The sequence below is a fragment of the Brevibacillus sp. FSL K6-6036 genome (genome assembly GCF_037964015.1).
In the GTDB taxonomy this organism is placed as follows: Bacteria; Bacillota; Bacilli; order Brevibacillales; family Brevibacillaceae; genus Brevibacillus; species Brevibacillus borstelensis.
This window is the reverse complement of sequence record NZ_CP150173.1, coordinates 2,798,729-2,914,071: the sequence shown is the minus strand read 5'-3', so window position 1 is coordinate 2,914,071 and position 115,343 is coordinate 2,798,729. Positions and strand designations below refer to the sequence as shown.

111 protein-coding genes and 1 pseudogene (2 of these 112 running past the window's edge) are annotated in these 115,343 nt (G+C 50.4%); 76 read left to right on the top strand and 36 right to left on the bottom strand.

Annotation, left to right across the window (positions count from 1 at the left end; genetic code table 11):
- From NST37_RS14615 to NST37_RS14535, 17 genes are all read left to right on the top strand, one after another.
- On the top strand, positions 1-1,236 hold the 3' portion of the coding sequence (locus NST37_RS14615) for a pitrilysin family protein (RefSeq protein WP_003385792.1). The gene continues 57 nt to the left of window position 1, outside the view; 1,236 of the gene's 1,293 nt are visible here — the last part of the coding sequence; the start codon falls outside the window, past its left edge; its stop codon occupies positions 1,234-1,236.
- Positions 1,237-1,245: 9 nt separating this feature from the next.
- The gene (locus NST37_RS14610) at positions 1,246-1,980 is read left to right on the top strand and encodes an SDR family oxidoreductase (protein WP_003385790.1); all 735 of its coding nucleotides are present in this window, start codon (positions 1,246-1,248) and stop codon (positions 1,978-1,980) included.
- Positions 1,981-2,070: 90 nt separating this feature from the next.
- Positions 2,071-2,340 (top strand): DUF3243 domain-containing protein, encoded by a 270-nt coding sequence (locus NST37_RS14605; RefSeq protein ID WP_003385789.1) that lies wholly within the window; start codon positions 2,071-2,073, stop codon positions 2,338-2,340.
- A 124-nt stretch (positions 2,341-2,464) separates the two neighbouring features.
- Positions 2,465-3,244, top strand: coding sequence for a YmfK family protein (locus NST37_RS14600; protein WP_003385788.1), 780 nt, complete (start codon positions 2,465-2,467; stop codon positions 3,242-3,244).
- Between the two features lie 18 nt (positions 3,245-3,262).
- Entirely contained in the window at positions 3,263-4,171 is a 909-nt protein-coding gene (locus NST37_RS14595; RefSeq protein WP_003385787.1) for a RodZ domain-containing protein, read from the top strand.
- 114 nt (positions 4,172-4,285) lie between these two features.
- Positions 4,286-5,632, top strand: coding sequence for a 30S ribosomal protein S12 methylthiotransferase RimO (rimO, locus tag NST37_RS14590; RefSeq protein WP_003385786.1), 1,347 nt, complete (start codon positions 4,286-4,288; stop codon positions 5,630-5,632).
- The gene (gene pgsA, locus NST37_RS14585) at positions 5,633-6,208 is read left to right on the top strand and encodes a CDP-diacylglycerol--glycerol-3-phosphate 3-phosphatidyltransferase (protein ID WP_003385785.1); all 576 of its coding nucleotides are present in this window, start codon (positions 5,633-5,635) and stop codon (positions 6,206-6,208) included.
- 53 nt (positions 6,209-6,261) lie between these two features.
- Positions 6,262-7,512, top strand: coding sequence for a competence/damage-inducible protein A (locus tag NST37_RS14580; RefSeq protein WP_327955579.1), 1,251 nt, complete (start codon positions 6,262-6,264; stop codon positions 7,510-7,512).
- Positions 7,509-9,095 carry a DEAD/DEAH box helicase gene (locus tag NST37_RS14575; RefSeq protein ID WP_327955578.1) on the top strand — a complete coding sequence of 529 codons (1,587 nt, stop codon included), beginning with the start codon at positions 7,509-7,511 and terminating at the stop codon, positions 9,093-9,095. Before NST37_RS14580 ends, NST37_RS14575 begins: the two co-directional genes overlap by 4 nt.
- 162 nt (positions 9,096-9,257) lie before the next feature.
- A complete protein-coding gene (gene recA / locus NST37_RS14570; RefSeq protein WP_003385782.1) occupies positions 9,258-10,316 on the top strand; it encodes a recombinase RecA in 1,059 nt (352 codons plus the stop codon).
- A 65-nt stretch (positions 10,317-10,381) separates the two neighbouring features.
- Positions 10,382-11,023: a RecX family transcriptional regulator gene (locus NST37_RS14565; protein ID WP_003385781.1), complete on the top strand. Its 642-nt coding sequence runs from the start codon at positions 10,382-10,384 to the stop codon at positions 11,021-11,023.
- Positions 11,024-11,299: 276 nt separating this feature from the next.
- The gene (rny, locus tag NST37_RS14560) at positions 11,300-12,856 is read left to right on the top strand and encodes a ribonuclease Y (RefSeq protein WP_031932891.1); all 1,557 of its coding nucleotides are present in this window, start codon (positions 11,300-11,302) and stop codon (positions 12,854-12,856) included.
- 251 nt (positions 12,857-13,107) lie between these two features.
- Positions 13,108-13,902 (top strand): TIGR00282 family metallophosphoesterase, encoded by a 795-nt coding sequence (locus tag NST37_RS14555; protein ID WP_024983816.1) that lies wholly within the window; start codon positions 13,108-13,110, stop codon positions 13,900-13,902.
- Positions 13,903-14,019: 117 nt separating this feature from the next.
- The gene (spoVS, locus tag NST37_RS14550; protein ID WP_003385776.1) at positions 14,020-14,280 is read left to right on the top strand and encodes a stage V sporulation protein SpoVS; all 261 of its coding nucleotides are present in this window, start codon (positions 14,020-14,022) and stop codon (positions 14,278-14,280) included.
- 146 nt (positions 14,281-14,426) lie between these two features.
- Complete coding sequence (locus tag NST37_RS14545) at positions 14,427-15,365, top strand: dipeptidase (protein ID WP_003385774.1); 939 nt, start codon at positions 14,427-14,429, stop codon at positions 15,363-15,365.
- A gap of 194 nt (positions 15,366-15,559) precedes the next feature.
- Positions 15,560-17,338, top strand: a complete 1,779-nt coding sequence (locus tag NST37_RS14540) for a 2-oxoacid:acceptor oxidoreductase subunit alpha (protein ID WP_003385773.1) — start codon at positions 15,560-15,562, stop codon at positions 17,336-17,338.
- The gene (locus tag NST37_RS14535) at positions 17,310-18,176 is read left to right on the top strand and encodes a 2-oxoacid:ferredoxin oxidoreductase subunit beta (protein ID WP_003385771.1); all 867 of its coding nucleotides are present in this window, start codon (positions 17,310-17,312) and stop codon (positions 18,174-18,176) included. The genes NST37_RS14540 and NST37_RS14535 overlap by 29 nt, the downstream gene beginning before the upstream one ends.
- 99 nt (positions 18,177-18,275) lie before the next feature.
- Here NST37_RS14535 and NST37_RS14530 read toward each other — a convergent pair whose 3' ends face one another.
- Complete coding sequence (locus NST37_RS14530) at positions 18,276-19,316, bottom strand: hypothetical protein (protein ID WP_003385769.1); 1,041 nt, start codon at positions 19,314-19,316, stop codon at positions 18,276-18,278.
- 52 nt (positions 19,317-19,368) lie between these two features.
- On the opposite strand from NST37_RS14530, the gene NST37_RS14525 reads away from it, so the two are divergent.
- From NST37_RS14525 to NST37_RS14515, 3 genes are all read left to right on the top strand, one after another.
- Positions 19,369-20,124 carry an MBL fold metallo-hydrolase gene (locus NST37_RS14525; protein ID WP_031932889.1) on the top strand — a complete coding sequence of 252 codons (756 nt, stop codon included), beginning with the start codon at positions 19,369-19,371 and terminating at the stop codon, positions 20,122-20,124.
- Positions 20,125-20,144: 20 nt separating this feature from the next.
- Positions 20,145-20,705, top strand: a complete 561-nt coding sequence (locus tag NST37_RS14520; RefSeq protein ID WP_024983812.1) for a class I SAM-dependent methyltransferase — start codon at positions 20,145-20,147, stop codon at positions 20,703-20,705.
- Positions 20,706-20,928: 223 nt separating this feature from the next.
- On the top strand, positions 20,929-22,008 hold the full coding sequence (locus NST37_RS14515; RefSeq protein ID WP_003385766.1) for a YheC/YheD family protein: 1,080 nt from the start codon (positions 20,929-20,931) through the stop codon (positions 22,006-22,008).
- Between the two features lie 64 nt (positions 22,009-22,072).
- Here the strand turns inward: NST37_RS14515 and cbpB are convergent, their stop codons facing one another.
- Complete coding sequence (gene cbpB / locus NST37_RS14510) at positions 22,073-22,549, bottom strand: cyclic-di-AMP-binding protein CbpB (RefSeq protein ID WP_003385765.1); 477 nt, start codon at positions 22,547-22,549, stop codon at positions 22,073-22,075.
- Positions 22,550-22,838: 289 nt separating this feature from the next.
- Between cbpB and NST37_RS14505 the strand changes: the two genes are divergently transcribed.
- On the top strand, positions 22,839-23,546 hold the full coding sequence (locus NST37_RS14505) for a hypothetical protein (RefSeq protein ID WP_339185532.1): 708 nt from the start codon (positions 22,839-22,841) through the stop codon (positions 23,544-23,546).
- A 16-nt stretch (positions 23,547-23,562) separates the two neighbouring features.
- On the opposite strand, the gene NST37_RS14500 is transcribed toward NST37_RS14505, so the two are convergent.
- The 3 genes from NST37_RS14500 to NST37_RS14490 all read right to left on the bottom strand — a co-directional run bounded on the left by NST37_RS14500 (position 23,563) and on the right by NST37_RS14490 (position 27,009).
- Positions 23,563-24,699, bottom strand: a complete 1,137-nt coding sequence (locus tag NST37_RS14500; RefSeq protein ID WP_243014297.1) for an acyltransferase — start codon at positions 24,697-24,699, stop codon at positions 23,563-23,565.
- 70 nt (positions 24,700-24,769) lie between these two features.
- Positions 24,770-25,618, bottom strand: a complete 849-nt coding sequence (locus NST37_RS14495; RefSeq protein WP_031932887.1) for a lipoate--protein ligase family protein — start codon at positions 25,616-25,618, stop codon at positions 24,770-24,772.
- A 161-nt stretch (positions 25,619-25,779) separates the two neighbouring features.
- A complete protein-coding gene (locus NST37_RS14490; protein WP_003385760.1) occupies positions 25,780-27,009 on the bottom strand; it encodes an S-layer homology domain-containing protein in 1,230 nt (409 codons plus the stop codon).
- A gap of 449 nt (positions 27,010-27,458) precedes the next feature.
- Between NST37_RS14490 and miaB the strand changes: the two genes are divergently transcribed.
- From miaB to mutL, 6 genes are all read left to right on the top strand, one after another.
- Positions 27,459-28,970 carry a tRNA (N6-isopentenyl adenosine(37)-C2)-methylthiotransferase MiaB gene (gene miaB / locus NST37_RS14485; protein ID WP_024983809.1) on the top strand — a complete coding sequence of 504 codons (1,512 nt, stop codon included), beginning with the start codon at positions 27,459-27,461 and terminating at the stop codon, positions 28,968-28,970.
- Positions 28,971-28,976: 6 nt separating this feature from the next.
- On the top strand, positions 28,977-29,420 hold the full coding sequence (locus NST37_RS14480; RefSeq protein ID WP_003385756.1) for a YlbF family regulator: 444 nt from the start codon (positions 28,977-28,979) through the stop codon (positions 29,418-29,420).
- A 132-nt stretch (positions 29,421-29,552) separates the two neighbouring features.
- Positions 29,553-30,113: an outer spore coat protein CotE gene (cotE, locus tag NST37_RS14475; protein WP_003385755.1), complete on the top strand. Its 561-nt coding sequence runs from the start codon at positions 29,553-29,555 to the stop codon at positions 30,111-30,113.
- 127 nt (positions 30,114-30,240) lie between these two features.
- Positions 30,241-31,554: a hypothetical protein gene (locus NST37_RS14470; RefSeq protein WP_031932885.1), complete on the top strand. Its 1,314-nt coding sequence runs from the start codon at positions 30,241-30,243 to the stop codon at positions 31,552-31,554.
- A 110-nt stretch (positions 31,555-31,664) separates the two neighbouring features.
- Positions 31,665-34,241, top strand: coding sequence for a DNA mismatch repair protein MutS (mutS, locus tag NST37_RS14465; RefSeq protein WP_003385753.1), 2,577 nt, complete (start codon positions 31,665-31,667; stop codon positions 34,239-34,241).
- Between the two features lie 21 nt (positions 34,242-34,262).
- The gene (gene mutL, locus NST37_RS14460) at positions 34,263-36,383 is read left to right on the top strand and encodes a DNA mismatch repair endonuclease MutL (protein ID WP_339185531.1); all 2,121 of its coding nucleotides are present in this window, start codon (positions 34,263-34,265) and stop codon (positions 36,381-36,383) included.
- A 95-nt stretch (positions 36,384-36,478) separates the two neighbouring features.
- Here mutL and NST37_RS14455 read toward each other — a convergent pair whose 3' ends face one another.
- Together NST37_RS14455 and NST37_RS14450 are read right to left on the bottom strand one after the other, a co-directional pair.
- On the bottom strand, positions 36,479-37,774 hold the full coding sequence (locus NST37_RS14455; RefSeq protein ID WP_003385751.1) for a hemolysin family protein: 1,296 nt from the start codon (positions 37,772-37,774) through the stop codon (positions 36,479-36,481).
- Positions 37,775-38,026: 252 nt separating this feature from the next.
- Entirely contained in the window at positions 38,027-38,701 is a 675-nt protein-coding gene (locus tag NST37_RS14450; protein ID WP_031932882.1) for an SIMPL domain-containing protein, read from the bottom strand.
- 269 nt (positions 38,702-38,970) lie between these two features.
- Between NST37_RS14450 and NST37_RS14445 the strand changes: the two genes are divergently transcribed.
- The 9 genes from NST37_RS14445 to glnA all read left to right on the top strand — a co-directional run bounded on the left by NST37_RS14445 (position 38,971) and on the right by glnA (position 47,630).
- A complete protein-coding gene (locus tag NST37_RS14445; RefSeq protein ID WP_339185530.1) occupies positions 38,971-39,756 on the top strand; it encodes a class I SAM-dependent methyltransferase in 786 nt (261 codons plus the stop codon).
- Positions 39,753-40,712: a tRNA (adenosine(37)-N6)-dimethylallyltransferase MiaA gene (gene miaA, locus NST37_RS14440; protein WP_024983805.1), complete on the top strand. Its 960-nt coding sequence runs from the start codon at positions 39,753-39,755 to the stop codon at positions 40,710-40,712. Before NST37_RS14445 ends, miaA begins: the two co-directional genes overlap by 4 nt.
- A 30-nt stretch (positions 40,713-40,742) precedes the next feature.
- A complete protein-coding gene (hfq, locus tag NST37_RS14435; protein WP_003385747.1) occupies positions 40,743-40,985 on the top strand; it encodes an RNA chaperone Hfq in 243 nt (80 codons plus the stop codon).
- 144 nt (positions 40,986-41,129) lie between these two features.
- Positions 41,130-41,918 (top strand): DUF4184 family protein, encoded by a 789-nt coding sequence (locus NST37_RS14430; protein WP_003385746.1) that lies wholly within the window; start codon positions 41,130-41,132, stop codon positions 41,916-41,918.
- A 225-nt stretch (positions 41,919-42,143) separates the two neighbouring features.
- Complete coding sequence (locus NST37_RS14425; RefSeq protein WP_051567368.1) at positions 42,144-43,064, top strand: AAA family ATPase; 921 nt, start codon at positions 42,144-42,146, stop codon at positions 43,062-43,064.
- Between the two features lie 49 nt (positions 43,065-43,113).
- A complete protein-coding gene (gene hflX, locus NST37_RS14420; RefSeq protein ID WP_339185529.1) occupies positions 43,114-44,406 on the top strand; it encodes a GTPase HflX in 1,293 nt (430 codons plus the stop codon).
- A gap of 7 nt (positions 44,407-44,413) precedes the next feature.
- On the top strand, positions 44,414-45,694 hold the full coding sequence (locus tag NST37_RS14415; RefSeq protein ID WP_003385741.1) for a methionine gamma-lyase family protein: 1,281 nt from the start codon (positions 44,414-44,416) through the stop codon (positions 45,692-45,694).
- Between the two features lie 159 nt (positions 45,695-45,853).
- Positions 45,854-46,264 carry a MerR family transcriptional regulator gene (locus tag NST37_RS14410; RefSeq protein WP_003385740.1) on the top strand — a complete coding sequence of 137 codons (411 nt, stop codon included), beginning with the start codon at positions 45,854-45,856 and terminating at the stop codon, positions 46,262-46,264.
- 31 nt (positions 46,265-46,295) lie between these two features.
- Positions 46,296-47,630, top strand: coding sequence for a type I glutamate--ammonia ligase (gene glnA / locus NST37_RS14405; RefSeq protein ID WP_003385739.1), 1,335 nt, complete (start codon positions 46,296-46,298; stop codon positions 47,628-47,630).
- An 816-nt stretch (positions 47,631-48,446) separates the two neighbouring features.
- Here the strand turns inward: glnA and NST37_RS14400 are convergent.
- Positions 48,447-49,040, bottom strand: a complete 594-nt coding sequence (locus NST37_RS14400) for a DUF4269 domain-containing protein (RefSeq protein ID WP_227277613.1) — start codon at positions 49,038-49,040, stop codon at positions 48,447-48,449.
- Positions 49,041-49,247: 207 nt separating this feature from the next.
- On the opposite strand from NST37_RS14400, the gene NST37_RS14395 reads away from it, so the two are divergent.
- Positions 49,248-49,733, top strand: a complete 486-nt coding sequence (locus NST37_RS14395; protein WP_003385737.1) for a DUF456 family protein — start codon at positions 49,248-49,250, stop codon at positions 49,731-49,733.
- Positions 49,734-49,918: 185 nt separating this feature from the next.
- On the opposite strand, the gene lexA is transcribed toward NST37_RS14395, so the two are convergent.
- Positions 49,919-50,542 carry a transcriptional repressor LexA gene (lexA, locus tag NST37_RS14390; protein ID WP_003385736.1) on the bottom strand — a complete coding sequence of 208 codons (624 nt, stop codon included), beginning with the start codon at positions 50,540-50,542 and terminating at the stop codon, positions 49,919-49,921.
- 157 nt (positions 50,543-50,699) lie between these two features.
- Here lexA and NST37_RS14385 point away from each other — a divergent pair, with 157 nt between their 5' ends.
- The 4 genes from NST37_RS14385 (at position 50,700) to NST37_RS14370 (ending at position 54,245) form a co-directional block, all read left to right on the top strand.
- Complete coding sequence (locus NST37_RS14385) at positions 50,700-51,056, top strand: LysM peptidoglycan-binding domain-containing protein (RefSeq protein ID WP_003385735.1); 357 nt, start codon at positions 50,700-50,702, stop codon at positions 51,054-51,056.
- Between the two features lie 80 nt (positions 51,057-51,136).
- Positions 51,137-51,334 carry a DUF896 domain-containing protein gene (locus NST37_RS14380; protein ID WP_003385734.1) on the top strand — a complete coding sequence of 66 codons (198 nt, stop codon included), beginning with the start codon at positions 51,137-51,139 and terminating at the stop codon, positions 51,332-51,334.
- A gap of 92 nt (positions 51,335-51,426) precedes the next feature.
- Positions 51,427-51,795, top strand: coding sequence for a fluoride efflux transporter CrcB (crcB, locus tag NST37_RS14375; protein ID WP_003385733.1), 369 nt, complete (start codon positions 51,427-51,429; stop codon positions 51,793-51,795).
- A gap of 203 nt (positions 51,796-51,998) precedes the next feature.
- The gene (locus tag NST37_RS14370) at positions 51,999-54,245 is read left to right on the top strand and encodes a UvrD-helicase domain-containing protein (protein WP_327970478.1); all 2,247 of its coding nucleotides are present in this window, start codon (positions 51,999-52,001) and stop codon (positions 54,243-54,245) included.
- A gap of 315 nt (positions 54,246-54,560) precedes the next feature.
- Here the strand turns inward: NST37_RS14370 and NST37_RS14365 are convergent.
- Both NST37_RS14365 and NST37_RS14360 read right to left on the bottom strand, forming a co-directional pair.
- A protein-coding gene (locus tag NST37_RS14365) for an IS1182 family transposase (RefSeq protein WP_122958896.1) occupies positions 54,561-55,891 on the bottom strand; the annotation gives its coding sequence in 2 pieces (ribosomal slippage) (positions 54,561-55,351 and positions 55,351-55,891; 1,332 coding nt in all).
- Between the two features lie 266 nt (positions 55,892-56,157).
- The gene (locus NST37_RS14360) at positions 56,158-56,460 is read right to left on the bottom strand and encodes an iron-sulfur cluster biosynthesis family protein (RefSeq protein WP_003385730.1); all 303 of its coding nucleotides are present in this window, start codon (positions 56,458-56,460) and stop codon (positions 56,158-56,160) included.
- A 110-nt stretch (positions 56,461-56,570) separates the two neighbouring features.
- On the opposite strand from NST37_RS14360, the gene ltaE reads away from it, so the two are divergent.
- Complete coding sequence (gene ltaE / locus NST37_RS14355) at positions 56,571-57,608, top strand: low-specificity L-threonine aldolase (protein ID WP_031932880.1); 1,038 nt, start codon at positions 56,571-56,573, stop codon at positions 57,606-57,608.
- Between the two features lie 143 nt (positions 57,609-57,751).
- Here the strand turns inward: ltaE and NST37_RS14350 are convergent, their stop codons facing one another.
- The 3 genes from NST37_RS14350 to NST37_RS14340 are packed head-to-tail and all read right to left on the bottom strand — an operon-like array spanning position 57,752 to position 61,639.
- Positions 57,752-58,978: a Ger(x)C family spore germination protein gene (locus tag NST37_RS14350; RefSeq protein WP_232425921.1), complete on the bottom strand. Its 1,227-nt coding sequence runs from the start codon at positions 58,976-58,978 to the stop codon at positions 57,752-57,754.
- 5 nt (positions 58,979-58,983) lie between these two features.
- Positions 58,984-60,108 (bottom strand): GerAB/ArcD/ProY family transporter, encoded by a 1,125-nt coding sequence (locus NST37_RS14345; RefSeq protein WP_052259697.1) that lies wholly within the window; start codon positions 60,106-60,108, stop codon positions 58,984-58,986.
- 16 nt (positions 60,109-60,124) lie between these two features.
- The gene (locus NST37_RS14340; protein ID WP_003385726.1) at positions 60,125-61,639 is read right to left on the bottom strand and encodes a spore germination protein; all 1,515 of its coding nucleotides are present in this window, start codon (positions 61,637-61,639) and stop codon (positions 60,125-60,127) included.
- 249 nt (positions 61,640-61,888) lie between these two features.
- Here NST37_RS14340 and NST37_RS14335 point away from each other — a divergent pair, with 249 nt between their 5' ends.
- Positions 61,889-62,080 (top strand): hypothetical protein, encoded by a 192-nt coding sequence (locus tag NST37_RS14335; protein ID WP_003385725.1) that lies wholly within the window; start codon positions 61,889-61,891, stop codon positions 62,078-62,080.
- Positions 62,081-62,098: 18 nt separating this feature from the next.
- Here NST37_RS14335 and NST37_RS14330 read toward each other — a convergent pair whose 3' ends face one another.
- The gene (locus tag NST37_RS14330) at positions 62,099-62,833 is read right to left on the bottom strand and encodes an alpha/beta hydrolase-fold protein (protein ID WP_003385724.1); all 735 of its coding nucleotides are present in this window, start codon (positions 62,831-62,833) and stop codon (positions 62,099-62,101) included.
- Between the two features lie 246 nt (positions 62,834-63,079).
- On the opposite strand from NST37_RS14330, the gene pdhA reads away from it, so the two are divergent.
- The 5 genes from pdhA to NST37_RS14305 all read left to right on the top strand — a co-directional run bounded on the left by pdhA (position 63,080) and on the right by NST37_RS14305 (position 68,331).
- The gene (gene pdhA / locus NST37_RS14325; protein WP_003385723.1) at positions 63,080-64,165 is read left to right on the top strand and encodes a pyruvate dehydrogenase (acetyl-transferring) E1 component subunit alpha; all 1,086 of its coding nucleotides are present in this window, start codon (positions 63,080-63,082) and stop codon (positions 64,163-64,165) included.
- 3 nt (positions 64,166-64,168) lie between these two features.
- Positions 64,169-65,149: an alpha-ketoacid dehydrogenase subunit beta gene (locus NST37_RS14320; protein ID WP_003385721.1), complete on the top strand. Its 981-nt coding sequence runs from the start codon at positions 64,169-64,171 to the stop codon at positions 65,147-65,149.
- Positions 65,150-65,255: 106 nt separating this feature from the next.
- Positions 65,256-66,632 carry a dihydrolipoamide acetyltransferase family protein gene (locus NST37_RS14315; RefSeq protein WP_003385720.1) on the top strand — a complete coding sequence of 459 codons (1,377 nt, stop codon included), beginning with the start codon at positions 65,256-65,258 and terminating at the stop codon, positions 66,630-66,632.
- 6 nt (positions 66,633-66,638) lie between these two features.
- Positions 66,639-68,048: a dihydrolipoyl dehydrogenase gene (lpdA, locus tag NST37_RS14310; RefSeq protein WP_003385718.1), complete on the top strand. Its 1,410-nt coding sequence runs from the start codon at positions 66,639-66,641 to the stop codon at positions 68,046-68,048.
- Between the two features lie 106 nt (positions 68,049-68,154).
- Positions 68,155-68,331, top strand: coding sequence for an aspartyl-phosphate phosphatase Spo0E family protein (locus NST37_RS14305; protein WP_003385717.1), 177 nt, complete (start codon positions 68,155-68,157; stop codon positions 68,329-68,331).
- On the opposite strand, the gene NST37_RS14300 is transcribed toward NST37_RS14305, so the two are convergent.
- A complete protein-coding gene (locus NST37_RS14300) occupies positions 68,328-69,068 on the bottom strand; it encodes a hypothetical protein (protein ID WP_031932877.1) in 741 nt (246 codons plus the stop codon). The genes NST37_RS14305 and NST37_RS14300 overlap by 4 nt on opposite strands.
- 96 nt (positions 69,069-69,164) lie before the next feature.
- The gene (locus tag NST37_RS14295) at positions 69,165-69,314 is read right to left on the bottom strand and encodes a small acid-soluble spore protein P (RefSeq protein WP_003385715.1); all 150 of its coding nucleotides are present in this window, start codon (positions 69,312-69,314) and stop codon (positions 69,165-69,167) included.
- 229 nt (positions 69,315-69,543) lie between these two features.
- On the opposite strand from NST37_RS14295, the gene NST37_RS14290 reads away from it, so the two are divergent.
- Positions 69,544-70,419 (top strand): hypothetical protein, encoded by an 876-nt coding sequence (locus NST37_RS14290; RefSeq protein WP_339185528.1) that lies wholly within the window; start codon positions 69,544-69,546, stop codon positions 70,417-70,419.
- A 26-nt stretch (positions 70,420-70,445) separates the two neighbouring features.
- Positions 70,446-72,017 carry an ABC-F family ATP-binding cassette domain-containing protein gene (locus NST37_RS14285; protein ID WP_003385713.1) on the top strand — a complete coding sequence of 524 codons (1,572 nt, stop codon included), beginning with the start codon at positions 70,446-70,448 and terminating at the stop codon, positions 72,015-72,017.
- A gap of 67 nt (positions 72,018-72,084) precedes the next feature.
- On the opposite strand, the pseudogene NST37_RS14280 reads toward NST37_RS14285, so the two are convergent.
- Together NST37_RS14280 and NST37_RS14275 are read right to left on the bottom strand one after the other, a co-directional pair.
- Positions 72,085-72,613 (bottom strand): annotated as a pseudogene (locus NST37_RS14280) (DUF6886 family protein).
- Complete coding sequence (locus tag NST37_RS14275; protein ID WP_031932876.1) at positions 72,594-73,661, bottom strand: phosphodiester glycosidase family protein; 1,068 nt, start codon at positions 73,659-73,661, stop codon at positions 72,594-72,596. The pseudogene NST37_RS14280 and the gene NST37_RS14275 overlap by 20 nt, the downstream one beginning before the upstream one ends.
- 120 nt (positions 73,662-73,781) lie before the next feature.
- On the opposite strand from NST37_RS14275, the gene NST37_RS14270 reads away from it, so the two are divergent.
- From NST37_RS14270 to NST37_RS14260, 3 genes are all read left to right on the top strand, one after another.
- The gene (locus NST37_RS14270) at positions 73,782-73,925 is read left to right on the top strand and encodes a hypothetical protein (protein WP_003385710.1); all 144 of its coding nucleotides are present in this window, start codon (positions 73,782-73,784) and stop codon (positions 73,923-73,925) included.
- Between the two features lie 203 nt (positions 73,926-74,128).
- Positions 74,129-75,325 carry a DEAD/DEAH box helicase gene (locus NST37_RS14265; protein WP_003385708.1) on the top strand — a complete coding sequence of 399 codons (1,197 nt, stop codon included), beginning with the start codon at positions 74,129-74,131 and terminating at the stop codon, positions 75,323-75,325.
- Between the two features lie 38 nt (positions 75,326-75,363).
- Positions 75,364-75,519, top strand: coding sequence for a hypothetical protein (locus NST37_RS14260; RefSeq protein ID WP_327927641.1), 156 nt, complete (start codon positions 75,364-75,366; stop codon positions 75,517-75,519).
- Between the two features lie 24 nt (positions 75,520-75,543).
- Here NST37_RS14260 and NST37_RS14255 read toward each other — a convergent pair whose 3' ends face one another.
- A complete protein-coding gene (locus tag NST37_RS14255; RefSeq protein WP_003385704.1) occupies positions 75,544-76,392 on the bottom strand; it encodes a protein kinase in 849 nt (282 codons plus the stop codon).
- 151 nt (positions 76,393-76,543) lie between these two features.
- Here NST37_RS14255 and NST37_RS14250 point away from each other — a divergent pair, with 151 nt between their 5' ends.
- Positions 76,544-77,743 (top strand): DUF3900 domain-containing protein, encoded by a 1,200-nt coding sequence (locus NST37_RS14250; protein ID WP_003385702.1) that lies wholly within the window; start codon positions 76,544-76,546, stop codon positions 77,741-77,743.
- Positions 77,744-77,824: 81 nt separating this feature from the next.
- Positions 77,825-78,667 carry a DUF1444 family protein gene (locus NST37_RS14245; RefSeq protein WP_338463441.1) on the top strand — a complete coding sequence of 281 codons (843 nt, stop codon included), beginning with the start codon at positions 77,825-77,827 and terminating at the stop codon, positions 78,665-78,667.
- A gap of 41 nt (positions 78,668-78,708) precedes the next feature.
- Here the strand turns inward: NST37_RS14245 and NST37_RS14240 are convergent, their stop codons facing one another.
- The 3 genes from NST37_RS14240 to NST37_RS14230 all read right to left on the bottom strand — a co-directional run bounded on the left by NST37_RS14240 (position 78,709) and on the right by NST37_RS14230 (position 80,950).
- A complete protein-coding gene (locus tag NST37_RS14240) occupies positions 78,709-79,650 on the bottom strand; it encodes a hypothetical protein (RefSeq protein WP_003385699.1) in 942 nt (313 codons plus the stop codon).
- 22 nt (positions 79,651-79,672) lie between these two features.
- Entirely contained in the window at positions 79,673-80,722 is a 1,050-nt protein-coding gene (locus NST37_RS14235; protein WP_003385696.1) for a DUF2515 family protein, read from the bottom strand.
- Positions 80,723-80,809: 87 nt separating this feature from the next.
- Positions 80,810-80,950, bottom strand: a complete 141-nt coding sequence (locus tag NST37_RS14230; RefSeq protein ID WP_170208365.1) for a hypothetical protein — start codon at positions 80,948-80,950, stop codon at positions 80,810-80,812.
- Positions 80,951-81,050: 100 nt separating this feature from the next.
- On the opposite strand from NST37_RS14230, the gene NST37_RS14225 reads away from it, so the two are divergent.
- Positions 81,051-81,371 carry an iron-sulfur cluster biosynthesis family protein gene (locus NST37_RS14225; RefSeq protein WP_003385694.1) on the top strand — a complete coding sequence of 107 codons (321 nt, stop codon included), beginning with the start codon at positions 81,051-81,053 and terminating at the stop codon, positions 81,369-81,371.
- Positions 81,372-81,373: 2 nt separating this feature from the next.
- Here the strand turns inward: NST37_RS14225 and NST37_RS14220 are convergent, their stop codons facing one another.
- Together NST37_RS14220 and NST37_RS14215 are read right to left on the bottom strand one after the other, a co-directional pair.
- Entirely contained in the window at positions 81,374-81,823 is a 450-nt protein-coding gene (locus NST37_RS14220; protein WP_024984090.1) for a DUF441 domain-containing protein, read from the bottom strand.
- A 122-nt stretch (positions 81,824-81,945) separates the two neighbouring features.
- On the bottom strand, positions 81,946-82,254 hold the full coding sequence (locus NST37_RS14215) for a YfhH family protein (RefSeq protein ID WP_024984089.1): 309 nt from the start codon (positions 82,252-82,254) through the stop codon (positions 81,946-81,948).
- A 162-nt stretch (positions 82,255-82,416) separates the two neighbouring features.
- Between NST37_RS14215 and NST37_RS14210 the strand changes: the two genes are divergently transcribed.
- Positions 82,417-83,181: a glucose 1-dehydrogenase gene (locus NST37_RS14210; protein ID WP_003385691.1), complete on the top strand. Its 765-nt coding sequence runs from the start codon at positions 82,417-82,419 to the stop codon at positions 83,179-83,181.
- Positions 83,182-83,500: 319 nt separating this feature from the next.
- Here the strand turns inward: NST37_RS14210 and NST37_RS14205 are convergent, their stop codons facing one another.
- From NST37_RS14205 to NST37_RS14185, 5 genes are all read right to left on the bottom strand, one after another.
- A complete protein-coding gene (locus tag NST37_RS14205; protein ID WP_031932872.1) occupies positions 83,501-84,142 on the bottom strand; it encodes a cell wall hydrolase in 642 nt (213 codons plus the stop codon).
- Between the two features lie 113 nt (positions 84,143-84,255).
- Positions 84,256-84,816 carry a hypothetical protein gene (locus NST37_RS14200; RefSeq protein ID WP_003385689.1) on the bottom strand — a complete coding sequence of 187 codons (561 nt, stop codon included), beginning with the start codon at positions 84,814-84,816 and terminating at the stop codon, positions 84,256-84,258.
- 6 nt (positions 84,817-84,822) lie between these two features.
- Entirely contained in the window at positions 84,823-85,602 is a 780-nt protein-coding gene (locus NST37_RS14195) for a hypothetical protein (RefSeq protein ID WP_003385688.1), read from the bottom strand.
- 88 nt (positions 85,603-85,690) lie between these two features.
- Positions 85,691-86,389, bottom strand: coding sequence for a peptidylprolyl isomerase (locus NST37_RS14190; RefSeq protein ID WP_003385687.1), 699 nt, complete (start codon positions 86,387-86,389; stop codon positions 85,691-85,693).
- Between the two features lie 152 nt (positions 86,390-86,541).
- Positions 86,542-86,901: a response regulator gene (locus NST37_RS14185; RefSeq protein ID WP_003385686.1), complete on the bottom strand. Its 360-nt coding sequence runs from the start codon at positions 86,899-86,901 to the stop codon at positions 86,542-86,544.
- A gap of 151 nt (positions 86,902-87,052) precedes the next feature.
- Here NST37_RS14185 and NST37_RS14180 point away from each other — a divergent pair, with 151 nt between their 5' ends.
- From NST37_RS14180 to NST37_RS14140, 9 genes are all read left to right on the top strand, one after another.
- Positions 87,053-88,201 (top strand): PLP-dependent aspartate aminotransferase family protein, encoded by a 1,149-nt coding sequence (locus tag NST37_RS14180; protein WP_003385685.1) that lies wholly within the window; start codon positions 87,053-87,055, stop codon positions 88,199-88,201.
- Between the two features lie 172 nt (positions 88,202-88,373).
- Entirely contained in the window at positions 88,374-88,937 is a 564-nt protein-coding gene (locus NST37_RS14175) for a sigma-70 family RNA polymerase sigma factor (RefSeq protein WP_003385684.1), read from the top strand.
- Positions 88,934-90,010, top strand: a complete 1,077-nt coding sequence (locus tag NST37_RS14170; protein ID WP_024984088.1) for a PD40 domain-containing protein — start codon at positions 88,934-88,936, stop codon at positions 90,008-90,010. The genes NST37_RS14175 and NST37_RS14170 overlap by 4 nt, the downstream gene beginning before the upstream one ends.
- Before the next feature lie 18 nt (positions 90,011-90,028).
- Positions 90,029-92,284 carry a hypothetical protein gene (locus tag NST37_RS14165; protein ID WP_003385682.1) on the top strand — a complete coding sequence of 752 codons (2,256 nt, stop codon included), beginning with the start codon at positions 90,029-90,031 and terminating at the stop codon, positions 92,282-92,284.
- Positions 92,277-93,206 carry an ABC transporter ATP-binding protein gene (locus NST37_RS14160; protein ID WP_338463445.1) on the top strand — a complete coding sequence of 310 codons (930 nt, stop codon included), beginning with the start codon at positions 92,277-92,279 and terminating at the stop codon, positions 93,204-93,206. The genes NST37_RS14165 and NST37_RS14160 overlap by 8 nt, the downstream gene beginning before the upstream one ends.
- The gene (locus tag NST37_RS14155; protein ID WP_035979656.1) at positions 93,203-94,051 is read left to right on the top strand and encodes an ABC transporter permease subunit; all 849 of its coding nucleotides are present in this window, start codon (positions 93,203-93,205) and stop codon (positions 94,049-94,051) included. Before NST37_RS14160 ends, NST37_RS14155 begins: the two co-directional genes overlap by 4 nt.
- Before the next feature lie 44 nt (positions 94,052-94,095).
- Positions 94,096-94,266: a hypothetical protein gene (locus NST37_RS14150; RefSeq protein ID WP_003385677.1), complete on the top strand. Its 171-nt coding sequence runs from the start codon at positions 94,096-94,098 to the stop codon at positions 94,264-94,266.
- Between the two features lie 119 nt (positions 94,267-94,385).
- Complete coding sequence (locus NST37_RS14145) at positions 94,386-95,816, top strand: ATP-binding protein (RefSeq protein ID WP_031932869.1); 1,431 nt, start codon at positions 94,386-94,388, stop codon at positions 95,814-95,816.
- 77 nt (positions 95,817-95,893) lie between these two features.
- Positions 95,894-96,196 carry a DUF1292 domain-containing protein gene (locus NST37_RS14140; RefSeq protein ID WP_003385675.1) on the top strand — a complete coding sequence of 101 codons (303 nt, stop codon included), beginning with the start codon at positions 95,894-95,896 and terminating at the stop codon, positions 96,194-96,196.
- A 53-nt stretch (positions 96,197-96,249) separates the two neighbouring features.
- Here the strand turns inward: NST37_RS14140 and NST37_RS14135 are convergent, their stop codons facing one another.
- Positions 96,250-96,627, bottom strand: coding sequence for a general stress protein (locus NST37_RS14135; RefSeq protein WP_003385674.1), 378 nt, complete (start codon positions 96,625-96,627; stop codon positions 96,250-96,252).
- Between the two features lie 221 nt (positions 96,628-96,848).
- Between NST37_RS14135 and NST37_RS14130 the strand changes: the two genes are divergently transcribed.
- The 7 genes from NST37_RS14130 to NST37_RS14100 all read left to right on the top strand — a co-directional run bounded on the left by NST37_RS14130 (position 96,849) and on the right by NST37_RS14100 (position 105,884).
- On the top strand, positions 96,849-97,700 hold the full coding sequence (locus NST37_RS14130; RefSeq protein WP_031932868.1) for a hypothetical protein: 852 nt from the start codon (positions 96,849-96,851) through the stop codon (positions 97,698-97,700).
- 34 nt (positions 97,701-97,734) lie between these two features.
- Entirely contained in the window at positions 97,735-98,862 is a 1,128-nt protein-coding gene (locus NST37_RS14125; protein ID WP_003385672.1) for an Rv1355c family protein, read from the top strand.
- Between the two features lie 367 nt (positions 98,863-99,229).
- Positions 99,230-101,188 carry a DNA gyrase subunit B gene (locus NST37_RS14120; RefSeq protein ID WP_339185527.1) on the top strand — a complete coding sequence of 653 codons (1,959 nt, stop codon included), beginning with the start codon at positions 99,230-99,232 and terminating at the stop codon, positions 101,186-101,188.
- Positions 101,189-101,190: 2 nt separating this feature from the next.
- Positions 101,191-103,731, top strand: a complete 2,541-nt coding sequence (gene parC, locus NST37_RS14115; RefSeq protein WP_031932866.1) for a DNA topoisomerase IV subunit A — start codon at positions 101,191-101,193, stop codon at positions 103,729-103,731.
- 5 nt (positions 103,732-103,736) lie between these two features.
- Positions 103,737-104,063 carry a hypothetical protein gene (locus tag NST37_RS14110; protein WP_024984160.1) on the top strand — a complete coding sequence of 109 codons (327 nt, stop codon included), beginning with the start codon at positions 103,737-103,739 and terminating at the stop codon, positions 104,061-104,063.
- A 149-nt stretch (positions 104,064-104,212) separates the two neighbouring features.
- Complete coding sequence (locus NST37_RS14105) at positions 104,213-104,959, top strand: GntR family transcriptional regulator (protein ID WP_251246882.1); 747 nt, start codon at positions 104,213-104,215, stop codon at positions 104,957-104,959.
- Positions 104,937-105,884 carry an EamA family transporter gene (locus NST37_RS14100; protein WP_024984162.1) on the top strand — a complete coding sequence of 316 codons (948 nt, stop codon included), beginning with the start codon at positions 104,937-104,939 and terminating at the stop codon, positions 105,882-105,884. The genes NST37_RS14105 and NST37_RS14100 overlap by 23 nt, the downstream gene beginning before the upstream one ends.
- A 137-nt stretch (positions 105,885-106,021) precedes the next feature.
- Here NST37_RS14100 and NST37_RS14095 read toward each other — a convergent pair whose 3' ends face one another.
- The 5 genes from NST37_RS14095 to NST37_RS14075 form a co-directional block, all read right to left on the bottom strand.
- Complete coding sequence (locus NST37_RS14095) at positions 106,022-106,465, bottom strand: hypothetical protein (RefSeq protein ID WP_227277621.1); 444 nt, start codon at positions 106,463-106,465, stop codon at positions 106,022-106,024.
- 258 nt (positions 106,466-106,723) lie between these two features.
- A complete protein-coding gene (locus tag NST37_RS14090) occupies positions 106,724-106,894 on the bottom strand; it encodes a hypothetical protein (RefSeq protein ID WP_161785217.1) in 171 nt (56 codons plus the stop codon).
- A gap of 280 nt (positions 106,895-107,174) precedes the next feature.
- Positions 107,175-107,396, bottom strand: a complete 222-nt coding sequence (locus NST37_RS14085; protein WP_232425920.1) for a hypothetical protein — start codon at positions 107,394-107,396, stop codon at positions 107,175-107,177.
- 1,121 nt (positions 107,397-108,517) lie between these two features.
- Entirely contained in the window at positions 108,518-109,732 is a 1,215-nt protein-coding gene (locus NST37_RS14080) for an IS256 family transposase (protein WP_127607660.1), read from the bottom strand.
- A gap of 552 nt (positions 109,733-110,284) precedes the next feature.
- Positions 110,285-110,545: a hypothetical protein gene (locus tag NST37_RS14075; protein ID WP_024984165.1), complete on the bottom strand. Its 261-nt coding sequence runs from the start codon at positions 110,543-110,545 to the stop codon at positions 110,285-110,287.
- A 197-nt stretch (positions 110,546-110,742) separates the two neighbouring features.
- On the opposite strand from NST37_RS14075, the gene NST37_RS14070 reads away from it, so the two are divergent.
- From NST37_RS14070 to NST37_RS14060, 3 genes are all read left to right on the top strand, one after another.
- The gene (locus NST37_RS14070; RefSeq protein ID WP_003385659.1) at positions 110,743-110,946 is read left to right on the top strand and encodes a hypothetical protein; all 204 of its coding nucleotides are present in this window, start codon (positions 110,743-110,745) and stop codon (positions 110,944-110,946) included.
- 196 nt (positions 110,947-111,142) lie between these two features.
- Positions 111,143-113,542 (top strand): AAA family ATPase, encoded by a 2,400-nt coding sequence (locus NST37_RS14065; RefSeq protein WP_339185526.1) that lies wholly within the window; start codon positions 111,143-111,145, stop codon positions 113,540-113,542.
- Between the two features lie 161 nt (positions 113,543-113,703).
- Positions 113,704-115,343, top strand: partial view of an ABC transporter substrate-binding protein gene (locus NST37_RS14060; RefSeq protein WP_003385657.1) — the 5' portion only. It continues 121 nt past the right edge of the window; only the first 1,640 of its 1,761 coding nucleotides appear in the window; it begins with the start codon at positions 113,704-113,706; the stop codon falls past the right edge of the window.

Here is a 115,343-nt window from a genome sequence, read left to right as displayed (position 1 = left end):
AACGGACTGGCTGTCTATCTGGTGCCCAAGCAGGGATTCAGCAAGACCTACGCTGTATTTACGACTCGTTACGGCTCGATTGACAGTCACTTTCGCTTGAAAAACGGCGAAGAAGTGCATGTTCCAGACGGGATTGCCCACTTTCTGGAGCACAAGATGTTTGAGAAGAAAGACATGGATGTCATGCATGAGTTCAGTAGAAATGGTGCCTCGTGCAACGCATTTACCAGCTTCAACCGGACCGCGTACCTGTTTTCTTGCACGGAAAACCTTGACCGCAATCTCAATCTGCTGCTTGATTACGTGCAAGAGCCGTATTTTACCGAGGCCAGCGTAGAAAAAGAAAAGGGCATCATCGGTCAGGAAATTACGATGTACGACGACAATCCGGATTGGAAAGTGTACATGAACCTGTTGAAAGCCATGTACCAGAAGTTCCCGATCAACATTGAAATTGCCGGGACTATCGAATCCATTTCCCATATCACCAAGGATACGTTGTATCAATGCTATGAAACGTTCTACCATCCTGCGAACATGGTGCTGCTGGTAGTCGGTTCCTTTGATCCGGAAACCGTGATGAAATGGGTGCGCGACAACCAGGCAGCGAAAGAATTTCCGCCAACGCCGGTCATCGAGCGCTTGTTTCCGCAGGAGCCGTCTGCGGTCGCCAAAGAGCGCATAGAATTTCAGTTGCCGGTAGGCTTGCCCAAATGCCTGATCGGCTATAAGGAAAAAGCAGACGGTCTGACGGGAGAGGCCTTGTTAAAGCGCGACCTGACCACTAAACTGGTATTGGACATCGCGTTCGGCACCAGTTCTTCGCTCTACCAAAAATGGTACAACGAGGGGCTGATTACGGAGAGCTTTGATTTCGACTACAGCGGAGAAAAGGAGTACGGCTACTCCATTATGGGAGGAGATACGCCTGATCCCGACAAGCTCGTGGCACAGATCAAAGAGGGAATTCGCCAATTGCAGCAGGCTGGAATCAACCAGGAAGACTTTGAACGGGCGAAACGGAAAAAAATCGGGCTGTTCCTCCGTTCGCTCAACTCGGTTGAATTTATTGCCAACCAGTTTACCAGCTACAAGTTCAACGGGAACGAGCTGTTCTCCGTGGTGCCGACGCTTGAGTCGATCACCCGCGAAGACGTAGAAGCGCGCATGAAGGAGCATTTTGTTCCCGAGCAAATGGCTGTCTCGATTGTTCGTTCCGCTTCGCCACAGGAGTAGTGAAGGTTTATGTACAGTACGCCGCCATGGGCATTGGTTACGGGAGCCTCCGGCGAGATCGGGCAGGCGATCAGCCTGGCTCTCGCCGAAAGAGGCATCCCGCTTTACCTGCATTATCATCAGTCGCCGCACAAGGTAGAGCCGATCCTTCAGGCTTGCCATGAAAAAGGGGTCCCGGCCTACGCCTTTCAGGCTGATTTGCGTCATACTGACCAGATCGCCGGGATGTTCGCAGCAATGATCACCCCACCGCTGCTCATCGTCAACAATGCATCGGTCGATCACGTAGGCCTTTTTGCTGACGTGTCGCCCATGCAGTTCGATGACTTGATCGCGACCAACGTACGGTCCGCATTTTTTGTGACCCAGGCTGCACTGCCCGCTATGCTTCGCGAGCGCTTTGGTCGGATTGTCAACATCTCCTCCATCTGGGGGATGACGGGAGCGTCCTGCGAGGTGCTTTACTCGCTTGGCAAGGGAGCGGTCAACTCCTTTACGAAGGCGCTGGCCAAGGAGCTCGCGCCAAACGGCATTACCGTAAACGCGGTTGCCCCCGGTGCCATACAGGGCGGCATGATGAACCGGTTTTCACCCGAGGAAGTGAGTATGCTTGCAAGCGAGATTCCGGCCGGACGTCTGGGCACGCCAGAGGAAGTTGCGGCCGTCGCAAGGTTTTTGCTTTCTGCGGAAGCCGGTTACGTGACCGGGCAGATCATCAGTCCGAACGGCGGTTGGTACGCGTAGAAAATCGTGCATATTTTTCCCTGCTTGTTGGAACTCTACCAATGTAACGGTCGCATAGGGGACCGCAATGCATAGGAGGAGGGAAAATACATGTCAGTTCTTGACAATTTTCGCGATTGGAAAGCGTTTCTCGGCGAGCGGGTTGAGCAGGCGAAGCAAGCGGGGATGGAGAGCGACACGCTGCAAAATGTAGCCTATCAAATCGGGGGCTACCTGGCTGAGCAGGTCGATCCGAAAAACGATCAGGAACGCCTGCTGAAGCAGCTCTGGGACGCCGGCGACGAAGAGCAGCAGAAGGCGCTCGCTTCTCTGATGGTCAAGCTGGTCCAAGATCCAAACAATGTAAATCGCGGCAATTAAATAGGGTCGTAATGAATCACAAATCCCCGTCTTTTGGGGATTTTTCTTTTCCGTCCATTGTCGATTATTCGGAACGTGTTATACTACTTAGGAAGAGAAATTTGGGTGTCGGAGAGGATCGGGCATGGAAGCGCAAAAAGAGTGGTACATGGAATACGAAATTTCAAAAAATCGCCCCGGTTTATTGGGAGATGTCGCATCCATTTTGGGGATGCTCGGGATCAACATCGTGACGATCAACGGTGTTGACGATATGCGAAGGGGAATGCTGCTCACGACGGATGATGACGAGAAAATGGAAGTTCTGCGCAATGTTATCCAAAAGATGGACAAGATAACGATAACGCGGTTGCGTCCACCCACGATGCTCGACCGGTTGGCGGTTCGGCACGGCCGTTATATCGAGCGTGACAGCGAAGATAAAAAGACATTTCGTTTCGTGCGGGATGAGCTGGGCTTGCTCGTCGATTTCATGGCAGAGATTTTGAAGCGGGAAGGACATCAGCTCATCGGAATCCGGGGAATGCCTCGCGTAGGCAAGACGGAATCGATGATTGCCGCCAGTGTTTCTGCCAACAAGCGATGGACCTTTCTTTCCTCAACCCTGCTCAGACAGACGGTCCGCAGCTCGCTTGCCATTGATGAGATGTCCGCTGATCATGTATATTTGATTGACGGGATTGTTTCCACCATGCGTGCGACAGAGAAGCATCATTCTCTCCTGCGGGAAGTCATGAGCTTTCCGGCAGCCAAAATTATCGAACATCCCGATGTCTTCGTGCGGGAGTCGGAGTACGAACTGTCAGAGTTCCATTACATTATCGAGCTGCGGCAGCACCCTGATGAGGAAATTACATACGAACTGATCAACAACCGCGGATTCGACAATTTTGACATGACATAAGATGAAGGAGGGTAAGCTGTGTCTGAGCTAGGTCAAGTACTAAAAGAGGCCCGCGAAGAAAAAGGAATTACGCTCGACGACATTCAGCGGATCACAAAAATTCAACGGCGTTACTTAGAAGCCATTGAAAGGGGCCATTTGCACGTACTGCCCGGCCACTTTTACGCGCGCGCGTTCATCAAGAGCTATGCGGAAGCTGTTGGGCTAGATCCAAACCATATCATGAGCCATTTCCAGTCGGACCTGCCAGCCCAACCTCCACAGGAACAATTGGAACGGCTCCGCCGGCGGCGAGTCGCTACAACAAGCAATCCGCTTCAAGCAGGCAAGTGGGTTACCAAGACGCTGCTGGTGCTCTTTGTAGGGCTGATCATCGGGGTTATTTACGTAGCTGCTGTCAATAGCGACGGGTTTTCGACGCAGCCGGTTCCCGGAGGCAATTTGAATCCAGGGGCAGAGGTTGTAGGACCGGGCCAGGCAGGAAATCCGACACCAGTGCCACAAGTGCCACAGGCGCAAACCCCCAATCCGCCTGCTGTAACGCCGGAAACAACGCCGGATAACGGTTCGACAGCACCGGTTGTTCCGGAGGAGGTGCCGCAGTCGGTACTGACGTTTGAATCCCAGCAAGGTTCTCTGTACAAGTACACCCTGACTGGCGGCGACAAAATCAAAGTAAAAATAAAAGCGGTTGGAGAAAACTGCTGGTATGGCGCGGCGGAGGCGAAGACGACGAAATTCCCGAAACAGGGTACGCTGACCAAGGATCAGGAAGTTGAGATCGAGCTGGGAAAAACAGCGTATATACGTCTTGGCAAACCGGGTGCAGTGCAAGTGACCGTCAACGGAACGGCATTGGATACATCAAAACTGAAGTTCATGCCATCCAACGTAAGCATCACTTTGGGGCAGCCAGTCACTGAGTAGGCAAGCATTTTGCTTGCCTTTTGTGCGTTCTTCAACTTTGACACTCCGTTGTAGCTTATATTATACTGTATAGGTGTAATCTGGGCTGGTGTGACCAATTGGAGGAAATGAAGGATGACAGAGAAGGTAGGCTCACGAGAAAAAGTTGCGATCGTAACATTGGGCTGTGAAAAAAATCTGGTCGATTCGGATATGATGGCCCATTTGATAGATGAGAAAGGCTACGAACTGGTCGACAATCCTGATGAAGCGACTGTCGTCATCGTCAATACCTGCGGTTTTATTGATGCTGCCAAGGAAGAATCGGTCAACAAGATTCTCGATATGGCCGAGCTGAAAGACTCCGGAAAGCTGAAATCGCTGGTAGTGGCAGGCTGTCTCACGCAACGATACAAAGAGGATATCCTGAACGAGATTCCCGAGGTGGACGGAATTGTCGGTACGGGCGACTTCATGTCGATCACCGGCATTATCGAGGAATCACTTGCAGGAAAACGTCCGGTCTATGTGGGCAATCCCATTTTTACGTACGAGGAAGTAGTCAAGCGGAAAGTAAAAGCAGGCACCTACTCCGCTTATGTGAAAATTGCCGAGGGCTGCGACAACGCCTGTACGTTTTGCAGCATTCCGATCATGCGCGGAGGATTTCGCAGCCGCACGATCGAATCCATTGTGGAAGAAGCAAGGCATCTGGCCGAACAGGGCATTGTCGAAATCAGTCTGATTGCGCAAGACTCAACCAATTACGGAACCGATATTTACGACGGAAAACACATGCTTCCCGAGCTGCTGAACCGCCTGGCAGAGGTGGAAGGGATAGAGTGGCTGAGGCTTCACTACGCTTATCCGGGCTTCTTTACGGACGAGCTGATTGACGTTTTCGCCTCCAACCCGAAAGTATGTAAATACGTGGATATGCCCCTGCAGCATTCCGAGGACCATGTCCTTAAAAAAATGCGCCGCCCAGGACGCCAGCGGGATACACGTGAACTGGTGGCCAAGATCCGGGCTCAGGTGCCGGATGTGGCTCTCCGTACATCTCTGATCGTCGGTTTTCCGGGTGAGACCGAAGAGGATTTCGAGCGGCTTTGCGAGTTCATAAAGGACGTGAAATTCGATCGGTTGGGTGTGTTTACTTACTCCAATGAGGACGATACACCAGCAGCACGGCTTCCTGACCATGTCGATGAAGAAACAAAGGAAAAGCGAGCAAACATTCTGATGGAGATCCAGCGGGAGATTGCCGCTGAGCGGAACGGACGTTTTGTCGGTCGCGAACTGGATGTTTTGATCGAACGTTACGAAGGGCGCAATGACATTTTCGTCGGTCGCACCCAGTACGATGCACCGGAAATTGACGGTGAAGTGTTTGTTTCCGGCTACAAAGGCGAGCTGGGCAAGATCGTGAAAGTAAAGATTACGCACTCCTACGAATATGACTTGGCCGGGGAGGTAGTCTAGGTGAATCTCGCCAACCGCATCACCCTTGCCAGGATTTTCCTGGTGCCCGTAGTCATGTTTTTTCTGCTGGTGCGTTACAATATCGGGAGTTTTACCATCGGCAGCCTGACGATGACCTACAACGAGCTGATTGCGGCATTGGTTTTTATCCTAGCGGCCAGTACGGATGGTCTAGACGGCTACATCGCCCGTAAAAGAAAAATCGTTACCAATTTGGGGAAGTTTCTCGACCCGCTGGCTGACAAATTGCTGATCTCTGCGGCCTTGATTTCTCTCGTGGAAATGCAAAGGCTGGAGGCATGGATTGCGATTATCATCATCAGCCGGGAGTTTGCTGTTACCGGTTTGCGTCTCGTCGCAGCGGCAGAGGGACAGGTAATTGCAGCCAGCGCCTTGGGCAAAATAAAAACGTGGATTCAGATCGTGGCGATCACGGCCGTGATTATCCGCAACTTCCCGTTTGCTATTTTTGGGATTCCATTTGATACAGTAGCGATCTGGGCCATGGTAGTGATCACTCTATACTCGGGCTATGACTACTTCGCCAAGAATCGCAACGTAATCCAATACTCGTAAGAAAACGGGTATTGGACTCTTTTTTCAATCCTCAAAGAGAATGGATGAGGGGCATGAAAGCGGAGATTATTGCTGTTGGAACAGAGCTTTTACTGGGGCAGATCGCCAATACCAATGCGCAGTTTTTGTCGCAAAAATTGGCGGAGATCGGCGTAGGAGTCTATTTCCATACGGTTGTGGGCGACAACACCGAGCGGCTGATGCAGGTCATCAAGCAAGCTTCTGTCCGCTCCGACCTGATTATTTTTACCGGCGGTCTGGGCCCGACTCAGGACGATTTGACCAAGGAAACGGTCGCGGCACATATTGACGCCGGACTTGTGACTGATCCTGTGGCGATGGAACGCATTGAATCGTTTTTTCACCAGCGCGGCATTGTCATGACAGAAAACAATCGCAAGCAGGCGCTCGTTTTTGACCGCGGGCAGGTGTTTCCGAACGACACGGGGATGGCGCCGGGGATGGCAGCAGAGCACAATGGCCGTACATTTGTACTTTTGCCGGGGCCGCCGAGCGAACTGTACCCGATGGCCGATCGGTACGTCATGCCTTATTTGATCGGCTTGCTGCCGGAGCAGCAGGTGGTTCACTCCCATGTCCTGCGTTTTTACGGGATTGGCGAATCCGCGTTGGAAGAACAGCTGCTCGATCTGATTGAAAGCCAGGAGAATCCGACGATTGCCCCTTATGCCAAAGAGTTTGAGGTTACACTGCGGATTACGGCACGGGCAAAAACGGTGGCCGAAGCAGAGAAGCTGATCGAGCCGGTCGAGCGGGAGATTTACAGACGTTTGGGCGAATTTATCTATGCCAAAGGGGAAACCTCTCTCCACGAGGTCCTTGTAGAAGAGTTGAAACAAAACGGGAAGACCATCGCATGCGCCGAGAGCTGCACAGGCGGCAAAGTCGCCTCGCTAGTTACCTCCGTTCCCGGCAGTTCAACAGTCATGCGCGGGGGAATCGTATGCTATACGAACGATGCCAAGCGCGAGCTGGTCGATGTTCCCCAAGCTGTACTCGACACTGACGGAGCGGTAAGTGAGCAAACAGCAAGGCTGCTTGCCGAAAACGTGCGTCAAAAACTGCGCGCGACCTGCGGCATTTCGGTAACCGGTGTTGCCGGTCCGGCCCCTTCAGAGGGCAAACCCGTGGGACTTGTTTACATTGGAGTGGCAATAGATGGACTGCCGACTGTTGTCAAAGAGCTCCGACTTGCCGGCAGAAGACACGCTATCGTGGGACGTGCTGCCAAATTTGCTTTATTCTACGCGCTTCAGCGACTAAAGAAAGGTGAACGTATATGACGATTTTTTCTGATTTTCCTTTACATAAATCAATTGTGCAAGCCATCTATGACATGGGCTTCGAGGAGCCGTCACCGATTCAGGCGGCGTGCATCCCGAAAGTGCTTGAGGGCGGAGACCTGATCGGTCAAGCCCAGACGGGTACGGGAAAAACAGCAGCATTCGGGATTCCGCTCGTGGAAAAAGTGACGCAAGGCAACAGAGTGCAGGCCATTGTATTGACGCCGACGCGCGAATTGGCCATTCAGGTAGCAGGCGAACTGATGCGAATTGCCAAGTACAAAAAAATCCGCACCCTGCCGATCTACGGAGGACAATCGATCGGCCACCAAATCCGTGCGCTTCGTCAAGGCGTGCAAGTGGTCGTGGGGACTCCGGGACGCGTGCTCGACCACCTGCGCCGAAAAACGCTCAGACTGGAAAATGTACATACACTCGTACTGGACGAAGCAGACGAAATGCTCGACATGGGCTTCGTGGATGACATCGAAACGATTATCAACCACCTCCCGGAAGAGAGACAAACCTTGCTCTTCTCCGCAACCATGCCTCCTGAGATCAAACGCCTCGCCAGCCGGTACATGAAGAAGCCGGAAACGATTGCAGTGAGCCGCGAGGAAGTGACCGCTCCCCTGATTGAACAGGTCTACTACAAGGTTTTTGACCGCAACAAGGTAGAGAGCCTTTGCCGCATTCTGGACAGCGAAGACGTCGAGCTTGGAATCATTTTCTGCCGGACGAAAAGAGGCGTAGACGAGCTGACAGAGGTGCTCCAGACACGCGGATATTTGGCGGACGGATTGCACGGGGACCTCTCTCAGGCGCAGCGGGACAAAGTAATGAATGCGTTCCGTGAAGGCTCGATCGAGTTCTTGATCGCAACTGATGTAGCTGCCCGCGGGATCGACGTCGGAAATGTCTCTCACGTCATCAACTACGACATTCCGCAGGACTCCGAGAGCTATGTCCACCGGATTGGACGCACGGGCCGCGCCGGACGCAAAGGTATCGCCATGACGCTGGTGACCCCTCGCGAAATGAGACAAATGATGTTTATCCAGAAACAGACGAAAGCGCAGATCATCTCCCGCAATGTTCCGTCCCTGGAGGAAGTGGCGGAGCGCAAGCAGGAGCAGCTAAGAGAGCAACTGATCTCGCTTCTGGAAAACGATACGATCGCCGAAATGTACGCGAAGGTCGCAGAATCGCTGACGGAACAGTATCCTCCTGAAAAGGTGGCAGCCGCAGCCCTGCATCTCGCCTTCCACAGTGAAATTGGCGAAACGGAAGAGGCTGAAGCCTACAACTTTGGTGAAACCGGCGCAGCAAAAGGCATGGTTCGTTTCTTCCTGAATGTAGGGCGCAACGCGAATGTTCGCCCGCAAGATTTGGTTCGTGAAATCTCCGAGTCTGTCGGCATCCCCGGCAAGGCTGTCGGCCGCATCGACATTTTCGAAAACTTCACGTTTGTCGAGGTGCCTGAGGAAGTGGCGCCGTTTGTATACGAGTCGCTGCGCCAGACGCGGATAAACGGCAAGCGGATCAACCTGGAGCCTGCAAAGCCGCGCGGCAAGCGCTCCTGATCCTTCTGCAAGGCTGGAAAAAACCACCGAGCCCCGCATTTCGGGCAGGTGGTTTTTCTATGCGAATATTTGTTCGCAAAAAATACTTGGCAAACCCTTCTGTCTCGATGTATGATGAAGACAAGAAGATAACAGTAACGATTTGGAAAGGGAGTGTCGTATTTGTCAGACCGCCGCGCCGCTTTAGAAAGTGCATTGCGTCAAATAGAAAAACAATTTGGTAAGGGTTCCATCATGAAGCTGGGGGATATGGCGAACGTTCAAGTTTCCACCGTATCCACTGGCGCTCTAGCCATTGATATTGCTCTCGGTGTGGGAGGATTCCCGCGTGGCCGAATTATTGAAATTTATGGACCGGAATCTTCCGGTAAAACGACTGTCGCCCTTCATGCGATTGCAGAAGTACAGCGTCAGGGAGGACAGGCAGCATTTATCGATGCGGAGCACGCACTCGATCCTGTTTACGCCGCCAAGCTGGGCGTCAACATCGAGGAACTGCTGCTGTCCCAGCCGGATACTGGCGAGCAGGCTCTGGAAATCGCGGAAGCGCTGGTTCGTTCAGGCGCGGTAGACATCATTGTCGTCGACTCCGTTGCGGCACTCGTACCGAAGGCTGAGATTGAAGGGGAGATGGGCGATTCGCACGTCGGTTTGCAGGCCCGTCTGATGTCGCAAGCTCTGCGCAAGCTCTCCGGTGCCATCAACAAGTCCAAGACGATTGCGATCTTTATTAACCAGCTGCGTGAAAAAGTAGGGGTTATGTTCGGAAACCCTGAAACAACGCCTGGTGGACGAGCTCTGAAGTTCTATGCCAGCGTTCGCCTGGATGTCCGCAAGGCTGAATCGATCAAAGTAGGCAATGACGTGATCGGCTCCAAAACCAAGGTGAAGGTCGTCAAGAACAAGGTAGCGCCGCCGTTTAAGACTGCGGAAGTGGACATTATGTACGGCGAAGGGATTTCCAAGGAAGGAAGCATTCTTGATATCGGTGCCGAAATCGACGTGGTGCAAAAGAGCGGAGCATGGTATTCTTTCAATGATGAGCGTTTGGGCCAAGGCCGTGAAAATGCCAAGATCTACTTAAAGGAAAATCCGGCAATCGCAGCCCAAATCGAGGCCAAGGTACGTGAATACTACAGCCTGAACCCAGGTTCCATCCCGGCAACCGAACCGGTCGTCGATCCTGAGCAAGATGAGGAACCGATGTTCGATCTGGAGTAAACTGAAAATGTGGCAGCCTGTCGCTCTAGACAGGCTGTTCCTGTTTTGTGAGAGGGGAGAAGCCGATGAAGAGCGGCAAGATCACCGCTGTTCACCGCGATATAAAAAATAAGCATCGCTATCATTTTTATATCGGTGATGAACTGGTTTTCTCGGTCCACGAAGATATATTGGTAAAGTATCAGCTTGCCAAAGGCGTAGAAGTAGACGATGGGTTTGTGCGGGAAATCCTTTTGGCTGAGGAAGAGCACAGAGCATTTTTGCTTGCCCTGCGCTATTTGGGGATCAGACCGCGTACTTCCCAGCAGGTAGTCTCCTACCTGCAAGAGAAAGGGTATCCGCTGGAAGTGGCGGAAACTATTGTGAATCGATGCAAGCAAATGGGATATATCGATGATCAGGCCTTTGCGAGGCAATGGGTAAATGAACGGCTGCGGTTAAAGCCGAGAAGTCCGATGATGCTGAGGATGGAGCTGAAACAGCGGGGGATCGACAAGGAGACAGCCGAAGGAGCGATGAGCACAGTCACCAGAGACGATGAGCTTGGTGCCGCACGTGCACTGGTTCAAAAGAAACTGCGCCGCTTCGAAGGGGAATTAGATCGAAACGACGAGCAAAAAATTCTGGCCATGCTGTACAGGAAGGGATTCTCGCAATCAGTCATTCAGGAGATTCGCCGAGAGCTGAGAGAGCACGGTGCGGACTAGAATGGCTCCATTTGCATGTTCTTGACAATTCTTGTTCACAAATAATAAAATAGATATGTATTTACTAGCTGTATCATACCTTTTCGCTGATTTGATCGCTCGTACCCAGTGAACAACTGAAGAACCGTACGGGATGTACGGATTCAGCGGACCGAGTAAAATCGGTCCTGTTTTTTAGCTTTTCGTAAGAGCGATAGAACAGCAGTACGCCGTGAATAACGAATGCTTGGAAAGCGGGGAGATGTCTTACCACAAGGAGGTGAAACAAGAAAGCCTATGAGTGCCATTTTTGAAAACTCCATAGTTATGATGATTGTGCTTGTTGCCGTGCTGCTTGTCGGACTTGCCATTGGCTACTTCGTACGCAAATCCATCGCGGAGGCAAAAATCTCCAGCGCTGAGGAAGCGGCACGACAGATCGTGGAAGAAGCCAAACGGGACGCGGAAGCCGTCAAGAAGGAAAAGGTGCTGGAAGCGAAGGATGAAGTATTCAAACTTCGTTCCGAAGCAGAGACGGAACTGCGCGAGCGGCGCAACGAGATCCAGCGCCAGGAACGCCGCATTCTGCAAAAGGAAGAGGCGTTGGATCGCAAAATGGAACAGCTGGAGCGCAAGGAAGAAGAATTGGCCGAACGCGACAGAACCATTGCGGACATGCAAAGCAAGGTGGAGCACTTATATAAAGAGCAGGTTTCAGAGCTGGAGCGCATCTCCGGTTTGACGCAAGAAGAAGCGAAAACCATCATTCTGACTGAGGTAGAGCACACGGTTCGCCACGAGATGGCCGTCATGATCAAAGAGATCGAGACCCAAGCCAAAGAGGAAGCCGACAAACGCGCTCGCGAAATCATCACAACGTCGATTCAACGTTGTGCTGCAGATCATGTGGCGGAAACAACCGTTTCGGTCGTCACGTTGCCGAACGATGAAATGAAAGGGCGAATTATCGGTCGAGAAGGACGAAACATTCGCGCGTTGGAGACACTTACCGGGATTGATCTTATCATCGACGATACTCCAGAAGCCGTTATTTTGTCAGGGTTTGACCCGATTCGCCGGGAGATTGCGAAAACCGCTCTGGACAAGCTTGTTGCTGACGGACGTATCCATCCGGCTCGTATCGAGGAAATGGTTGAAAAGGCTCGTCGGGAAGTGGATGAGAGAATTCGTGAGTACGGAGAACAGGCTACTTTTGAAACAGGTGTTCACGGCCTCCATCCAGATCTGATCAAAATCTTGGGACGCCTGCGTTACCGGACCAGCTATGGTCAAAACGTGTTGAAGCACTCGATGGAAGTTGCTCATCTCGCCGGTTTGATGGCAGCGGAATTGAAAGAGGACGTGAAGCTTGCAAAACGGGCAGGCCTTTTGCACGATATCGGAAAAGCAATCGACCACGAAGTGGAAGGTTCCCACGTGGAAATTGGCGTCGAGCTGGCCAAGAAGTACAACGAACATCCTGTGGTTATCAACAGTATTGCATCTCACCACGGAGACACGGAACCAACTTCTGTTATCGCCATGCTGGTTGGAGCCGCGGATGCTCTGTCGGCCGCACGACCAGGTGCGCGCCGCGAAACGCTGGAAACCTATATCAAGCGTCTGGAAAAGCTGGAGGAGATCTCCGAGTCGTTCGATGGCGTGGAAAAATCTTACGCCATTCAGGCTGGACGCGAGATTCGCGTCATGGTGCAGCCTGAGAAAATCGACGATGCCGAAGCAACTCGTCTGGCACGTGAGATTACGAAGCGAATTGAAAATGAACTTGACTATCCAGGTCACATCAAGGTTACCGTTATTCGTGAGACCAGGGCAGTCGAGTATGCAAAGTAAAGTGGCAGATGCCACTTTACTTTTTTTTATCGTCGCTGTGGGGAATGAGCGGAGTCATAGTTGCTGCCCTTTTTCGAGCGAATAAAATGCTTCTTCATCACAAAAGAGCCAGCAGCGGCGCGTCAAAAGCTTCGATGGCCGAAATGTTTACGACCGTGCAAACCCGTTGCGGAAGTGCCGGCGCCAAGAGAAGGGCCGCTTTTTTTTCTGCGAGCAAGAAATGCTATACTAGTACTTGAGGTGAAGGCGAAATGAAACTGCTGTTTATTGGAGACATCATGGGATCTCCTGGACGAGACATCGTCAAAACGTATCTTCCATTATTGAAAAGAAAGTACCAACCCGCTTTTGTGGTTGTAAACGGAGAGAACTCTGCTCACGGAAGAGGGATAACAGAGAAAATTGCCAAGGAGCTGTTTGGCTTAGGCGTCCATGCCATTACAATGGGAAACCACACTTGGGATAACAAAGAAATATTCGACTACATCGACGGTGAGCCTCGCCTGATCCGTCCCGCCAATTTCCCGCAGGGAGCTCCGGGCAACGGGATTACGTATATCAAGCAATCAGAAGGAGAGCTGGCGGTCATCAATCTGCAGGGCCGGACTTTTCTGCCGCCGCTGGACTGTCCGTTTCAAACGGCGGATCAGCTTGTAGAGCAGGCGCGAAAGCGTACCAAATACATCTTTGTCGATTTTCATGCGGAGGCAACCTCAGAGAAACAAGCGCTAGCTTGGTATCTGGACGGCCGGGTTACCGCGGTAGTCGGCACGCATACCCATGTGCAGACAGCGGACGAGCGGGTTCTCCCGCAGGGTACAGGCTTTTTGTGTGACGTCGGGATGTGCGGTCCGATGAACGGTATTTTGGGTATGGATCGCGAGGCCGTCATCAGAAAGTTCATGACCCAGCTTCCTGCGAGATTCGAGGTAGCCGGGGAACCGGCCCAACTGAACGCTGTGCTCATAACCATCGACAAAGCAACAGGGAATGCGAAGAAACTAGAGAGAATCCGAATTGACGCCGACCATCCATTTATGGAATAATAAGAATAAGATTTGAATTTTTTGAATCTTTCATGTGCAGTTGCAGGAATTTTTAGGGGTTATGCGAATATCATTCTAATGATGAGAGGATTCCTATCAGACGGGAGGTTCAAAAGGATGGAAGTATTAAAAGTTTCAGCAAAGTCTAACCCCAACTCCGTTGCTGGTGCCCTAGCAGGTGTGCTTCGCGAACGCGGGGCGGCTGAGATTCAAGCCATTGGCGCCGGGGCACTTAATCAAGCTGTAAAAGCAGTAGCAATCGCACGAGGGTTCGTAGCGCCGAGTGGTGTTGACCTCATTTGCATTCCAGCCTTTACCGACATCGTGATTGATGGAGAAGAGCGCACAGCAATCAAGCTGATCGTAGAACCCAGATAATTCCTAACTGAACATGCTTTGGACTGCCTGTTTGTTCGTAGAATGAACAGGTTTTTTTCATGTATACGAAAGCAGGGCAGGTATGGTACGGTTTGATTTGAGAGTGATGCATGTCAGAGAGCTTCTATAGATATGGAGGGGTGGCTGTGGGGATTTTTGATGCCCATTGCGACGTGTTGTCCAAGCTGTGGGAGAGACCGGAGCTTGATTTTTACCAGGGGCATGAGGAGCTGCAGGCAGGTTTCCCTGACCTCCAAAAAGGGAATGTGGATATACAAGTGCTCGCTTGCTACGTGCCGCAGCATGTTCCGTTCGGAAGGCGCTTTCAGGCCGTGCTGGAGATGCTTGACCTGTTTCATGAGCGCGTGGCGAGTGAACAGTTCCGTCCAATTCTAAGCAACGCTGATTTGGAGGAATGTGTATTAAAGGGAACCAAAGGGGCTATTCTGTTTGTAGAAGGGGCGCATGCACTGGAAGAAAGCCTGGTTCAACTGAGAACTTGGCACCGTCTGGGTTTGCGAGGCATGACCTTGACCTGGAATCACGGAAATGCCGTGGCGTCAGGCTGCCAGGAACCGAATCCGGGAGGCTTGACAATGTTCGGCAGAAAGGTGATTGCGGAAATGAATCGCCTGGGGATGGTGATCGATCTCTCACATGTGGCCGAGCCCGGTTTCTGGGATACACTGGAGCTGTCGAAAGATCCGGTCATCGCTTCCCATTCCAATACCCGCAGCATATGTGATCATCCGCGCAACCTGACCGATGAGCAGATCAAAGCGCTCATTGCCAATAAAGGCGTGATGGGCCTGACCTTTGTAGACTTCTTTGTCACCTCGGAAAAGAGAACGGTCTGGATCGACGACCTGCTTCGTCACTTGGATCATGTTTGCGCTTTGGGAGGAGTCGACCATGTTGCTTTCGGCTCCGATTTTGACGGCATCACGACAACCTTTGGAGACCTTGCCAGAGCGGGCGATTACCACAATCTGGTGAATGCGCTCCAGAAGCGTTATAAAGAGGCGGAAGTACAGAAATTTATGCGTGAAAACTGGTTGCGTGTTTTCCGAAACGTGCTACAATAGTCATTGAGAACATTAATGTACCAAGTTCAACGTTTTATTCAGGTCAAAGTTAAGTTGAGTAAAAGCACTTGCTTTTTTGCATGGCTCGGACTACAATTGGTACAGTCTATGCACAATTTTGTCACATCTTATCGGAACCTGTCGTGTAAGGTGGGGCAGCTTTTTCTCACAGTCACTGAAAGGGTGGAATCTGAATGATTAGTCAACTTTCCTGGAAAGTTGGAGGACAGCAAGGGGAGGGTATCGAGAGTACTGGTGAAATCTTCTCGATGGCCATGAATCGGATGGGCTACCATCTGTACAGCTATCGCCACTTCTCTTCCCGTATTAAGGGTGGACACACCAACAACAAAATTCGTGTGAGCACCAAGCCTATGCGCGCAATCTCCGACGATCTGGACATCCTCGTTGCTTTCGACCAGGAGACCATTGATTTTAACGCTCACGAGCTGCGCGAAGGCGGTATCATCATTGCGGACGCGAAATTTAACCCGAAGCTGCCGGAAGGTCTGAAAGAAGTTCGCTTCTTTACCGTTCCTTTGTCCGAGATTGCAGACGAACTGGGTACGTCCCTGATGAAAAACATGGTGTCCATTGGTGCTTCCAGCGCGATCCTCGGCATTCCGGCGGAAAGCTACCGTAACATTGTTGAAGATATGTTCCTCCGCAAAGGCGAAAAAGTAGTCGAAAAGAACATGGAGGCTATTCGCCGCGGATTTGACTTTGTCAACGAATTGACGGGTGGACAACTCCCTGAATTCCAACTGGAGAAGGCTGAAGGTCAAAAACAATTGTTCTTGATCGGAAACGACGCGATTGCCCTCGGTGCAGTAGCCGCAGGCTGCCGTTTCATGCCTGCATACCCGATTACTCCGGCTTCCGAAATTATGGAATATCTGATCAAAAAGCTGCCGAAGTTTGGCGGTACTGTTATTCAGACTGAGGACGAAATCGCTGCCATTACAATGGCTATCGGCGCTAACTTCGGTGGCGTTCGCGCGATGACTGCTTCTGCAGGTCCTGGTCTGTCCCTGATGATGGAAGCAATCGGTCTGGCAGGTATTACAGAGACACCGGTTGTGATCGTGGATACACAACGCGGCGGCCCATCTACAGGTATGCCTACCAAGCAAGAACAATCCGATGTAAACGCAATGATCTACGGTACTCACGGCGATATTCCGAAAGTCGTTATCGCGCCGAGCACGGTTGAAGAGTGCTTCTATGACACTGTGGAAGCGTTTAACATCGCGGAAGAATATCAGCTCCCAGTCATTCTCATGACCGACCTGACACTCTCTTTGGGTAAACAAACCGTTGACCCATTTGACTATAGCAAGGTTGAGATCCGCCGCGGAAAACTGCTGGCTGGACAAGAACTGCCTGAAAAAGAGCAGAACGACCTGTTCAAGCGTTATGAAGTAACGGAAGACGGCGTTTCCCCGCGTGTTATTCCGGGACAAAAATACGGCTTGCACCACGTTACAGGCGTTGAGCATGACCAGACGGGTCGTCCATCTGAGAACGCAGCTAACCGTGTCGCTCAAATGGATAAGCGCATGCGCAAACTGGAAGGCGTGCTGAAAACCTTCAAAAACCCAGTCGTATTCGATGCGAAGCACGAAGAGGCTGATGTATTGATCGTAGGAATCAACTCCACGATCGGTACGATCCAGGAAGCAAAAGCTCGTCTCGAAAACGAAGGCGTAAAAGTAAACCATGCACAAATCCGTTTGATTCATCCATTCCCGGCTGAACAACTGAAAGCGCATGTTGAAAAAGCAAAACAAGTGATCGTAGTTGAACATAACGCACAAGCGCAAGTAACCAATCTGCTCAAACAGCACGTCGGACACGCTGAAAAGATCCAATCCGTGCTGAAATACGACGGAAACCCGTTCTTGCCGAAGGAAATCTATAGCGAAGTTAAGGGGCTGATTAAACATGGCGACTTTGAAAGAGTTTCGCAATAACGTAAAGCCAAACTGGTGCCCGGGCTGTGGAGACTTCTCCGTACAGGCATCGATTCAACGCGCTGCTGCTAACGTAGGTCTCGAACCTGAACAATTGGCAGTCGTATCCGGTATCGGGTGCTCCGGACGTATTTCCGGTTACATCAATTGCTACGGCTTCCACGGCGTGCACGGTCGTGCACTTCCAATCGCGCAAGGTCTGAAAATGGCGAACCGCGAGCTGACTGTTATCGCTGCCGGCGGTGACGGTGACGGTTTCGCGATCGGTATGGGCCACACTGTTCATGCGATCCGCCGCAATATGAACATCACCTATATCGTAATGGACAACCAAATCTACGGTTTGACAAAAGGTCAAACGTCTCCACGTTCCGCGACCGGTTTCGTAACCAAGTCGACTCCGGCTGGTTCGATTGAATCTGCCATTTCTCCAGTTGAATTGGCTCTGTCTGTCGGCGCTACCTTTGTAGCCCAATCCTTCTCCAGCGACCTGAAAGGGTTGACTGAACTGATCGAAATGGGTATCAAGCATGAGGGCTTCTCTCTGATCAACGTATTCAGTCCTTGTGTAACCTACAACAAGGTAAACACCTATGACTGGTTCAAAGAAAACATTGTGCCGGTAGACACCATCGAAGGCTATGATCCGCATGACCGCATCAAAGCGATGGCTACTTCCATGCAGTACAAAGGCCTGTTGACCGGTCTGATCTACCAAAACACAGAACAAAAAGCTTACGAGCAGCTGGTAACCGGATTTAAAGAAGAATCCTTGGCTGGTCAAGATATTCGCATGAGCGAAGAAGACTTTGCGAAACTGGTAGCTGAATTCGCGTAAGCATGCATATTCGCACCTTTTGATGAAAAGCATGAGAAAAACCTCTCCGGGTGATGGAGAGGTTTTTTTGATGGCTGCGGAGTGCTCTTCCAGAATGCGTCACGATGTCGGTTTCCCGCGGATTTGCTGGATAAACAGCATCAGGAGGAACAAGATTACGAGTTGTCCAAACATGGGATAAAGAAGACGAAGCAAGGGACCAAAACCGATGAAGCTGATGGCGTATCCGACCAGCAGGATGCCTGCTACAATCGTATAGCGGCGTAGGCCTGTTGCCTTCTTGATCTGTTCGGAGAGGCCGAAAACATTTGCGACGAGCGTTGAGAATATTTCCGTGTAGACCAAAATCGAGAAGAAAAACGGAATCCCTTTGCCGAGGCCCTGCAGCAGAGCGATCATGGGCATCTCTGCGTGGCCGATCGCCGGCATGCGAACGGACATCGAAGCATAGGCCAACAGCAAAAGAATGCCAATGCCCAAACCGCCCAGTATGCCTCCCCATATCAGTGGCCTCTCGCTAAAGCTGTGACGACCGATTGGAACGAGCACAGCTTGTGTCAGCGAGATATTTAAGGCAACATAGTAGAGAGGGGAGCTCAGCCAGGCCCAAGGCTTGACGGCTTCGATCAGGGGCTCGTCATCCAGCCAAGGCCGGGAATATAGAAATACGAGCAGGGTAAAGCCGATCAAAAGGGGGACGAACAAGCTGTTGACGGAATGAATGGCAAACAAGCCTTTTCGTGCCACCAAAAAAATCAGGATCATGCTTACCCAAATCCCGAGCTGCGGAGATAATTGGAAAGACTCCAGGAAGACAGCTCCAGTTGCAGCCAGCATCACTGAGGTTGTTCCAAACAACACAGTCAAGAGCAGCATGTTGAAGATAGTACCGACGGGTCGTCCAAACAAATAGGTACTCAGGTCCTGGTAAGAATCGGCCTGAATCCGATAGGATAGCACCATGACCCGGATTCCGCCCCAGATAAACAAGCCGGTGGCAAGCAGAATGCCTACCAGCCCCTGGGAGCCATACTGAACAAAAAACTCAACAATTTCTTTGCCGGAAGCAAAGCCTGCTCCCACCACCGTACCGATATACGTAAAGGCAATTTGCAGTGCGGCCTTCCAAGAACGCTGCATGACAAACCTCCTGTCCCACTTACTTCATCCTATGAGAGAGGAAGCGATGAATATGCTCCTTACTGTCCTGGGGTTTCAGTCCCCTTATCCGGGCCCTGCCGGAGCGACTCCCGGCTACCTGATTCAGACCGCATATACCAACCTTCTGCTCGATTGCGGGAGTGGTGTATTAGCTCAGCTTACCCGTCATCTGCCGGTTTACGATCTGGATGCGCTCATCCTTTCCCATTATCACCATGATCACGTAGCCGATGTCGGCGTATTGCAGTACGGCCTCATGGTCCATCAATTATTTGGCCAGCGGGACCAAGAGTCTCCGCTGCCGATTTACGCTCCGGGCAAACCTGCTGAAAAAACGGCGGAACTGGTGTACCGCGATGCGACTCGTTTTTACCCGGTAGATGAAACGACAACTTTGACGATCGGGGATATCCGCGTCTCATTCCTCCGCACCGATCATGGAGATGGCGACCCTTGCCATGCAATCCGATTGGAATCGTCGGGAAAAACGATTGTATATGGAGCAGACAGCGGTCCGGGAACGGATTGGACACCGTTCGCCAGCCAGGCCGATTTGTTTATTTGCGAGGGTACTTATCTGGAGCGAAACAAGCCTGCACGCCCAAATGGACATCTGAGCGTTGGGCAGGCGGCGGAATGGGCGGAGCGACTGCGCTGCGGCTCCCTTCTCATCACTCATCTGTTTCACGAGTACACAGAAGAGGAAGTGCGGCAAGAAGCGAAAGCGTACCAGAGCGGCACTTGTTATGTAGCAAAAATCGGTTTGCAGATAGATCTATCGCTATAGAAAGAGAGGAGAGAAGCAAGATGTTTCCCAATGTCTTGGAAGTAGCACGAACATTAATACGGGAGAGAGTTGTTGCCGGGGAAACGGTGATCGACGCAACGATGGGAAACGGGAACGACACCCTGTTCCTTGCTCGTCATGTGGGTGAAACCGGCAAGGTAATCGCTTATGATATCCAACCCCAAGCCATGGAGAAAACAAAAGAACGCCTCGAGCGAGAGGGAGTCCTCGAACGGGTCGAGATGAAATTAGCGAGCCACGAGGAGATGACGCAGCTGACGGGGCCGGTCGGGGCGATTATGTTCAACCTGGGGTATTTGCCAGGGGGAAACAAAGAGATCACGACCCAGGCAGCGACTACGATCCGGGCGATCGAAGCGGGTCTGTCCCTTTTGAAGCCCGGCGGAATTATGACCGTCATGGTTTATTGGGGGCATCCGGCTGGCTCCGCTGAAAAGGAAGCGGTGCAGTTATATTGCTCGCAACTCAGCCAATTGGAATTTTTGGTGCTCCAATACCAGTATCTCAATCAGCAGAACCAGGCCCCTTTTTTGCTGGCGATAGAACGAAGAGAAATGTGAGGAGCGTTTTGCCATTTACGGAGGCCTGATTTTTGTATTTCGCAGCTTTGGACTGGCGGCAGAGATTTTTTCTTTCCCGGGCAAGCGCATGTTCCGACAACCTTAAAAAAGAATGCAAAAGGGTGTCGAAGGAGCAAACAAACATGTTCGGGAAAATAGGCACGCCCTTCCCGGGTCATATACATACCCTATGATGAGGAATGCATCAAGGGGGCAAAACTCCGTGAATAAAGTCGGAATCATGCTGGATTGGAACATCATCCAACACGGCATCAACGGCAAAAAATCGTATGAACGACTGCCTTATTATGTGGAAATCGGGAGAGAATTAGGTCTTGAGCCAGTCTTTTTTCATCCTCGCCATGTCTTGTCGAACGGAAAGGTGAAAGGCTATTTTTGGAATGGGAGCCGCTTGGTTCCGAGAGTGGTTCCTGTGCCGCGGGTTATCCATAACCGCGTGTTGACAGGAGACCTGAAAGCCCGTCAAGTAATCAGAAGCCTGAGCAAGACACAGCTCGTTTTTAACGGTTTGGTCGTCAGAGACAAGCGGAAAGTCCATCAAATGCTTTGGAAAAACCCGCAAGTGCGCAGCTATTTGCCCCATACGGTCCCTTATTCAAGAGACAACCTGCGTCATTTCCTCGACCGCTATCGAATCGTCTATGTGAAGCCATCGATTGGTTCGGTAGGAATCGGTGTGGTTCGCATCGAGCGAGAGGGGGACCATTACCATTTCATCTCTTCACAGTATCGAAAAGTATTATCTCGGCAAGGTCTGATTGTGGAGCTTGCCAGGTGGATCGGAAACAAACGGTACTTGATCCAGCAAGGTATCCCTCTGGCCCGGTATGAAGGCAAAACATTTGACATACGGGTCTCCGTGCAAAAAAACCGGGAGCAGAAGTGGTCTGTAAGCGGAATGGTTGCGAAAGTGGCCAATCAAAAGAACAAGCTGAGCAATTTGGCCCGCGGAGGTCGAGCTTTCCCTCTGGAGACCGTTTTGAGAGAGAGTTTTTCTCCTGAGCAGCAGAAGGAAATCATCGAAAGGATCGGGCTTGCAGCGATACAGTTGGCCAGGCAGTATGAAAGCTACTACCCTTCGCTTGCCGATTTGGGAATGGACATGGGGATTGATGGGAAAGGGAACCCCTATCTCATCGAGATCAATATTCGAGATCAGCGCTACTCCTTTTATAGCGCGGGGGAAATGGCAATGTTTAAGCAGACCTATCGCCATCCCCTTGAATACGCCAGCTCCCTGATGAGAGGGATGGTTCCGTCTATCAGAAAAAGCAGCCAGTAAAAAAAGCAGACCTGTTTGCCGAAAGGCCAGGCCTGCTTTTTTCTTTTAGCAAAAATGAGGGACACTATGTAGCATCAGATGGAGTGGCCTGATTTTCTGCCGCCGGGTAAGGAAGTTGGCGGAAATGGCGATATGCCACTGCCAGGATGGATTTTCGCGTCAGGATGCCCTGGAAAACCCCTTCTTCGTCCTCAATACATATAAATGGATGGTTGATCGACATTTCCAACGCTTTCAAAAACTCCTCCGAATTCTTCATCCGGGCAATTTTGGTCGTCATCACCTCATCGACTGTATAATCATCCATTTTTTCATATTCAAATCGTTCCAAGCCCAAGATTTTGTTTAAAATATTCGTTGTGCTGACCTGACCGTGCAGGCGATAGGAGTGATCCAATACGGGAATTGCCGAATAGCCAGACTTGATGAGTACGAGCAGGGCATGTTCCAAAGAATTCCCCAGTTGTACGTGAGCTACTTTTGTCGACGCAATTACGAGATCTTTTATTTTTGTATGGAGCAGTTGCCAGTCCGGATTCAAACAACGTCCACCACCTTTCTCTACATTGGCGAACCTGATTCGCCTTATGTGGTTCACCTCTATGATACCGTATGGAGAGAGGGAAGGGTAGGGCTGCGTGCAAACAAAACAAAGATGCCCGGCAAAACAGCCGGGCAAATATCGAGGTGTGGAACAAACGTCCCTTACCCTGTAGTATGCAGGATCGCAGGGCTATTTACACTAGGATTTTGTAGGAAAACAGGCGTAACTTTTTTACCGGTTCAATCGTCTTACTGATGGATCCCCTTTTGCTAGGAGCTGTGTTGCCATGCGAAAAACAATTTGGGGGGCTGTTGCCCTGTTCATGATCTTATCTGCAGGAGCCGGTTTTTTTGTGGGCAGACAGTTATCTTTGCACGGCTCAGGATTTGATCGCGCCCAAATGTCTGAAGTCCCCGACTGGCTCGTGGAGGATTTGCGCAAAGAGCTGGATGAAAGCGTGCGCAATCTGGTTGTTCCTGCCCAAATTACAGTTGTCCCTATAGGGATAAGAAAAATAGACGCATCTATAAAGCCCTCTTCGGCGACTGAGGGTACGCCGGATGCTCCTGATCTGCTCGCGGCTGTAAAACTGCCAGAGGGACTAGGGGCGACAATCCTGTACGAACGCCGAAATGGTGACTATGAAGCTGTATTCAGCAAGCAGGAGAGCGTATACAGCTATCAGGTTGTCGGGGAGAATTACTTGGTTCTGACGACAGACATCTCCGCTGTGCAAGGAGATGAGCGTGCCTTATACGTGATTCATAAGACGCCCGAAGGTTATCATGAGGCCTGGAGCGGTATCGCCCACCGCCGCAATCAACAAGAGACGATGGATGTGCTCGATGCCACCGTAAAGCTGGACCCAGAGGGAAAAACCATGGTTTATTTCAGTTTGGAACGCACTTTGGACCAGACGGGAGTCGCTTTGATGGAGAAGAGCTCCTACCAGCTTCTGCGTTACAATGAACGGACCCATCGCTTTGAAAAGTGAAAGGCGCCTAAGTTGTTTAGGCGCCATGTGTGTTTATTTGTACCCGTCTACGGCTCTTGCGTTTTGGCCTTTGGTTCCAGAAGGAAATCAGGGTGTGCTCATACAGGAAAATACACAATGGCGGGGTAATTACAAACATTGCCGCCATTAAGACCGGAGTTGACCAATTCAGCCGGAAGATGACGTAGCTCTCCAGCAGGAATAGGATCAGCGGATGCACAAGGTAGATGGCCATATTATACCTCGCCCATTTGGACAGCCATTCGCTGAGCGCCGGTAGTTTGCCAAGATACCGGGAGAGCGGATAAAAACTGACCAGGAAGCTCGTCGTATAGATCAAGTAAATCGGATCAAAAATATTCAGGCTCTGTTCATAACTGATGTGGTTGTTCAAATAGCGGTACGCGATCCAAACGCCCAGACTGATTGTCAAGATCCATGCTGGCAGCTTGATGCGATCTGTCCAGAGCCGCCATTTATCCACATGAAGTCCGGCATATGCCCCCAGTGCGAAAGTAAAGAAGTACATATAGACGTAATTTTGACCGCTTACGTATCCGTGCTCGATCAGAGAGAGCAGCGGGCCCGCAGACCAATCGATTGCCCACTGAGGATCGGCAAATAAATAGTGGAATGCGACGTACAGCGCATTTTGCAAGAAAAACAGCAGAGCGACCATCCAAAAGCGCAAATACCGCTCAAACCACTCCTTGCAAACAAAAAAGAGCAAATTCAGCTGCAGATATAACGGAATATAATATAAATGATAAAAAGAACTGCCGGTTAGCAGGCTGTGAAAAAATTGTGGAGCCAATTGGGCCACGTTAACGGTTTGCAGCTTGAAAACTGTATAAATCGCCGTCCAAATGATATAGGGAAGAACGATGACTCTCCAGCGCTTTCGCCAGAATGCCCCCCAGTCGACCTGGCGTTTCTGATACCAGTAAAAAAGCAGCATCCCCGTTGCAAAGATAAACAGCGAGCGTCCAAACCGCAGCAATATGAGCAAGACAGCCTCGATGTCCATATTCCAGGGATACTCGCTCTGTGTCTGAATAAAGAAACCCAGAATATGAATGACCAATACGGTAGCAGCCCCAAAAACAAAAAGGGCATTCAGATCCTGAAAAGTCCCCTTTCGATTGCTATTCATATCTCCTCCTAAAGCTTTTAACAGCACGTTTTATCCACGTGCTTTTTTCTGGTTGCCAGGAAATACGTTTTTACGGTTCGGCTGTTAATTTCCAGTCTGGTTTACGCAACTCTTCCGCTGTAAATGCAAATAAGTCAAGCCTTTCTGCCAAATGGACACGAGACTCGGAAAGTGTTTGCGCATCAACGGCAAACGCTGCAGGCTGTACGGGCCATTCTGATTGAATGGCAGCAAGCAGCCGTTCTTTGACGTCGGCTACAGAGACGCTTTTGCCGGTGAGGGCATCAATACTGCCCACTGTTTTTCCGTCAATAAAGGGGATCGGCTTGTTTTTCTCCATTTCAGCCAGGCCGGCCAAATCGTAAAAATGTTCCATCCACTCTCCGCGGGGCTGGTCTTCCACATTGATGCACAACTGCAGGATGGAACCAAAACGAGTGCGGCGCTGAGCCATGCCGCCGATTTTTTTTCCGTGAATCGAAAAATCATACTCTCCGGCACAGTAAGAGCCTGTCACCTCCCCGAACTCGATGACACCGTAGTCACGCAGTCCGACTGCGAGCAAGCCGGTAACGAAGCGGAAAAATGCATCGATAGAGATGGTGGTATCGGGCAGCAAACAGGCCAAGTTTAGCACACCAGCATCGAGCGGGACACAGGCGCCGCCGGAAGACCGCAGCACACAGCCAAAGCCTTGCTGTCCAAAATGGCGTAAAGCGTCCTCCAACCGGGGGAGCTTGGCATCGCGCCGCCCCAGGTACAGGGCTTTGTCATACACCCACAAATGTAAAATGGGAGCTGCTCCATCTCTCTTCATCTGAGCCGCCAACGCTTCGTCACGGGAGAGAGGCTCAAGCGGGCTTTTCCGGTAGATGCCCGAATCCATCCACAAAAACGGCTGGTTTACAAGAAATGACATAGGAAACCCCTTCCCGGTCAAGAATCGCTACCATTATAACTCTGAACGCCATTCATTTCTAGTGATCTTCTACACGCAATTTTTGCCGCGAATAAAAAAACCGTTTCCGGCTGGCGGCCACAAGCGGACCGCACAACCGACGGAAACGGTGATATCGAAACTCAGTCAAGCACTTTAAACGTGAAGTTATCAAGAGAGGTCAGCTTGCGCGGAGCATCCTTTGTCGCATCTTTTTGCAAATAAAGGCCAAGCTGAGTATTGGAAAGCTTCAATTTTTCCTGGCCAAACAAATACTGGTTGTTCATGTAAATCGAAACGGCATCGTCTTTTACCACGATTTTCAATTTGTTCGTCCCTTTCAGCTTGTAAGAACCGGATGCAATGGTATCGAAATCGTCGTCATTGACGTCATCCACGGTCGCAAGGGTCACACGATCTTTGTTCAGGAAAACGACATGCGCTTTGCCGTCCTTTGCGTTAAAGTAAAGGCCGCCCAAACCGTTTGTCCCGTTCGCATTGACATCCACAGACATTTCAAAGTGATCCGTATTGGCCTTTTCGTTCCAGATCAAAGGCAGGAAGAAATGCTCCAGCTTGCGGTCAGTAGTCGTGGCCGTTGCTTGCTTGTTAATGACACCCCATGTGCCTACTGCATTGTCTGTATCCCAGTTTTTCAATTCCTCCGAAGAGAAATTGTCGCTGACGCTGGTCGGAAGCTCCGGAGTTGGCTTGTCAGGGGATGGGAAGACCACTTTTGTTTCATCATCTTCGCGATCCAACAGAGCCCGATACAGGAGAGAAGCCGCTTCCGCACGAGTAATCGCATCTTGCGGACGGAAGTAGTTGTTGCTTCCTTTCATCAGGTCGGTCTGGATCGAGATCGCAACGTAAGGGCGAAGCGCAGCCGAAATGCGGTCGTCATCGTTGAAGCGCTTCAGTACGCTAAGGTCGGCTTTGTGTGTGCGATCGTAGCCCAACAGGCGGACGAGCGCGACGGCAATATCTTCCCGTACAGCATACTGATCAGGCTTGTAGGTGTATTTGTTCCCGGATTTATACCCGGTCAGGTACGGCTTGGCGTATTCTACATAGTAGAACGCCCAGTGATTGCGCGGAACGTCCTGGAAGGTCTGGCTCACCTTTTGCTTGTGAATATCGACGCCAGCTGCTGCAATCATGATTTTGGCAAATTCGGCACGGGTTACCTTGTTGTTGGGACGGAATTTTCCATCCTCGTAGCCTTTGATAATCCCTTTGGACGCCATTGCCTGGATTTCTTTGTACGCCCAGTGACTCCGAGGGACATCGGAGAAGGTCGTCGACGCGCTGACGAACGGCACGACAGTGACAAAGAGCATCACCGCCATTAAAAACGTAAGAACTCTTTTCATAGAAACCTCCTGATCTCTTTTGATTTCGTTCGGCCTGCTTCTATGACGCCAGGGGACAAGGATAAGTTGCAGAAAACCAAGCCCGTTTGGCAAAATTGTGTAATTAGTCTCACGCAGAAACGCTGTTCTATGAAGAAAGCAGGAAAAGGCTATGACGCAGGGGCTCTGAAAGGGGAGCCGGTATGAATGAGACAAGTACAAGGAAACAGGGGAGGCACGGACCACAGCAGATGTGCTCTTGGGAAATTATATGGGACCGTTTCCTCATTCATGAATCCGCTTTTCGCGGACATGCCATACCGTTCGGTTGGATGAGCGAAGGAGCGGATAAAGCTCTCTGGAATCTTCATAGGATATTCGTATTTCATTTCAGGAAAAAGGCATTGATGTGCTATAATCATGAGTTGTAACTACCTACAAACACATCTTGCAGATGAGGTGATAGACTGATGTCAGTAAACAAGGAAGCGACTCCGGACTTAAAATCCGGGAAGTCATCCAAAACGGTAGAGGATTTCGCCAAATATTTTCAACCGCCCTCTTTAAAGGAAGCAAAAAAACGGGGCAAAGAAGAAATTCAAGTACACTACAACTTTGATATCCCGGAAGAGATGAGAGAGATCGGGAAGGGCAAGCGCTATCATGTACGGACATATGGCTGTCAGATGAACGAGCATGATTCAGAAACCATTGCAGGTATTCTCGAACAGATGGGGTATACGTTTGCAGAGGATTTCGAAGAGGCTGATGTAGTTCTCTTCAATACCTGTGCGATTCGCGAAAATGCCGAGGATAAGGTTTTTGGCGAGCTGGGACATATGAAGCGTCTGAAAAACAACAATCCCAACTTGATACTCGGTGTCTGCGGTTGCATGTCCCAGGAAGAGAAGGTTGTCAACAAGATCCTGAAGAGCTACCAGCAGGTAGACCTGATCTTTGGGACGCACAATATTCACCGGCTTCCTTTCCTGCTTCGGGATGCCATATTCAGCAAGGAAATGGTCGTCGAAGTGTGGTCTAAAGAGGGCGACATTATCGAGAACATGCCGAAGAACCGCGTAGGCAATATCAAGGCCTGGGTCAATATTATGTACGGTTGTGACAAGTTCTGTACGTACTGTATCGTTCCGTACACGCGCGGCAAAGAACGCAGCCGCCGTCCCGAGGACGTGATCGCAGAGGTGCGGGAACTGGCCCGCCAAGGCTTTAAAGAAATCACTCTGCTCGGCCAGAACGTCAACGCCTACGGAAAAGATTTTGAGGATATCGAATACGGATTTGGCGACCTGCTTGACGAAATCCGCAAGATCGACATTCCGCGTATCCGCTTTACGACGAGTCATCCGCGTGATTTTGACGATCATCTGATCGAGGTGCTGGGTAAACGGGGCAATCTCGTTGAACACATTCACCTGCCTGTCCAATCCGGTTCGACTGAGGTACTCAAACGGATGGCCCGCAAATATACGCGCGAACACTATCTGGAGCTGGTGCGTAAAATTAAAGCGGTGATTCCGGATGTAGTGCTGACAACCGATATTATCGTCGGATTCCCGGGAGAGACCGACGAGCAGTTTGAAGAGACGCTTTCGCTTGTTGAAGAGGTAGGCTACGACTCCGGATATACATTTGTGTATTCGCCGCGCGAAGGTACCCCTGCAGCTGTCATGGAAGACAATGTTCCCATGGAAGTGAAAAAAGAGCGGCTGTATCGCTTGAATGAGCTGATGGCAAAAATCAGTTTGGAAAAAAATAAACCATTGCAGGATCAAGTCGTCGAGGTATTGGTTGAAGGCGAATCGAAAAACAACCCGAACGTGCTCGCTGGGCGTACCCGGACAAACAAGCTGGTTCACTTTGCGGGTGATAAATCGCTGATCGGACAATACACGCATGTAAAGATCAATGACGTAAAAACATGGACCTTGCACGGCGAAATCGTGACAAAAATCGAGGTGTAATGAATGATGGAACAAACAGGCCTGTACACGCAAAAAGAGATTTTGGATAAAGCAAGAGAGCTGGCAGCTATGATTGCACAGACCAAAGAAGTAGATTTTTACAAGCGGGCAGAACTGCAGATCAAGCACAATGAGCGCGTGCAAGATTTGATCGACGATTTAAAGAAGAAACAAAAACAGATGGTCATGTTTGAATCGATGAACAAGCCGGAGCTGGTCAGCAAAGTGGAAGCAGAATACAATCAGCTTCACGATGAGCTGGACAGCATTCCGATTGTTACGGAATTTAAGCAATCGCAAGTCGATGTAAACGATCTTCTGCAAATGGTCACCACGGTTATCACCAACACCGTTTCAGAGCGCATCGTACTGGATACCGGCGGGAACCCGTTGACAGGCGAGACTGGCGGCGGACCAGAGAAAAAGCATAAAGGCGGCTGCTGCTCCTGATACTCCGGCAACGGAAAGATACGGGAGGATGAACCGGCGACAAGCTCTGCCAAAATGGCAGTAGGTGTTTGCACCCTAGTCGGATGCCCTGCATACAAATGTACAGAAACGTTGTATGGAGGAGGTAACGAAATGTCGGGTACAGACAAAGACCTGCAGTGCCGGGAACTCATCGCAAAAGCCGTCTGCGGTAAAGGTCATAAATTCACACAAACGACCCACACCATCATACCGTCGCATACTCCTTCGACGATCCTCGGATGCTGGGTGATAAACACGAACTTCCAGGCAGAGAAGGTAGGGGACGCGGTTGAGGTATCTGGTACGTATGACGTCAACCTTTGGTACTCGTTTGCAGATAACACGCAAACCGAAGTAAAGCGGGAGACAGTCAATTTCTCCGTACTCGTTCCGCTTACGTTCTTCGACAGAAACAGCCGCGGAGACCTGGAAATCCTGGCCCGCGCCGTTGAACAGCCGAAGTGCGTCAAAGCCGAACTGAGCGGCGGTGGCACCGTCACTGTAAGAGTCGAAAGTGAATATGCCGTCGAAATAATCGGGGAAACCAAGGTATGCGTAGTCGTTTGCCATAGCTGCGACGACAAGGATTACCATTTGATTGGTGATTACGAAGACAACAGCGACGAGTTTGATGACTTTGATTCGGCCACCCTGCTGGACGAATTGGATTAAGAGGAGAGAAACTGTCTCCTCTTTTTCTTTTTGCCAAATGAAGCCCGTCTGCAAAAGCAGAGCGCGGCGGCTTCACTTTTTGCCGGATTGCGACATAGGCTATCACATCAGAGTGGAGGTGAGGCCCTTGTTTGCAAAAAGTGAAGTGGATTGCTCTCCAGCTCGATGGGGAGATCCTGGATGCCAGACAGCCTTGCCCGGAAATGAAGAGAGTACGATCAAATTTATGCAAAAACCGGATCGAATTCTTTATTTGCTGCGAACCAGCGGCATACCGGTGACGACGAAAGCGGCCCCTGAACCCGGAACCAGAATCTACCGCGTTCATCTTTTTGAAAATCACGTGCTGATGGTCGAAAAATCCTATGTGCAGCAGCAGTGGACCAAGTACTCCATCGCTCATAGCGATTTCCAGCGAATAGATCCGGCTGTCGACGATTATGAGGCAAGGGCGGTTATCCGCCTCGCGATCCGCAGCTTGTATGCGGTCGGTTTGCACCTAGGTCAGATCATCCTGCAGGCGGCCTCTCCATTTCGTGTGAAAGTACGCAGTATCTCCGCCGAATGGGACGCGGAGCATAAGCCGGGATTTCTCGCCGAGGCTGAAGCGTGGTGGTTGAAGGAACAGGGTAGCTGGGAAAGTCCTCAAATCCAGCTTGGGGCCGATCCGGAGTTTGCGCTTCGTCATCCCGACGGAAAAATGGCGCTTGCCTCTGATTTCATGGGGATCAGTGGTGTAGTAGGGTGCGACTCAACCCGTTATCGCGAAGACCTTGCACTGCATCAGCATCCGCTGGTCGAGCTCCGCCCCGCGCCCTCGGCAGAGCCGGACGCGTTGTTCTCGCGCATTGTCAAAGCGCTCGGAGCTGCAGCCAAGAAAATCGTCGACAAGGAAGTGGAATGGATCAGCGGGGGGATGCCATTCGACGGCTACCCGACAGGCGGCCATATACACTTCAGCGGGATCAGACCCCATTTTTCCCTGCTGCGCCGCCTGGATGCATACCTCGCGCTTCCGCTTGTCCTGATCGAAGATGAAGGCTGTCAAAAACGGCGTCCACGCTATGGATTTCTCGGTGATGTTCGCGAAAAGGAATACGGAATCGTAAAAGGCTTCGAGTATCGCACCTTGCCCAGTTGGCTCGTGCATCCCGTCGTGGCGAGAGGCGTTCTTCATCTGGCGCGACTGGTTGCGTCTTCGGCGGATATATTATCACGAGGCTGTATCGCCCCTGCCTTGATCCGTGCCTATTACAAGGGGGAAAAGGAACAATTGGTCCCTTACGTAAACAGCATTTGGAAGGAGATATCTGCGCTGCCTGGATACGAGCGTTCGCGGAGCTGTCTGGACGATTACTTTTCTTTTTTGCTGGCAGGTCATACTTGGCCGGCAAACAGCGATCTGAGGAAGGTATGGTGCCATTACGTCGGCAAAGCATAATCGCCAGGATGAGCGCGATCTCTTGCAGCCATGCACGGGGAAAGGTTCAACATACGGCTTTCCCCGTGTTATAATGGACGAACGAGAATGAAGCTAGGAGATAGGTTACAATGGCACAATATACACCGATGATTCAGCAGTATCTGGCGATCAAGCGTGACTATCCGGATACTTTCTTATTTTTTCGCTTGGGCGATTTTTATGAACTGTTTTTTGAAGACGCAGTCGTGGCATCGCGTGAGCTGGAAATTACCTTGACAGGGCGCGAGGGCGGCGGCGAAGAAAAAATCCCGATGTGCGGCGTTCCTCATCACTCTGCTGATGCTTATATTGCCGAATTGCTGAAAAAAGGCTACAAGGTAGCCGTCTGTGAACAAGTAGAAGATCCAAAGGAAGCGAAAGGAGTCGTCCGTCGGGAGGTCACGAGGGTTATTACTCCCGGGACGATGATGGAGGGCAAATGGCTCTCCGACAAGGAAAACAATTACATGGTTGCGATTGCGCAAGCGGAGGGCAGCATGGGTGTCGCCGCTTGTGACATGAGTACCGGCGAGATGTACGTAACCTCGCTGATTGGCAGACGAGAGGCAGCGCTGGATGAAGCGATGCAGTACCACCCCAAGGAATTGGTGTTATCCGGGTGGGCTGGAGAGCTCAAGTCAGATGTACCTGTCACATACATAGAGGACACTGAGCTGGACGGGCTTGCCGTCGACCGCCAATACGGCAACGACGCACGTGAGCTTGATCTCGCCATGCGCAAGGCAGTCAACACCCTGCTTCACTATATCGGCGTCACACAAAAGCGAAGCCTGTCACACATGTTGTTGATCAAGCGCTATGATGCCAAGCAGTACCTGCAGATGGACGGCTTTTCCCGCAGAAATCTGGAGCTGACCGAAACGATACGGGACAAATCGAAGAAAGGCTCGCTGCTCTGGCTTCTGGATCGCACCGAAACAGCGATGGGAGGCAGGCTGCTTCGCCGCTGGATTGAACGTCCGCTGGTAAACAAAAGTGAACTTGAGGCCCGCCTGGATGCCGTTTCGTATTTGAAAGGGGACATGCTGCTTCGTTCAGACTTGAGGAACTGTCTGGATCAAGTGTACGATTTGGAGCGTCTGGCAGGAAGGATCTCTTACGGCAATGCGAACGCTCGCGATCTGGTACAGCTTCGTCATTCGCTGGAAACGATACCGATGTTGAAGCGGCTGCTGCTGGAGACAGATGCACCGGTTTTGAAGGAATTGGCTGCGGGAATGGATGAGTGCGCAGACATCGTCACGTACTTGCAGGCTGCTCTCGTAGACGATCCGCCTATTTCGGTACGGGAAGGCGGTTTGATCCGGACCGGTTATGATGAGTATCTGGACAAGCTTCATACAGCGAGTCGCGAGGGCAAGACGTGGATAGCCCAACTGGAGCAGACAGAGCGGGAAGCGACCGGGATTCGCTCGTTAAAAGTGGGATACAACAAGGTCTTTGGCTATTACATCGAGGTTTCACGGGCGAATCTGGCTAACGTGCCAGCTGGCCGGTATGAACGAAAGCAAACATTGGCGAATGCGGAACGCTTCATCACGCCCGAATTAAAGGAAAAGGAAGCGCTGATCCTGGAGGCGGAAGAAAAGCTGATCGAGCTGGAGTATCAATTGTTCGTCCAGATTCGCAATGAGGTAGCGGCTCATATCCCGCGCTTGCAGAGCCTTGCGGAGCGGGTGGCAGCGATCGACGTGCTGCAGGCATTCGCTACAGTAAGCGACGAACGCGGGTATGTACGTCCGGAGCTGGTCACAACGGGTGAATGTGTCATTACAGATGGCAGACATCCTGTGGTAGAAGCCGTCCTCGAACGGGAAAAATACGTCGCCAACGACGTTCATATGAACCAGACAGATCGGCAGATTCTCCTCATTACCGGTCCGAATATGGCCGGGAAAAGCACGTACATGCGGCAAATTGCGCTCTTGGTCGTCATGGCGCAAATCGGCTGCTTCGTGCCGGCAAAAGCAGCCCGGTTGTCTTTGGTCGATCAGATTTTCACGCGGATTGGCGCTGCCGACGATCTGGCCTCCGGGCATTCCACGTTTATGGTGGAAATGCTGGAAACCAGGCACGCTCTGCAAAAAGCAACGGCCCAAAGCTTGATCCTGCTCGATGAGATTGGACGAGGCACCTCTACCTATGACGGAATGGCTCTGGCACAGGCGGTAATTGAATACATCAGACAAAAGATCGGTGCCAAAACGTTGTTCTCTACCCATTACCATGAGCTGACAGGTCTGGAGGAATCGTTGACCGGAGTCGTCAATGTGAACGCAAGATGTGAAGAACGGGCCGGAAAGCTGCTCTTTTTACACAAAATTGAGCCTGGCCGCGCAGACAAAAGCTACGGAATCCACGTCGCAGAGCTGGCCGAGATGCCCCAGCAGGTCATTGAACGTGCACGAGAAATTTTGGCGGGATTGGAGTCGGCGGGCACGACGGCAGGTGATGTGCAAATGTCCCTGGAAACGCTCTGGTCTGCTCCAGTGGCTGCTGTACGCGAAGAACCGAAATCCCTGTTGTCGCCAGAAGAGGAACAGGTGCTGTCTGAGCTCCGCGAGCTGGACCTCAATCAGACGACGCCGATGGACGCCATGCTGAAGCTTTTCCATTGGAAACAGCAAATGAAAAAAAGCAAGTAAACCAGTTCGAGGAGGAAACCGATGGGGAACATACATGTGCTGGATGACAACCTGGCCAATATGATCGCCGCAGGCGAAGTGGTAGAACGGCCCGCTTCCGTTGTGAAAGAACTGGTGGAAAATGCAGTTGATGCAGGGGCAAGCACAGTGGAAATCCATGTGGAAGAAGGCGGCCTTTCCCTGATCCGTGTAGTCGACAACGGTCAAGGCATGGATCGGGAGGATTGCCGTCTCGCCTTTGAACGCCATGCGACGAGCAAAATACGCAGTCCCCGAGATTTGTTCCGAATACGGACGCTTGGCTTTCGCGGAGAGGCCTTGCCCAGTATCGCGGCGGTTTCCCGGGTGGAACTGACGAGCACCCAATCGAGCGGGCAGGTAGGGACTCGGTTGATGATGGAGGGTGGAGCGATTGCAAGCATTAGCGAAATCGCAGCTGTCAAAGGGACCGAGATCATTGTCCGCGACTTGTTTTACAACACGCCAGCCCGCCTCAAGTATATGAAATCGATTTCTACGGAGATTGGCCATATTTCCGATTACGTCAACCGTTTAGCCCTGACATACCCTTCAGTGGCATTTACGTTGACTCATAACGGAAAGAATTTGCTGCATACATCCGGGGATGGCAAGCTGCTGCACGTAATGGCTTCCATTTACGGTGTTCAGGTAGCCAAGCTGCTGCTGCCGATCAGCGGAGAGACGCTCGATTTTCGGTGGACCGGATTCATTTCCAAAACGGAAGTAACCCGGGCAAACAGGTCGTATCTGTCTACCCTTGTAAATGGTCGATACGTACGCCATTTCGGGTTGAACAACGCGATCATGCGCGGCTATCATACATTGCTACCGATCAGCCGCTACCCGATCGTCACGCTCCAGATCGAGATGGACCCGACTTTGCTGGATGTCAATGTCCATCCAGCAAAGCTGGAGGTTCGTTTTAGCAAGGAAGACGAGCTGTGCACGGCGATCGAGCAATGCGTGAGGTCTACGCTGCGCCAGGGACTGGACATTGTGCGTCCGTTGACAGCAGAGCGCAAGGCAAGGGTTATCGAGCAGGTGGTACAGCCGCAGTTTGATCTGACGTGGTCAAAGCCTGCCGGTCAATCGAATGCAGACACTACAAAGCCATTTCAGGCAGAAATACAGCAGCCGCTTTCCAGTCCCGGCAGCTTCCATCCGGAAATACAGGGAGCGAACGAAGAGATGCCGGCCGCTGAAGCGGTGAGCCTCGTTCGGGCGCATGATTTGGCCCGTTCAAATACAGAGCAGGCTGTTGATGCCGGAAAGCAGAAGCACAACGCTGTAAAAGAGGGCAGAGAGGAATACACAGCGTGGCAAAACGGCGGTATGGCTGCTAATACAGCACTAGCGGCCGTTTCTCCGGGGGTGTCCACGGCGACCACAGCAAGTGGGGATGATTTTGAAAGGACCGACCTGGAAGTTCATCTTCCCCGGGATGGATATGAAAAAGGTCCCGAAGAACGTGGAGCGGAGAGCAGCTTGGATCCATACGGGGAAGATGTAGCTGTTGCGGAGAAAACGGAGACAGTGCCGCAAATGTATCCCGTCGGCCAAGTGCACGGTACGTACATTGTGGCTCAGAATGAGAATGGCATGTATTTGATTGACCAGCACGCTGCCCAGGAACGTATCTTCTATGAGCATTTCATGCAGAAGCTGGCGGAGGAAAGTGTCGCAAGTCAGATGCTGCTGTTTCCGCATACGGTTGAATTGACTGCCCAGGAAGCGTTGAAGCTGGACAAACGGCTCTCGCTGCTGCGCTCCTTTGGGCTTGAGATTGAGTCCTTCGGCACAAAGACGTTTATCGTACGTGCACATCCTCACTGGTTCCCGGAAGGAAGCGAGCTGGAGGTAATCGAAGAGCTGATCCAATTTGTCATGGAGGCCAGCGAGGCAGCACAGGCTGATATTCGCTCGATGAGGGAGAAGGCAGCGATACTCATGTCCTGCAAAGCGTCGATCAAAGCGAATCGTTTCCTGACACACGCGGAGATGGAAAGCCTGCTAAGCCAACTTCGGGAAAGCTCCAGTCCATTCACCTGTCCGCATGGCCGCCCGATCATCATTCATTTCTCCAGTTATGATTTGGAGAAAATGTTCAAGCGCGTTATGTAAGTTTCTAAGTGAAAAAAGGGTCAAGGGCTGTCTGCACAAGCCCTTGACCCTTTTCATGTAACGGAAGATATGGTGCGAATGTTGCGAATCGCAAGTCAGGACTCTGCTTTGGTTACTTCAATGTACTTCAGCGTATGGCCAGACATATCCACTACCTTGAAGCAATAGCCGTCCTCCACGAGCTTGTCGCCGGTCTTCGCAGTGAAATGCTTGGAGAGGAACCAACCGCCGAGTGTATCGATGATATCGTCTGAAAGGTTGGTGCCGAGCAGGTCGTTTACTTCGCTGATGATAAGCTTCGCGCTTAAAATATAGTGATTGTCTTTCAGTTTGCGGATATCGGGTATCTCGTCAGCGTCGAATTCGTCTCTGATTTCCCCGACTATTTCTTCCAAAATGTCTTCAACAGTAACCAATCCGGATGTGCCGCCGTATTCATCCAAGAGGATCGCCATGTGAATGCGCTCTTTTTGCATTTTTACCAGCAAATCGCGGATTGCAATGGTTTCAATGACCCGGATGACCGGATGGATGAACGACTCAAGTCTCATATCAGAGGATTCGTTCACAAGCCTGGCCGTCAAAATTTCTTTTATATTGATCATCCCGAGAATATCGTCTTTATCCCCGTTTACGATGGGGTAGCGGGTGTAGTTCTCTTTCCTGATGGTTTCAACCATTTCCTCAAAAGAATCATGGATGGACAAGCTGACGATTTCTGTACGGGGAACCATAATTTCTTTTGCGATTCTTTCGTCAAATTCGAAAATATTGTTCACATACTTCAATTCATTCTGATTAATTTCACCACTTTGATAGCTCTCTGACAGCAGCAGCCGGAGCTCTTCCTCAGAGTGGGCCATTTCGTGTTCAGAAGCCGGTTTCATACCGAAAACGCCGACCAGTACACGTGCAGATCCATTTAACAACCAGATGAAAGGATACATCAACTTGTAGAACCAGATGATCGGTCTGGCGAAAAGCAGGGTAATGGTCTCCGCTTTTTGAATGGCAACCGTTTTGGGCGCCAGCTCGCCCACTACAACATGAAGGTATGTCATGGCGACAAAGGCAATGCCGAAAGACAACAGATGGGAGATAGAGTCATTCAAGTCCCACTTTACAAATAAGGGATGAAGCAGCCTCTCGACTGTCGGCTCCCCTAACCAGCCTAGTCCCATTGCGGTAACCGTGATACCTAATTGGCATGCCGACAAATACTCATCGAGGTGCGTGGTTACTTCCTTTGCAGCGAGCGAACCACGCCGACCTTCTGCCACCAGTTGGTCAATCCTGGTGCTTCTGATCTTCACGATTGCAAATTCAGTTGCCACAAAAAAACCGGTTAATGCAATCAGGATCACTACCAATATTAAGTTAACTAGTTCCAATGAGTAGCCTTACACAAGTAAGGCGTACACCTCCCTGTTCGAATGTATGGTTAGCTGCATCCATATTAACATTTACGAATATCAATGCGCCGGGTTTCACATGTCTTTTCTATGTATTTTTTGTAAGAGGGCAAAATCTAGAAGAGCGATGGAGGCTTTGATGTGGATGTTGGTGCAATCCTAGCGGGGTCATGTTTTGCGAACATGTGTGTTCCGTTGTTCAAGAGATTTCTGCACATTTGGCAGCAATGGCTAACATGGAGAGAAGGTATACTCCGCATTTACGGATGCACGAATTTTGATTTCACCAGGCTGGATCGGGGTGGCCGCTCTGGCAAGGAATGTCTCGGCTCGAGACGAAAGAGCCTCAGGAGCTGAGGTAAGCTCTTGCACCTGATGAGGAATAGGGTTGTATCGGACACCGAGTGTCCTTGCGATCGTTGCGGCTTTTTGCTGGCTGTCCTTGACCGCCGTCGAGAGAGCTTGATTGTAAAAGTACTCGGGGTCTCTTAGAGTGAATTGGATGCTGGAAACGGTATTTGCACCATGCTCGACAGCCGTATCGACAACAAGCCCGGTCTGCTCAATCTGGCCTATGATAACTTGGAGCATATGAGTCACTTTGTAGCCCTGGAAAATTTGTCTGCCATCCTGGTATTGGTACTGGATTTCGATTTGGTAGCGGAGTGTTTTCAGCAGCTCTTGTGGAATTCCCAGGTTCGTCAGAGATTGAATGACCCGCGACACAGCTTCTGCATTTTCGGCTTGAGCGAGCTGGAGATTTCGGTTTTCTGTAATTGTTCCCAAAATCGCAACCGCCTGGTCCGGAGCCGCGGAGATTGTACCTTCGCCAGTAACCTTGATCACGTACGGATTCCGGGGAGTTGGCAGCACAGGGTAATGAGACATGGATTGATGGGGATACATCAAACGAACCACCTTTCATAAAAATATGCTCTCTACACTGTATTACGCCGCATCGAGACCATACCTCAAGATCAAAGGTCCAGCGATTGTAAACTTCTTGTAAAAAATTTATTGCAGGCCAAGGGAGAGGCAAAAACAGATTTGACATCCCCAACCGGAAAAGATATAAAAATGAAGTGGACAAGAATGCCAAAAAAGCGAAATGTGGAATGATTGTAAAAAGGAGCGTCTTGGACAGATCATGATTTCATTACGAACGGGTGATACGGATGATCGTCACCACCTCCCTTGAACCGAGCGCAGAAACGACGAGGCACGCACGTGAGCTTGCGGCGCGTTTCAACCTGACTCTCGTAGAGCGAAAGGACTACTCGCTTGCTGAATTGAGAAAAAGATTTGCTGAATCGGAAGTATTGATCGTATCCTCCAAGGGAGCTAGACTGGAGGCAGTGGGAAAAACAGCGTTCTTTTTTCACCCGAACACGGCTGCATTTCGTATAAAGCGGTTGGAGCGCGGCGATAATGATACTATGCTCACTGTTTGCCAAATTCAACCAGGAGACAAGGTTCTGGATGCCACCATGGGCTTGGGCGCTGATGCCATCGTGTTTGCTCATGGCGTTGGAGAAACGGGACGTGTAGTCGGGGTTGAATCCGAGCGGACCATCGCTTTGTTGATTGAAGACGGGCTTGCATACTGGCCAGCCGAATCACAAGCTTTGCGTGAAGCGATGAAGCGGGTGGAAGTTCGGGTCGGGAACCATTTGGACGTATTGAGAAGCTTGCCTGCCGATTCATTTGACGTGGTGTACTTTGATCCCATGTTCGAAGAGACGGTGAACAGCTCCGCGGGAATAGCCGGAATCAGGGAATGGGCAAATAACCGTTCACTGGAGCAAGCTGCCGTAGCGGAGGCGCTTCGCGTTGCCAAAAGGCGAGTCGTCCTGAAGGAAGGGAAGAAAGGAAGGCTGTATCAACAGTTCGGTTTCACTCCCTATCGAACCAGAGGAAACCAGGTCGTATACAGCTATAAAGAGAAAGGCGGAGGGGAGTGAACGTGCAAGAGAAAGAGAGACTCGTCGTAATCGTAGGACCGACGGCAGTGGGCAAGACAGCTTTAAGTCTGGAGCTGGCTGAGCAGTTTCGGGGAGAAATCATTTCCGGTGACTCCATGCAGGTTTACCGCGGGATGGATATCGGCACTGCAAAAGCGTCTCCGGATGAATTGGCAAAAGTACCGCATCATTTGATCGACATTATTGATCCAGATGAAGAGTATTCAGTAGCCCGCTTTCAAGAGTCAGCTACCCGATTGATTACCGAGATCAACGGACGCGGACATCTGCCCTTTATCGTGGGAGGAACCGGGCTCTACATAGAGTCAGTGACCCATCGCTTTCAATTTGCTGCAGCCGAGCAAGATTTGGAATTGAGAAGCCGTCTGCAAAGGCTGGCTGAGATTGAGGGTGTGGAAGAGCTGCATCGGCGCTTGGCTGATGTGGATCCGCTGACGGCGCAAAGACTGCATCCCAATGATGTGAAACGGGTCATCCGAGCCCTGGAGATCTATCAACTGACGGGTACGCGGATGTCCGATTTTCAACACAGGGAAGCATATTCGCCTTATGACATCTTCATGATTGGCCTGACGATGGATCGGCAAAAGCTGTATGAGCGCATCAATCAGCGAGTGGACAAGATGATTGAGGACGGTCTGGTAGAGGAAGTAAGGCGACTTTTGGATCTCGGCTACGGTTCGGCATTGACCTCTATGCAGGGACTCGGGTACAAAGAGCTGATCCCTTACCTCTACGGAGAAATCACATTGGAGAAAGCCGTGAACGATATCAAGCAGCGTACGAGGCATTTTGCCAAAAGGCAGCTTTCCTGGTTCCGGCGGATGTCAGCTATCGAGTGGTTTGACCTTACGAACACTGATGACTACCCGAAGATCGTCCAAACAATCAAACAGATAATGGCAGGAAAGTTTCCTCAATTGCCGAATATATAACATACAAGTCCTTTTAGGGGGTAATGACCAATGAAACAGACGATCAACATTCAAGATACGTTCCTGAACCACTTGCGGAAGGAAAACATCGCGGTCACCATCTACCTGGTAAACGGTTTTCAATTGCGCGGTTACATCAGAGCGTTTGACAATTTCACGATTGTCATTGACAGTGAAGGGAAGCAGCAACTGGTCTATAAGCATGCCATTTCCACCTTCACTCCACAGCGTCCCGTGTCGCTCATGTCTCAGGACAACAATCAACAAGCATAAGCGTCACAACAACGAAGCCGGGATCTTAGCCATCCGGGCTTTTTTATCTGGTATGACAACGCAATCAATCCGCACGAAGAGAATATAGCTGACAAAATAGCAGGATAGTATACATAACTTTTCTTATGTAAACGGGAGAGGACAATGCCTTTTACTTTTGCCCATCCAGCAATCGTCTTGCCATTGCGGCGGGTTCGCTGGTTTTCTTTTACTGCGCTTGTTTTTGGAAGCATGGCCCCGGATTTCGAGTATTTTTTGCGTTTGCAAGCATACAGCTCGATGAGCCATACGCTGGCAGGACTGTTTCTGTTTGATTTGCCGATGACGTTTTTATTGGCCCTTCTTTTTCACGGCATTGTGAAAAGAGCGATGATCGAGCATTTGCCAGCACCCTTTGACCGCGGACTGCAGCACTGTGCCGAGTCGCCCAGGCGCCTTACCACGCTGCGTTCTTTTCTCGTCTTTTGCTGCTCTGCTGTCCTGGGGAGCGTAACCCATATTTTCTGGGATGCTTTTACCCATGACGGGGCATTCATGGTAAGTCGGTTGCAGCTCTTGCAGGAAAAAGTGGAGCTGGCTGGAATGGCCATCCCCGTGTACAAGTTTTTGCAGCACGGCAGTACAATGGGCGGGTTGCTCTGCATAGGGCTCGTGATAGCAAGGGAAGCAAGGCATGGGTTGCGTCGGGCCGAGCTGAAGCCGCAGGCGGCTTCCAAGGATAGCAGACAGCTTTCTTGCCGGGAAAAATGGTCTTTCTGGCTGGGGGTTGCCGGGTTTGGCCTGCTTGCTGCGGGCGCATACCTTTATGCGATTGACGGGTTGTTTCCCCACTTGCGGCCGCTTCGTGCTGTTGTTCCCTTTTTGTCGGGATGCATGGCAGGATTGGCTGCTGTTTCCTGTTACTTGCGATGGCGACGGGTCCCGGGAAGGTAATTGCCTTACACCGGGAGAAGGCTGGGGGTTGCAGCGGCGTGAAGACCGCAGTAAAGACCGCAGTAAAGACCGCATCTAAGGCAAAGAACAACTTCTGGAGCATCGAGCACAAGATCGGAGACAAAAAATGGGCAGGTTTTCCGGGCAGGTGAGTATACTAAGGTATGACCAAGAGGCAGGTGATGGCTTGTGAAACCGTCGGGCAATCAACCGCCGGCTGATACGATGGCAGAGAAGGCTCCCCACCGGATACAGGTGGTGTTTCGCCAGCCGGAACGGGTCAAATTACCGGAAACACTGTCCGAGAAGGTACGAACGACTGCACCCGGCAATGTGGCCGCTGCATTCGATGAACTGGAAAAACTGATCGGCTTGCAGGAAGCCAAAAAGCTGATGTACGAGATTCACGCGCTGCTTCGGATCAACAAGGAGCGGGAAAGACACGGCCTGAAGCTGGAAAAACAAGTGTATCACATGGTATTCAAAGGGAACCCTGGCACCGGAAAGACGACCGTCGCCCGTATATTCGGCAAAATCTTCCGGGAAATGGGGATATTGAGCAAAGGACATTTGATCGAAGTGGAACGCGCCGACCTGGTCGGGGAGTTTATCGGGCACACGGCGCAAAAGACGAGAGAGCTCGTCAAAAAAGCGATCGGCGGTATCCTTTTTATCGATGAAGCGTATTCGCTCGCGCGAGGCGGAGAAAAGGATTTCGGCAAAGAGGCCATTGATTGTCTCACGAAGGCACTGGAGGATTACAGCAACGATTTCATCTGTATACTGGCAGGCTACACAGACGAGATGGATGCCTTTTTGGAGCTGAACCCCGGTCTGCCCTCCCGGTACCCCATTCAGCTACAATTTGCCGATTATACCGTAGACGAACTGATTAAAATTGCCGAGACAATGGTCGAGGGAAAAGAATACAGGCTTTCTACAGGCGCCAGGGAAAAATTGAGGCTGCACTTGAACCGCATTCGCCTCGACCTTTTTGAAACCAATTTTAGCAACGCCCGGTATGTACGCAATGCCATCGAGCAGGCGATCCGCAAGCAGGCTGTCCGCCTGATGACGGTGGCAGAGCCGACCAAGGATGACGTCATGACGTTGTTGCCGGAGGATTTTGTCTGGTCCGCTTCCTAGCGGCAGGAGTAAAATGTGGTATGATAGGGGAAAGAAAGGACGTGATTCCTTGGAAGGTGGAATCAAGACGAAGGAAACAGCCATTTTAGTTGGCTGTTTTTTGGATAATCGCGATATGGAACGCTCCCGCTTGTCGATGGAGGAGCTGCATGAGCTCGCCAGGACTGCCGATGTAGAGGTGCTGGATGTCATCACGCAGAATCGCGAACGCATTGACAACGCCTGGTATTTGGGAAGCGGAAAAATACAGGAAATCGCTCATCGTGCGGAAGAGCTGGACGTGGATGTCATTATTTTCAATGACGAGCTTTCACCCAGCCAAACGCGCAACCTCGATACCGCGTTTGACTGCAAGGTGATCGACCGGACGCAGTTGATTCTCGATATTTTTGCCGGGAGGGCGCACTCGCGGGAAGGGAAAATCCAGGTGGAGCTGGCACAGTACAATTACCTGCTGCCGCGCCTTGCCGGTCAAGGCAAGCAGCTTTCCCGCCTTGGCGGCGGGATCGGTACGCGCGGCCCCGGGGAAACCAAGCTGGAAAGCGACCGCAGGCACATCAGGCGGCGAATCAGCGAGCTGAAGCAGCAGCTGTCGGAGCTGGTTCGCACCCGTCAATTGCATTGGGAGCGCCGCAAAAAGAACAATGTGTTTCAAATCGCATTGATCGGCTATACAAATGCGGGCAAATCGACGCTGTTGAACCAACTGACTTCAGCGGAAACGCTCCAAGAAGACAAGCTGTTCGCGACATTGGACCCGACTACCCGCCAGCTTACCTTGCCGAGCGGGCTTGAGGTGCTCCTGACTGATACGGTCGGTTTCATCCAGGATTTGCCGACTTCCCTTGTTGCTGCTTTTCGTTCTACGCTGGAAGGTGTGAAAGAAGCGGATCTGATCCTGCATGTGGTCGACGCGCATCATCCTGACCTGGAGATTCATATGGAGGTCGTATATCGCATTCTGCGGGAGCTGAAAGCAGATGACATCCCGCAGCTCGTTGTCTACAACAAAGCGGATTTGATTATGGAGGGAACATACCTGCCGAAGGTGGAAGACTCGATTTTGATCTCGGCAATTCGGCAGGAGGACCGCGCCGAATTGCTAAAGCGGATTGAAGGCTACGTCTACTCCTCGTTTGATCGCTATACCTTGATCGTCCCGGCAGAGCGCGGCGACATCCTGTCGCTTTTGCACAGGGAAGGGGTAGAGATGGAACAGGAATTTGACGAAGCGGATTCCTCCTATCGGATTTCTGTCAGAGTGAACAGAGATCATCCCATCTACGGAAGGATTGCTCCTTTTCTCCTGGAAAAACCAGAGACTGAAGAAGAGAGTTGGTAAGTAGCACATGTTTTCCTTATTTGCCCACGGGGAGCGTCTGCGCCCCATCGTAGAAGAAGTAGAACAAATGATCACAGGGCGGCATCAAGAGATCGCTGCCCTGGTCGACTATAATCAGTTGAAAGTGCTGCGTTCCTTTCAAAAGCATGAAGTGAATGAATTTCATTTTGCGCCCTCGACCGGGTATGGATACGATGATTCCGGTCGGGCGGCGCTGGAGTCGATTTATGCGGATGTGTTCGGTGGAGAGGATGCGCTTGTACGCCCTCATATCATTTCTGGGACACATGCGATCGCTATTTCTCTTTTTGGTTTGCTGCGCCCCGGTGACGACCTTCTTTACATTACCGGAAAGCCATACGATACGCTGGAGGAAGTGGTGGGCGTCCGCGGAGAGGGGCAAGGCTCGCTAAGGGAGTACGGCATCGGGTACCAGTATGTGCCGCTTGCTCCTACCGGAGAGATCGACTTTCCCGCAGTAGCGGCAGCCATCACTCCGAAAACAAAGGTAATCGGTATCCAGAGATCTCGCGGCTACGCAGACCGTCCGTCCTTTACGATTGCCAAGCTGAAAGAGATGATTCAGTTTGTCAAAGAGATCAATCCCGAACTGATCGTCTTCGTGGACAATTGCTATGGGGAATTCACGGAGGAGCTGGAGCCGCTCCAGGTCGGAGCAGACATCATGGCAGGCTCGCTGATCAAGAACCCCGGAGGCGGCTTGGTCAAAACCGGCGGCTATATCGTCGGCAAGAAGGAATTGGTCAAGAGAGCTTCCTACCGCATGGCGGCCCCCGGGATTGGAGCCGAAGGAGGGGCATCGCTGTACTCCCTGCTGGAAATGTTCCAAGGCTTCTTCCTCGCGCCGCACGTGGTAGGCGAGGCGTTGAAGGGCGCGGTCTTTTCCTCGGCTTTGCTTGAGCGCCTGGGCTTTCGGACGAACCCGCTATGGAACGATCCTCGTACGGATTTGATCCAGTCTGTCGAGTTTGGGAGTGCCGAACGGCTGATTGCTTTCTGTCAGGGAATCCAGAAGGCAGCGCCTGTCGATTCCCATGTTACGCCTTACCCCAGTGAGATGCCGGGCTATGCCGATCCGGTCATTATGGCGGCCGGGACGTTTATTCAGGGAGCCAGTATCGAGTTTTCTGCAGACGGACCGATTCGTCCCCCTTACCTCGGGTTTGTGCAGGGCGGACTTACGTACTCCCATGTGAAGGTGGGCATCCTGACAGCGCTTGACGGCCTGCTGGAAAAGGGCTTGCTCGATATTCCCGGAAGAGACTAGCAAAGATCAATCGGAGTTGTTTATGAGGCGATAAGCACAAACAGCGGCTTGTCGCTTTTTTATTACTTTTTTGTGTAATCTTTTCTGACATCCGTTGACAGAGTTGCTTTTGAATCATACAATAGCAAGCAAGGAATGATTTCAAAGGAGGGACAAGTCATGAGTGATGACCTTCGTCGAAACATGGCGCTGTTTCCCATTGGTATCGTCATGAAGCTGACTGATCTGACTGCGCGGCAGATCCGTTACTATGAGCAGAACGGACTGATACAGCCTGCACGTACAGAAGGAAAGCAGCGGCTTTTTTCTTTTAATGATGTCGACCGCTTGCTGGAAGTGAAGGCCTTGATTGAAAAAGGACTGAACATTGCCGGAATCAAACAGGTGCTTCAGCTGCAAGACCCTGTTCCGGAGCAGACGGAAATTACCGTCAGTTCGGAGGCCAAGCGGAAGGAACTTACCGAGCAAGAGCTTCATCAGCTCCTCAAACAACAAATATTTTTCAGCAACGCAAATCGCCCAAGCGAGCATGCGTTGATACGTGGAGAGCTTTCCCGCTTCTTCCACTGATACATGCATACGACTATAGGAGGAGAGAAACGTGAGCAAGTACACCAAAGAAGACATCTTTCGTTTGGCCAAAGAAGAGAATGTAAACTACATTCGCCTGCAGTTCACTGATCTGATGGGGATCATTAAAAACGTCGAGATTCCGATCTCCCAATTGCCCAAAGCTCTGGACAACAAGATGATGTTCGACGGTTCTTCGATCGAAGGCTTTGTCCGCATCGAGGAATCCGACATGTATCTGGTGCCGGATCTCGATACATGGGTCATTTTCCCGTGGGGGAATGAGCATGGAAATGTCGCTCGCCTGATCTGTGACATTTACAATCCAGATGGAACTCCGTTTGAAGGGGACCCTCGCTACATCCTGAAACGGGCGCTGAAAGAAGCCGAAGAGATGGGCTACACGAACTTCAACGTCGGACCGGAGCCGGAGTTCTTCCTGTTCAAGATGGATGACAAAGGCGAGCCGACCTTGGATTTGAACGACCAGGGCGGATACTTTGATTTCGCTCCGCTTGATCTGGGTGAAAACTGCCGCCGTGACATCGTTCTCACGCTGGAGAGAATGGGATTTGAGGTGGAAGCATCCCATCACGAAACTGCGCCTGGCCAACACGAAGTCGACTTCAAATACGCAGATGCCATCCAAGCTGCGGACCAGATTCTCACGTTTAAACTGGTGGTGAAAACGATCGCACGCAAGCACGGATTGCACGCAACGTTCATGCCCAAGCCGATGTATGGTGTCGCCGGCTCCGGCATGCACACCCACCAGTCTCTCTTCATCGGGGAGAAAAACGCATTTTTTGACGACAAGGATACCCTCGGCCTGAGCAAAACGGCGAAGCAATACTTAGCCGGTATTCTGAAGCACGCCCGCGGTTTTGCCGCCATCACCAATCCGCTGGTGAACTCCTACAAGCGCCTCGTACCGGGCTATGAAGCTCCTTGCTATGTAGCATGGTCGGCGAAAAACCGCTCTCCGCTTGTACGGATTCCGGCATCTCGCGGTATGAGCACCCGGATTGAGGTTCGCAACCCGGACCCTGCCGCCAACCCATATCTGGCTCTCGCCGTGATGCTGAAAGCAGGTCTTGACGGAATCAAGAACAAGCTTGAGCTGCCGCCGGCTGTCGATCGCAATATCTACATCATGAACGAGGCTGAGCGTGAAGCAGCGGGCATCGCCAGCTTGCCGGCTACCCTCAAGGACGCGATCGAATGCCTGAAGGCCGATCCGGTGATCTGCGAAGCGCTTGGCGAACACGCACTGATGCACTTCGTTGACGCGAAGGAAATCGAGTGGGATATGTTCCGCACCCGTGTAACGGAGTGGGAGCGCGAGCAGTATATGAATACGTATTAATATTTAGGGGAAAGAGTACTTGTATTTCTTTGGACCCTAAAAAGAAACAAAACTTGTTTAGTTTAATTTTAACTAGGTTTCAGCTTTATAAGTTAGATACGCCTTAAAGTAGATGGGAAACTTGCTTTCCTATTAACTTTAAGGCTTTTTTTATGAATTTATTTGACTAAAGTTGGATGGGATGCTGCTAATAAAGATTAACCCCCTTTACAATGCAAAATTTAGAACAAAATACCTAAAATATGTTTACAGATGTGTATATTAATGGTTAAATAAAAAATTATTAACATATTATTTGAGGGTTGGGTTTAATGAAATGCGGACTTAATCCAGCGTATGCACACTAACTCGGGTTTTTACAAAAATGATCATTTCTTTTCTGAAGTCCGTTTAAGAAATGATTATTGATAATAACGAGGTGATATTATTAAAAAAATTGCGATTTCCATTGTGTTGTCGACAATGATGATGATTTGGGTTTTTATTTTTATGATCTCAGATCTAATTCAACAATTGGATTTTGGGCCAAACAAAATTGTAATTACTGATTATCGAGTTCCAGGATTCTTTGAACCCGTTTGGCTTCCCATTTATGTTGGATTCGTGTACATTTTATATCAGTCTCTTAAAAAAAAATAATCATGATTTGCCGTCTTCAACTGAAATCTAACCAATAAAAGGTAAAACGACAAATCTAGCAATCCAAAAAAGATGACTTCCGAAGTATCCAGAAGTCATCTTAATTTTATGCCCGCATAAGGACACACAAGTTGTCTGAGTTTACCATTATTCGTATTTCCGGTTTACGGCCGGCGTTTAGGTCGGTTTATTTGCCATCACTTGCTTAAGCTGTTCATTCGAATATCTTTCCAATTCAAGTAAAGCCTGATAAGGATCATCTCCGACAATCCCGTAATACAGAGCGAAAGCAGGCTCCGTTTTCAGCCCCCGTTCTTTCAAAGCCCGAATCTCTTTTGCTGCTTCTTGCCCAGACAGCTGGAGCAGCCGTGCTTCGATCATCATATGCCGGTAGGCGTTTTGCTCTGTGACAGGAATCGGTTGAGCAAAACACTCCAATTGAAAACCGCGATACCAAAAGGAAGCAGTCGCCGTAGGGATGTTGCGGATTTCTCGGCGGTCTTGTGTGAAACGGTCCAAATGCCCGTATTTTTCTTTCAACACATGGCCAAACCGATCCAGGTCGGCTGTCGTACAGATCAAATCAAGATCGCTGTCCTCAACATCAATATCGAGGGGGATCGTTCCGCACAGAACCGGTTGATACTCTTTGAGCCCATCAAAGATTCCCAAGCTGTCGAGGACTGCCCAGGCTTCCCGCTGCCGAGGGGTTCCTTTTTTCAGGTAGGAAGGGTCAAACCAATCTCGCTTCGTTTGAGAATGCATAGCCATTTTCTGTCCTTTCAGATTATCTTTCTTTTATTTGCAACTCTGCAGGGGAACAATGAGGGACGAGACCATCTATGTTCCGATTCGACGTTTGGCTTTACGACTCGCAGAAGAACCGAGTATATACAGGTTTCTGTCAAAATGTAGCGAGTCGATGGAAACGAAAACCGCACTTTATCGTATACCCTATACAGAAGGGAGTGTCAATGGATGGAGATCTTGTTGTGGATCGTGATAGCGGCCTTGTTTATCCTCAGTATTGCCGGAATCTTTTTGCCGGTCATTCCTGATACGATTTTATTGTGGGGCGGATTCTTGCTGTATCACTTTTTTATTGCTGATCCGGGTGCCGGACTTCCGGCCTCCTTCTGGTGGGGAATGGCGGTCTTAAGTGTTCTTCTCTACGGTGCGGATTTACTCACCAACATGTACTTTGTCAAGAAGTACGGGGGCTCCAAAGCGTCATCGTGGGCAGCTGCACTGGGGATTTTGCTCGGGGTGATTTTGTTCCCCCCATTTGGCATGCTGATCATGCCGTTCGTGCTGGTCGTTCTGGTGGAAATGCTGATCCAAAAGCAGCCGTTTGAACGGGCTGTTAAAGCGGGAGTGGGTTCGCTCATCGGTTTTTTGGGCAGTGTGGTCGTAAAAGTTGTTCTTCAGGTAGTGATGATCATCTGGTTCTTTGTCGCACTGTAAGTGGGATTCGTAGGAGAAGGACCGATCAAAGAATCGAAGGAAATGAAAAGAAGAGGCGTCCGCGAGGCAATCGCGAACGCCTTTTTTGCTGTCAGGGTGGAAAAGGAAAGCTTGTCGTAGTCGATTGCGTTTTTCAAAGAGTCCGCCATAAGGCATGGCTCATCCAAGCAACGAAATCTCTTATTCTAGTGAATCAAGCGGTACACGCCAATCACTTTCCCCAGAATCGTTACAGAATCCAGAATAATCGGCTCCAATGTCGCGTTTTCAGGCTGCAGCCGGAAATGGTTCTTTTCCTTGAAGAAACGCTTCACGGTTGCCTCGTCCTCTTCAGTCATGGCGACGACGATATCACCGTTATTGGCCACATTCTGCTGGCGAACGATCACGTAGTCTCCATCCAGGATGCCAGCCTCGATCATACTGTCTCCGGACACGCGCAGCATGTACACCTTGTCCGATGTCACGATGCTGTCAGGGAGTGGGAAGTAATCCTCCACCTGCTCGACAGCAGTGATCGGCTGACCCGCAGTCACCTTTCCGATCACCGGTACGCGTACAACAGATACGTCAAAGTCGTCTTGAAAGCGCTCCTCTTCCTTCAGCAGCTCAATCGCGCGGGGCTTGGTAGGATCGCGGCGGATGAGCCCCTTTTTTTCCAACCTGGCCAGATGGCCGTGAACAGTTGAACTGGATGCCAGACCGACAGCCTCCCCGATTTCACGGACAGATGGGGGATAACCCTTGTCCCTTACTTCTTTGCGGATGAAATCGATGATGGCTTGCTGTCTATTGGATAGCTTGGACATAGACCACACCTCTATCTTCTCGAACATGTTTTCTATATTATACCATGGGATCCTGCGTTCGACAAACATAAGTTCGTTTTTTTTCTTGACATGAACAAGTGTTCGCATTATGATGAGAACAAGAAGATAGAACGTACGTTTGCAGGGGGATGAAATAATGAGTACAATGACCGTATCTAATCGCTTCGCCAAAGAAGAAAGAAAAACTGCTCGTTTTGGCATTACGCGTGGACAGGCCATTCTGTTTTTTGCCGCTTTCACTCTCTTTTTTTACACTTTGACAGAACTAGTGTTCGCTTCTGGGGATCATACGGTACAACAAGCTCAAATGATCCAACCAGTAAAGGAAATCGTCGTCCAACCGGGAGACAGCTTGTGGGAGCTGGCGGTCACCTACAAGAGTGACCCGAAAATGGATGTTCGCGATATGGTATATGCGATTCAAAAATTGAACAAGCTGGAAAGTGCCATTATTTATCCAGGCCAATCGATTCAAATTCCTGTCGGGAATTGACAAGCTGCAGCTTTCCCTTGCTTCGTTGCCGAGATGTGATATAATAGAGCGGCATTCATTGAAAGCGAGGGGAAACGGCTTTGGTATCAGACGCGGAAATCAAACGGATCAACGAGTTGGCCAAAAAATCTCGTGAAGCCGGGTTGACTGAAGAGGAAAAACAGGAACAGAAAAAACTGCGGCAAAAATACATTGATGCTGTGAAAATGTCGCTTCGCTCCAATCTCGAATCGATCCGCTACGTGGAAGACCTCGAGGATAACAACCCCAAACACTAAAACGCACCATTTGACATAAAAAGAAGACATCCATGCTTTTTGCCTGGATGTCTTTTTGTTCCATACAAAAAAGGAGAGAAGGGGGGATTGCCATGATGGCATGGCTGGCTGTTGCCGTAGGAGGAGCCGTCGGTTCATTGCTACGCTATGGTCTCGGTCTCGCAATGAACCAACCCGGATTGCCGGCGGGGACATGGCTGGCCAATGTCTCCGGTTCTTTTCTCATCGGACTGCTCTATGCGTGGGGAAAGGAAAAAGGATTGATGTCTTTGGAGATGTACCTTCTGTTCACAACCGGGCTGATGGGGGGATTTACTACGTTCTCTACCTTTTCGCTCGAGGTGGTAAGCTTCATCGGAGATGGGCAGATCGGCAGAGGGCTGTTCTATGCAGGCGCCAGTGTTTTGGCCGGCCTTCTTGCTTGCGGTTCAGGGATCTGGATCGGCAGACAAGTGTGGTAAACAGGCAAGATATAGCGGGATAAGACGGGCAGGCGTCAACGAGAACAAAAGAGAGCCAATCCGGAAGCAACATCAAATCAAAGAAGAGGGCATTGGAAGGCTACGAGGAAACAAAGAAGAGCCCGTGCCCGGAAACCATGTGGAAATAAAACCGGACTTCTCCTAGCGATGCTGAACCTGACAATTTGGAAAGGAGGATATAAATGACTGTACAGCACCCGGACTACGAGCATGAACAGAAGAGACTCGATGAAACACGCTCTATTATCCAAAAGGAAGTGGACACTCTTCGGAAAGAGGTTAAAGAGATTACGGACGATTATGTGAAACAGGTCGTCAACTACAAAAAAGGAAAAGAGCTTCGCTACCTTGAGGACCAAGGACTGGAAAAGCCGTATTTTGGACGAGTTGACTTCCTGAAAGACGAGACATACGAGTTGGACAGCGTATACATAGGAAAGAGGGGCATCGTTCGGAGCGACACATTCGATTCAATTGTCGTTGACTGGCGTGCTCCCATTGCCAGTTTATATTACAGCGGCGAGAGCAAGGATGCGTACTTCCGCAGCGGCAGGGAGATTGTGCGAGGCGAAGTGCGCCTGAAGCGAAATTTTGCCATTGAGGACGGGAAGATTACAGGGATATACGATGGAGCGCTCAAAGAGACGATTCATCGCGAAGTTGGCCATCCGGATGAATTTTTGCAGGAAGGGTACATCGATGAGTTCCTGGCAGCCAACCTGAATCAGACGAACGACAGCAGATTGAAGGATATCGTAGCGACGATCCAGTCGGAGCAGAATGACATTATTCGAGCAGACAAGGATCGCCCGGTTGTCGTTCAAGGGGTGGCCGGAAGCGGCAAGACGACGATTGCGCTGCACCGGCTCTCCTATTTGATCTACAATTATCAGGACTCGATGATGTCAAAGAGGTTTATGGTTTTTGCACCAAACCGGTTGTTCCTTACGTACATTTCAGAGGTTCTTCCCGAATTGGGAGTGGATGACGTTCAGCAGGCGACATTCCTGGATTGGGCTTCCAAGCTGGTCAAGTCCATCCTTCCAAAAGGCTGGCGGATTCTGGACCCGCACAAGCCCCTTCAGTTGTTCTTTGAACAAGGACAGAGCGATGCCGAGCGTCGGACGGTGCTGCATCGTCTTCGGTTCAAGGGCTCGCTCGCTTTCCGGGATGTACTCCAGCAATATTTGTTGTTTGTAGCGGAAAACAGGGTAGCCTACAAAAAATTAAGCTTTGTCTACAACAGAACCAAACATGTTTTTACGATTCCGGGTGAGACCATCCGTCAGCTTTTTGCCGAACAATATGCCCATCTGCCATATCGTCGGCGAATGGAAGCCGTTCGAAAGCACGTTAAGCAGGACATCAATAAACAGTTGTTCGCCCATCTGCGAGAGAAGCGAATTGATCTGGATAAGCAAGCGTTGGCTAAATATGAGAAAATGATTGATCAGCTTCTGGACAAATACTTTTCCATTTTTCCTGAACTGGATGTCTTCTCGTCGTACCGCGAAATGTTGACCGACTCAGCTTTATTGAAAGAGCTGACAAAAGGGGAAGTCAATGGCGAGGATATCGAGGATATTTGCCGGTCGTCTGCAGAGATATTCGAAGCGGAGCGGATCGAGCCAGAAGACGTTGCGCCGCTGATCTATCTGCGGCATCTGATCGAAGGATTGGAGCAGGCCGATCACTTTGACCACAGTGTCGTTGATGAAGCACAGGATCTCAGTGCGTTGGAAATTGCGGTGATCGGGCTTGTGACAAAGAGACATTCTTTGACGGTAGTGGGAGATATCGCGCAGGGCATCCATGCATACAGGGGATTGCAATCGTGGGAAGAACTGTTGGAGGGAGTTTTTCAGCAGCCGCGGGGGGTTTACTACACACTCGCGCAGAGCTACCGTTCCACAATCGAAATTATGAAATGTGCCAACGAGGTACTGCGAAAGATAAACCTGCCGGAGACGATTATGGCCAAACCGGTATTGCGGCATGGGGAAAAGCCTTTGTTGGCATCATGGGACGGGAAAGAACTGCCGGTTAAAAATCTGGTCCAGCTTGTAAATGATTATCGGCAAGAGGGCTTTCAATCCATCGCGATCGTAGCCAAAACAGCCGAGGCCAGCAAAAAAGCATACAAGTCATTGAAGGCCTCCATCGAAGGACTGAAGCTGCTGGGAAGCAAGGATACCCAATTCCCGGGCGGTGTCGTAGTAATGCCAGCTTATTTGACCAAGGGGCTGCAATTTGATGTGGTCATCTTGTTGAATATCGAGGAGTACTTGGACAATGAGTGGGATACAAAGCTCCTGTATGTAGCCATGACCAGACCCGTACATCGGCTTTTCATGATTCATCAGGAAGACAGGATGAGTCCGCTCTTTGCTGACGTGCCACCTGAGTTGTACGAGAAGAGATCTTTGTAAAGAAAAAAGTCTTGCAATAAAGAAGAAGGCTTTGTAACGAAAATAACGGCTTGCAACGAACAAGAGACTTTGGTAACGAAATAAGGTCCTGCAGCGAAAACGAGAACTCCGAAAGATGGGAAAGGCCCTGGAACAAAAAAGAGCTCTAGACCCAAATAGAGTTTTGCAACAATTGTATAGAGTCCATTACAAAAAAGAGACATCGACAAGATGTCTCTTTCAGGCTGTCGAGAAACCCCACAATATGTTGGAGTTTCTTCTTTCATAACAATAAAATTGAGCACGAAGTGCTGGAAGTCTTAGATAGCACCACACCTAACATGCCTTTGCAAGGTGGAGTGCTATCTTTTTTATATTTTGAACGGTTGCTGTCAGCAACGCTTGCTCTTGGACATTTTCACGTCCGCGCAACCTACAATAGCGAAGTCCATGCAGTTCTTTGGCATCTGCAAAACTTCGCTCTATCGTTTGGTATCTCAACCTGTATAGGTATTTTCCTGACTTACTTAAGCGGTTCTGTCGAACCCATTCTTTACTCTCTTCCCATACATGCCTGGTTATCACCTTTTGGTGATTTTTTGACCGTGTACACATAGTGAGCATCGGACATGCCTTACATATTTCTTTATTTGACTTATACATTCTGTATCCGTTACGGTCAGTTGTCGAATAAGCAAGCTCATGTTTTTGGGGGCAAATATAGACATTCTTTTCGGGATCATATTTAAACCGCCATTTGGCGATAAGGCCTTTAACAGGTGAAAAAGCTCGATGGCCAATGACGGCAAAGATATTTAGATCGTGCAGAGCCTTGCAGATTGGAGTAGTTAAATAGCCAGCATCCAATGCAACGGCTTCAATGGTATCTGTAAACCCAAACTTCTCAATTTGGTGTTGTAGCCGATCTACATAAGGAACAGAATCATGAACGTTACCCGCAGTCACGTGTACATCAGTTATGATATTGTACTTATGATCGACTGTCCGATGATCGAGATAGAAAAAGCCTTCAGGCTTTCCGTCACGAACCATGTAACCACTGTCCGGATCAGTAGTACTCACCTTGATTTCCTTTTCTTCCTTCACATCCTCTCTAGGCTTCAATCCTTTTTTCCGTGTGCTTCACGGTCTTCATTAATGGCTGCTTCTAAATCACTAAGGTAGGCTCGACTAGATTTTTCAATAACATGCTTCTTAAATTTACGTTTGTTCGCATTTGCTTTCAGATGAGTGGAATCACTTATCAAAACACGTCCGCCAACCATGCGATGTTGGATAGCAAGGCGAACGATTTCATCAAAAATCTCTTGGAAAACATTTGTGTTTTTAAAACGAGTTCGACGATTCCAACTGATGGTAGTGTGGTCTGGAACTCGATCTGTTAGTGAAAGGCCAAGAAACCAGCGGTAAGCGATATTCGTCTGAATTTCCTTTTCGAGTTGTCTTTCTGACCGGATACCGTAAAGGTATCCAATGAAAATCATTTTAAATAAAACCACCGGATCAATGGCTGGTCTACCGTTATCTTCACAATAGTATTGGCGTACTTTTTCTCGGATGAAAGAGAAGTCTACATGCTTTTGAATAACTCGTAGCAAATGGTCCTCCGGGACCAACTCATCAAGGCATACAAATTCATATTGCATTTGTTGCTTTTTTTCATTAGAGGAAAGCACAATAATCACCCGCCAGTAAATGTAATTACAAGAATATTATAACACATTAACGCGGTGTCGTCATAAAATACAGGGAAATAAAAATGGCTGTCGACTTTCTCGACAGCCTGAAAGAGACATCGACAAGATGTCTCTTTTTTTGGTTCCTAGCAGCTTTTACAAAAACAGCTTTTTCCCAAAACAATTCATTCTCAAGAAAACCCCGCTGATGACTCGCAGCGGGGACAAGGGAGCCATTAATGATCGCCGTGATTTCCTTTGGAAGGATTTGTAAGCACGTATCCCTCTTGTGGTGTATACAGGTAGTCGATAACAAGGCCGTCTAGCAACGGCTCGTCTTTCTTGACGATTACGTCGATTTCCTTGTCGGTAGAAACGACGGTATCTTCGTCGGTCGGTTTATCCAATGCCAAGCCGTAATGGGCATGGTCACCGTGTGCATGTGTTATGTATGCGCGGAGCTTCAACTCTTTATCCTCTTCTTGGTCCAAAATGGCTTTCAATTGTTTTGCGGCGTTGCGAGTAATTTTTACCTTCATGGGTCAGTCTCCCTTGTTTTGGTATCGTACTCCTCCATATTAGCAAACTGCCAAATCCCGATGCAATGCAGAAAGTGTTAAAATGGCAAGAGAGAAGGGAGAGAAGAAAGATGCCGATTGATTTGCGCAGCGATACGGTTACCAAGCCGACAGATGCGATGCTCCGTGCCATGTATGAGGCAGAAGCAGGGGACGATGTGTATGGAGAAGACCCGACTGTAAACCGCCTGGAAAGAGTGGCGGCCGAGATATTGGGGAAAGAAGACGCGCTGTTTGTCACGAGCGGTACACAAGGGAATCAGGTGGCAGTCCTTACCCACTGTGTAAATGGCGACGAGGTTATTTTGGAGGCAGACTCCCACCTTTTTTACTATGAGGGAGGCGCAATGGCTGCTCTCGCGGGGGTGCAAACCAGGACGATCGCGGGAGATAGGGGGGCACTGCCTCCACAGGAGGTAGCCAAAGCAATTCGCGGGGTCAATATCCATTTTCCGAGGACCCGTTTGATTTGCATGGAAAATACACATAACCGCGCTGGAGGGGCGGTCGTCCGCCCTGAACAGATGAAAAGCGTATACGAAGTAGCAAATCGTAACAACGTACCTGTCCACCTGGATGGCGCCAGATTATTCAATGCTGCTGTCGCGTTGGGCTGCGAGGTGACCGAGCTTACCCGGTATACAGACAGTGTTCAGGTGTGCTTGTCGAAGGGATTGAGCGCACCGGTAGGGTCTGTGTTGGCAGGGAGCCGGGCGTTTATCCAGGAGGCGCGTTGGTGGAGGAAGAAGCTGGGCGGCGGCATGCGCCAAGTCGGTTACATGGCAGCACCAGGAATACTCGCCTTGACGGAAATGACGTCACGGCTTGCGGAAGACCATCAGCGAGCGCATGATTTGGCCGTAGGTTTGCAAAAGCTATCTCTGCATGTCGAACCGGTAGAAACGAACATAGTTTTGGTTCACACGGACAAAGCGGGTCTTTCTGCCGAACAATTTTTGGCCAAGCTGGCTGAAAAAGGGGTGCTTGCTGTCGACTTTGACGAAACGGTCGTTCGTTTTACAACACATCGTCACATCAGTGATCAGGATATTCAGAACACTTTGGCAGCAGTGGAAGCGATCTTGCATCCATCAAGGTCAACGGGATGACGCGTCCAAGCTTTTTTACCAAATGACTTTTCCGGGAGGAAGAACGGAGCAGCGGGCAGCAGGGTCACAAAGGGCTGCACCAGCATACCGAAAGAGAAACGTGCAGCAGACTTCCCTGGTGCACGTTCTCTTTGAAAAAGGGATCATTTTTTCTTGCCTTTCAAGGCAAACTCCTCTGTTTTTACCGTTACGTCGAGAGATACTGGTATTCGACTAAACACCTCGTCCCAATTTTCCTTTCGCTTCTTCCACTCCTTCGGATAATGGATGTGCAGTTGTTTTCCAAAGCCGGCTACATCTACGCGAAAGTCCTTTTGTGTTTTTTTCAAGGTATTGTTGACTATCTGTTCAATCCTTGTTTTTACTGCAGCATTTACTCTATCGAGGTAGTCTTTTTCAAAAGCGTTTTCGTTTAGAGCCCAGTCTTCTCCCAATCGCCCTTCCACTTTGATGTCTACTCTGAAAGACAATTGTCCATTTTTTACGATCGGAATGATCTTGCTGCGGATTTTTCCGATTTCATATGAAAAAGGATCTCTACTCCCTTTGATGACTGCTTCAATAATGCCGCCTTTATGGCCCTCTTCTGATTTTCCCGTACCCTGGACCAAATTGAGTCCGGCTGTTTCCTCTTCGCCGATCCACCCTAGCATTTTTCCGGTTTTTCCGCTTATGACGGCTGCGCCAGCCAGCTTCATTTCTTTTTGGTGCAGAACCACCCTTGGTACGCAAAAGCTGCTGTCGGCAGATAATTGTTCCGAGACTGTCCCAATGGATATAGGCTGGGCGATATGAATGGATTTAGAAAGGTTATCGATTAGGCTTAACAGCTCGAAGGAGGGCAAGTCTTCATTTTTGGTTTTTGCTTCAAGAATCTCTCTCCCGTTTCCCTCCGCTATGGTCAGATGAACGGTACGACGCATCTCGGTATCTCGCAAATTCATGTTTAGCAATTGGGCCAGATTAATTTTACGAGATACCTGATCACCCAAAATAATTATTTTCAAGTGCATGAAAAAGGGCGGACGACCTATGCGAGTAGCTGTTTCTCTCGCAACCTGGAAAGCCGTATCCCCTGAACTTGTAATGTTAATGTAAGGCTTTTGGTTGGAAGGGTTTCCCCTTGAGGTTCCCCCAATAATTTTGGGGTTTACGATCTGATAAGTAACGGAGATAGGCATTATCGTTTTATGCTTGTGAACGATTTGTTTTTCTTCCTCGGAGGTCCGCTTCTTCTGTATAGCCTGGTCAACGGACATCCCGATGGCGATCCCCAGGTCCTCGATCTCCCGACGATCCCAGCAACCGCTGGAAACGATGGCGCTGCACAGGAGGAGCGTAACTAAGATTGGCAGAGATCTGGCTTTCATCATGCTCATGGTCTCGACCCCTCATTAACCGGTTGATCGTGTTTCGGCCGGTTTCTGGCTATCGCGATCAGAAGCAAAAAAAGCGGGATGAGGGTCGAGACAAGGACAGAGAAAAAGCCAATGCTCTTGCCGAGTTCCAATGCCCCGTTGAGATCTTTTGGCAATAGCGCGATTCCGTATATCACGGGGAGAAGCAAACACATGACGAGCTTGATATTCCAGCCGATGAGAAGGTGAATTCCTAAAGAAGCTAAATACAAATTAATAAAAAACGTTGTAAACATATTTAGCAGCCAGATGGTGATAAAAAAGATTTCAAAGTGTTCAAAGAAAGCTCCTGGAAATTCGATCTGCTTTACGAATTCCATCGTGGGCCAAGTCAAGGTAATCACTTCGTTAAGCGTCAAGGAGCCGATTACCATGATGACGATGGTCATATAGATGAGTGTGACGAGTGCAAAGCCGAGCAGTATAGGGAGCGTTGATTTTTGGGCATTGCGCGTATAGGCCACAAGAAACAGGATCACGTCAAAACCTGAGAAGGCCTGGGCGGTAGGGAGGATGCCCGGGAGTAAGGCTGACGGTCCGTTTTCAAGGAACGGACGTATATTGTCAAACTCAAAGTTTTTCCAATTGAGAAAGAGAATCGTAAACACGATCAACAGGGTGATGGGGAGATAAAACTCATTGATCCGAATGATCGCATTCAAACCGCCTGACACCAAATAAAAGCCAACCAGTATAAAGGCCAGCATGGTTACCTCCAGAGGGGTTTCGTCCAATAGGAAGTGACGGACAACCTCCGCCTGCACCCGCGCTTCAAAGGCCCCAAATGTCGTAAAGTTGCAGATGTACAAAACACTGATCAGAGTCCCCAGTACTTTTCCTACGATGCGCACGTTGTAAATATAAAAAGTCTCACCCGGAAAGCAGTTGCTTAGATGCAGGCAAATCATTGCCGCGACCGCAGTAATGATTCCCCCAAGGATAACGTCGATCCAGACATCCGGCGTTCCCACCTCTTCAGCGATGACGCGGGGGAGGGTAAGGATGGCTACCCCGATGATGGTAGAAACAGTTGTAATCGTCAGCTGGAATGGTGAAAAAGGAGAAATCCGAAGGGAACTCACGAAAGCCCACTCTCCTTTACTTTGATTGATCGGAACGGTTTCGGTCGAGCGGCTTGAACATCGCTGGCCGGAATTTTAACAGCGTCTGCAAGGGCAAGCGAAGGAACAGGTCCTTCCACGTGTATACACGATTGGGGACATATGGAGCCGCATAATTGATGCCAAAGCTTTTGAGTCTTACCACATGAGAGGTGATCAAGACAAATACGAGAATGATCCCGTATAGACCGAAAATAGAGGCGGCCAGCATCATCCCGAAACGAAGCAGACGTATCGCGATGGCAGCAGGGTATTGTGGAAACGCAAAGGACGAAATGGCCGTCAACGCAACGACAATCACCATGATCGGGCTGACGATACCCGCTTCGACAGCGGATTGTCCGATGACAAGGCCCCCTACTATTCCCACTGCTTGACCGACAGGCTTTGGCAAGCGCAAACCAGCCTCCCGCAAGAGCTCAATGGTTATTTCCATAAACATCGCTTCTACAATGGTGGGAAACGGAACTCCCTCTCGCGTACCCGCAATAGAGATGGCCAATTTCGTCGGGATGAGTCCTTGATGGTAGGAGACGAGCGCTACGTATAACGCAGGCAAGAAAAGCGCAAAGAATAGCGCCAATGTCCTGAGCATGCGGATGAGTGAAGCGGGAATCCAGCGGTCGTAGTAATCCTCCGGCGATTGCATCAGCATGGGGAACGTTACGGGGACGATCAGTGAAAAAGGCGTACCATCGATCAGAATCGCAACCCGGCCTTCCAAAAGCGCGCCCTCCACGCGATCCGGCCGTTCCGTATTTTGAACCTGCGGAAAGGGAGAATAGGGGTTGTCCTGAATGTAGTTCTCAACATACCCGGATTCAATCGGATCGTCGATGTCGATTTTTTGCAGTCTCCGTCTTACCTCATTCACCAGATCCGGATTCGTTACCCCGCGCAGATAGCAGATGATGACCTCTTTTCGTGCCCGCCTGCCCAAAAATAAAGATTCAAAGGTCAGATGGGGATCCTTCAACCGCCGGCGGAGAATCGCTGTATTTTCATTCACCTCTTCTACAAAACCGATCCGCGGACCACGTACGAGGGCTTCGCTGGCAGGCTCCTCTTGCTGCCGGGACTTGTCCTTAGCCGTTCCAAATATGACGGCGCCGGGATACTCGTCGAAGAGAACGCAAGTATTTCCGGCCAATATCTCCGAGACACATTGATCAGATTTGTATACCACTGAAATATCCCCGAATGTGCTCGCATGCTGTGCAAAATGTTTCAGGTTTTGCGGATAGTCTGGGGGACTGGCCTCCACCTCTGTGAGAAAGCGCCGGGAGATCACCCCGAATACTTGACTGTACAAAAATTGCTGGTCAACCATCCCTTTTGCATAGATGGCGACAGCCTTGCGTTCTGTCTCGCCCAAGGACATTTCTCTATAAACGATATCGGAGCTGTTTCCGAGCAGCGTCAAGATATGCTCCAGATTGTCGCTGAGAGAGGGGACAAGCTCCGGGGAGTGGGACTTTGCATACGGCTTCATCTGGGTGAATCCTTTCCAGGTGAATTCTTAGCTCCGAATGACAAGCTCGGATTTGCGAGTTTGGGTAGAGTTTGCCCCAAAATGTGCCATCTCACTCAAGCGAAAGAAGCTCCGCGGCATAGTAGGGGCCTCGCGAATCGACACCAGTCAGCCGGGCAACAAGGCGCTCACCTGATGAGAGCAGGGGAGTAAATCGACCTTTGCAAAGGAATACTACGAGTATCCAACAAAAGGGAAAGAGGGATTCAAATGATTTCCGCGAAACAGCGTCAGCAGGTCCAAAATCAGATGCAGCGGGACGAAAGCAAAGTTGTCAACATTGTCCTGAGCGATGAACGGCAAGTAGCGGGAGAAATCGAAAAAGCCACCCACCAGGGATTGTTCCTGACGGATGGCAGTTACTACAGCTACGCCGATATTCGGGAGATCAACGGACTATAGACGGTTGCAGGCGGACAACTACAGATCGGAGGCCGGAAAAAAGTGTCGCAAGCCATCCGGCAATTCTTTTTGCCACAGGCCCCAGACATGGTTTCCCGGCTTCTCCCGGTAGGAAAGCGAAGCGCCCTTTTTTTCAAAAATGTCTTTTGTTTTGCGGTTCCATTCCACAAAGTCAAAGGTTCCCATGTGTGTTTCGACAGTTGTTTCATCCAGTCCAACCACCATCCAGACATTCAGCCAAGAAAGGTCGTCTGCAGCGGACAGTTGGTCCAAAGTAGGCTGGAAATACGCCCCCGACAGGGAGAGCAGATTCGGAAAGAGAGCGGGTTCGTCCAAAGCGATGTGCAAGGAGACGGTTCCGCCAAGCGAATCGCCCGCCAGCACGCGCGCTTCCGGATTTTTCCGTACCGGATAACGCTCTTCGATGTAGGGGATCAATTCTTCTATAAAGAAACGCTTGTACCCCTCGTGCCGCGATCCGATAGGGGAATATTCGCTTGTCCGTTTGCTTCTCTCCACGGAGACGCCGACAACGAGAAAGGGCGGCACTCCTTCGTCGAGGATCAGTTGATTGGCAATCGTGGCAATCCGACCCATGGTAAAAAAATCATTCCCATCCTGGCAGTAGACGACGGGATAGGAGAGCAGCTCGTTGTATCCGGGGGGGAGATATACCTTTACGGAGCGGGGCGAATCCAAATAGACGCTGGGAATTTCTTCTTTGACAATCGTTCTTTTTACATAGTCTGACATGGGATTTCATCTCAACTCCTAAACGAAATTCCAAACTAATCCTTGAAAAAAACTGATACAGATTTTATAGTAAATGATAACAGGAAGGAAATAAACCCTGTAATATCAATACTATAACACATTGAACAGTTATTTTATCTGAGGTATAACAGGGTTGTGCGAAAGTGGTTGTAAGCACTTTCAACACGGCGACTTTCTGCGCAATTAACCTTTCCCGCTTTATAATCCAGTGACGAGGTGAATGTGATGAGCGTGACTACTGCTGTTGAACAAACGGGTAACAACACTCCGCTGCAAATTCTTGCTCCGGACGGTACCGTTGTTCGTCCTGATCTCATGCCCAAGCTTTCTGATGATGAATTGCGCGATCTGATGCGCAAAATGGTCTTTACCCGTGTGTGGGACCAACGTGCAATCAGCTTGAACCGCCAAGGCCGTCTTGGTTTCTATGCGCCGGTTGCCGGCCAGGAAGCCGCAATGATCGGTTCCGAGGCTGCCCTTTCCAAAGAAGACTTCATCCTGCCAAGCTACCGCGATATTCCGCAAATGGTATGGCACGGTTTTCCAATGCACAAAGCTTTCCTCTACTCCCGTGGTCACATTGAGGGCGGACGCATTCCAGAAGACGTCAACGTTCTGATGCCGCAAATCATCATCGCTGCTCAATGTACACAGGCTGCAGGTATTGCGATGGGCTACAAGCTCCGCGGTGAAAAACGCGTAGCGATCAACTACTTTGGTGACGGCGCAACGTCCCAGGGTGATTTCTACGAAGGGATGAACTTTGCCGGCGTTTACAAGCTGCCAGTCATTTTCTTCTCGCAAAACAACGGATACGCTATCTCCGTGCCGTTTGAAAAGCAAACAGCTGCTGAAAACGTTGCTGTAAAAGCAAAAGCTGCCGGTATCGCCAGCGCGCGCGTAGACGGTATGGACATTCTTGCTGTGTACCATGCTGTGAGCGAAGCGAAGCAACGCGGTATTGACGGCGAGGGAGCGACTCTGATCGAGGCGCTTACTTATCGCTATGGTCCGCACACAATGGCTGGTGACGACCCGACTCGCTACCGTACTGGCGAAGAGCAAAGCGAATGGGAACAAAAAGACCCGCTGATCCGCTTCCGCAAGTTCCTGGAAAACAAAGGGCTGTGGAGCGAAAAAGACGAGGAAGCGGTTATCGAAGAAGCAAAACAAGCGGTTGCTGACGCGATCAAGAAAGCGGACGAAGCGCCGAAAATGAAAGTTAGCGACCTCATCGACGTTATGTTCGAAACACTGCCGCCTGAACTGGAAGAGCAAAAGGCGGAATATCTGGCAAAGGAGTCGAAATAACCCATGGCACAAATGACAATGGTTCAAGCCATTACGGACGCAATGCGCGTTGAATTGAAACGCGACGAAACCGTTCTCGTCTTCGGTGAAGACGTGGGTAAAAACGGCGGGGTATTCCGTGCAACAGAAGGTTTGCAAGCCGAGTTCGGCGAGCAGCGCGTATTTGACACGCCGCTTGCCGAGTCCGGAATTGGCGGCCTGGCTGTGGGACTCTCCGTCAACGGATTCCGTCCGGTTGCCGAAATCCAATTTTTCGGCTTCGTATTCGAGACATTTGACGCGATCGCCTCTCAGGCGGCACGTATGCGTTTCCGTTCCGGCGGACGCTACAACAGCCCGATCACCTTCCGCTCTCCTTTTGGCGGCGGGGTAAAAACGCCTGAGCTGCACGCTGACTCGCTGGAAGGCTTGATCATGCAAACGCCTGGGGTGAAAGTGGTCATCCCATCCAATCCGTACGATGCAAAAGGCTTGCTGATCTCTGCCATCCGCGACAACGATCCGGTTGTATTTTTGGAGCACATGAAACTGTACCGCTCTTTCCGTCAGGAAGTACCGGAAGGCGAGTACACCATTCCACTCGGCAAAGCAAACGTAGTGAAAGAGGGCAGCGATGTTACCATCATCACCTACGGCGCTATGGTTCATACCAGTCTGAAAGCGGCTGAAGAGCTGGAAAAAGCTCGCGGCGCGAAAGTGGAAGTGATCGACCTGCGCACAGTAAACCCGATCGACATCGACACGATTGTCGCGTCCGTGAAGAAAACCAACCGCGCCATCGTGGTGCAGGAAGCGCAAAAAACATCCGGCGTAGCTGCCGAAATCATCGCTCAAATCAACGAACGCGCCATTCTGCACCTGGAAGCGCCAGTGCTTCGCGTTACTGCACCGGATACGATCTTCCCGTTCGCACAAGCAGAAGACATCTGGCTGCCAGATGTGAAACGCGTCGTAGACGGTTTGACCCAAGTACTCGATTTTTAATCACATACCCGGCGGAAAGAGATTGCTTTCCGCCTTCTTTAGGCAACTCTTTTTCCATAATGGATAGTTATGCTTGTACAAACAACCTCATTGAGGAGGAGATAGCGTGAGTCGTTTTACTTTTAGACTCCCGGAGCTTGGCGAGGGCATCCATGAGGGCGAAATCGTCAAATGGCATGTCAAGCCGGGGGATACCGTTGAAGAAGACCAAGTTATCATGGAAGTGCAAAATGACAAGGCTGTAGTGGAAGTTCCATCTCCTGTAAAAGGAAAGGTACTGGAACTGAAAGTTACGGAAGGCACTGTCTGCGTAGTCGGCGATCCGCTGATCGAATTTGACGTGGAGGGCGAAATCCCGAATCTCCCTGACCACGGTCATGGAGACAGTCAAGCAGCAGCACCGGCTGTCGAAGAGAAAATGGAACCGGGCTGCGATATTGGCTCCCAGGTAAGCGCAAACGCAAACCAAGCAATGGATACTCCGCTCGCACAACCTGCAGCGACAGCAACCGCGGCACCAATCGATCGCAAACACGTACTGGCTACGCCGTCTGTTCGCAAATACGCTCGTGAAAAAGGCGTTGCGCTGGCAAATGTGCCAGGCACAGGCAAACTCGGACGCATTACGCGTGAAGATATCGACCGCTTCCTGACTGGCGGAGCAGCAGTTGCTCCTGCAGCAGCTGAAGCGGCAGCACCAGTGGCTTCTGATGCTCCGGAAGCAACTGGCGTACAGCAAGCAGCGGCAGCTCCGACTGTCCACTACGCGGCACAAGCTGGCGAAATCGAAGAACGGGTGCCTCTCAAAGGCATTCGCAGAGCGGTTGCCAAAGCAATGGTTAAATCTGCTTACACCGCTCCGCACGTCACCATCTTTGATGAAGTGGACGTGACAGAGCTGGTCGCTATGCGCAAAGACGCGAAGCCGCTGGCTGAACAGCGCGGCGTAAAGCTGACCTATTTGCCATTCATCGTCAAGGCTGTTGTCGCAGGACTGAAAAAGTTCCCGGAACTGAACGCTTCCATCGACGACGAAAAACAAGAAATTGTTTACAAAAAATACTATAACATCGGTATCGCTACCTCTACGGACCAAGGCTTGGTTGTGCCGGTAGTGAAGGCTGCCGAGCGCAAATCGATCTTTGAAATCGCTGGCGAAATCAGCGAGCTGGCTGCAAAGGCACGCGACCGCAAAGCGTCCGCTGACGAGCTGAAAGGCTCTACCTTCAGCATCACAAACATCGGTTCCGCAGGCGGCATGTTCTTTACTCCGATCATCAACTATCCGGAAGCTGCGATCCTCGGCGTAGGCCGCATCAGTGAAAAACCGGTTGTGAAAAACGGTGAAATCGTGGTTGGCCAAGTGCTGTCGCTCTCGCTCAGCATTGACCACAGACTCATCGACGGCGAACCTGCTCAGCGATTCGTCAACTACGTGAAGCAGCTCTTGGAAAACCCAACACTGCTCGTCATGGAGGGATAACAAGCGATGGTAGTAGGAGAATTTACAACAGAGGTAGACGTTCTCGTCATCGGTGCCGGTCCCGGCGGTTATGTGGCAGCCATTCGCGCTGCCCAGCTGGGCAAAACCGTGGCTGTCGTAGAGAAAGCCGAGCTCGGTGGCGTATGTCTGAACGTCGGCTGCATCCCGTCCAAGGCCATGATCCATGCAGCTCATACGTATGAGCATGCTCAACATACAGATGCCATGGGCATTACCATGGAAAACGTAAAGGTAGACTTTGCCAAAGTTCAGGAGTGGAAAAAAGGCATCGTCAACCAGTTGACTGGTGGCGTCGGCAAACTGTTTAAAGGCAACAAAATCCAGGTAATCCCCGGCGAAGCTCTGTTTGTGAGCGAGAACGAAGTCCGGGTATTCCATGGCTACGATGTAAACCGCTACCGTTTCAACCACTGCATCATCGCGACCGGCTCCCGTCCGATCGAGTTGCCGGCTTTCCCGTACGGCAAGCGTGTGCTGTCTTCGACGGAAGCACTTGCACTGACGGAAATTCCAAAGAGCATGGTCGTAATCGGCGGTGGCTACATCGGCGTGGAGCTGGGTACCGTGTTTGCCAAATTCGGCACGAAGGTAACCATCCTGGAAGGTTCTGATCAAATCCTTCCGGGCTTCGAAGCGGAAATGACCCGCCTCGTTGACCGCAAGCTGAAAAAGCTGGGCGTGGAGATTCATACAAAAGCGCTGGCACAAGGAATGGAAGAGAAGGAAGACGGCGTTGTCGTTACGGCTGAGGTAAAAGGCGAACAAAAGCAAGTCGAAGCTGAATATATCCTCGTGACAGTTGGCCGTCGTCCGAACACCGACGAGCTCGGCGTACGCGATATCGGCATGAAACTGACTGACCGCGGTTATATTGTCGTAGACAAGCAAGGTCAAACCAGCATCCCGAATGTCTACGCGATCGGGGACATCGTTGAAGGACCAGCCCTGGCCCACAAGGCTTCTTATGAAGGAAAAGTGGCTGCCGAAGCAATTGCTGGACACCCGGCAGAGGTCGACTACAAAGCAATCCCGGCTGTCGTATTCAGCGACCCTGAGATCGCAAGCGTAGGGATCAGCGAGCGTGAAGCGAAGGAAAAAGGCATCGAGTACGTATCTGGACGCTTCCCGTTTGCTGCCAATGGCCGCGCGCTTTCGGTCAATGCGGGTGAAGGCTTCGTCAAGCTGATCGCCGACAAGGAGACCAACCTGGTACTCGGGGCGCAAATCGTCGGACCAGAGGCTTCCAACATCATTGCGGAGATCGGTCTTGCGATTGAAATGGGTGCGACGCTCGAAGATATCGAGCTGACCATTCACGCGCATCCAACTTTGGGTGAAGTGACGATGGAAGCAGCGGAGCTGGCTTTGGGTCGCCCCATTCATGTGATGAAGTAAATTCGTTTATGGAAACCCTGCATCCTGAAATGATGCGGGGTTTTTTTCAGCATTTCCCCTTTCCACCGTTTATCAAATAATGTAAAATAGTGGGAGAACGAGTCGGGTGGGGGTAGACACCATGGAGATTACGCAAAAGATGATTGATGATGTTCGCCGGCAGTTGGAACAAGCAGCCAAGAACGCTGGCTACAATTTTCTCGACCCGGAAATCGTAAAAATTAGTCAAAAACTGGATAAATTAATCGTTGCGCACATGATCCAAGACGGAAAACGCCCTTAACGGGGCGTTTTCCATTTCTTCATCGGATAGATGAGGTATGTGGATAATCCTTCTTTTACGAGGCGAACCTGATCGTAAAAATAGCTTGGACACAAAATCAGCTGATCTGCCTGGACGTTTTCTGTCGTTCCATCGTCACAGATCAGTTTTTGCTCTTCTTCACGATATGTAAAAAGCGGAGCAACTTTTTGCAAAAAGGCCATACAGCCTTCTGGCGTGCGTATTGCCTCGTAAATGTTCTCGGCTTCATTCACAAACAACGGAGCGATTTTTTCCCATTTTTCCTCAAAAAACAGCAGCCAATACGTTGAAAGAAATAGGGAGAACCGACCTTTGACGAATTCGGCATCCTGTCTTGCATCCTGATAGATGGCAGGAGGAGCATTACCGATTTCTCTGCCATCCTCGGGTGTTAAAAAACTTTTTGTAAAAGATGTTGTTGGCATCTGAACAAAGTAGCCGTAGAGGTCTTCTACGAACATGACCTCTTTCGTCTGGACAGGATCCAAAACATCCGGAATTGTCTCGCGAAAGATGGGAGCAAAGTACTCCCATTCTTTCAAGATCCCTTCTGAATCAAAGCCAGACAGAAGTTCCTCTGCCCAGTCGGAATGCTCCTTTGTCTGCGTTGTGTGGGCCAAGCTGTGAAGGCTGGCGGCTGCCTCAAATAGGGGAGAAACGCTGTAAGTAACGGTAGGATGAAGAGGGCTGCCGCCCGAAAGAGGGACTGAAATCATTATTGTAGACCTCCAACAAGGATACTGTTATCATCATAGTTCATCCTTGTGGGACAATTCAATCTTTGCACTGTAAAAAACAGGAAGGGGCTAGCCCTATCCTTCCCGTGTCTTGATTTGACGCGAATGGTTTTCTTGTTTTACTTTTTTGGAGCCTGGCATCGGCCTGCCCGTTTGTTCCATCGGCTCGTAGGTGTTATTGTAGGTTTGGTGCGGATTTTCATCCAGCATATGCTCTTTTTCCATCGTATCCACTCCTTCCTTTTTTAGAATGCCGCAATCAAATAGTGACGAACCATAGGAAATACTGGTATTCTAAAGGGAAGTCTGTGTACAAGCATGTTGGCAGTGAAAAGGCAATCTCGGAAATACTTGCATATTTGCGAAAAGCACCGTGTTGTCATCGAATATGTTATGGTATGATTAGATATTTCACTCGATTTTTGGGCTTTCACGCAGGAAAGGAGATGACTGTATGCCGACATTGATTGCCCCAATTTTTAATACCACTACAACGAAACCGCTGCACATCGAGCTTCCCAAATCATTTCATCTTGTTTCTGGTGCCGAAAAGCCGTATAATGTCGCTTCGCGGTATCTTCGCAACGTGATGGACGAAAGCCGCTATTTGTTCGATCGAAAAGTCGACTTGACGAGTATCTTTTTGCTGGCGGAATATCCTGCGGAAACGCACGAATTAAAGTATTCGGATGAACGGACTTGGATTGAGGAGATTGAAAACAAGCTGAATCTGGCATCCACCGGGGGAATCTGCTCGATCCCATACATCATTACAGCAAAATTTCCTGTGTACGGCATTACGTACCTCAAGCGATCGCTTGATGGAGATAAATACTTGTTTGACGAAGAAGCACAGAAAATTTTCCTCGCGCTTATGGAGGAGGGAATCACGCTGCCGTCATTGGCGCTCAGACGTTATTCCCTGTCATTAGAAAAGAAGAGCCTGGAAGACCAATTGCTCGATCTCTGGATCTCGCTGGAATCCCTCTTTGCCCCTGACGGGAAAAAAGGGGAGATTACCTACAAGCTTCGTTTCCGCATGGCGTATTATTACGGAGACACGCCCGAGAAGCGGGAAAAGATCGCACAATTTGTCAAGAGCTCCTACAACCATCGCTCCGAGATCGTCCACAGCGGAAAAGAGCATGGGGATTCGCTGGGTGACGAAGTCAAGCTGCTCAGGCAAATGGCCCGTGCCGTTATTTTGAACACGGCGATGGAAAAGATTTCGTTAAACGAACTTCGCCGCCGTCTCGATGAGCAAGTTTTAACAGGGTCCAGCTACGAATTGCGTTATCAGCCGAAATTCTTTGAGAACGTCTCCTTTTGACGTAAGAATATTGCAGGAGGATCTTTATGAGTGTTTTGATCGTTGAAAATTTATCACATGGCTTTGCGGATCGCGTACTGTTCCGCGATGTCAATTTTCGGCTGCAGCCCAATGATCGGGTCGGATTGGTCGGTGCCAACGGTACGGGCAAGTCCACGATGATGGGGATTTTGACCAAGCAGTTGATTCCTGATCAAGGGAAAATCGAATGGATGCCGAAGGTTCAATACGGGTACTTGGACCAGCATACAAAATTGCAGGCGGGCAAAACGATCCGCGATGTTTTGAAGGATGCTTTCTTGCCTTTGCTGCAAGAAGAAGCCGAAATGCTGGCGATTGGCGAGAAAATGGCAGAAGCGACTCCTGAAGAGCTGGAAGAGCTGTTGGAGCGCATGGGAGAAATCCAGGACCGTCTGGAGAACAGCGGCTTTTATCTGATCGATGCCAAGGTGGAGGAGATCGCGAATGCGCTCGGTCTGACTGCCATCGGTCTGGACCGCGATGTGTCCGCACTGTCTGGGGGGCAGCGGACAAAGGTGCTTTTGGCCAAGCTTCTGCTTGAAAAGCCAAGCGTGCTTTTGCTCGACGAGCCGACCAACTACCTGGATGAAGAGCATATCACCTGGCTGAAAGGGTACCTCAAAGAGTATCCGTACGCATTTATCCTGATTTCCCATGACACTTCGTTCATGAATGAAGTCGTCAATGTGATTTACCACCTGGAGTTCACCAAATTGAACCGGTATACCGGGAATTACGAGTCTTTTTTGGCTCAGTCCGAAATGAAGCGCTCCCAGCACTTTGACGCCTACGAAAAGCAAAGAGAAGAAATTTCCAAAATGGAAGATTTCATCGCCCGCAACAAAGCTCGTGCCTCTACATCCGGACGGGCGAAAAGCCGCCAAAAGCAGCTGGAAAAAATTGAGCGGATCGACAAACCGGAAACCGCGGCAAAACCGACCTTCATTTTCAAGGAAGCCCGTGCAAGCAGCCGCTTTGTCTTTACGGCAGAGGATTTGGCGATCGGCTATACCCATCCCCTCCTGCCCAAGCTTACGGTCAGCCTCGAACGCGGGGAAAAGGTAGCAGTCGTCGGTATGAACGGTGTGGGAAAATCGACGTTGTTAAAAACAATGCTGGGGATGATCCCGCCATTGGGCGGTAAGCTGGATCGCGGGGACTTTTTGTTCCCGGCTTACTTCGAGCAGGAGGTAAAGCCGAAGCCAGTCACTGCTCTGGATGATGTCTGGAATGAGTTTCCACACATGAACAACCACGAAGTACGGGGGGCACTTGCTCGCTGCGGTCTGAAAAACGAGCACATCAATCGTTCGCTGACAGCTTTATCTGGCGGTGAACAGGCGAAGGTGCGGCTGTGCAAGCTGCTGCAGAGAGAGGCCAACTGGCTGGTTTTCGACGAGCCGACGAACCATCTGGACGTTGTGGCCAAGGAAGAGTTGAAGCGAGCTTTAAAAGAGTTCAAAGGGACTGTATTGCTCGTCTGCCACGAGCCCGAATTTTACGAGGACTGGGTGACACAGGTCTGGAACGTGGAAGAGTGGAGTCTCGATCAGGCCAAAAAACCGATCAAATTGTAATAACAAACAGGCAGCCATTTTGACGGGCTGCCTGTTTTCTGTTTGCGGATATTTTTGAATCCGGTCATTACAGCCGGGCATTTCGCAGACGGATCATGGAAAACTGCATCGTGGAATCGAGCAGGGAATCGTGCAAGGGCTTCAAAGAAGGAGTGAGACGAAGCTCCACGTTTGCTTGAGTCAGGCAGTCCAGCAGATCGCCCATTGGCTCCACGGATAGAGGCGTAACTGTCTCGTGGCAAACATAATAGCCGGCCCCATGATCCCAGCAAACGAAGGGGTTGGGAGGGAACGTATACTTGTACAGCTTTGCTTCTTTGATACCATGCTGACTCTGCAGCGATGATCATGGAAGCATCCGGGTATCCCATAAACCGGGCGGCATCCTCAGGCGTGGTCTTTGCCGAACGGCCAAACCCGATCCGGGGACAGTCCCGCGGGAAAAAGTACAGCGGGGATTTCTCCTGGTCGATCGCCCAGACTACCGGTGCCAGAGACGGATGGGATGGATGCGGTCGCGGATGAAAGCAGATGATCGACGGGTCTTCGCTAAAGTGATAGTACAAGCTAAACCTCTTATATAACTGCCCAGGCATTAGGCAGATAGCGGCCGCGGTAATACGGGCAGGACGTTTTCGTGATCGCTTCGTTATTATGCAGCATCATCGAGCTCGAGCCTCCGTCCATCGCCATCGCGGTAACCACTCCGCGCTCAGCTAGCAATTCGGCGATATCGTTCATGCTGGCGCCGATTGAATGTCCAGGCTGGCGTCCGTCAATGACGACAAACACGATCGTTCCGTCTTCCTTCTGACCAATGGCTGTCCTCGGCTGAATCCCCCAGCTTTTTGCCGGCTTGTCCGCGAACAGATTTTTTCCATTGACGATGAGCTGCGGACGGAAGCTCATGGCGTCTTTCACGCCCATGTCCACCAGCTGTTGGGCTGTGTAGTTCCCTGTGATCAGCTTCCCGTCAAAAGTGATCCCAAGCGCTGTTTCCCCGCCTTTTGCGTTGTAGTTCTGCAAAATCTTTCCATCCTTGATCAAAAGTCCAAACGCTTTGACGCCATTTCCGTAACCATCGGGATCGGAGAAGCCGCTCGCATTTACAATTCCCAGAGCGTTGTGCTTTTTGACAAATTCATCGAGCAGCTCGCCGCGATCCTTCCGATTGGAGACGAGCAGTTGAACGCGTTTCGGATCGCTGATATACATGATCTTTCCTTTAAAGTAATAATTGCTGCGCTTTTCGTCGATTTCCTCGATTTCAATCAATTCCTTTTTTACTTCCGGAATCGCTACAGCAGCTGGTCCATCCACCGGCTCATCCTTTGGCGTGTTCGTGGTTTCGTCTGCCGAGTTAATGACGACGGGATTGCGGATTTGCTGTTTGAGAGCCTCCAGCTTCTCCTCCGGCAAAAATGTATAAGGCGCCCAGTAATCGTGCTGAGTCGTCAGCAGCGTGCCTGCGGCCCATTCCCGAAGCTCCTCTCCCGTGTCGGTAGTGAACAGAAATGTAGCTCCGAGAAGCATAAAGGTAGCGGCGGTCATCGTGCCCATAAATAGAAGGCGTTTCAATAGCCGCCAGGGGCGGTTTCGTCGTTGGCGTCTTTTTCTCGTACGAGTGCGTGATAAAGTTTGCATGGTGACCCTTCCTATAAAATGTAATAAGTTCTCTGTAATAGATTGACGAACGGAGCGTAAAAAAGTTTCGTGAAACAGAAAAGCAACATCCGGACAAAATAACCGCAGGAGGTGATAGTGATGCGCGGCTATGATGAAGAGTTTCAAAACGAGGTGGAGGCGTATCGGGAAAATCCCCCGGGAACCCATAATCAACGGACGGAGAAGGATCGGCATGACAAGATGGAAAAGCGGGAGACCCGTCTTGACTCGAACAATCGGTGACCGATGAGCGAAATCCTCCAGGCGGATTTCGCTTTTTTCACAGCAAAGACGGTGTTGAAAAGATGAGGAGTTGCCCAGGACAATGATACTGCCCGGCAATGGCAAGGTTGGCTTGGGCGAGTGCAGAAACCGCGCTGTTTCGCACAGGCGCAAAATGTGGTAAGCTTACCCAAGCACGATAAAGCAATGCCAGGAGGGTTTTTGTGAGCACCACGTTTGCAGATTTTACATTAAGCGCACCGTTGATGGATGCTTTGCGAGAGCAAAAAATAGAGCGGCCGACGCCTGTACAGGAGGAAGCGATTCCTCTCATTCAGAGCGGCCGAAATGCATTGGTTGAATCACCTACCGGAACGGGAAAGACGCTTGCTTACCTGCTCCCGCTGATCGATCGTCTGGATACTGAGTCCAAAGACATACAACTGCTCGTTTTGGCACCTACGCACGAGCTCGTCATGCAAATTACGAAGGTCGCGGAAGGCTTGCTTGCCAAGAAAAACATGTCGGCAGCGGCAATCATCGGAGGAGTGGACGTAAAGCGCCAATTGGAGCGGCTGAAGAAACGCCCCTCACTCGTAGCTGCCACCCCCGGTCGACTGGTTGAACTTTTGGAAAGTCGCAAGGTAAAGGTGCATGAAGTCAAAGCAGTCGTCGTCGATGAGGCAGATCGCTTGCTGGATAGCGGCTTCCTTCGATCCGTGCAGGAAGTGATGCGCCGGGTGATGCGGGATACCCAGCGGCTCTTTTTCTCTGCGACACTCCCTGACGCGGTTATCGAACTAGCGTCCGAAATGGCAAACGATCCTGCTTTGATCAGGGCATCGGGGCCGGAGAATGCCATTGGCGTCGTTCACATGTATCTTGTCAGCGAACCGCGGAAAAAGGTGGACACCCTGCGGCGTCTTCTGCGGTTGGCAAATGTTCGGGCGGCTATCGTCTTTGTCAACCAGATCGACAAGGTAGAGGAGATCGTCGCCAAGCTGGAATACCATCACCTGCCGTGCCGTTTCCTGCACCGCGACACGAGTAAAGAAGAGAGGGCCAGGGCCTTGCAGCAGTTCCGCGAAGGCGTGTATCCGGTCTTGATCACGACAGACGTCGCGGCACGGGGCCTGGATATACCGGAAGTGGAGTGCGTCGTTCACTTTGATCCAGCCCCTGACTCCGATACATACGTGCACCGCAGCGGACGAACAGGGCGAATGGGCAGGGCTGGACTCGTCTTTTCCATCAGCACACCCCAGGAACTGTTTATTCTCCGGAAATTTTCAAAGCAAACCGGGCTTGCCATCATGGAAAAGGTCATGTCTCACGGGCAATTGCTCGACCCCGAACAGGCCAGGGAAGTCTCAAACGAAAGACGTCCGGTACATAAGAAGCGGCGTTTTGAAACAAAGTAGGAGTGGGTTCACCATTCTTTTGTCCACAGGAGGTTCCCATGCGCAAAGATCGGTTGTATGAGGAAGATTTGCTGGTCAATGGTCCCGCCGGCGGAGAAGAGCTCTCGAAGCATGAGCGTCAGACCTTGCGTCGTGAAGCAGGGGAACTCAAGCAAAAAATGGAGAATGCCAAGCAGGAGCCAATCCGCGAGTAATGCAAAAAGAGCAGATACCCCAAGCTATGACGAGGGTATGCTGCTCTTTTTCATCTTCTGGTTGCGGATAAAGGCTTTCAGCTCATGCAGCCATTCGTCCACATCGGCATAGCCTTGATCGATGTGCAGGAGTCGCCTGATCATCGAGGAGACCTCCGGCTGAAGTGTCAGCTCTTCTTCCCAGCTTCGCTCTGGCTGGTTCTCGGGCGGCGTATACCCGGTGTAAAGCAGAAACAGAAAGAAGTGCCCGAGGGCGTAAAGGTCGCTTGCAGGTTCAACACGGCGTTTCAACTGTTTTTCCTCCGGATAGCTGCTCATGTCATCTGCGATGTAGGTTGGCGAATCTCCGTAAAAGCGCGCCAGACCAAAGTCGATCAGGTAAGGGGTCCCCTTTTGCCAGATCACATTCGGTATTCGCACGTCTCTATGAATGATCCCTTGCTTGTGCAGATAGGAGACAAGTTCGCCGACCCGGAGCATGAATCGGGCCGCCTCGTACTCGCCGAGGACAGCTTGCTCGTCAAACAGCAGTTCTTCCAGCGTCGGTCCTTCTATATATGACATCGCCAAAAAGGAATCACCCCGAAAATGAAACCGTTCCATAAAACGAGGCATTTGCGGGTGGCAAAGAGCCTGGAGAATACGCTGCTCGTATGCTTGCATGGCTTCTCCTTTTGGGCTATGGCGCAGGCTAGGCTTTACCTGTTTGAGGACGATCAGCTCACTTGTCACTTCATCACAGGCAAGGTACGCGATCCCGTAGCTGCCCATTCCGAGTACGCGATCGACAGTGTACTTCCCGATGCGAGTCCCGATCGGATAGGGCTTGTCTCGAACGGTTTCATTCCACCAAGCGACCAGTCGTTTCCACATGAATAGATCCTCCTCCTGAAACCATCATACCATAAGCGGCAGCGGGTCCATTTGAAAAGGAAGCGCCTTTCATGCTCCGAAAAAGGCTGACCGTTTCTTCCGCCATTTGTTATAATCAGTTCTGTTACTTGTCAGACAGGAGCGGAAGCGTATGAATTTTGTAATCGATTGGCTTTCATTTTATCTCATCGAACAGCCGGAGGAAGAGAGCGGGAACAAGCAGGTACGGATGACCCGCCATTTGTCTGGAGATGAATATGAGAAGAGTGAACTGCGGGAGTTTCTGGATGGCGAGTTTGCCCGCATCGCCAAGCGAAAGGCAGAGATGAATCCGAAGAGTGAAGCAAGCCCGACCAAACTGGGCCGGTTTGTGATCGAAGAGGGCCATCCGCTGGAGGCGAACCCCAACTATGCCCTGCTGAATCGTTTGCTCCAGGCCGTCACCGTAGGAGAGAGCAAGCAGCCATCGCAGGAGCTGGTGCAATCGTATCTGCGTACATCGCAAGTGAGAGGCGGGGTCCTGATCGTGGTGCGGACCCGGTTGGAGACCTTGGACGAGCCGTTCGTCTTCATCCTCAAGTGCGATTTTGAACAGAAAACAGCGGTAATTACCGATGAACACAGTCTCATTTCCAATGTGCAAATGGCTATTAATGCCAAAAACATGAAGTCCTTGATGTATCCGAATATGATTGAAACCGGCATGAACGACCCGTATCACGTCAAAATACACCAGTTCTCCCATGCTCGCTATTTTGAGGAATTTTTGCGCTTTGTGGAGTACCCGCAGACGGTGACGCAACTGATTTCGGAGGAAGTGCTCACGCTGGCCCGGCAGCATATCGAGCTCGTCTACCCCGAGGCTTCTGAAGAGCGGCAGCGGGCGGAGGAAGAGATCGAGCTGATTGCTGCAAGCCCGAAGCGCGAACTGGCGGAAAAATGGGACCATGAGACGGTGATGGAAGCCGCCCAAATTCTTACCGACAGGCAGCCGGAAATTGAGCTGAAGTGCAAGCTGGACCACATGCAGGTAAAAGCGCTGCTTGCTGATTACGGGAACAATTTTCATATCGCCAAAGTGAACGGCCGATACGTCATTTTGCTGGATGGGGACTTTTTGCAGTTCGAAAGAGGGGTGTCTCCCGTCGAGTTTTTAAAGCCGAAGGATCTTCATGAAATTGTTCGAGAGTTGGAGAGTCGCCAGCCTGGCCCAGGCTACGCCCAGTCGTATGCGCCAACTGTTTCCGAGAAGCCGCCATGGAATGACGCGGATGCCGGACCCGGCAAACCCGCTCAAGGTATCCCAACAAATCGGCAAACACCTCCCGACGACACCCCGCCATGGGACTAAAGCTCGGCAACAGCAGGTGAAACGGAGGCTCGCTTGCGGCCAACAGGAGTATACTTTCAAAAAGAAACGGGTGGATAGGTCATGGAAAACACCAATCGACAATCTCTCATGCAAAAGACGGTGGAATTGTTGAACAGACAGCTTCCGGCAGGTCTTTCCTGTGTGGGAGGGGAAGGAGAAATCCGTATCGTGGAAACTGAATCAGGCAAGCAATTGATCGCTGGGCTGCCGTTAACGCCGCTTTTTGTCCGAGCTGAAAAGACTCCGCAGGAAGCTGCCGAACTGACGCAGGCGTTCGCCAGGCGTGTGCTCGCCATTGTTCAGGGACATTTGAAGCCGATGACCTTGAAAGGTGCGGAAAGCCATATATATCCCGTCCTGAGGCATTCCTCGTTTGTGAAGAAAAACCCGGAGCGCTGGGTCCATCGCACGCATACGGAACAAACGTCGATCCTGTACGCTTTGGACGATGCAAAAGGCTATCGCCTGATCGAACAGGAAATGCTCGTCAGTGCCGGTTGGACAGCGGAAGAGCTGCATCGGCATGCCATCAGCAATCTGCAACAACTGCCGATCCCGAAAAAGCAGCAAAAAGTAGGGCCAAACACAATCACCTTTATTGCGGCTGCGGACGGGTATGCGGCAAGCAGAATACTGCTGCCCTCGCTCATCGAAGAGATGGAAGCGTCTCGGACAGGAGATGTTCTGGGTGTCGCCATTCCCCACCCGGATGTACTGATCTTCGGTGATTTGCATGGCGACTCGGGGGCTGAACTGCTGTCCAGACTCACCTATGACTTTGCATCCAAGAGCTCGATGCCGATCTCGCCGCTTCCGTTCGTCTGGGAAGCTGGGGAGCTTATTCCGATCGTTGTCGTCACGCATGAAAAGAAGAAAGGGGCCGGACCCGGAGCCAAGAGCTAAGGCCGTTTGGAGCCTCGGCCTCCTCGTGGCTATTCTCTCGCCTAGAAGCGGACATCTCCCGTCTCCAGCGCAAGCTCCATGAAGCGGCCAGCTTCATGGATGAGCCAGTAGGGACGGCGAGGCCCTTCGATGTACAAGGCTTGGGCGGTATCGAGCATGCGGGTTACCCGCGCGTAATCGCCCATCCGCAACGCGCAGACACCCATCGCCATCCACGGGTAAGGATCGTCCGTCTGGAACCGTTCGAACTGTGGAAAGGAGCTTGTGATACGCTGATACAGCGAATGCGCGATCTCTGGCGGAGCAATGCCGTACATAATGGGAAACGCCTGTGAAGTGGCATCCGGGTACCATTTGCGCCAATTGGGGAAGCTGCGGTTGAAGACCGCAAACGATTTTCGCAGCGGACTGTACATCCGGAGGATTCCCTGCCGGCAGGCCTCTGCCCGGAGCTTTGCTTCTCTGCAGGCTGCATGGTTTTCGAGCAGGGAGAACAGAAATGCGGCATCCTCCAGCCCCTTTGCGACCTCGCAGTTATCCATCAAGTATTTTACCCGATAAGAGCTCTTCGCCCACGTCAAACCGTCCTTCTGTTGCAAACGGGCGATTCCCTCCAGGAGTTCCAAGCATTCCTGCTCACGATCTCTCAACCATTCCCTGTCGCCTTCGTACCGCATCAATTCTGCCACCAGACTGAACCATGTGGCGTGGTAGCTGTCCTCGCTGTCTGCCGTGCCCGTGTCTTCCAGGCGTTCGCCGCGAACGAGGAAGTCATTTACATAGCCGTGTTCATTCCTGTTCCGCAAATACCAATCTGCATGGCTCTGCACGTTTTTACATTCACCCAGTCTGATCAGGGGGATCAAGGCGAGATTCGTGAAGTAAGGGTTGACCTGTTTTCGATCAGGCCCCAGTAGAAAGGTGCCAGACGGCAATTGACAGTCCAGTATGTATTGCTTCTGTAAACGTACAGCCGCTTGCATCAAACACAGCCTCCCGCCTTTTCTATGGGCTAAAAGCAGTGACAAATCTGACGCCCCACTCAATCATATGCAGGGAACGGATGTATTTCTCCTCGTCAATGGTAGGCAGATCAGACCGCTCATCCAACTCCGCAAGCCATTTGTCGTCGCGATACCAGTCTACCCCGTCTGCAGGCGGATGCTCCTGATCAGGCCAAGCGGCAGTCAGTGTCGGACTGTACAGCTTGTGAGTGCCGGGACGAAGCTCCGTGCCTTCCATTCGCGGGGTGTATGCGACATGCGCATCCACTGCATGCGGCCGCGGCGAAAAGAGATGGGGCCAGTAGTCGGCACGCGAACCGGAATGGGGAATCCGCTGCGCCCATTCGTATATTTTTGCCAGGCGGACAGGATTGTCAAAGAGCAGTTGGTACAAGGCTTTGCCCGTAGCGATGCGCTGCTCCAGGGAAGGAAAGCGTTGAACGGTCATGCCGCAAATGCGGAGTCTGCGATCGGTCGGGTGCTCCTTGTAAGGAAAGAGTACCTGATTCAAAGAGAGGACTGACTGGGCAAAGAAAGCCGGGCTAAAGAAAATGTGCTTCTGCGCAAAGGGCTTGTCCACTACTCTTTGCTCAATGTACTGCTGTTCATTGACGATCAGCGCACGGGTCAAAAGCTGGCTGTCGCGTTTGTGTAGAAAGTCTTGCCAAATCGGCTGCATAAAGCGTGAAACACCCAGATCCGGCAGGAAAAGAGTCAAGTCTTCATTCGCGTCTTTCATTTTTTCGTAAAGCAGCAGCTGGGCGTAGGCATCGTGGAAAATAAGCCAGTTGCAGCGTTCGAGAAACCAAAACGTCCGCTCCACCTCACTTGCGTCCATGAGACGGGGGAGCCACTCTCCTTTCAGATCGGTCATATTCCACCCGCCATTGCGAGAGACAAGATGGGCTAGCAATGCCCAATGCACCTCAGGATGCTTCTGAAAAAAATCAAGGTACGCCTTGGTGCGAGTGAGGTTGTTCCGATTGGCTTCATTCGTTGCGCGCCTGATCTCTGCCACCAGCCCGCGCTCTTCTGTAAGAATTGGTTTCATCCAGATCTGCCTTTCTGATATCAGTCTGTCGGTTGTGTTTCATCCACCGTTCCAGTAAAAAAGCAGGCCGCCGTGGTGACCCGCTTTTTATCCTATCATTTCCAGTACGAGAAGACGCACCAATAGGTTTTCTTTGGCCTCTTCCCATGTTTTCCCAAACTTAATGATACGCTCTGATTGGTATTCCATTTCTGCGATAAACATGCCGTCTTGCTCGTAGATGTTCATAAACGATCGTCTCCTCCAAAAAGCCTTTCAACCATTGTATGCTATTATGGAAGAGATGATGCATCAACAACAAAGCCGAACCCGGGAGTGGTGAGCACAGATGAAGATAACAGCAACACAGACAGCAATCGCGATTCTGCGTCCTATGGCCGCAGAGAGGGGGCAAGCAGTACGGATCAATGGAGAATTGGTGGGAGGCTGCGGGATGACCGTCGAATATGGCTTGTTTTGGGATGACCCCGCCCCAAGTGACCAGATAACCGAAGAAGCAGGTGTAACCTTCCTGTTGGACGCAGAGACAGTGGATTACATCGGGAGTGATTCGCTCGTTGTCGATTATCGGGAGCAGCAGGGGTTCCGACTGGTAACCCCTGAGCAAATTGTCGCCTATGGGCTGCGTGTCAAAGGAAGATGGGAGTAAGATTACTTGGGGAAGAATTGCAAAATGAAGGCGAGCATACCCGCCGCGATAAGTGGACCGACCGGTACACCGCGAAAAAACGTCACGCCAATGATCGTACCTAGCAGAATGCCGGTCACGACCAATGGATTTGCTGTCATCAGGGTGACTCCTCTGCCTCCCAAATAGGCAACGAATATCCCGACAAAAACGGCGACAATCGACTGCCAGTGGGTGAAAATAGAGAGGATGGTCTGCGGGCTGATCTTTCCGCTTGCCAGTGGCGCCAAGACGCCGATGGTCAACACGATGATGCCGATCTGTAAGCCATACTGTTCCAGGAAGGGAAAGGCCTTCTCAACATGGAGCAGCCTGACCAGAAGCAATACAGCGACGGCGATGGAGACAGCGGAGTTATTTCCGAGAATGCCCATGGCAAGCAGGGCTAGCAGCATCAGATTAATAATGTCCATGTTTACAAATACTCTCTTTCTTTTTGCCCCTATTATACCCGAGTAAAGCGGAGTCGTGGCAATCTTTTCATGAGAAAAGCCGGTCTTGTATCTGCCAAGACCGGCTTTCATACATACACCAGCTATACCCACAACTCCAGCATTCCGACAGGGAAACCGACAGCCTCGGGTGAATCGGGAAATTTCCCCCAGGCAAACACGCCATTGAAATACTCAATCGTAAATGGTTGATCGTGCTCATGGACGCGATAGGTTCCGCCGATCCGAAATTCATCGGTCCCGATGTAATACGATTTGGCCATAAAAAACTTTTGGCGATAGATGGCCAATTGCGACGAGTCGCCGAGTTGCTTATTTTCTTCGATCAAGAGGCGCAGACGCTCCATCTCTTCCTGCAGCTCAGCCAAGGTCATTTGACTTAACAATCGCACGCCGACGACCTCCTTTCCATGCCTTCCATTGTAACAGGAAACAGGGGAATTGACTATGTACGGCGAATGCTAAACGAGGTCGGCAAAGCACTTATAGGATAGAAAGACCAGGTATAGAGGATAAAGTCAGCAAAATTCAGCACGAAGAGGAGGATGAGGAACTTGAACCGATTTGATGTAACAGGAAAAACGGCGGTCGTAACCGGAGCAGGCAGAGGCATTGGCAAAGCGTTGGCGCTGGGATTGGCCGAAGCAGGGGCGAAGGTGGCTTGCGTAGCTCGCACAGAGACGGATATCCGCGAAGTGGTACGGGAGATCCAACAGATGGGTGGTACAGCTTTTGCGATCCAGGCAGACCTGACAGAGGACGCGGCTCCGGAGAAAGTAGCTGCTTCGGTGATGGAAAAATGGGGTCGCTGGGACATCTTGATCAACAACGCCGGCATGAACATCCGCAAACAAGCGCTAGACGTATCAACGGAGGACTGGGACAAGGTCGTTGATCTTAATCTGAAAAGCACATTTCGCATGTGCCAGGCCGCAGGCAGAATCATGTGTGAGCAGAGGTACGGACGCATTGTCAATATTGCCTCGGTAGCGGGGCTGGTCGCCTTGCGGACGGGAGTAGCCTACGGTGCGAGCAAATCCGGGGTAATTCATATGACAAGGGTTCTTGCCTTGGAATGGAGCAAGTACGGCGTCAACATAAATGCGATCGCTCCCTGGTATTTTCGGACTCCGCTTACAGAAAAGCTCCTGGATGATCCAGCATTTCTGCAGGAAGTGCTGAGCCGTACTCCGAGCGGACGGATCGGAAATGCAGAGGATTTGGTCGGGCCGGCGATTTTCCTTGCTTCCGATGCTGCTGCATACATATCCGGCCAGACAATTGCAGTTGATGGAGGGATGTCCGTTTACGGGTTCTAGACAGAACCCTCTTTTTTTGCAAAAAAAACAGCACTCCCAAGGGGAATGCCAAGTTTTGGGGGCGATTGAGAAAAATGTCGATTGGCCCAAAAGAAGCTGCTTTGCTCTCACCCAAAGCAACGATCTTCATCCGGCATTTTCACAGTAGGCATAACTAGATAATCAAGAGACCTAATCATGCGTACTGTGAGAAATCGTGAACTTTTCTCAATGCGTTGAAAAAGTGCTTACGTATAGAAATGTAACAGAAAAAGGTTAACTGTTGATAAAATAAAAATAAAGTAATATTAAATTTAATTCACAAATCTGATGTCCGGCCTTATCGGGCAAACACATGATTCTTGATACGGAGCGTTGGCGTTCTGGACCAGATCCAATCCGACGTTGCCGTTTTTGGATTGAAAAAGTAAAGAGCTCCCCCAGAAGGATCCCGTCCGTTGACCGCATCGCTCACAGCCTTTCTCGCCGTCTCATTCGTTTTTTGTGATAAACGGCCGTTTTGTACCGGCGAGAATGCATTGCGGGCAAAAATGACCTCTCGAACCGTGTTTGGAAATTGAGGAGACTCTACCCGATTCAACACGACCGCGGCGATGGCCACTTGTCCCTCATACGGTTCTCCCCGGCCTTCCGCGTAAACCAACCGGGCTAACAGTTCCATATCTCGTTTCGAGATTCTTGCTTTTCCGTTTCGAATAGCGATCCGCTGATCGTCTCGACTCGCTCGAACGGATGTGCGTTCTTCTTTTGCAATGCGAGGTTTTGAACCATTCCGTGAAGATTGCTTGTCCGCCACCTCGGCTTTCGCTGGCTGCATGTCACCCTTCATCGGCAGAGAGGGTCCCCACTTGATAATCTGGGGGGCAGTTGCGTTCGTCGGGGTGACAAACAAACAAAGCAACAATAAAACAAAGCTGTTTAGAAAGAAGAAAAAGCGCATTCGCGCTTCTCGTGTCATCACGATCAAAACCACTCCTTTTCGCTTTTTGCTCGTGTGTCGCGGAAGCGAATCAGGTCATGTGCCAGTTTACCTGTGGATTGGAAGTGGTTCAATAGGAGATTGGTTCCATAGAACTATTTACTAATTGCTGATTGGCGTGCTGCAAGCCGGACCAAGATGAGGGAATACAAACAGCAGAAGATAAAAATCAGCTGCGGGATAAAGAGAAGCGCAACTATTCCGTCGACCGAATGGGGGAGGAGCGGCGAGGTAAACGCCACTGCCAGAAACGCATATAACAGTATTTTTTGAGCCCCTTCGAGCTTCTGGGCAAAGTCGAGGGAGCCTTGCATTTTGGCGACGGAACAGATCGCCTGGTACATGGTGTAGATTATCAGGAAATGAAATATGGTTTGAATGCTTTCGAGAAAAGGTGTCAAGGGATAAGAAAGTATCGGTTTTCCCTCTTCGCTCCCGGGGAGAATGACTGTCAAGGCTACCCGATAAATGACGGACAGGACCGTCATAAACATGGCCGTACGGAAGCGGAGATGTAGCGAGACCAAGGCTCGGAATCCGAGAAAGAGCAGCACGTAACCGATGAAGTCAGGCAACAGATCAATCCCTTGCACACGGAAGGATATCAAGAGAAAAAGCAAGCCCCACCATATTTGCAAATACGCTTTTCGATACACGACGGGTTATCTTCCTTTCCGGATGGCTTGGAGTAGTTGATCGCGATCGCTTCTGGCGCGGAATGGCACTTCCTCTACGAATTCAGTGCCATCAGAAGTTCGGAAGTGCAGATGTATCGTTCCGGCGAAGCTCACACCGTCCTCAGATACTACGCGATAAGAAACCTTGAGCGGCTCCCCTTTCGAGAAAGAGAGTGTCTTGCCCTTTTCCCACAGGGAGTCATTGATCGAAACTTCCAAATCTTTTGCGGATACGGCGGCGGGCAGGAAGGTTACATTTGTAAGCAGTGCATCTTTTGCAAATCGGGAAGTGGCGCTGCCCTCATTTTCCGAGCCTCTGCTGTGATAACCGCTCAATACTGTTGAAGGCTCTCCTTCCCGCTCTTCATCCAGATAAAGCTCACCGATGTCGACCATCTGCGAGGAGCCATCCGAAAAAGTGACCTCCAGCTCTGTTATTTTCTTAGGAATGTCGGATTCGTTTGGAATGATAAATTGAACTCCGCGATAGCTCACATAATTGTCTAGATGATAATTGCCGTCACCGCCGGAGGCGCGGATCGCCGAAGGAAAACCGGGTACAACAATGCTTCGCACCTCTCGGGGGTCATTCGTATTTTTGACGAAGGATAGATTCCATACATATCCTTCATTGAAGAGGGGCAGGCGCTCGTAGTGGCGCAGTATATACAGTTCACTGAGGGTTTTGTGCTCGTACCAAGCGATACTCAGAACCCACATGACAAGCCAGATGGCACTGGCTGCAAAGATTGTCTTTTTCTTCATCCATGTACACCTCAAAAGAAATAGACGCTCGGGATTGGTAAAAGTTTCAAAAGAAAAGCCGCCGGTTTTAACCGACGGCTTCGATGCATTATTTTTCTTCGATCGTAATGGTTTTGATGGTAACGGGTTGCTCCGGTACGCTTTGCTCGTTGATGAGCGGGTTTGCTTTTACTTTGACGGCGGCGATTTTGTGGACTACATCCATGCCGCTTACGACCTTGCCAAAGATGGTGTAGTTAGGCGAGTTGTTCAGTCCCTCGACATCCTTCCCTGATCCGATGAAGAATTGGCTGCCGTTTGTGTTGGGGCCGACATTGGCCATCGCGACGATGCCTTCTTCATATTTGTGGCCGTTGTTGAGTTCATCCTCAAAGTTGTACCCAGGGCCGCCGGTTCCATCGCCTTTCGGGTCGCCGGTCTGGATCATGAAGTCTTTGATCACGCGGTGGAAGGTCAGGTTGTCGTAGAACTTGTCCTTCGCCAGGAAAACAAAGTTGTTGACTGTTTTGGGAGCGTCTTTGGCAAACAACTCCACCGTAAAATCTCCCAAAGAGGTCGATACTTTTGCAGTATACTTCTTGTTCGTGTCGATCGACATGGCTGGGTATTCCTTATATTTTCCCGGAGGCGCCGGCTGAGCCGGGGTCTTGTCCTTTTCTTTCGGCTGTTCTTGAGTCGGTTGATTATTTGTATTTTCCGGAGAGGTAGACTCGTTATTGGAACTACAGCCGATCAAGAGTCCGATTGAGAGCACAATCGTGAAGATAGCCAGTAAGGATTTCTTCATCTAGTCATCCATCCTTTCGTAATATCCTTGATTCACAACACACATTATCATACACTTCACCATCTCGTCAAAATGCGGCAGGGATATGGAAAAGTTGAGGAAACTTATGAAGAAAGAAAAAAATCCTCTCGTGCAAGAGAGGATAGAGCATGCTAGCCGATCACTTTTTTTATCGCTTCATGAACCCTGTCAGGATGAAATGGTTTTACGACAAAGTCTTTTGCCCCTGCCTGAATCGCAGCGACGACCATGTGCTGCTGACCCATCGCGGAGCACATGATCACTTTTGCTCCCGGATCAATCTGCTTGATTCCCTTTACAGCGTCAATGCCTTCCATTACCGGCATGGTAATATCCATCGTCACCAAATCCGGTCTCAATTGGTTATATTTTTCAATGGCTTCCTGACCATTCTCGGCTTGTCCGATGACCTCGTGCCCGCCCTTTTGCAAAATATCAGTCAGTTGCATCCTCATAAACGCTGCGTCGTCAACCACTAAAATCTTAGCCATGTATTGTTCTCTCCTTGCTTCTTGGTGTACAGGGACTATATACCCATTCGCTCGCAGGACTAAACCTGCGCAACGTTGAAGGATCGTCACTTGATCGACAGAGGTAGGCACATGATATAATGTTAGGAAATGTGACATTGGAGGGGTTAGCGTGGCAGACCGCTTTGAAACCAAAACCGTACATATTGGACACGAACCGCTGAGACAGGTAAAAGGGAAAGCTACTCCCATCTACCAGACGTCTGTTTTCGCTTTCTCGAGTCTGGAGGATGTTGAGCGATATTATGCCGGAGAAGGGGAGTTCTTGTATACACGAAATGGAAACCCGAACCAGCATGAGCTGGCGGATACTGTGGCCCGCCTGGAGGAGGCAGAAGCGGGAGTCAGTGCTGCTTCTGGAATGGGAGCGATTATGGCTGGTCTGCTTTCTGTCCTGGGACCGGGGGACCATGTGCTTGCCTCTCATGAGATTTACGGAGGCACTTATCATCTGCTGTTTCACGAATTGGCCAAACTCGGAATATCTGCGGAGGGCATTGATCTGAATCGTCTTGATTCGCTCGACAAGCATATCCGTTCCAACACCAAGCTGTTTTTCATGGAAACGATCACGAATCCTTTGCTGACGGTTGTCGATATGCCCTATTGGATTCAGCAAGCAAAAAGCTACGGTCTGACGGTCATGGTCGACAATACGTTCGCGACCCCCTATCTGGTGCAGCCAACGCTCTTCGGAGCTGATCTGGTAGTGCACTCGGCAACCAAATACATTGGGGGTCACAGCGATGTAACGGCTGGTGTTCTGGTCGGGTCGAAAGAACTGATTGAGCGTGCCCGACAAGTGATAGTCAACTACGGGGCGTCTCTCAGTCCGTTTGAAGCCTGGCTGACCGCGCGGGGACTCAAAACATTGGCGCTTCGCATGGAAAAACAATGTGACAATGCCAGCAGGGTCGCTCAATTTCTCAAGGACCATCCGGCTGTAAAAGAGACATTTTACCCGGACGCGGAACACACCGCCTTCTTCGTCCGTCCAAAGCAGGGGGCGATGGTTTCATTTACGCTTGCCGATGAGAGCCGGGTGTACGATTTTTATCGTTCCTTGCGTTGGATCAAGCTCGCTCCTTCGCTGGCTGGCGTGGAGACAAGTGTCTCTCATCCAGTAACGACCTCGCATCGGGCCTTGTCAGAGGAGCAGCGTTCCGCAAGCGGAATCACCATGGGGCTGGTCCGTTTGTCGGTAGGGATTGAGGCGGCAGAAGATATCATGGAAGAGCTTAATCGGGCATTGTTGACATGATTTTCCAACACCTTACCTTTTTTAACAATTTTTTTCGCCAAATCCTGTAACATTTTACCCATTTGAAACGTAGTACTTTGATGTAGTCCAAAAGGGGGAAAGCTCCTGCAATGTCGATTTTTTGTACCCAATTTTGTACCCAAGATTCGTCTTGCAGCGGGTGACGAACAGTATGGAGATGGCGATTAAACGATCGGAAGGGCCGTCCACCGAGTCATCAAATCAATATTTTGAAGCGCGCGATTTTAGCGAACTGTACGATGAGTACTTTGACCGGGTAAACCGCTATCTTCGCTGCCGAGTCCGGAATTCTTGGGACGCGGATGACTTGACCACGACGGTCTTTTTAAAAGCGCTAGAAAAATTTGAACAATACAGCAGAACCAGTCCCTTTGCATCCTGGATTTTTCGGATTGCCCACAACACGTATGTCGATTTTATGCGAAAAAACAGGGAAGTGCCGGTGGATCAGGAAATGTTTGTGGGAGCGGAAGCAGATGAGACGTGGCAGCCGGAGCGGTTGACACTGTTGAATGAAGATATTCGCATGCTTCGGGACCGTCTGGAATTATTGACGCAGGACCAGCGGGATGTGCTGACGCTGCGCTATTTTGCCGACTTGAAAATCAGCCAAGTGGCAGAAGTGTTGGGGAAAACGGAATCAAGCGTAAAAATGATCTCCTATCGGGCTTTGCATCAGCTCCAGAGGATGTACGAAAGGGGAGACAACCAATGAGAGACCAAGAGCGCTTCCCCAACGACGGTTATGACGAAGGTACCATTGCACAGCTTCTCTCCCACCTTCAGGAACTTAGACGGGCAGTACCGGTTAACTATATGCTCAAAGAAAAGTTGAAAAAGCAATTGCTTCAACGGATACAAGAGCTAGAGCAGGAACGGAAACGAGCGCAGACGAGCCAGAAAAGCGGCAAAGCCCGCCGTCTGCTGCTGGTGACAAGCGGCGGCCTTCTGTTGCTGCTGCTTGCTGTATGCTTCGGTATGTGGGGAGACAATACTCCGTCGGTGCGTCACTACTCGGTGATGACGCTCGCCACCGATGGGACGGAGCCGCTGGTTGACCTGAATGCGGATGGTACCGTTGTTGCCTACGTGGAAGACAAGAGGGTTGTCAAGACAAGAGAGCCGGATCATTCGCAGTCACAAGGGACCCTTGTCCTTTCCGATGGCGGCGGTGAGTATACGGCAGTAGCCTGGTCAAATCGCGGAAAACAACTGGCTGTTGTGGAACAGGCAGAAGAGTTTTCGCGTTTGTGGATTGTCAGCTTGGCAGATGAGAATCGTCCTTCGAGCAAACGGCTCCTGAAAGAAGAAAAAGGCGTTGTACTCGGAGCTCCAAGCTGGTCGCAATACGATGAAAGCATCGCCTATACGCGGCAGACGAGCGATGGAACCGAGGAGATTTGGGTCAGCAGCACCGTAGCCATGCAAGACTGGAAGCTGGTCGAGGGAACGCAGCCGGAGTGGTCGCCTGACGGAAGGTTATTGGCTTTTGTAAAACAGGACACCGTCCACGTTATGGAAGTACGGTCGGGGGCGGTCACAAAGCTGGAGGCAGGCGTATGGCCATCATGGAATAATGTCGACAGCCTTACATTTACCACACCGGACGGAAAAATGAAGCAAGCCCAGATGAGTCAAGACCCGCCTGAGATACGGATTGTTCCCATTCGAAGATTAGGGGATGGCGCATTGGTCAAGGCTCAGTGGTCCAGCGACCGCAACCACCTGCTTTTGACTCAAAAGCAAAAGGGTGAGACGAAGACCATAATTTCAATTGCGTCACGATGACGAGCGGAGGATAGAGGCATGAAATGGAAATGGCTGCTCGCTTTGATAGTGCTTTGTCTGGGGGCAGCAGCTGCACCCGCAGCTGCAGAAGGGAACTACGAGATAACCGTTAATGTCCCTCTTGATGGCATTGTCAAATACGATTCCTGGATGAGGCTGGAGGTAGCGGTAACAAGCAGAGACAAGCCTTTTTCCGGGACGGTAGAATTGCGAAAAGATCCTTACAGGCAGCAAAGCCGCAAGGTCATACTGAAACAGCCCTTGACCTTGCAAGAGGGAGAGAAGAAACAGATTTTTTTCGATCTCCCGGCCGAAATGATGATGAACGACTGGAAGCTGCACCTGGTCGAGAATGGCAGGACGGTGAAAAGTGAAAAAGTACGATTGCCCTACCCCAGAGACGGTATCATCATAGGCGTGTTGCACTCCGGCGACAGCGCCTTTCACTTTTTGGCAATGAACCAACCTGGTCCCGGTGTCAGGGCGCCTTATATCGTCCACAATTTGTCACCCGAGCTGATGCCTGAGGTGCCGTGGCAATATAACAACCTGGATATTTTGGCGCTAGGTGGAAATGACGTTTCGGCCCTTGGAGACAAGCAAGTAGAGGCGATCAAACTCTGGGTCAAGCAAGGCGGGGTTCTCATTTTTTCGGCAGGACCGGATCAACCGAGGGTATCGGAGAGATTCTCGGACCTCCTTTCCTTGAAATCACACGAGCATGGAAAAATATCAGCAACGGAAGGTCTCCGTCCATACCTTTCGGAAAAAATCATACCTTCTCTTGACATCCCTGTTTACGATGAGCGTCAGCCTTTATTCGTCTCTCGGAAAATGGGCGAAGGGTTATTTCTGTTTGTCAATTACGATGTTTCGCAAGAACCGTTGGCATCTTGGCAATACAACGCACAGCTCTGGCAAAACGTCTTTCAACAACACGGCATTCAGAACACCTTGTCAAATAATATGTACTTTGACCAGCTTGGGCGTCCGTCTTTGGAACTGAGCAGACAGATTCCGCAGGTAAGAACGCCTGACCCGGTCATGATGGCCGGATTATGGGTGCTGTATGTACTCATCGTCGCTCCCGTTTTGTATTGGCTCTTGAAACGCAAAGAGAAACGACAATGGGCCTGGGCCATCATTCCAGGGGCGGCTGTCTTGCTCAGTACAGGGATATTTTATCTGGGCAAGCCTATGGTCGTATCGGAAGACGTCAGCTATGCCGTGACAAAGGTTCGTTTGCTGGATAAAGAGGCGGCGGAGGCGATGACCGCTTCTTCTTTCCTGGTCGTAAGCGGCGGGAATTTTGACGTCGATACCAAACCGGGAACCGTGGCGGTACCGCTGTCTGTCGGACGAAATGATTACGAGCCGGAAGGGATGGTCGCGGAAGGGAAAAACAGTGGTGACAGCATTCTGACGTTTCAGAATGTCCCGTATCTGACCCCCCGGCAAACGGTAGGATTCAGCATGCTGCGCGATACAGGACAAATCGAGACCCATCTCCGGGTAACAGGAGACCGCATCACGGGCAGCATCAAAAACGATACCGTGTTTTCGCTTGAACAAACGTATCTGGAGGTTGGGTTTCAGCGCATCCCGATAGGAAGCCTGAAAAAGGGGGAGGGAAAGAATATCGATGTAAAGCTGGAGTCTCTGTACATTCCTCGTCAAACATTTTCCGAGGGTGAAGAGACGCCGGAACAACGCGTTCGCCGCATGCAGGATGATGTCCTGGCATATGGCAGTGGCAACACGATCCGAATCAAGGGTATCAATCAGGAGCCGCTTTCTCCTTTCACGCTGAAGCTTCCCCATCGGGACCATCACTGGAATGTCATCGCGCAAAATGTTCAGCTCGAACCGGATGCAAATGGCTACATCACATATCCATTCGGGATGCTGCGTGTCGATATCCACGAAGTAAAAGGCGATTTCGATTCCAACAGTGATGGTCTCTGGGAGCTGTCCAAAGGCAGTGCAACCTTTGCCCTGCAATTGGGCGAGGCCCTGCAGACAGCGGTTCAATTGACCGTGCCTCTCGACCACAGCATGTTTCGTCCCTTCGAAAAAGAGGTCTTCCATCAAAAGAGCGGCAAATGGATGCCGCTGCCAAGGGATAAACGGCTTATGCTTGAGAAGGAGCTTCGTGAGTACCTTACCCCCGATGGATCGATTCTGATCCGCTTCTCAAATCCGGGAGAGCAACGCCTGGCATTGCCGATGCCGTATTTCCAGGTGGAGGGAAAGGAGCGCAAGCAAAATGATTGAGACCATTCACCTAAGCAAGAGCTATGGCAAGGTGCAAGCACTCATCGATCTCCAGCTACGGATCGAGCAAGGAAAGGTATTCGGGTTTATTGGCCCAAATGGGGCGGGGAAATCCACGACGATGATGATCCTTTCGACATTGCTGGAGCCAACCGAAGGCGAGGCGTTCGTCTGCGGTTACGATGTGCGGAAGGAACCGGCTGAGGTCCGCCAGTCACTCGGCTACATGCCCGACTTTTTTGGCGTGTATGACAATTTGACAGCTGTCGAGTACCTTGATTTTTACGCAGGTGCCTTCAAAATAGCTCCGCAAAAAAGAAGCTCGCTGATCGCAGACCTGCTGGAGCTGGTGAATTTGTCGGACAAAGCGGAAGCCTATGTTGACTCTCTGTCCCGCGGAATGCAGCAGCGGCTCAGTCTGGCTCGATGCCTGATCCATGACCCGCAGGTGCTGATTCTGGATGAGCCGGCATCCGGTCTGGACCCCCGGGCGCGAATCGAGCTCAGGGAAATTTTAAAGCAGCTACGCTGTATGGGGAAAACGATCCTGATCAGCTCGCACATTCTGCCAGAGCTGGCTGAGCTTTGTGATGACATCGGAATTATCGAAAAAGGCCGATTAATCGCTTGCGGCGGATTGGATGAAGTGAGCATTCGGGCGCGCGGAGTGACACTGATGATGGTGAAAACACTCAGAAATCACCATCGGGCAGCGCTTATCTTGGCCGAAAACATGTTTGTGGAAGATTTGGAGGAAAACATGGACGGTTTTCGGTTTCGTTTCATCGGAAGCGACCATCAGAAAGCGGAGCTGCTGCAAAAACTGATCGAGGCAGAGGTAGCCGTGTCGTACTTCGGTGAGTCGAGTGAGAATCTGGAGGCTGTCTTCCTCGCCATCACGGAAGGAGTGGCGGGAAGATGAAGTCGTCATCATTAAATCCGATCATCGTCAAAGAGCTGCGTGAACGTTTTCGCTCCAAAAAAACAGTTTGGACATTGGCACTGTTTTTGTTGATCATGGGAGGGATTCCGCTTGGCTTTTTGATCGTCAATCCGATCAAAGCCGGAAGCCTCGGGCAAAACAAAGACCTGTTCGTCATCTCGGCAGCCCTTCACTACGCCATGATCTGCTTCGTGGCGCCGGCCTTGACGGCGGGCGCGGTAAGCGGCGAGAGAGAGCGGCAGACACTGAACATCCTGCTGACCACTCAACTGTCGCCGAGGACGATTATTTGGAGCAAGCTGTTTACTTCGCTTGCCTTCACATCCTTGCTCGTGATTGCATCCATGCCTCTGTACAGTATCGTCATGCTGTACGGCAGCGTATCCCCGGAACAGCTCCTGACACTGGCTCTGTTCTTCGGTGTGAACATCATGTTCCTCGGATCGCTCGGGCTTTTTTGTTCCACCTGGATCAAGCGGACGGCAGTCAGCACGATCATCGCGTACGGCATTGCATTCTTTTTTGTCGTGGTAACTGGTCTGCTCTTCCTCTTTCTCGGAGAGATTCTGATTCAACTGACCCCTGATCGGTCGCTCCAGCAGGAAGTGTGGGGCAGGCCGGAGCTTCAATACCTTGCCGGGATCAATCCGGTGATCGTGCTGTTCGCCATACTGGGCGAGACAGTACTGCCTACTATTCGCTTCGATTTCACCCCTTGGCTGTTTTTTTCGTGCTTCTATTTGGTACTGAGCATTTTGCTTGTCTTGTGGAGCGCATATCTCTTGAGGCCGATCCGGCGAAAATGGTGGAGTTGGAAGAAGTAGAACATTCATGTACAATAGGTTCATAGAAAAAGGGGGAATACGCGGTGAGTGATCAGGACATTCAGATTATCGATTTTGAAGAAATGCTCCGCTTCGTGGAACGCCGCCTGGCCGAGGCCGGGAAGTACGTGCAGCGGGATGCGATCATTATGATCCTTCAAGCAGAAGAAGCGTTTTTGATGGAAAAAGGAGTCATTCAAGAAGTGAAAGAATAGCGATAGGGCAGCCTGCTTTGAGTAGGCTGCCTTTCTTTTTCGGAAAAAAAAGAGGATACAGGAAAAAAATGGCGAATACATGACCCATCTGAACATTGTTATAAAGGAGTGCTTTCCGGTTGCAAGCGCAAGAGAGGGATGGAAAGCAGGCGATCGATCTGTATCGGGATGAACTGCGCCGGACCATACAAAATGTACATAATCTGATTTTCAAGTACAAACGCGGCGAAGATGGGTCTTTTATTTTTACGTTGTCAGAAGGTAAGCTGGCCAGGGATTTTGGGCTGACGACTGAATCAATCGGCCAAAAAAAGCTGCAAGAGATCTTGCTGACCTGTAACGAGGAAAAAATACTCCCTTTGTATGAACGTGCTTATGCAGGTCAAATTGTCGAATACGAAGCCTCGATCGGCGATCGGATATTTACAACGACATTGGCGCCGATTACGGATTCTGGCGACGTTGTGGAAGTAGTCGGTTCGCTTACAGAGATTACCGAACGAAAACAAATGGAACGAGAATTGAAAGAAACGGAAGAACTGTACCGCAGTCTTGTAGAAGACACGCTGGTTGGCGTATACATCGCCTATGTGAACGAACCCGGCTTTGTCTACGTAAATCCGCATATGGCGGATATGTTTGGGTATACTCAGGAAGAGCTGATGAAGCTGGGAATGGACGAAGTCATCCTCCCCGTGGAAACAGCCGATGAAACAACAAACAGCCACAAGGATACCAGTCACTCGATGCGCTATCCTTTTCGCGGATTGCGAAAGGATGGGAGCACAGTCGAGCTGGAAGTGCTGCAAAAAACGACGGTGTACAAAGGGCTTCCGGCAGTGATCGGCATTTTGCTTGATGTAACCGAAAGAAAACAGGCCGAGGAAATGCTGCGAAAGTCGGAGATGCTCTCCATTATCGGGCAACTCGCTGCCGGTGTCGCTCATGAGATTCGCAATCCGCTTACCTCGTTGAAAGGCTTCCTCCACCTATTGCAATCCCGCTATGAAGACAAGCCGAAATACTACGACATCATGCTCTCTGAGCTAAACCGGATTGAGCATATCGTGAGCGAGTTTCTCGTCTTGGCCAAACCTCACAACGTTGTCTTTAATCTCCATGACATCCGTCCCATGCTGGAGCAGATCATCCTGCTCGCGGAAACGCACGCGATTATGCACGATGTACAAATTGTCACGAAATATGATGCAGACCTGCCCCCGGTTCGCTGCGAAGAAAATCAGTTGAAGCAAGTATTTCTCAATCTGTTGAAAAACGCGATCGAGGCGATGCCTGACGGTGGAGAGGTGCATGTAGAGGTGGAGCGCGAGGACAATGTTGTAGTGGTCCGTTTCCGCGATCACGGCTGTGGCATACCGGAGGATCGATTGCCAAAGCTTGGCGAGCCCTTTTTTACGACGAAGGAAAAAGGAACGGGGCTGGGTCTGATGGTCAGCTATAAAATTATCAACAGCCTGGGCGGAAAAATCACGGTCAAGAGCAAGGAACGGGAAGGAAGCACGTTTGAGGTGAGGCTGCCTGTTGTCTAAGCTTATTTGCTTCCTGAGGAAAAAACCGGTATGATGGGAAGGAAGTAGCCAATTTCATCAATAAGGACGTGAACACATTGACCGCTGAGGAAAAAGACCTGGAACTGGGTGACGTCATCACGCTTGACGACGAAAACGGAGAGCCTTTGGGCGATTTCGAAGTCATCGCAATGTTCGAATTGAACGGGAAAGAGTACGTAGCCCTTACAGAAGCTGTCGAAGACGAGGATAGCGACGAGGATTTGGAAGAGGAAGTTGACATTTTCGTATTTCAAATAGACGGTGGCGAAATGGTACCGCTGGAAGAAAACGAGGAAGATGCCGTTTACAATAAGCTGAACGAAGTGCTTGAAGGCATCGAATTGATCGAGAACGAATAAGAAAGAAATGTACAAAAAGACCGCTGCATATACGAGCAGCGGTCTTTTTGTTGCTAATCGTTCATTTTGATGATGTTGTCCTTCAGATCGCGAACGACCAGCAGGCAGGTGTAATCGGTCTCTTGCAATTCCCGAACTAGCGCGGAAGCCTCATCCTTTGTCAAACCCAGCTTTTCGAGACGTGTCCGCAATTCTTCCCCGCCATTGTCGAAAAAGTGAGCCTTGCTGTCAATATTTCCAACTGCGCTCTCAAAATGAGTACTGTACTTGTAGTAATTGTCACGCTGATTGGAGTGATTTTTGTCCGGATTCCATTTGAGTACCCAGATATCGTCCTTGTGATAGCCGGAAGCATTCAGAGCCTGTATATCGGAGGCCAGCTCCTGGTCATAACGGTGAAATTTCACGAAAGGTTTCGTTGCGCTGATCAAGGAAGTTCCCCCTTTTTGCCTGCGGTTTTCGCTCATTCGTAGCTTGCCCATAACGATGAAAAACATCGTTTGGAAAATCATAGATAGATTTGGAGGAAAACGGAAATTTCTGTAGAACCATGTAATCAGGTAATTATTCCCATGCGACAGACGCGAGCTACCCCATCACGCCTTCCGAACCCGTCGTCTGGCAGGGAAGATGACAGGAGGAAGTTGTCACAATGCCAACGCCACATTCATTCTCTGTAACCGCCAAGCATGTGCCTCTACGTACCAGTCCTTACTCCGTGTTTCCCCTAAAACGATTTCAGCATCCCGATTCGTTCGCTTCCGTCCAGCTGAATCAGCTCTACCACTCACTGTCAAAACCATTGATTGAGAGGCCGGACGATGTCCTGAACAGCCGCCTGTATTACTGGGCAAGTCCGACACAGGCAGATGCGTCGGCGTGGTCACAGGTGCAGGATATTATCAGCTTCAGTTACAACTACCGGTATCTGAGCGATCCTACGCAATATGTTCCGATCGGTTACGAAGTAGATGACAAGTCGCAAGTTTTTACTGTCCAACAGGATTTGGGAAATGACTCTGTTGTTTTGGCCACGGCCCGGGCAGTCGTGGGATCAGAGCTTGATTGCTACGACTTATTTGAAGGGGTAGAGAGGAGGGAGAAGGCGGTAGAATTTGTCCGCTTTTCCTTCCATCCCATCCTGGATATGTTTCCCAAGGATCCGAATGCGACTATGTTCAAAATCCTTCAACTGCACAAACGATATATTTTTCGCATGCTTCTCTCCACGATGGTGGACTTCGCCCAAAGGGCCGAATGGGGGACGATGTTTATTATTCTCCCGCCCCATGTAAAGAAGTATATGGCGGAATCTGGATTCGGTCTGATTCCGGTTCCATTCGCGTTGCCAAGTGAGGCCAAAGAGTATGACGAGATGCGAAATACATTTTCAAAGTACTGGAAGCCGGGTGCTCCCGTGGAAGAGCAGCCCGCTCTGTACACTGTTTCGCCGCAAGTGGAGCCCTTTAAAAAAGAGCTGAATGGATACACGATCATTTTGTAATCAGGACAAGTCGTCTGAAAGCGGGGGATTATGCATGCATTCATTCCATGATTGGCAACCGGGAACGAAGCAAGAGGAAACGGGATTCGTTTGGCGTCCGGAGTTTTTTCGCTTGTCACGAATCGAAGACCAGCATCGTGTAAGCGAGCTGATGGAGACGGAACGCCCGGAAGTCATTGATCGTCTGCGTCCCCAATTACAGGAGATGATCAAGGCGAAACATGCAGGGATACGCTTTTCGCCCGAAGAGCTGTCTGCCGCGGTGGACGAGTACCTCGGCTCCACACCCATCTCTTTTCATGGGGTATGGGTGTATTATCCGTGGAGGAAAAAGCTGGTTCACTTGCTGGACGAAGAGGATTTCATTTTTGTGCGGACCAATCGGAACCGCAACAAAATAACGGCGGAGGAGCAAAAGCGGCTCTCTGAAAAAAGCATCGGCGTTATCGGGCTGTCTGTCGGTCAATCGATCGCCCTGACTTTGGCGATGGAAAGAAGCTGCGGTGAAATCCGGATCGCCGATTTTGATACATTGGAGCTTTCCAATTTAAACCGCATCCGGGCCGGTGTCTTCCAGCTCGGGCTGCCCAAGTGGGTGATTACGGCGAGGGAAATTGCGGAAATTGACCCATATCTGCGGGTAGTTTGCTATCCGGAAGGTATTACAGAAGAAAATATCGAACGCTTCTTATGGGATGGCGGCAAATTGGATATTCTCGTAGATGAGTGCGACAGCCTCAATATTAAAATTCTCGCCAGGGAGAAAGCGCGGCTGCATGGAATACCAGTCGTCATGGATACGAGCGACCGCGGATTATTGGACGTCGAACGCTTTGATCTGGAGCCGGACCGCCCCATCCTTCACGGATTGGCGGAAGGTTTGGATTACAGCCGGCTGCAGGGGTTGTCCGACCAGGAGAAGATTCCCGCCGTTTTGAAAATCGTCGGTTATGAAACGATGTCTGAACGGCTCAAGGCGTCTTTGCAGGAGGTGGGGAAGAGCATTATGACCTGGCCCCAGCTTGCCTCGTCTGTTTCTCTGGGAGCCGCAGTGGGCGCAGATGTTTGCCGCAGAATCTCGTTGGGGCAATTTACCGGTTCAGGCCGGTACTTCGTCGATATGGAGGAAATCGTTTCCGACAGGCAGGAGAATCTTGTGTAGGCTTTTGCAAAAAAACATGTCACCAGCCATCTCGCGCAGCGTGAGATGGCTTTCTGTTGCGCCAAATGGATCGCAAGCACCCGCGGAACCACTCTATTCGCGATGACTCGTCAGCAGTTACCGTTTTGAATGGTGAGAGTTTGCTGGCAGCATTGTCGGCAAAAGCGCGCCGCACTGGGGATTCGATACATTTTTTTTGATCGGCATATACGCATTCGCAAGTCTTTTTCCGTCCGAAATGGCGGCTAAACATTGAATACAATGGTTTCCATACGGTACAATAGCGATTAAGTGTTCGCTTTTATAACGAGACTTCGCCAGCGACCTTGGCGGAACTGCAGTGAAAGAAGTAGAGGGGAGAAAGCGCTTGAAGGAAACAGATGCACTCCGATATACCGAAGAAGACATTCAGGTTCTAGAAGGATTGATAGCCGTCCGCAAGCGGCCGGGGATGTACATAGGTTCTACGGGCAGTCGCGGTCTTCACCATCTTTTGTGGGAGATCGTTGACAATGCTAAGGATGAGGCGTTAGCCGGATTTAACGATAAGATCATTGTAACTTTACATAAAGACGGAAGTGTCAGCGTGGAAGACCACGGCCGGGGAATTCCGACCGGCATGCACAAGACTGGACGTCCTGCGCCCGAGGTCATTTTCACGACCCTGCACGCCGGCGGAAAATTTGGCGGCGGAGGCTACAAAAAGAGCGGCGGGCTGCATGGCGTAGGCTCCAGTGTGGTTGTGGCGCTGTCGAAATGGCTGGAAGTAGAGATTCACCGCGAGGGCTCGGTGCACAAGCAAAAATTTGCCTATGTCGTGGACGAGGCAGGAAATGAACATGTGGGCAAGCCGGTAACGGATCTCGTTATTACCGGAAAAACAAGACGTACGGGTACGACGGTTCGCTTTTTGCCGGACGAGGCGGTCTTTGGAAACGCTCGCTTTGACTATGAATTGATTCGCGACAGGTTCCGCGAGACTGCCTTTTTGCTGAAGAAACTGCGGATGGTACTGATCGATGAGCGGGGTCCGGAGAAAAAGCAGGAGGAATTTTACTTCGAGGATGGCCTCAAGTCCTATGTCGAATATTTAAACGAAGGCAAGCATACCCTCCATCCGGTCGTTTACTTCGAAGGGGAAAAGGATAACGTCTACGTGGAGCTTGCATTTCAATACAACGACGGCTACACAGAGACCCTCGTCTCGTACGTAAACTCGATTCCGACCACGGATGGCGGTACGCATGTGACAGGCTTCCGCAACGGGACGACCCGGGTATTTAACGAGTTTGCCCGAAAAAAAGGCTACCTGAAGGAAAAGGACGCCAACCTGACAGGGAACGACCTGCGGGAAGGCTTCCTCGGGGTTCTGTCTTTGCAGATGGCTGACGTCCAGTTTGAATCCCAGACCAAAGACAAACTCGGGAACGAAGAAGCGCGGACAATCGTGGAGCAGATCGTCTCGGAAAAGCTGGGCTTTTTCCTGGAAGAAAACCCGGAAGTCGGAAAGCTGCTCGTAGACAAGGCCATTCGTTCGGCAGAAATCAGGGAAGAGCTGCGAAAACAGCGGGAGGCTTTGCGCGGAGACAAAAAGAGCAAAAATACAAAGAAACGCAAGTCCATTTCGGAGAAGTTTGCTCCCCCGCAATATAAAGACCCGAAGCGCAATGAATTGTTCCTCGTGGAGGGGGATTCTGCCGGAGGCTCGGCCAAGCAAGCACGGAGCTCCGAATTTCAGGCGATCTTCGGATTGAGGGGAAAACCGCTCAATACAGAGAAAGCCAAGCTTTCCGACGTACTATCCAACGAGGAATTCCGCACAGTGCTGGAAGTGCTGGAAACGGATATCGGCGAAGACTTTTCGATCGAGAATTGCGCGTTCAACAAAATCATCATCATGTCTGACGCAGACGTCGATGGATCGCATATTCAGACCTTGCTGCTCACTTTCTTTTTCCGCTATATGCAGCCTCTGATTGCAGCCGGGCATCTCTATATCGCCCAGCCGCCTTTGTATCAGGTGAAAAAAGAGGGGCGGGGAAAGGCGGAATCGATATATTGCTGGAGTGATTACGAAATGGAACAAGCCCTCAAAAAGCTTGGCCGCGGTGCAGAAGTGCAGCGCTACAAAGGTTTGGGCGAGATGAATCCGGATCAGCTGTGGGAAACGACGATGAATCCGGAAACGCGCAAACTGATCAGGGTTCAACTGGAAGACCTGGCCCACTGCGAAAAACTGGTGACGGTACTGATGGGCGACAAGGTACCGCCCCGCAGAGAGTGGATTGAAAGCCACGTCACCTTTGAAGTGGGGGAGGATGAATAAGCATGCTGTCCAATCAAATTATCGAACAAAGCTTTGCGGAAATCATGGGAAAACGCTTTGGCGATTATGCCAATCTGGTCATCCTGTCCCGCGCGATCCCCGATGCGCGCGATGGCTTGAAGCCGGTGCAGCGCCGTATTTTGTACGCGATGTACCAAGAGGGAAACACCCATGACAAGCCGTACCGGAAATCGGCGAAAACAGTCGGTTACGTGATGGGGACGTACCATCCGCACGGAGATGCCGCCATTTATGAAACGATGGTCCGCATGGCGCAATGGTGGAAAATGCGCCAGGTGCTGATTCAGGGGCATGGCAACTTCGGCAGCCTCGATGCCGACCCGCCTGCGGCGATGCGTTATACCGAGTCCCGTCTTTCGGCGCTCGCCAACGAAATGCTGCGGGACATCGAGAAAGATACCGTTACCTTCATCCCGAACTACGACAATTCGGCGGAGCAGCCGGCAGTGCTGCCGTCCCGTTTCCCCAATCTGCTTGTGAACGGAGCTTCGGGGATTGCCGTAGGGTTTGCCACGGATATTCCGACACATAATCTCGGCGAAGTGATTGATGCGGCCATTGCTCAAATGAAAAAGCCGGACATCAGTCTGGATGAGCTGATGACCTACGTAAAAGGGCCAGATTTCCCGACAGGGGGAATCGTCCAAGGGATCTCCGGCATTCGCAAGGCTTTTGAAACAGGGCGCGGACAGTTCATCATCCGCGGCAGAACCCATGTCGAGGAGCCAAAGGGAGCCAAGGTGAAGAAAATCGTCATCTCGGAAATTCCTTACGACGTGGTCAAGTCCAAGCTGGTTGCCCAGATCGATGAGCTCGTCATGGAGCGAAAAATCGAAGGGGCTCTTGCCGTCCGGGACGAGACCGGCCGCAAGGAGGCGGAGCAGAAAAAGGTGCGGATCGTCATCGACATCAAGAAGGATGTGGATGAGACACCGATCTTGAACTATCTTTACAAAAACACCGACTTGCAAATTTATTACAACTACAACATGAACGTCATTCACGAAGGCACGATTCGCCAGATGGGATTAAAAGAGCTGCTCGTCGCCTACATCGATCACCAGAAGGAAGTCGTGACCAGGCGTACCCAGTACGACCTCGATCGAAAATCCAAGCGCGAGCACGTGGTGGAAGGCCTGATTCGGGCGAAATCGATCTTGCGGCAGGTCGTGGATACGATCATGGACTCGGAAGATCGGGCCGATGCCAAGAAAAACATCATGGAGAAGTACGGCTTTACCGATCCGCAGGCCGATGCCATTCTAAGCATCCAGCTCGCTTCCTTGACCCGCCTGGACATCGTCAAGCTGGAAAAAGAGCTGGAGACGCTTGCCAAGGAGATTGCCGAGCTGAAATCGATCCTGGAGAGCGAGAAAAAGCTGATCCAGGTAATTACGTCCGAGCTGAACGAGATCAAAAAGAAGTACGCAGATCCACGTTTGACAGAAATACAGGGCGAGATCGAGGAAATCAAGGTGGATATCGCCATGCAGATCAATGCGGAGGATTGCATCGTCACCCTGACCAACGAAGGCTACATCAAGCGGACAAGTCCGCGTTCGTTCAAGTCGATGGGAGGGACGATCGATACGTGTGGAGTGAAGGAAGGAGACCGGGTCCGTTACTTCATCGAGACGAACACGTCCCATACAGCGCTGTTTTTCACGCAGGATGGCAAGTATTTTGCCACGTTGGTGCATGCCATTCCTGACGACAAATGGAAAGACATCGGCACGGCGCTCGTCAACATCATTCCGCTTGAAAAGCATCAGCGCGTAATCGGTTTTGCGATCGTGGAGAACTTCAAGCAGCCGTTGCAAATCGTTCACATGAGCCGCTCGGGTCTCGTGAAGAAAACGGCTTTGAGCGAGTACGAAACGAATCGTTCCGGCGCGCTGGTAGCGGCCAAGCTGAAATCCGAAGAGGATGAGTATGTCGCTGCGTTTGCGGCGGAGGAGAAGGGAGCATTCCTCGTCGTCACGAAAGACGGGATGGGCATCCGCTTCTTGAAGAGCGACGTAAGCCCGACTGGACGGGCTTCCAGCGGTGTCAAGGCGATCACCCTCGCAGCAGGCGATCATGTGGTCGGGGTATTGTCGATCGAAGAGAAAGATTCGCGGGTATTCAGCATTTTGACTGCAGAAGGGACCCTGAAGCGCACCTATTTGGAGAGCATCCCCTTGCAGGGAAGGGCCGGAAAAGGAGTGCAGCTGATCCGCAAACGGAAAACGCATCCCCATCTGGTAGTCGCCGTGACTGTCGAAGAGACCCTCTATGCCTTGACAGACAAACAGGAGTGGGTACAGGTACAGGCTGAACAGGTTGGCATCACGGAACAAGGCGGTATTGGCAGGGCCGCAGTCGAAGGAGAAGTCCGCAGCGTCGCATATGAAGCGGTTCTGACTGGCGAAGAGGAGGACGCTTCCTCGAAAGTCAGTGAAGAGCTGCAGGCCGCTCCACGCGGTGAGGAGAAAAAACCGCTGATCCAGCAAAGCTTGTTTGACGACCCAGAAAAGGAATGATCGGAATGGGAGTGCCTTTTGAAGCGTTTGTATCGCAATTGACTCAGCAGCAAGTATCCCTGCTCGCTGATACGGTTCAGTATTTCGCAGATGCGCCCAAGCTCCTGTCCATTCCGGATGAGCAAGGGAATCGGGTAGCCGTGCCGATTTTGCCCGAGACGATGGGCAGCTTGCTGGCGGCTTTTTCAGACGGAACGGAAGCGAAGAAACTGACGTTTGGATTCCGCTGGGAGGATGATGGAGGAGATGGAACTGGCACGCTGGTCATCGCTTTGCCAAACGGTTCTGAGCTCCGTCAGCCGACCGTCCTTTCTCAATTTTCACCTGTCTAAAAAAAGCGCAGCTTTCGCGTGAGAACCCCCGACACCGGGGGTTTTTGCATTCCAAGGAGATGTTTTCATGGCGGAAATGTCCTCATGTTCTTGACAATGAAATATATATGCGATATATTTCTGACAAATCAGAAAGATGGTGTAAGCACATGCCAATCCCGAGAGGATATCAATCACCTGTACGGATGTCTGCAAAAGACAAAGCATTTCACCAACTCCAGCGCTGGATCATTGATGGAACACTGGAGCCGGGTGAGCAATTATTCGATGCAGAGTTATCGGAAGCGCTGGGAATCAGCCGGACGCCGGTCCGAGAAGCGCTGCAATTGCTCCAGACCCAGGGATTCATCGAGACGTACCCTGGCAGAGAAACCAAAGTCACGACCATAACCAAAGAGGACGTGCCGAAAATATACCCGCCGCTTGCCGCTCTTCAGGCGCTGGCTGCCGAAGAAGCTGCGAGGAAAATAGCGACCGGAGATATCCGCAAGCTGGTCGATGTCAATAACGATTACCGGACTGCGATCGGAGAGGAGCAGCTGTTTCAAGCGATGGAGCATGACGAGCAGTTTCATGATTTGATCTTGGAGATTGCGGACAACCCGTACATTACGCAATTTTCATCCATCCTGCAACTCCACGTGCGCCGCTTGAAATACGTATTTCTGCAACAACCCGTGGGGTCCAAAACAGAATCGGTGCTTGAGCATGAACGGATGATCCGCGCGTTTGAGAATCGGGACAGTGAAACGGCTGCAGCAATCATGAGACAAAACTGGCTGCGCCCGATGCAAGAGGTGTATGAGGTGTTGGTACGAGCGGAGCAGGATAGCAGCAGTCAAAAAAGGCGGATCAGCAAAGGGGATAACGGAAGTGAAAACCGAAACAGCCAATAAAGATTGGAGCATATACATTTGGATGTTTACCGTTCCGCTTTTCTGGGGAGGGGCTTTCGGGGCGGCCCAGCACGTCATCACGGAAGTTCCGCCGATAACCGCAGCCGCTTTTCGTTTTGGAACGGCCGGTCTGATTCTCTTTGTCTTTACACTTCTGCGCGGCGAGTGGCAGGTGGCGGAAATGAAAAAACATTGGCTGGGCCTTTTGTTAATGTCAGTCACAGGAGTGTTCGCCTACAATGCGTTGTTTTTTATCGGACTTTCCTATACATCGGCGATTAACGGGTCATTGATTATGGCGAACTCCCCTGTATTGATTACGCTGGGGGCTGTCTTGTTTTTAAAGGAATCGTGGAATAAGAAGCTTGGGATTGGCTTGCTGTTGTCGCTTTCCGGCGTTTTCCTCGTGATTGTCAAGGGCTCGTGGGAAGCGATGACTTCTTTGTCGTTTAATGCAGGTGATTTGTTGTTTCTGTCGGCGCTCCTATGCTGGGCGCTTTACGGCTTGATCGGCAAGGTCGTGATGAAAGGGGTATCGCCGTTATTGACAACTGCGTCGACAACGATGGCAGGCGCGTTTTTTCTCATCGTATGGTCCTTTACAGCGGGCGGCTGGGATCGTGTACCGCACATGTCCGGTCAAGCATGGGGAGAAATGGCTTATATGACGATTTTCGCGACGATTCTCGCCTTTTTTCTCTGGAATCAGGGTATTCACCGTCTCGGAGCCAGCAAAGCCAGCATCTACATGAACCTGGTGCCGATCAATGCTTGTTGGATCGCCGTTCTTTTTTACGGCTCGAGCATGACCTGGGTCCAGTGTATCGGGATCGTCCTGGTCATTGCAGGCGTGTGTACGGTGACACTTGGCAGCGGGAGAAAAGCGACTGATCGGCGAGCAGAACAGATAGTAGGGAGGGGGTGATCTAAGCGGGAAACGAGTTTCAGGGATGGTAAAAAATAAAACAGACTCATATAATAACGTATCACAGTAATTCAATGGAAATGCAAAAAATAAGAGTAGAGGCCTTCATCAGAAAGCCTCAATAACGAAAGGGGGAGTTATGGAGTAGTGACAGAAATGGTTCCAGACGTCTTCCCATATTGGTTGCTATTAAACCGAATGTAGTATTGGCCAATAGGCAATTCTTTCTTGCTTGTGAAACTAAAGGAGCCCTCTCCAGTAATCTCAGCAGTGCCAAAGAAAGTAGAGGTGCCATCAGGATTATCTCTTAATATTCGATAGTACATGATGGGGGTGTAGGATTTATTACTCTGCGTTACATTAACTGTAATATAACCAGGTGTATTAAGATAGAACCATTCGGAGTCGAGAAATCTGGTACCTTTGGTTAGGTTCGTAAAAGTTGCCACTTGTGTTGTTGTCGCAGTAGGGGAAACCGCATCCAAAGACTGTTGGGTACTAGTAGCCAGAGCATGTGAAGGAATGACAAAAGCTGTAGATAGTAATACGAATAAAGCAGCTTGAGCAAATTTTTTCAACACAATAACCTCCTGATTTTTGGTTATGTATAAATATTACCATTCAAACCACTTATTGTAAATCTATTAAAACGGGAATATTCACATTTTTCACGAAAATGGTATAACTATATCGCTGGCAGAACAATGACCAGCTATTAATTCCAATTTCGGGGTTAAGGTGAGGAACGGCTGGCAGCTATGAGTAGAGCTGCCAGCTGCATCATGAGAAAGAGTGAAAGAGTGTTTAAAAAGCCTCCACCTTTAGGTGAAGGCAAGCTATTAATCGGCTGGGTTTTCGTTTTCCGCTGCACGCTCCCCAGGAGCCGAGAACATTTGATTTTGTTCTCGTTCAATTGCAGCAGATTCGTCTGGGGAAGTGCTTTGAATGGCTTCAGATGCTTGATTAATGGTCATAGCTGCAGGTGTTTCTCGTTCATCTCGTTTTACCATGAATTGGTCACCTCCTCAATACCATTAATGTGCACAGGTGTGTGGAGGAGTATCCAAACGGCGGCATCGATCGATCAAGAAAAGCTGGAAAACCTTTATGGGGCGGGCAAGCACAATTTTGAGTGGGATTTCTTTTATCGTCCATACTCTGCTGCGGCGGAAAATATGGGGAGAGAGGATCTAGTTTGTGAAAGGTCTCGGGTTTTTCTCGTACGCGATAGCCTGAATGGAGGGAGAAAAAAGTGGTGCCAGCGACCAACCTGGATCGGAGGGTAACAGCCTACTGTGGATAACGCTTCCCATGATCTCCAAACAGCTCCCGAACAGCGTTGTAATCTCTCATATGCATATCACTGAATACAATCGCCACTTCACCAGGTGCCAACTGCAATCGAACGGAAGGCTGTTCAATACGAAAAGGCAGTTCCATGGCAATCAAAGCTTCTTTCAAAAAGGCAACGTCACCCCAAGGGACCGGATAGTAAAATGATTTTTCCAACACAATCACTCCTCTAGTACAGAGTACACGAGTGAGCGAACAGAAAAAAGCCGGGAATAGAATCTCAATTACGTTCCATTGACTCTTTTCCATCATGGTGACTCTGTACATGAGGTTTAGCATGTTTGAAGCTATATAAAGGTCGTATCAAGAGTTGGGAAGCTATTAAAGATAAGAAATACGTAATAGATGGATCAGAGGTTGTTAAAGCATTGGTGACGATCCAGTACAAAAAAATAGAGCAAGAAAGGGTAAAGAACAAGTATTCAAGTTTCATGGTTGCCCCCTTTATGGATGTAGTCTTTAATCTTTTCAAACTGCTGATGTAGCAAAAAGGATTCGTATAAGGATATTTCAGCGGACTTATTACAATGAAGTCATATATGTGCTATGAAGGACACGGTTTACGTACATTATTCGTTTGCCCCTAATGATGTCGTCACAGACATGCTTGTTCGAACAATCTCTATAGTTCCTTAGCAAGTCCCCAAATAAAAGATGCCAACAAGATTGCGAAAATAACAGTTATGGTTACAAAAACAAGTTTGGTCTTAATATAGGAGCTTATAAGCAGGCTACATAATGCTATCCCGATATTTTCACGGTTATATCGAGTAAGCCTGTATTTGTTGAGTCTGTATAGTAAGACGGCAAGCATAAAGCTAACCAACAAGGGTGGAAAAACATCCATAAAATCATCCTTTAACTCAAGATCATTTCGACCAAATTATACCATGTATAGACGATGCCCTTACTCTGAAGCATGCGCATTCTTTCGACAGTATCACTGTATCTGATTAACGGCAGAATACTTGAGGTAACAGGGGGCTGCACCGACGAATAGCCTCTATAAACACAACATTAGTTATTGTTTGTTTTTCCTAACACAAATGAAGCACAGACAGCAATTACAGCTGAAAGATACAAAATCGAAAAGACAATTGCTCGCATGAAAGAAAACGAGTCTGTCAAGAATTTTGTGTAAACTCGGTTATGCCAAAGTTTGGTGCCGGACTTGACATGGAGCCTCCAGCGGGCATGACTTTTCGCGATTGGGCGATACTGGAAAGTCGGTATCGCGTGGCTAACCAGCCTATCATGCCCGCCTCTCCATGTAAAGTCCTTTAGCGGACATGTACGCGGTCAGGGAAGTGCACCGTGAGTTGCAGCAAGATTTGTCCCCAGTTTTGAACACGACCTGTCCACTTGCGAAGAACGTCCATTGTCGCAAGATACAGCATCTTGAGCAGCGATTCATCGTTCGGAAAAATACTTTTTCCTTTTGTGACTTTACGAAGCTGGCGGTGGTAGCTTTCAATCATATTCGTCGTGTAGATTAATTTACGCAGTTCTGGCGAGTATTTAAAAAACGTTGCGAGTTCATCCCAATTGTTTCGCCATGAACGTATGATCAGTGGATATTGCTTGCCCCAAACCGCCTCAAATTGTTCCAATTCCTGCAAAGCAGCTTCCTCCGTTGGAGCGGTATAAATCGGGCGTAGCGCGGCAGTAACCTTCTTCAAATCTTTGTAGGATACGTATTTGATTGAATTGCGGATTTGATGGATGATACACTTCTGAATCTCTGTCTGCGGGTAGCATGCGGCAATGGCATCGCTAAATCCTTTCAGATTATCGACGCAGATGATGAGAATGTCTTGGACGCCGCGATTCCTCAGATCGGTTAGAACACTCAGCCAGAACTTCGCGGACTCGTTCTCGCCAATCCAAATGCCTAGTACATCCTTGTAACCCTCTAAATCAATGCCTACGACCATGTAAGCGGCTTTGTTGATAATTTGCCCGTCCTGCTTCACTTTGAAGTGAATGGCGTCCATGAAGACGACGGAATAGACATTTTGTAAAGGGCGATTCTGCCATTCTTTGATAAGCGGCATAATTTTAGCCGTTACATTGGAAATGAGTGTTGGGGAGACGTCGATGCCGTACAACTGGTTTAGATGATCCTGGATATCTCTTGTGCTCATTCCTTTGGAGTACATGGATATGATCTGATCCTCGATGCCGGTGACCTGTGTCTGATGCTTCTTGACAACCATCGGTTCAAATTCGCCGAGTCGATCACGTGGGACTTCAATTTCGACCTCACCATACTCCGACGTTACTGTTTTCTTGCTATGTCCGTTGCGGCTATTGCGAGTCTCCTTATTCTTTATATCATGCTTGGCGTAGCCGAGTTCCGTTTCCAGTTCGGCTTCCAACATTTCCTGAAGTGTCTCCGCAAAGAGTTCCTTCAACGTTTTCTGTACGTCTTCGACGGTTTTCAAGTTATTGTCTTTGATGAATTGGCGCAGTTGATCTTTTGGTAGTAATTTCATGATGTGTTCTCCCTCAACCTTTCGTTAATCTCCATTGTAATAGATTTAGGTTTGAGAGTTTACACAAAATATTTTACAGTCCCAAGAAAACTGAGGTGAATCATTAAAAATAGAAACAGTTAACCCCACAACGATAAATCCTGCTAGATAAACACCCAAGCCTATCAGTATACGTCTCAACATTTATATCGCCCCTGATATGTTTTATCTATCCAAATATTAACATATGCCATTTGGTTAGTATACATATACATGATCGACTGAAGGAGCGAAATACGAGTTGTCACGTATGTGCTGAATGATGCTTGTTATCTGCGCCGAGCATAGTTATGCACTCCATGAACGATCGGGTATTCCGTAGCCTCTGTTGAGGACAGAAAGCTATCCCTTATCCAGCTAAGGCATGAAGGATCATTTCGATATACGGCCTGCGGGCAGTGCAATGACAGTGGGATATTAGGGAAGCGGGATTTAGTTCCATTGGCTGTACTTGGGTAGGGAATAAAATAAAAAAGGATAGCAAAAGGCTACCCAAATATTCGTAAGTCGTTTTCACGCTTCTCCCATGCCAAATCCCAATAAAAGAAGAAAAATAATTGAACCCAATGCAAATACGTTTAATAAGATGAGTACCCACTTTAGCAAGCCTCCATCACTTATAGCTCCAAAAATGACGCCTAACAACGGAAGCAAAATCACTGAAACCAAGAAAAATTTGCCCATTGAAGGAGAAAGCATACCATTTGATAATAAACAAAACAAAATGGCGAAGACTCCCAAACATACAATTGACCATATCGTAAAGTTCCTCACAGCACCCTCCTTACTCTATGTTGTTACCTTATTGTAGTCCTGTATAAAGCACCAAATTTCTTTGGTACCCTCCAAGACTGTGAGTGGTGTTGTTGACTAATCCTACCTTTGGAAATATTTTGCCTGTTGCAAATAAAGGTGGAAACGACATGATGGAAATCGAATCGTGACACACTATAGCAGGAGGTGTGCCGACAATGGAACAATGTATAGAAGTGAACGGAAGGGAATACCAGTTTGCCGCTACATATGACGGAGACGCCCAGTACAATGTTCAGGTGCTGAGCGGAGACAAGCTGATCACGATGTTTAAAATCGCTGCGGATTCCGAGGAGGATGTATTTAAAGCGGCAAAAGCCCATTTCCAGGCTGACGTGGAACTGGGTCATATCGATGTATAGCGTCAAGGTAAAAATGACTGGCAGCCGCTCTTCGTGAGTCAGGCTGTCTTTCTCTGTTTCCACGACCTGTATCAGTACAATTCAGCAGACAATATCAAGGAATAAAGCCTTCCAAAGGTTCCTGTTCTTTTCACTTTGCTCAAAATATGATACAACAGGAGGTGAAACTGATTGTACGGATGGGAGAGGACCTTCGATGCAGCAACAGAACGTACCGGACAGTCTGAAACAAATATGGATGTGGCGGGACCAACCTCTTGATACAAAAGAAGTGACAGAGGGTGAGCTTCTGTCCGCGCTGCAATTGGTCGAGGATTTGCGAAAAAACGGTCAATTTGCTCGTACCAGCGAAGCGGAAGCGGTCGTTCTGACATTTCTTGCCTCCAAGCGTATGAAAAAGCCGGGAGGCCATACGCTGGCGGCGGAGTGGCTGGACAGAGCGATCTCGCTGGATCCCTCCTTTGAATTGGCTCTGAAATGCCGTCTTCGGCTGTACGAGCTGCAGCTGAAAGAACATCGGTTTCAGCAAGGCTATCCATCTGTGCGCGAGACTGATAACGCTGTCAGCCGACGCAAAAACTTGGAAATTCTCCAGGAAGCAGGCCGAGCAGAGCTGGTGGAGCTGGACGGGTGGTGCAAACTGGCGGCTGAAGCCGGGGAAGCTGCAAGACGGGTCGGGGAAAGCGAAACGGCTGAGAGATTGGCCGTACTAGGGGCTTTGTACGCAGAAAGAAAGCGGCTGCTAGAGGTAATGCTGGAGCGTGCAGAGGAGTACGCTGCTTCCCTGCGCGGGCTGTTTTATTCCGGTGAATCACTTGCGTCTCTGCAGGAAGCGATACGGGCATTGGCTGCTCAGAACGAAAAGAGGGCGGCACTGTTTGATACAAATAACGAGGCTGATGCCGCTGACGAGCCGGTAGGGAAACTTTCTGCGCTGGAAGAGCTGGAAGCTTTGATCGGTTTGCAGGAAATCAAGGATCGGGTCCGCTCGCTGGCAAACTTTCTCCGCTATCGCCAAATGCGGGAGGAGAAAGGTTGGCATATGCGGGACCAAATTCCGCTCCACCTCGTTTTCATGGGCAATCCGGGAACGGGGAAAACGACTTTGGCCAGACTCATCGCCAGACTTTATCACGAGCTTGGCTTGCTGGAGCGCGAAGACGTCGTCGAGGTGGACCGCTCTCATTTGGTGGGGGCATACGTGGGACAGACAGAGCAGAAGGTGATGGATGCCGTAAAACGGGCGGAGGGCGGCGTCTTGTTTATTGATGAAGCTTACAGCCTGAAGCGGCCGGACAGCTCCGGCAGCGATTACGGGCAGGCAGCCATCGATACGCTCGTTGCAGCGATGACCGGCGGCGAGTACGCAGGCCGTTTTGTCGTCATGATGGCCGGCTATCCCGAGGAAATGCGGCAGTTTCTGTACGCTAATCCCGGACTTCGCAGCCGCTTTCCGGAAACAGGACATTTTCTTCTTCCCGATTACAGTACGGAAGAGCTTCTGCTCATTGCCGAGCAAGTCGCGAGCCGCAATGATTTTACGCTGACAACAGAAACTCGCACTGCTCTCCGGGAGCGTATCGAACAGGCTCAGGTAGACCATACCTTTGGCAATGCCCGTACGGTTCAAAACATTGTTCTGGACGCCATTTTTGCCAAAGGACGAGAGGTGGATGGTGAAAAAGAGCTGGATTGGCATGATTTTACCATTCTCAGCCAGGAGGATGTTCTGCCCAAGCGGGGCGAGCAGAAGTCTGATAGTGCCTGGGAAAAGCTATCCAATTTGATCGGCTTGGAGCAAGTAAAGGCGGAGCTGTTGAAGATTTCATCGTTTGTGGACGTTCAGCGCAAGCGCAGTGCGATCGGGCTGCCTGCCTTGCCTATTGAACTCCACGCGGTATTCACGGGGAACCCGGGAACCGGAAAAACGACGGTTGCGGCCTTGTATGCCGAAAGGTTGAAAGAAATCGGCTACTTGAAGCGCGGACATCTGGTTACAGTTGGCAGGGCTGATCTGGTTGCCGGATATGTAGGCCAGACGGCGGCATTGACCAGGAGGAAGGTCCGCGAAGCGTTGGGCGGTGTCCTGTTTATCGATGAGGCTTACGCTTTGGCCGAAGGAAGCGAAACGGATTTTGGCCATGAAGCGATCCATACGTTAGTGGAGGAAATGACCAGACACCAAGAAAATCTGGTGGTCATTCTCGCAGGCTATCCTCTGGAAATGCAGCGATTTATGGCAAGCAACCCGGGACTTTACTCGCGTTTCAAAAAGTACATTCCGTTCCCGGATTACACTACGGATGAATTGGTGCAAATGCTCCGGCTGGCGGTATATCAAAGGGGCTATCTGGTTCACGACAAAACGGTGGAAACGATCCGGACTTATTTGGAGCGGGCAGCCGCAAGCCATCAGCTGCACGGGAACGGCAGGCTCGTCCAAAATCTCGTTCAGGAAGCGATGCAAAATCAAGCGGTAAGATTAACGAGCAAGCAGGCAGCGGAATGGACACGCGATACGCTGAGCATGCTGGAATGGGAAGACTTTGCCCCGTTGTTTTTAGCGACAGGGGATGCAAACGAAAACATAGAGTGATTCATTGCGAGGGACTTTCGTCTCTCTTTTTTTTCTATTTTTAGCCCCAAAGGACACATTTCTACAAGACATATTTTTATCAACAAGAATATCCTTTCTGATTTCCAGATTATAGCTTATAATGGAAATGTTATGAGAAAATTCAAAAAGGGGGAAATTAAGTGAAGAAAAGGTCTTTTTCTCTATTCTTGTGCTCCCTGCTTACCGGGGCACTGCTTCTGTCCGCTTGCACCCAGCCTGCAGCACAGCCGACGGAACAAAATCAGCAGCAACCGAACCAATCAGAGCAAAACCAGCAAGAGCAAACGAAAGCCGGTGAAAAGAAAGAGCTGGGCTATATCAAGGCGACAGATCCTTCGAAAGTGCCGGATTCTGCGAAGCAGCGCACAGATACGATGGTGCTCGGCATCACAGACCCGCAAGGCATTTTCAACTACTGGTTTTACAACACAGTCTATGACCGGTATGTGATTGAAGCAGTAACCGAACGATTGCTGTCGGTAGCAAAAGATGCCACTGTGATTCCGGGACTTGCGGAAAAATGGGAGATTTCCGACGACGGATTGACATATACGTTCCATATCGACAAACGAGCAAAATTCTCCGACGGCAAGCCCGTAACGGCAGAGGATGTCGCGTTCGCCTATCACGTCCTGTTGGACCCCAAATACGACGGCAGGTCGAACCTGTCAAAGGCCAAAATCAAAGGCGAAGACGCATACAAAAATGGAAACGCAACCAGCCTCGAGGGCGTAAAAGTAATTGATCCACAGACGATTCAAGTTCAGGTGGAAGAAGCAAACGCAACGACTTTGCTGTTGCTCGGCACTGAGATTTTTGTCCTGCCCAAGCACTATTACGGAAAAGATTTCGCCAAAGGAAATCTGGAGTATATCAAGAGCTTGCATCAGAAGCCTATGGGCAGCGGGCCATATATTCTGAAGGAGTTTATCCCTGGACAGGAAGTCCGTCTCGTAGCGAATGAAAACTACTGGAAGGGCGCTCCGAAAGTCAAAAATCTGATCTTCAAGTCAACGACGGCGGAAACGCAGATTCAAAGCCTGAAAACGGGTGCAACCGACTTTGACGCCTCGATTTCCGTAAATGCAGACAACGTTGAAGCATTGAAGGAACTGGGATTTGTCGATCTTGACATGCTCCTGAACAATGGATATGGCTATATTGCGATCAATCACAAGCTGCCGAAGTTCCAGGACAAACGCGTCAGACAAGCACTGATGTACGGATTGAACCGCGAAGAAGTGGTGTACGCGTATTCGCAAGGGTATGCAGAAGTCATTGACGTGCCGCAATCCAAGCTTTCGTGGGGTTATCCGGACGAGTCCAAGCTGACGAAGTACAGCTACGATCCGGAAAAAGCGAAACAGCTCCTCGATGAGGCAGGCTGGAAGCTGGAGAGCGACGGCTACCGTTACAAGGACGGCCAAAAGTTCACGATCCAGTTCTCCGCATCGACTCCAAATGAAGTGAATGATGCCCTGATTCCGATTGCGGTAGAGAACTACAAGGAACTGGGGATTGAATTTATCGCCGAACAACTGGAATTCAACGCTGTCATCGACAAACGCAACAAGGGAGAGCACGAAATGGCGTTCCTGGCCGTTGGACTTTCCACAGACCCTGATCCGTACGGCTTGTTCCACTCCAAAGGCGGATCGAATAAAGACGCCTACTCCAACCCCAAAGTGGATGAACTGCTTGAGGCTGGTCTGAAAGAATTTGACCAGGCCAAGCGCAAAGCGATTTACCAGGAAGCATACGAGATCATCAATGACGATAT

Excerpts from the sequence above, each read along its gene's own strand:
- NST37_RS14610 (WP_003385790.1), top strand. The coding sequence starts at position 1,246 with ATGTACAGTACGCCGCCATGGGCATTGGTTACGGGAGCCTCCGGCGAG.
- NST37_RS14605 (WP_003385789.1), top strand. The coding sequence starts at position 2,071 with ATGTCAGTTCTTGACAATTTTCGCGATTGGAAAGCGTTTCTCGGCGAG.
- NST37_RS14600 (WP_003385788.1), top strand. The coding sequence starts at position 2,465 with ATGGAAGCGCAAAAAGAGTGGTACATGGAATACGAAATTTCAAAAAAT.
- rimO (WP_003385786.1), top strand. The coding sequence starts at position 4,286 with ATGACAGAGAAGGTAGGCTCACGAGAAAAAGTTGCGATCGTAACATTG.
- NST37_RS14580 (WP_327955579.1), top strand. The coding sequence starts at position 6,262 with ATGAAAGCGGAGATTATTGCTGTTGGAACAGAGCTTTTACTGGGGCAG.
- NST37_RS14575 (WP_327955578.1), top strand. The coding sequence starts at position 7,509 with ATGACGATTTTTTCTGATTTTCCTTTACATAAATCAATTGTGCAAGCC.
- NST37_RS14565 (WP_003385781.1), top strand. The coding sequence starts at position 10,382 with ATGAAGAGCGGCAAGATCACCGCTGTTCACCGCGATATAAAAAATAAG.
- rny (WP_031932891.1), top strand. The coding sequence starts at position 11,300 with ATGAGTGCCATTTTTGAAAACTCCATAGTTATGATGATTGTGCTTGTT.
- NST37_RS14555 (WP_024983816.1), top strand. The coding sequence starts at position 13,108 with ATGAAACTGCTGTTTATTGGAGACATCATGGGATCTCCTGGACGAGAC.
- spoVS (WP_003385776.1), top strand. The coding sequence starts at position 14,020 with ATGGAAGTATTAAAAGTTTCAGCAAAGTCTAACCCCAACTCCGTTGCT.
- NST37_RS14540 (WP_003385773.1), top strand. The coding sequence starts at position 15,560 with ATGATTAGTCAACTTTCCTGGAAAGTTGGAGGACAGCAAGGGGAGGGT.
- NST37_RS14535 (WP_003385771.1), top strand. The coding sequence starts at position 17,310 with ATGGCGACTTTGAAAGAGTTTCGCAATAACGTAAAGCCAAACTGGTGC.
- NST37_RS14530 (WP_003385769.1), bottom strand. The coding sequence starts at position 19,316 with ATGCAGCGTTCTTGGAAGGCCGCACTGCAAATTGCCTTTACGTATATC.
- NST37_RS14525 (WP_031932889.1), top strand. The coding sequence starts at position 19,369 with ATGCTCCTTACTGTCCTGGGGTTTCAGTCCCCTTATCCGGGCCCTGCC.
- NST37_RS14520 (WP_024983812.1), top strand. The coding sequence starts at position 20,145 with ATGTTTCCCAATGTCTTGGAAGTAGCACGAACATTAATACGGGAGAGA.
- NST37_RS14505 (WP_339185532.1), top strand. The coding sequence starts at position 22,839 with ATGCGAAAAACAATTTGGGGGGCTGTTGCCCTGTTCATGATCTTATCT.
- NST37_RS14500 (WP_243014297.1), bottom strand. The coding sequence starts at position 24,699 with ATGAATAGCAATCGAAAGGGGACTTTTCAGGATCTGAATGCCCTTTTT.
- NST37_RS14495 (WP_031932887.1), bottom strand. The coding sequence starts at position 25,618 with ATGTCATTTCTTGTAAACCAGCCGTTTTTGTGGATGGATTCGGGCATC.
- NST37_RS14490 (WP_003385760.1), bottom strand. The coding sequence starts at position 27,009 with ATGAAAAGAGTTCTTACGTTTTTAATGGCGGTGATGCTCTTTGTCACT.
- miaB (WP_024983809.1), top strand. The coding sequence starts at position 27,459 with ATGTCAGTAAACAAGGAAGCGACTCCGGACTTAAAATCCGGGAAGTCA.
- NST37_RS14480 (WP_003385756.1), top strand. The coding sequence starts at position 28,977 with ATGGAACAAACAGGCCTGTACACGCAAAAAGAGATTTTGGATAAAGCA.
- cotE (WP_003385755.1), top strand. The coding sequence starts at position 29,553 with ATGTCGGGTACAGACAAAGACCTGCAGTGCCGGGAACTCATCGCAAAA.
- mutS (WP_003385753.1), top strand. The coding sequence starts at position 31,665 with ATGGCACAATATACACCGATGATTCAGCAGTATCTGGCGATCAAGCGT.
- mutL (WP_339185531.1), top strand. The coding sequence starts at position 34,263 with ATGGGGAACATACATGTGCTGGATGACAACCTGGCCAATATGATCGCC.
- NST37_RS14450 (WP_031932882.1), bottom strand. The coding sequence starts at position 38,701 with ATGTATCCCCATCAATCCATGTCTCATTACCCTGTGCTGCCAACTCCC.
- NST37_RS14445 (WP_339185530.1), top strand. The coding sequence starts at position 38,971 with ATGATCGTCACCACCTCCCTTGAACCGAGCGCAGAAACGACGAGGCAC.
- hfq (WP_003385747.1), top strand. The coding sequence starts at position 40,743 with ATGAAACAGACGATCAACATTCAAGATACGTTCCTGAACCACTTGCGG.
- NST37_RS14430 (WP_003385746.1), top strand. The coding sequence starts at position 41,130 with ATGCCTTTTACTTTTGCCCATCCAGCAATCGTCTTGCCATTGCGGCGG.
- NST37_RS14425 (WP_051567368.1), top strand. The coding sequence starts at position 42,144 with ATGGCAGAGAAGGCTCCCCACCGGATACAGGTGGTGTTTCGCCAGCCG.
- NST37_RS14415 (WP_003385741.1), top strand. The coding sequence starts at position 44,414 with ATGTTTTCCTTATTTGCCCACGGGGAGCGTCTGCGCCCCATCGTAGAA.
- NST37_RS14410 (WP_003385740.1), top strand. The coding sequence starts at position 45,854 with ATGAGTGATGACCTTCGTCGAAACATGGCGCTGTTTCCCATTGGTATC.
- NST37_RS14400 (WP_227277613.1), bottom strand. The coding sequence starts at position 49,040 with ATGGCTATGCATTCTCAAACGAAGCGAGATTGGTTTGACCCTTCCTAC.
- NST37_RS14395 (WP_003385737.1), top strand. The coding sequence starts at position 49,248 with ATGGAGATCTTGTTGTGGATCGTGATAGCGGCCTTGTTTATCCTCAGT.
- lexA (WP_003385736.1), bottom strand. The coding sequence starts at position 50,542 with ATGTCCAAGCTATCCAATAGACAGCAAGCCATCATCGATTTCATCCGC.
- NST37_RS14385 (WP_003385735.1), top strand. The coding sequence starts at position 50,700 with ATGAGTACAATGACCGTATCTAATCGCTTCGCCAAAGAAGAAAGAAAA.
- crcB (WP_003385733.1), top strand. The coding sequence starts at position 51,427 with ATGATGGCATGGCTGGCTGTTGCCGTAGGAGGAGCCGTCGGTTCATTG.
- NST37_RS14370 (WP_327970478.1), top strand. The coding sequence starts at position 51,999 with ATGACTGTACAGCACCCGGACTACGAGCATGAACAGAAGAGACTCGAT.
- NST37_RS14360 (WP_003385730.1), bottom strand. The coding sequence starts at position 56,460 with ATGAAGGTAAAAATTACTCGCAACGCCGCAAAACAATTGAAAGCCATT.
- ltaE (WP_031932880.1), top strand. The coding sequence starts at position 56,571 with ATGCCGATTGATTTGCGCAGCGATACGGTTACCAAGCCGACAGATGCG.
- NST37_RS14350 (WP_232425921.1), bottom strand. The coding sequence starts at position 58,978 with ATGAAAGCCAGATCTCTGCCAATCTTAGTTACGCTCCTCCTGTGCAGC.
- NST37_RS14340 (WP_003385726.1), bottom strand. The coding sequence starts at position 61,639 with ATGAAGCCGTATGCAAAGTCCCACTCCCCGGAGCTTGTCCCCTCTCTC.
- NST37_RS14335 (WP_003385725.1), top strand. The coding sequence starts at position 61,889 with ATGATTTCCGCGAAACAGCGTCAGCAGGTCCAAAATCAGATGCAGCGG.
- NST37_RS14330 (WP_003385724.1), bottom strand. The coding sequence starts at position 62,833 with ATGTCAGACTATGTAAAAAGAACGATTGTCAAAGAAGAAATTCCCAGC.
- pdhA (WP_003385723.1), top strand. The coding sequence starts at position 63,080 with ATGAGCGTGACTACTGCTGTTGAACAAACGGGTAACAACACTCCGCTG.
- NST37_RS14320 (WP_003385721.1), top strand. The coding sequence starts at position 64,169 with ATGGCACAAATGACAATGGTTCAAGCCATTACGGACGCAATGCGCGTT.
- lpdA (WP_003385718.1), top strand. The coding sequence starts at position 66,639 with ATGGTAGTAGGAGAATTTACAACAGAGGTAGACGTTCTCGTCATCGGT.
- NST37_RS14300 (WP_031932877.1), bottom strand. The coding sequence starts at position 69,068 with ATGATTTCAGTCCCTCTTTCGGGCGGCAGCCCTCTTCATCCTACCGTT.
- NST37_RS14295 (WP_003385715.1), bottom strand. The coding sequence starts at position 69,314 with ATGGAAAAAGAGCATATGCTGGATGAAAATCCGCACCAAACCTACAAT.
- NST37_RS14290 (WP_339185528.1), top strand. The coding sequence starts at position 69,544 with ATGCCGACATTGATTGCCCCAATTTTTAATACCACTACAACGAAACCG.
- NST37_RS14285 (WP_003385713.1), top strand. The coding sequence starts at position 70,446 with ATGAGTGTTTTGATCGTTGAAAATTTATCACATGGCTTTGCGGATCGC.
- NST37_RS14275 (WP_031932876.1), bottom strand. The coding sequence starts at position 73,661 with ATGCAAACTTTATCACGCACTCGTACGAGAAAAAGACGCCAACGACGA.
- NST37_RS14270 (WP_003385710.1), top strand. The coding sequence starts at position 73,782 with ATGCGCGGCTATGATGAAGAGTTTCAAAACGAGGTGGAGGCGTATCGG.
- NST37_RS14260 (WP_327927641.1), top strand. The coding sequence starts at position 75,364 with ATGCGCAAAGATCGGTTGTATGAGGAAGATTTGCTGGTCAATGGTCCC.
- NST37_RS14255 (WP_003385704.1), bottom strand. The coding sequence starts at position 76,392 with ATGTGGAAACGACTGGTCGCTTGGTGGAATGAAACCGTTCGAGACAAG.
- NST37_RS14250 (WP_003385702.1), top strand. The coding sequence starts at position 76,544 with ATGAATTTTGTAATCGATTGGCTTTCATTTTATCTCATCGAACAGCCG.
- NST37_RS14245 (WP_338463441.1), top strand. The coding sequence starts at position 77,825 with ATGGAAAACACCAATCGACAATCTCTCATGCAAAAGACGGTGGAATTG.
- NST37_RS14240 (WP_003385699.1), bottom strand. The coding sequence starts at position 79,650 with ATGCAAGCGGCTGTACGTTTACAGAAGCAATACATACTGGACTGTCAA.
- NST37_RS14235 (WP_003385696.1), bottom strand. The coding sequence starts at position 80,722 with ATGAAACCAATTCTTACAGAAGAGCGCGGGCTGGTGGCAGAGATCAGG.
- NST37_RS14230 (WP_170208365.1), bottom strand. The coding sequence starts at position 80,950 with ATGAACATCTACGAGCAAGACGGCATGTTTATCGCAGAAATGGAATAC.
- NST37_RS14225 (WP_003385694.1), top strand. The coding sequence starts at position 81,051 with ATGAAGATAACAGCAACACAGACAGCAATCGCGATTCTGCGTCCTATG.
- NST37_RS14220 (WP_024984090.1), bottom strand. The coding sequence starts at position 81,823 with ATGGACATTATTAATCTGATGCTGCTAGCCCTGCTTGCCATGGGCATT.
- NST37_RS14195 (WP_003385688.1), bottom strand. The coding sequence starts at position 85,602 with ATGAAGAAAAAGACAATCTTTGCAGCCAGTGCCATCTGGCTTGTCATG.
- NST37_RS14190 (WP_003385687.1), bottom strand. The coding sequence starts at position 86,389 with ATGAAGAAATCCTTACTGGCTATCTTCACGATTGTGCTCTCAATCGGA.
- NST37_RS14185 (WP_003385686.1), bottom strand. The coding sequence starts at position 86,901 with ATGGCTAAGATTTTAGTGGTTGACGACGCAGCGTTTATGAGGATGCAA.
- NST37_RS14175 (WP_003385684.1), top strand. The coding sequence starts at position 88,374 with ATGGAGATGGCGATTAAACGATCGGAAGGGCCGTCCACCGAGTCATCA.
- NST37_RS14170 (WP_024984088.1), top strand. The coding sequence starts at position 88,934 with ATGAGAGACCAAGAGCGCTTCCCCAACGACGGTTATGACGAAGGTACC.
- NST37_RS14165 (WP_003385682.1), top strand. The coding sequence starts at position 90,029 with ATGAAATGGAAATGGCTGCTCGCTTTGATAGTGCTTTGTCTGGGGGCA.
- NST37_RS14160 (WP_338463445.1), top strand. The coding sequence starts at position 92,277 with ATGATTGAGACCATTCACCTAAGCAAGAGCTATGGCAAGGTGCAAGCA.
- NST37_RS14155 (WP_035979656.1), top strand. The coding sequence starts at position 93,203 with ATGAAGTCGTCATCATTAAATCCGATCATCGTCAAAGAGCTGCGTGAA.
- NST37_RS14130 (WP_031932868.1), top strand. The coding sequence starts at position 96,849 with ATGCCAACGCCACATTCATTCTCTGTAACCGCCAAGCATGTGCCTCTA.
- NST37_RS14125 (WP_003385672.1), top strand. The coding sequence starts at position 97,735 with ATGCATTCATTCCATGATTGGCAACCGGGAACGAAGCAAGAGGAAACG.
- parC (WP_031932866.1), top strand. The coding sequence starts at position 101,191 with ATGCTGTCCAATCAAATTATCGAACAAAGCTTTGCGGAAATCATGGGA.
- NST37_RS14110 (WP_024984160.1), top strand. The coding sequence starts at position 103,737 with ATGGGAGTGCCTTTTGAAGCGTTTGTATCGCAATTGACTCAGCAGCAA.
- NST37_RS14105 (WP_251246882.1), top strand. The coding sequence starts at position 104,213 with ATGCCAATCCCGAGAGGATATCAATCACCTGTACGGATGTCTGCAAAA.
- NST37_RS14090 (WP_161785217.1), bottom strand. The coding sequence starts at position 106,894 with ATGGTAAAACGAGATGAACGAGAAACACCTGCAGCTATGACCATTAAT.
- NST37_RS14080 (WP_127607660.1), bottom strand. The coding sequence starts at position 109,732 with ATGAAATTACTACCAAAAGATCAACTGCGCCAATTCATCAAAGACAAT.
- NST37_RS14070 (WP_003385659.1), top strand. The coding sequence starts at position 110,743 with ATGGAACAATGTATAGAAGTGAACGGAAGGGAATACCAGTTTGCCGCT.
- NST37_RS14065 (WP_339185526.1), top strand. The coding sequence starts at position 111,143 with ATGCAGCAACAGAACGTACCGGACAGTCTGAAACAAATATGGATGTGG.